Source organism: Fervidobacterium pennivorans DSM 9078, assembly GCF_000235405.2.
Lineage (GTDB): Bacteria > Thermotogota > Thermotogae > Thermotogales > Fervidobacteriaceae > Fervidobacterium > Fervidobacterium pennivorans.
Genome location: NC_017095.1, coordinates 346,030 through 461,372 on the forward strand (window position 1 = coordinate 346,030; position 115,343 = coordinate 461,372).

Genomic DNA, 115,343 nt, shown 5'->3' on the forward strand with positions numbered 1-115,343 from the left:
GCAAAATACCAAGCAGAACTCGACAAAATAAAAGACCAAAATCAAAAACAGCAAAAGTATTTAGAGTACCAGCAACTAATTAATAACAAAATAGCGCAAACTCAACAACAGATAGAAGCAGAGATTTTGGCAAAGGTCAAAGAATATGCGGAAGTAATGGGATATGATTTTATTTTCAACAGCACGACGATGGCTTACGGAAGTCAAGCTTATAATATAACAGATGCATTCATCAAGTATCTAAAAACATCTAAGAAGTAATGAATTGCGCAACAACTACAAGCATGGAAAACTATCTGGGATGGGTCACGAGATGGAGGAAATGGAAAAGGGTTTTGACCAGATTTCTTGCGAAGGGATATACAAAAGATTTGGCAGAAAAGAAGTCCTTAAAGGTGTCAATATGTATGTGAACACTGGAGAGGTAGTAGGCTTGCTTGGTCCAAATGGATCAGGCAAGACTACTTTATTTAATATCATACTCGGTGTGGTTGTCCCAACGAAAGGAAAAGTATATTTCAACGATAAGAATATCACAAACATGCCTATTCATAAAAGGGCCAGGCTTGGGATAACGTATCTACAGCAAGAGACCTCGGTTTTCAGGGATTTAAGGGTGGAGGATAACATTAGGCTTGTTCTGGAATTTCAAAAACTCAAGAAAAAAGAAATAGAATCTATTATCGATAACACACTTACCGAGTTTGGAATAGAAACATTAAGAAGGCAGTACGCATTCTCCCTTTCTGGTGGTGAGAAAAGAAGATTAGAACTGGCAAGGATGATGTCATTAAAACCAAGGTTCGTCCTTCTTGATGAACCGTTTATTGGTATAGATCCAAAAACTGTAAAAGAAATACAGAAAGTCGTATTAAGTTTGAAAGAAAGAGGAATTGGTGTAATTATTACCGACCATTCTGTAGAAGCGTTGAAACCTATTGTTGATAGATTGTACGTGATACACAAAGGAGAAGTTTTAGCGGAAGGGAAGCCCGAGGAAGTTTTGGCAAACGAAATGGTCAAAACTGCCTACCTTGGTGAAGAATAAATCAACGAATTAGTCTTGGAGGCTACAATGGTCTTACTATTCAAGAAAAAAGGACTTTTGCGATTCTTGTCGGCTATCGAAACTTCAAATGCAATCATCAGGACTTTAATAAGAGCAGGTTTAAAAATCCAGTATTCCGAAGGATTTCACCCAAAACCGAAGGTTTCGTTTTTGGACACAGTCGCCACGGGTGTAATTGATTTGGCACTTTATGTAAGTGTGAAACTCGAAAAGACTGTTGATAACCTTGACATTGAAAGTTTAAAACGTAATATAAAAGAGGTTTCTGTTAAAGGCTTGGAGTTAGCCGAGATATTTCCAGTAGAAATCAATCTAAATGAAATCGTCTCTGCTTATGAGTATGTCTTGTTTTCGCGAAAAATTCTAGCTCTTGATCAGGTAATTTATAAGCACTCAGGTAAATCGTTTGTGCCAAGTGAAGTAATGAAACACTATGAGGTCGCTTTGAAAAAAGGACTTTATATGGTAAAATACACTGTAGACCGACAGAAGATATTTAATCCTTACTTGATAGACGGTGTTTTCTTGGCTATCAGAACGAAAGCATTTTCAAAAGAAACCGAACTACGCGATTTGTTAACTAAAAATGGGGGGAAACCTTCATGAAAGTTCTTGTTGTTGATGATTCAGATGTGCTGAGAAAGATTACGGTGTTCAATTTGAAAAAATTGGGAATGGAAGTCGAAGAAGCCGTGGATGGTGTAGACGGACTGGAAAAGATGCGTTCATGGCATCCGGACGTGGTTATTCTTGACATCATGATGCCTCGAATGGATGGTTTCACCGTCTTGAAAGAGATGAAGAAAGACGAAACGATAAAAGATATCCCGGTAATTGTTTTGACTGCAAAGGGTGGTCAAGATGATGAACAAATAGCACTCTCGCTTGGTGCAAAAAAAGTTATGACAAAGCCGTTCAGCCCCACCCAGCTTGTTGAGGAGGTTAAAAGTTTAGTAAATGTTCGATAGACTAAATGAAACACAGATTATAGAAATACTGAAACCTCTTGTAGAATCCTTGGAGAAGATAGCTAGCCTATTCGAAAGGGATTTTAAACCAGTGAATAGTCTGGAAGATTTATTTTTTGCAACTAAAGAGCTCTATGAGTATATTCAAAGATGGGTTTTAGACCAGAAGTCTAACAACGAAGCGCTACAACAACTTATTGATGCTCAGTTAGAAGAATTAACTGCAACATACGAGGGACTATCAGCCTTGTTTGAAATAAATAAGATAATCTCTTCTGTAGAAGAACCTTGGATGATTCTGAATAGTGTTCTGAAGCTTTTAAAAAATGCTGTTAACTTTTCCATAGCTGCTGTTTTACTCAGGATTAATGATAAGCAATATTTAGAATACTACGGTGATAAAAGTGCTGAAAATATCATTAATGAATTAATTCAAAGATATCAACAGGAAGAAAGTACAATTTTTGTTGACGTTGATAATGATCTTGGAGGACATATTGCAATTCCTCTTAAATCAGAAATAGGGGATTATGGAATAATGGTTCTTTCCGCTTACGGTTCCCATAAGATATTCACAGCAGGAGATAAAAAAATTGCCGAAGCGGTTGCACAACAAATTCTTACAGCTGTTAACAGATATGTGATGCTCCAAAGAGAGATAGAAAAAAAGCGACTCGAAGAGCAGATTCAGATAGCACGAAGTATCCAGATGGGGTTGTTACCAAAGGAATTCCCCACCAATGAAAGGTTTGATATAGGTGCACAAAGTGCCCCAGCAATTCAAGTTGGTGGTGATTATTACGATGTCTTTGCAAGAGACGATGGAACAATAATATGCTGCATAGCAGATGTATCCGGAAAAGGTTTGCCAGCGGCACTTATAATGTCTTCTTTTAGAAGTATGTTTAGACTTTCAACTAAAATCTCTGATGATTTAAAAATGTTGGCTGAACAGTTTGACAGGATGATACACCAAGATTTTGAAACAGGAAGGTTTATTACATCGATTATCTTTAAAATCACCCCTGATGGTGAGTTGGAGTACGTTAACGCAGGTCACGACCCTCTGTACATACTTAGGGATAATAAAATAATAAAACTTGAATCTACAGGTACACCTTTTGGAATACTTGGCGAGGGTTGGCATGATGTTGAGAAATTCAAGCTCCAAAAGAATGACCTGATTGTTGCTTACACGGATGGTGTTGTTGAAGCTCGAAACATAACAGGCGAAGAATTCGGATTTGAGAGGTTACAGGAGTTGATAATAAGGAACAGATACTTGAAAGCATCAGACATAGTTGATAAAATAATGAACGCGGTCTTTGAATTCTCTCAAGGAACAGTTCAGCATGATGACACTACGGTGCTAGTTGTAAAATACGAGTAGGTTGGTTAAAATGCATTATTAAATAAACAAAGAAGAGTTGGAGGGATTTGCATGATTGAAGTTGGTGACCTTGAGAAAGGCATGTACATAAAGTACGAAGGTGACATATACAGAATCATTGATGTTAACAAACACTTCAGAGGAAGAGGTTCTGGACTCATTAGAACAAAACTTAAAAGCTTGTCAACGGGTCTCATTAGAGATGTCAACTTCGCAAGTGGTGAAAAGGTTGAAGAAGCAGAGCTTTCATTCAGAAAAGCAGAATACTTGTACAACGATGGAGAAAACTATTACTTCATGGATTTGCAAACGTACGAACAATATGCAATTCCTGAGTCGGAAGTGGATGAAGCAAAATACTATCTTGTTGAAAATACACAAGTGGACCTCGTGATGCACGATGAGAAACCAATCGGTATCCAGCTCCCAACGACCGTTGTTTTGGAAGTTGTTGAAACGGAACCGAACTTTAAAGGTGACACTGTTTCCGGTGGAGGAAAACCTGCGGTTTTGCAGACAGGTTTAAAGATAAGTGTTCCTTTCTTCATAAACGTTGGTGATAAGATTAAGGTAGACACAAGAACCGGAGAGTATATAGAACGTGCATAATCTCTTAGGGTTTTTAAAGTTTGTTTAAAACTTACAACCCTTGAAAGGGGGAAGGTTTATGGGAAACATAACGATATCAGATAACGTTATTTCTGAAATTGCCTACAGATCTATCTGTTCGGTCTACGGTGTCGAACCGGATGACAAAGAATTTAAAAAGTTGAGAAAAAACATATCCGTTGAAAGAACCCCTGAGGATAATGTTATAATCAACGTTAAGCTTGAGGCTCCCTATGGAGAAAACATATTGGAATTTTCCAAAAACATAATGAAAACCATAACTGAGAATGTTTCCCAGATGACAGAAAAAGTAGTTGAGGCAGTAAACGTTGTAGTCATTGGTGTTTCAGAGAGAGAATTTAACAAAAATTCCTAAAGTTTTTAAAGAAGTTACTTCAAGGGGTTGAATGATTTGGTATCGAAGAGACGGAAGCTTAGAGAAGCTGTAGTGAAAGCGCTTTTCCAACTGGACTTCAGGCCCGATGAATTCGAGGATATATTACGCGACACATTGAGCGATGAGAAAATACAGGAAGTAAAAAAAGACGTTGAAAGGTATTTGAAAAGAATCCGTGAGAACAGAGAGAGAATAGATGAGATTATTTCAAAATATCTTTTGAACTGGGATTTTGGAAGAGTCTCGTATATTGACCGTAATATCTTAAGACTAGGAGCCTACGAGTTGCTTTATGAAATGGATGTACCGATAGAAGTTACTTTGGATGAAATGGTGGAAATTGCCAAAAAATATGGGTCCGAGGAAAGTGGGAAGTTTGTCAATGGTGTGTTAGATAAGATAGCAAAGACAGAAGCACCAAAGGAAAAGTTCGATTTGTAAAAGCTTTTGTTTTGTTGAGTTTAATTTCTTTTTCTTTATTTTCTTATCGTTTCTACTTTTTGTTGCCTAAACGTATCTCAAGGGGGAAACTGGGGGTTCTCATTTTGTGAGTTACGTAGAATTTATTATATTTTTGCTCGTTGCGAGTTTGATTTTGACATGTGCGTTTGATGGATACAGCCATGTGTTGCAACACATGGCTTATATTTTAGATACGAACAGAAAAACTTTGAGAACTTTTCATATGATAAACTATCTGAGATTCGATTTCCACAGACACAGCGTTGCAAATCCGAATGTTAAAGTCAGTCAAACTGAAAACTATACGACCTTCGCATTCAACGAAGAGATAGACGGACAGGTCAAAAGAGTACTTTACAAGGCAACGAAACCTTTTGAAGGCAGGACTATTATATACAGAGAAGTCTATGAAACCTTTGGCAATAGCTATAAGTTGATAAATAGACGAACATACACGTTGGAAGGATTATACAAACTTTATCTATCCGAAGACAAGAAATATCTTATCATACAGACCGATTATTATGAGAAATGTCTAATTCCCGTCAATCTTCCAAATGTCCAAATTCTAAGTATAACTGTCACAAAAGAACAATAGCTAAGGAGTGAGTAATGTGGATAGAAACGTCCGTGTTCGTTTGATTGACGAACTTATGAGTTCCAAAAGAACCAAAGTAATGGGTATAATAAACGTAACTCCAGATTCTTTCTATTCTGGTAGCCGTGTTAGTGAAACTGAACTATTAGATAAAGTGGAAGAGATGATAAAAAACGGTGTGGATGTTATAGATATCGGTGGGGAAAGTACCAGACCAGGTGCAGACCCGGTCCCTCTTGAAGAGGAAATACGAAGAACCGTAACGGCAGTGAAACTTGTAAGGAGGCACTTCGATATCCCTATTTCAGTTGATACCTACAAATCGGAAGTTGCAAGGCTTTCTTTAGAAGAGGGAGCGGATATAATTAACGACATAAGTGCTTTAAGGTTTGACGAAAAAATGGTTGATGTAGCTGCGCATTACAAATGTCCAGTAATCATCATGCATATGAAAGGTACACCCAAAACAATGCAAGAAAATCCGGAATATACAGACGTTATTGGTGAAATTACTGACTTTTTCAAAGAAAGAATCGAGTTTGCCAAAAGTCATGGAATAGAGAAATTGATACTCGACCCTGGCATTGGTTTTGGAAAAAAGCTCGAGCACAATTTAGCGATATTTAAGCACATAGAAAGCTTCAAAGAGCTTGGATACCCAATCTTAATTGGTGCAAGCAGAAAATCAATGATAGGCATGATACTAAATCTACCGCCGGAAGAAAGACTGAACGGCACTCTCGCTTTAACTGCTTATTGCGTTATGCACGATGTTGATTTTGTGAGAGTTCATGACGTGAAAGAGAATGTAGAAATTGTTAAAGTCTTGGAAGCGATAAAGAATTTTCGTAGTGAATAAAGGAAGAGGGTAAGATGAGGATGGAAGAAAATGAAAAAGGTAAGGGAAGAAAAAAGATTCGGTTGGACAGATTTTTAGCGAACGCACATATTGGCTCACGAACGGAAGTTAAAATGTACATCAAAGATGGACGCGTCAAAGTTAACGGAGAAATAGTTTATGACCCTGCTTTTTATGTGTCGGAAGAAGATGTTGTTACAATCGATGATATACTTGTGGAGGCTCATCGTTTTGTTTATATAATTCTAAATAAACCTGCTGGTTTTGTATCTACAACGTCCGAAAACGAACCAAGTGTGCTAAACCTTGTTGAACACCCATATGTTAGTGAACTCCACATAGCCGGTAGACTTGACAAGGACGTAGAAGGCCTTTTGATTCTAACTAACGATGGTGAGTTTACACATAGATTAATATCACCAAAAAAGAAAGTGGAAAAAGAATATTACATATACTCAAAAAGGCCTGTGAACATCACTCAAGAAATGGAAGCAGAAGTAGAAAAAGGATTAGAGATAGATGGTGAAAAGTTTCTTCCGGGAAGAATTAGACAAATTGATGAAAGAACGGTTTCCATAACTATCGTTGAAGGAAAATACCACCAAATAAAAAAGATGTGTAAAAGACTGGGAATAGAGTGGGAAAAGATACAAAGAGTTCGAATTGGTGGGCTAATACTTGACCAAACCCTAAAACCTGGAGAATGGCGGGAGCTTACAAAAGATGAGGTAAAAAAGGTTTTTGAGAGGTAACAATAGGTTGCTAAAAACAAAGCGATGCCTACAGGGGCATCGCTTATTGTCTAACCTTTGAAACTTAATAGGTGACATCCTGGAGTTTGAGATATCTTTTATCTGAACCTTTTGTATAGAAAATTTCTATCGTGTGCGTTGATGCCGGTGAATCACTCTCAAATGTAACAATCCAAGATGAAGTTACATACTCTACTATTCCAAGACTTGTGAGATCAACATTTCCATATGTATCAGTATATTTTATTACACCACCTGTCTCCTGGCAGAGCTCCCTCACATCTCCAGGGTCAGAAAAGTCAGTTGTGGATTCACTGTAATATCCGGGAATAAAAGCACCGTGTATAACAAAATATCCGACGAGTTTTGGTAACATCTCAGCCTTTGTAAAGTGGGCAAAAGATGTTCCATCACCCTTGTAATGTGCTGGTGCATCGGTAATAACAATCATTGTTCTTTGTGCACCTGATCTCCATTCAAGTGCTGTTGCAGCGAACATTATCGCGTCGTATGGGTTCTCTGCCCAATCCCCACCGTATCCGGCGTAAAGTGCTCCAATGTATTCTTGAGCAGAAGCAGGAGTTGTTAGGTTTAAAAATCCAGGACTAACGTCTATATCGCTGGGAGGATTCACATAATCGTCGAAAGGTATAACACCAATTCTAGCGTCCAATCCACTATCTGCAAGTGAATTGGCAAAAGAGATTATGCTGTTTTTAGCACCCTCAATAACAGGATCCATACTCCCAGTTACGTCTAGAATGATTGCAATATCTAATTTATTTTTCACCGATGATTCTTTGTAAAGCACGAATCCTTGCTCTTTGTTATCTTCGAAAACTCTTAATTCGCTTGGCAGTAAATTTTCAACCCCGGGCAGACTTATTCTTACACGCACTGAGTCCGGAACAGCGATGGGTACCAGCGTCGGTTGTTTATCTACACTTCCGTAAATGTCCGATGCTTCATATTCTGATACCGATGGTTTCGTTGTTCCAGCGGGGTCAGGTGGTATAACTTTCGGAGCTTGTGGTATCTCAGAGCAACTGAACAAAAACACTAGAACAAACACAAAACTTAAGGCACTTATAAGCATTCTTCTCATAATCATCACTCCCTCAGAACCCAATGCCTACGCCAACAGAGACTGCGTAGGTATCAAAAATTTGGAAGGACGTGTTCATCGTCGCCAGTCCTTCAACAAAGAATATTATGCCAGTTCCAAACCTCACACCTGCTTTAACATGGAATATATCCTGGTACATCGCAAATTGTGTATTTTTTAAATCAAAAATGATGATTGGCGCAGCTCCTGTGTAAATCAAAGTTCCCATCAATGGTATTCCTACGTAAATGTAGGGGTCAACTTCTATAAACTGAATTTCCTCGATGTTTATTTCCTCCAACGCTTCGAAAGACGAAACAGGGTAATAACCTTCTAACATCAGAGAAATTCCACCAGAAAGCGTTCCTATACGAGCACCGAAATAAGGTCTGTTTTTCCCACCAAGTTCCATACCACCGAACGCAGATATTTCAAAACCAAATGCGGAGATTAGCGCTGCGATAACAAAAACAATAATCAAAACTCTTCTCATAAAAAACCACCTTCCTTTCATTTTGTTTTGCTCTACTGGGTTGAACGCGTTGTCACTTCCCAGAGAGTTACTAAATCATCTACCTTTTAAAAGATTTCTTTCAACCTCGTTTTCTTAAATCACCTTGCGAAATACACAACCAGATAATACCTTTCTTAGTGTGCTTACACATTTTTAGACGCTTGTTATTAAAAAAACGTTCAAAAACTTGACTTTGATTCAAAATACGAGAAAGCTGAACCGCTGGAAGAAAGCCATCTTTTTCTCTTTTGCAATATATTGCAAAGTTACAGAAAAAAAGATTGCTAAAAAAATCAAAGGGCTCTCGCTTTCACGAGAGCCCTTCTTATTGGTACGTAGTTATCCCGATATATTATTCAACTTTTATCTCAAGGGCAGGTTTTTCTACCTTTTTCTTTGGTAATTCTATTGTTAAGACTCCATCGTTATATTTTGCCTTAACGTTTTGGATATCTACGTAGTCTGGTAGTAAAAACGCTCTTTCGAATTTACCAAAGCTTCTTTCAACTATTCTGTAGTTCCTTCCTTTTTCATCTCTTTCAGCTTTCTTTTCACCCGATATTCTTAGGATGCCGTCTTCTACAGTGATTTTTAGTTCGTCTTTTTTAACTCCAGGAATTTCGAGTTCGAGAACTACTTTATCTTCTGTTTCATAAGCATCAACCTTTGGAAGGAATTCTACATCTGTTCTGAATGGCTTCATAAATTCCGAGAATAGTCTGTCAACTTCTCTCTGCAATTCCATGAATGGTTCAAATAAGTCGTTTCTTCTTGCTAACATACTTTCACCCCCCTGCTCATGTTTTGCATTTTCCCTTCGAATTCCACTTATATTTTACCACTTATCACTCATATGTCAAGAGTGCTACTTATGAATACGGTGGTAATAACTATTAGCGTAAAATAGACCTCTAAGTAGGATAAATGTTATCGTAACCAAAATGTTAAGCATGTGTATACTAAAAATGATAAAAGGGGTTAAACAAAAAGGGGAGCGTCGAAGCTCCCCTGGTGGATAGTATTAGTAATAAACTATTGAATATCCTTACGCAATTTCTTTTATAAGTCTTTCAACAAGTAACATTCCAACTCTTTCTTGTGCCTCGAATGTGGATGCACCTATGTGAGGTGTCGCAACGACATTTGGTAGGGCGAGTAACTTTTGTCTTAGTTCGTCTGTTGGTGGCTCAACTTCGAAGACATCGAGCCCGGCAGCGTAGACCTTGCCGTTTACCAAAGCTTCGTATAACGCTGCTTCATCAATAATGCCGCCTCTTGCTGCGTTAATTATTATGACTCCATCTTTCATTTTTGAGAAGGTCTCTTTGTTTATAAGGTTCTTTGTTTCTGGTGTAAGTGGTACGTGTATTGTTATGTAGTCACTTTCTTTGTAGAGTGTGTCCAAATCAACCATCTTAACGTTCATGTCAGTTTCTTTTACAAACGGGTCATAAGCTAAGATTTTCATATCAAAGGCGAGTAACCTTTTTGCAACTTCACGGCCTATGTTACCAAATCCGATTATACCAACAGTCCTTCCAAAAAGTTCGTGACCTTCAAGTTCTTTTTTTGTCCATTTTCCGTTCTTAAGGTCGATAGTTCCACGTGCGATGTGCCTGGAACAAGCTATCATTAGTCCAATTGTTAGTTCTGCTACGGATATGCTGTTTGCACCTGGTGTATTAATGACTTTTATTCCTTTTGCTTCCGCTGCCTTTACGTCGATGTTGTCCAAACCGGTGCCAGCTCGTCCAATGATTTTAAGCTTTGTACCTGCCTCAATGATGTCCGCCGTTACCTTAGTAGCGCTTCTAACGATTAGCACTTCTATTTCTGGCATAATTTTTAGGAGTTCTTCCTTTTCCAAGTGTTCAGATGTTAGTTCTACTCCAGGAACGCTTTTCAGTCTCTCGGTGGCTTGTTTGTCAAGAGGGTCATTAATGTGAATCCTCATATTATTTCACCAGCCCTTTGAAAAGTACTTCTTCAGCCGCTACGACGCCTTTTCCAATTTCAACTTTGTATCCCATTTCGTTAAGTGCGAATTCAAGAGCCGTGATACCTGTAATGATGTCAAATGGTGTAAGGTAACCAAGATGGGAAATTCTAAATATCTCATCTTTCATAGGTTCCTGTCCTGCTGCTATTGTAACACCGTATTTGTCCCTCATGAGTTTTGTCAGTTTACTTGATGGGATGCCTTTTGGTGAGTTAACAGCAGTTAAAACGTTACCCGGTCTTTCAGAGAAGAATGTTAAGCCTAAAGCCTTAACAGCAGCTCTTGTTGCTTCTCCATAGAGTGCGTGTCTTGCCCACACGTTTTCAATACCTTCTTCTTTGAGCATCTTAACGGCTTTGTTCAGCATGTAAATCAAATTAACTGCTGTTGTCCATGGGTTATCTGGAGAGCTCTTTTTGTATTTTCTAAGGTCGAAGTAATACCTACTGTTTGTGCATTTTTCAACCTTTGCATATGCCTTATCGTTAATAGCTATAAATGCAAGCCCTGGAGGCAACATCCAACCTTTTTGCGAACCGCTAACTACAACGTCGACTCCCCATTCATCCATCTTCAAAGGTTCTGCCAAAAGACCACTGACCGCATCTGTTACGAGGACAACGTCTGTATCTTTTGTCAATTTTGCAATGTTTTCTAAGTCAATAACTGTTCCTGTCGAAGTTTCACTGTATGTTGTGAATATAACTTTTGCATCTGGGTTTTCTTTCATTGCCTTTTCAATCATTTCTGGTGTGACAGCCTTACCCCAGGGGAGTTTGATTTCAACAACGTTCACACCGTAGGCTTTTGCGATTTCAACCCATCTTTCGCCAAATTTACCAGCGTTTACAATTATAGCCTTCTCGCCGGGGTTAACCAGGTTAACAACAGCTGTTTCCAAAGCACCGGTTCCCGATGATGTTAATACGTAAACTGGGTGCTTTGTCTGAAAGACGTATTTTGTGAGTTCAAGTGTTTCTTCTAATAATTTAACGAATTCTGGCGTCCTGTGGTGAATAGTTTCTTTAGCACCCTCAAGTAGTATTTCCTGAGGAACTGGTGTTGGACCGGGTGATAGTAACAAGTACTTTCTTATCACAAAAACCCCTCCTTCTCTTGTATTGGTGTGGAATTTTTCATCTTTTACCGCAATCTGAAACAACTTAAGTATCACCGAATGAGAATAAATTCACCAATATTTTACATCTTGGAAAGTATTTTTGACAACAGGCTTAATAGTGCAATTTCTTTCATGCAATGATTTGCAAGGCAAAAAAACAATGAAAATCTCTCTTAATCTATTTATACCGTCAGCATACATTTGAATTCTGTTTTTGCTTTTTGGCATAATGTTGCTAATATATAATTGGAGAACAATATCTGTGCGGAATTTTGTGCCAAAAATACAACAACAAGGAGTGTGGGATTCATGAAATTAGAGAGCAAACTGTCAGAAGTTGGTATGAACCTAAAGTCTTCTTTGATTAGAGAATTGCTCAAATACGCTTCCGTGCCGGGTTCGATATCATTTGGAGGTGGAGTACCGGATCCCAACACATTCCCACGTCACGAGCTAGCAGAGATTGCAAAAGAAGTTATAGAAAAAGAATATGCGTACACTCTCCAATACAATACTACTGAAGGTGACGACGAACTTGCCAAACAAATGATAAAGCTCCTTGAAAGGGTTTATGGAATAACAGGTCTTGATAGATCTAATTTACTTTTCACCACAGGTTCGCAGCAAGCCCTCGACCTTCTTGCCAGAGTCCTACTTGACAGAGATAGCATATGCTTTGTTGAGTTCCCTGTCTACCTTGGCGCAGCGAGTGCGTTCAGAATGACCTTTACAAAGTTTGAGACCATCCCTCTACTAGACGATGGTATGGATGTTGATTATTTGGAGAGAAAACTAAAGGAACTTGACCAAGCTGGAAAGTTAAAGCATGTGAAATTCATATACACCGTTCCAAACTTCCACAATCCTGCCGGTGTTACAATGAGTCTGGAAAAGAGGAAAAGATTGATAGAGATAGCCGAAAGATACGATATTCCTATCCTTGAAGACGACCCGTACGGTCTTCTCAGATTTGAAGGCGAACACTTACCCTCTTTATATAAACTAGCTGGGCCAGATAGGGTAATTCTGTTGAACACATTTAGCAAAATTCTCACGCCTGGTTTGAGAATAGGAGTAATAGTAGGTCATGCGGATATCGTTAGAAAAGCAACTCTTGCAAAACAGGCAGCTGATTTGTGTAGCCCGAGCTTGAATCAGAGGATGGCCGCAAGATTCTTGGAAAGGTACGACTTGCTTGAATACCTGAAGCCAGGAATTGAACTGTATAGGAAGAAAAAAGACACAATGATAAAAGCACTCGAAGAGAATTTCTCAGATATAAAGGGAGCGAAGTGGGTCAATCCGCAAGGAGGTCTGTTTGTTTGGTTCACGCTTCCTGAAGGTTACGACACCATGGAAATGTTTGATATAGCAAAAGAAAAGAAGATTTATTACATCCCAGGGCAAGCTTTCACAATAGACGACAGTAAGAGTTCTTCGATGAGACTTTCGTTCTGCTTACCACCAGAAGAAAAAATAATTGAGGGAGTCAAAAGACTTAAGGAAGTTGTTGTAGAGTACGGAAAGAAGAAAGGGTTGATTTGATATGAGAATTTTGGTTATTAACCCTGGAGCAACAAGTACAAAAGTTGCTGTTTTTGAAGATAAGCAGAAGATTCTTCAAGAGACACTTCAGCACAGTGTTGAAGAGCTGGATAAATATCCGACAATAATGGATCAAAAAGAAATGAGAGCGAATGCAGTCGAAGGATTTTTAAAAAGGCACAACTTAACAATTGACCAATTTGATGCTATAGCTGCTCGTGGTGGAATACTACCACCAGTTGAAAGTGGGACTTATATCGTTGATGAAAACATGGTGAATTATTTAATAAATAAGACAAAAGTTCAACATGCATCAAATTTGGCAGCGGTCATTGGTTATGAACTATCCAAAAGAGCATCAAGAACCATTCCAGTTTACATTACCGACCCAGTAAGTGTTGATGAAATGATTCCAGAGGCAAGGTTATCCGGGATAAAGGACATCGAGAGAAAAAGTCTTTCACACATATCGAACATGCGAGCTGTTGGAATACGAATTGCTGAAGAATTGGGTAAGAGCTTTTACGAATTGAATATGGTCATTGCTCACCTTGGAAGTGGTATTTCAGTTGCACCGTTTGAAAAAGGAAGGATGATAGATGTAAATAACGCCAACGACGAAGGTCCGTTTAGTGTTGAAAGGACTGGTGAGTTGCCTGTTGGAGATGTTGTTAAATTATGCTATTCGGGTCAATATACGAAGGAGCAATTGAAAAAGATGTTTGTCGGTAAGGGAGGGCTTGTTGCTTATCTTGGCACCAACGATTTAAGGGAAGCGTTCAAAATGGCAGAAAACGACCCGAAAGCGTTAGAAGTGATAGAAGCTATGGCTTACCAGATTGCACAAGAAATAGGTGCCATGTGTGTTGTTTTAAAAGGTAAGGTGGATGCGATTGTTCTTACGGGTGGTATGGCTTATAGCGAAAGGTTTGTCGATATGATAAAATCCTACGTTTTCAAATTTGCCCCTATCTTTGTAGTGCCTGGTGAGATGGAGATGGAGGCTCTTGCCTACGGAGCTTTGCGCGTTCTTACCGGTGTTGAAGAACCCAAAGTATGGAAACCTCAGGAGGTGTAAGAAATGAAGAAACTCCAAGAACTTTTAGATAAAGCTAAGAGTGTAGGTAAAAAAGTGGTTGCCGTTGCAGCGGCAGATGATGATGTTGTTTTGAGAGCCATCGATATGGCAAAGAAAGAAGGAATTGTTAATGCCTTGTTATTTGGGGATGCTCAAAAGATAGAAGTTGCTGCTGAAAAAGCAGGTTTAGATATCAAAGATTTTGAGATAGTCGATTCAAAAAATCCTGCAGATGACGCTGTAAAAGCAGTTGTGGATGGCAAAGCGCATTTTGTTATGAAAGGGAACATAAAAACCGGAGATTTAATGAAGGCTGTTTTGAAAGATGAGTATAATCTGAAAACAGGAAGAACAATGTCACTTGTTAGTATTTTCGAAACACCGCTCTATCATAAATTGCTTATCGTTACAGACGCAGGAATGACCATAGCTCCTGATTTGGAACAGAAGGTTCATCTTATCGAAAACGCAGTTCTTGTTGCTAAGAAAGCCGTTGGTGTGGAAAAACCGAAGGTAGCAATTTTGGGCGCTATTGAAGTTGTCAACCCAAAGATGGAAGCAACAATACATGCGGCCTTACTTTCAAAGATGAATGAGAGAGGGCAAATCAAAAACTGTGTAGTCGATGGTCCTTTTGCGTTAGACAACGCAGTATCAAAAGAGGCAGCGGAGCACAAGGGTATAGTTAGTCCTGTTGCAGGTGATGCCGATATACTGATTATGCCAGATATCGAGGCTGGAAACATCTTCTATAAAGCTATGGTTTTTCTTGCAGGTGCAAAGGTTGCTTCAGCAATAATTGGTGCTAAATGTCCTGTTGCACTCACCTCAAGAGCAGATAGTGATGAAACAAAGCTTTTATCATTAGCATTAACGTGCTTGATGAGCGAATAATTGTGAATTTTTCTGAGGATAGGTGGTGTGTTAGATGAAAATATTGGTTATAAACCCGGGTTCTACAAGTACAAAAGTTGCAGTTTTTGAAGACGAGCAAATGATAGCTTCAAAGACTTTGAGGCATTCGCCAGAAGAATTGGCACCGTTTCATAAATTGACCGACCAATTTGAATTTCGTGCAAGAATTGTGGAGAATTTCCTTAATGAAATAGGAATAAAACCAGAAGAGTTATCTGCTGTTGTTGGTCGTGGAGGGCTTCTGGACCCGATCCCTGGCGGTACCTACAAGGTAACGGAAGATATGCTTGAGGTGCTAAGAGAGGCGAAAAATGGAGAACACGCTTCAAATTTGGGTGCACTTATAGCCTACGAATTCACTAAGCAGTACGGGATACCTTCTTTTATTGTAGACCCTGTTGTAGTCGATGAAATGGAACCACTGGCAAGATATACTGGTCATCCTATGTTTAGAAGAAAATCTATCTTTCATGCGCTTAATCAAAAAGCAACTGCCAGAAATGCTGCAGCACAGCTTGGGAAAAAATATGAAGAAGTCAATCTTATCGTTGTGCACATGGGTGGAGGTATTTCTATAGGTGCACATAGAAAAGGTAAAGTGGTTAACGTAAATAATGCGTTGGATGGGGATGGACCATTCACACCAGAAAGAAGTGGTACCTTACCTTTGACACAGTTAATTGACCTGTGCTACAGCGGGAAATATACTTTTGAGCAAATGAAGAAGAAAATTAAAGGCGCAGGTGGAATGGTGGATTACCTAGGGACAAACGATGCGATGGTTGTACAGGAAAGAATCAGAAAGGGTGACAAAGAAGCTGAACTTGTCTATAAAGCTATGGCTTATCAGATAGCTAAATGGATTGGAAGGATGGCAGCTGTTCTCAAAGGTGAAGTGGACGCAATAGTTCTGACAGGTGGCTTAGCATACGACAAAGAGTTCATGGTGAAATGGCTTACAGAATACACAAGTTTTATAGCACCAATCCTCGTTTTTCCAGGTGGGGATGAGGAAAGGGCACTTGCGATGGGAGCACTTAGGGTTTTGAGAGGCGTTGAAGAAGCCAAAATATACTGGGAAAATGTTTTGCAGCATTAAAAATGGAAAGGAAGTAAAACAAATGGCAAAGAATTACGCATTTATCGGTTTGTTTGGTAGTGGGAAGACCGAGGTAGCAATCAACTGGGCTTTAAAACTGAAAGAAGAGCATGAAAAAGTTGCGATTATAGATGGTGATATTATCTCTCCATATTTCAGAACAAGAGATATTGCAGAAGAGCTTGAAAGGGTAGGATTAGTGACAGTTTATCCAAAAGGAGCATTGAGGAACGCAGATTTACCAATTATCACAGGTGCTGCAATTGGCTACCTTTTAAATCCTGAGTTCAAAACAGTTGTAGATGTTGGCGGAGAAGAAAACGGTGTTGTTGTGCTTGGTTATTTGAAGCCTTACCTTGGTGACGCAGAAATAAGCATGGTTGTAAACATTGCAAGACCATTTTCTTCAACAGTTGATGGGATAATCAGAGCATACGAACAATTGAGAAGGATTGCAAGGGTTGAGGTAGATTATCTAATTAACAACGCAAATTTGTCATACGAAACCACACCAGATATTATAAGAAAAGGAGAGGAAATACTTTCCAAAGTTTCTGAAATTATCGAAGTTCCAGTGAAATGGACAGTTGTTCCAGATTTTATCGAAGAAGATGACTTCAAGTACCCTGTATTTAAGATTCATCGTTTCATGAAGATGGAACTATAACGGTTTGAATTTTAAAAACCAAACTTTTAGCAAAGGAGGATACTTATGCCAAAGGTCAGAGGAAAGATAGAGATTGATCAAGAAAGATGCAAAGGTTGTGGCTTGTGTATAAGCGTTTGTCCAACGAAGGTTATTGAGTTTAGCGAATCTTTTAATTCTAAAGGTTACCACCCGGCGGAAGCCAAGCACGTTGAAAAATGCATTGCCTGTGGTTTTTGTTACAATATGTGTCCTGATGTTTGTATAACAGTTTACCGAGAAGTAGAAAGTGCTTAAGGAGGGAAAAACAAATGAGCGAAAGAGTTATGGTAAAAGGAACGGAAGCGATTGGTGAAGCAGCGATACGTGCAGGTTGTCGTTTGTTTTTTGGTTACCCAATAACACCTCAGAATGAACTACCTGAATATATGTCAAAAAGAATGCCAGAAGTTGGTGGAACTTTCTTACAAACAGAAAGCGAAGTTGCAACAATTAACATGGTCTATGGTGCAGCATGTACGGGCACAAGAGTTATGACATCTACATCTTCTCCAGGTTTTAGCTTGATGCAGGAAGGAATTTCTTACATGGCATGTGCACAGTTACCAGCGGTTCTCGTCAATGTTGTGCGTGGTGGACCTGGACTTGGAGATATCCAACCTTCACAGGGAGACTATTGGCAAGCGACAAAAGGCGGGGGGCACGGAGATTATAAACTTATTGTTCTTGCGCCGTCAACAGTGCAGGAAGCAGTTGACCTGACATATCTTGCGTTTGACCTTGCCGACGAGTATAGAAATCCTGTGTTGATAATTGCCGATGGTGTTATTGGTCAGATGATGGAACCTGTAACATTCCCCGAATTTAGGGATTTGAATACGTTACCTAAGCACGAAAGTTGGGCATTGACAGGTGCCAATGGGAGAGAAAAACACATAGTTGTATCGTTCGATATTGATCCATATGTGTTGGAAAAGATGAACCTTGAGCTTGTTGAAAAATACAAAAAAATTGAGGCGAAAGAGAAACGTTGGGAAGAATATAAGCTAGATGATGCTGAAGTGGTCATTACTGCATTTGGAACGGTAGCAAGAATTGCTAAAAGCGTTGTCGAACAAGCAAGGAAGGAAGGTATCAAAGTAGGCTTATTTAGACCAATAACACTTTGGCCGTTCCCATATGAGCGACTTGAAGAGGTTTCAAAAGGTAAGAAATTGATTTTCGATGTTGAGATGAACATGGGGCAGATGTTGGAAGATGTGAGGCTTGCTGTAAAAGACCACGCGCCAGTTGAATACTACGGAAGGCTAGGAGGAGTTGTACCAACACCTGACGAAATACTCCAAGCATTAAAATCTAAGCTCGGGAGGTAATGTATATGGCATTTGAAGTTATATTGAAAAAACCGGAAGCATTAACTGAAAGGGAATTTACATATTGCCCAGGGTGTACACATGGAATAATCCATAGATTAGTTGCAGAAGTCATTGATGAGCTTGGCATAAGAGAAAAGACTATCGCTGTAGCTCCCATCGGATGTTCGGTCTTTGCGTATCAATTTTTCAACACAGATGCAACCGTTGCAGCGCACGGAAGAGCACCTGCAGTTGCTACTGGTATGAAAAGAGCAAGACCGGACCTTTACGTATTCACATATCAGGGGGATGGAGACCTCGCAGCTATAGGAACTGCGGAAATAGTTCATGCGGCGAACAGAGGTGAAAAGATTACAACTATCTTTGTAAACAACGCAATCTACGGAATGACGGGTGGCCAGATGGCTCCTACCACACTGTTGGGTATGAAAACAACGACAACACCATATGGTAGAAGTGCAGAAAACGATGGTTATCCACTACACGTTGCTGAAATCATAAAAGAAGCACGCGGTGTTGCATTCTTGGCTAGAACGAAAGTTAATACACCTCAGGATGTTGTAAAAACAAAGAAAGCAATAAAGAAGGCATTCTTGGCTCAAATAAAAGGTTTGGGCTTTGGAATGGTGGAAGTACTATCTACATGTCCGACAAACTGGGGTATTGACCCTGTTTCGGCACTCAAATGGTTGGAACAACATATGGTTCCGGAATATCCACTTGGAGTATTTGTTGATAAGGTAGGGGATGAACAATGACAACAAGGATGATATTTGCCGGTTTTGGTGGACAAGGCGTTATGTTGATGGGGCAAATCATATCCTTAGCGGGAATGTTACAAGGTAAGAACGTTACTTGGATGCCATCGTACGGACCTGAGATGAGGGGAGGAACTGCGAATTGTACCGTTGTTATAAGTGATGAACCAGTTGCCTCACCTGTAACAACAAAAGCAGAGATTATAGTTGCAATGAACATACCCTCGCTTCTGAAATTTGAACCTGCTGTTACAGAAAACGGATATCTTTTCATTAATCAGTCGGTTGTGGACAGGGAACCTACCAGAAAGGACATACACGTTGTAAAAGTACCTTGTAACGAAATTGCTGATGAATTAGGAAATTTGAAAGTCGCAAACATGGTTATGCTGGGTGCCGTTGTTGGAGCAACGAATGTCGTTGATGTTGATAATGTCTTCAAAGCTCTTGAGAAGAAACTTGCCGGAGGAAAAGCTACACTTATTGAGGTTAATAAGCAAGCGATTTTAAAAGGTATTGAGATAGCAAAAAGCCAACTCTAAGCCCAGAACCAATACACTCTTAAAGGCGGATTAGATAGACACACGCATTAAGCCGGGTTGAGAAACCCGGCTCTTTTTTGCATTAATTAAACTGTGGTATAATTATAAAGCCTATTGAGAGAATAACCTTTCTAAAGAGATGAACGATATACCAATCACTGTGGTCAAAACTAGTAGGAGGTGAACAGCGATGGTGAAGCATGCGTTCAAAGCAGTTTTGGCTTTGGTTCTTCTTTTTGCAACATTGAGCTTTGCAGATTTTTATCTTAACGTTGGTACACTTCAGGTTGGCAACGAGAACTATATGGTCTACGAATTTGGTCCAGAATTCACGGTAGGTCCTCTCACACTTGGGTTCACACTTACGACGTATGCAACTGATTTAACAACTGGTAGTTTTTACTTTGGATATCCTGGTTCTTCGGCACCGAGTACGAATATCCTTGATGGTATCAACATAACAGCACTTGGGTTAGACTTGGGGAACGTCTGGTTTAGATATGGAAGGATGAGACCTATAACTTATGGAATGGGCTTCGTTTTTAGTGGATACTCGAGTCCTAATGCAAGAACGTTTGATGTAGGTATTAGAATGGGAATGTTGAGTGCTTCCGCCCACATTCCATATCAGCTTGTGCAACTTTCAACATTTACCTTTACACAATCTGACCCAGTATATACAGCAGTTGTAAGTTCTAAGGTTTCTCTATTCGAGCTCTCTGTGTTTGGTGGAGTTGATATGGACGGTCTAAAGGAGGATGCAATTGCCACGCCTCTTACATATGCAGCAGGGGTTTCTCTCACTACAAACGTACTTGGATTTTCAGTCGGTGCAGAAGCTGGAGCCCAGATGTGGAAAGATGGAACTGTCGGATATGGTGCTTTCGGTGGTGTTTTTGGCGATTTTGGTATGCTTCAATTTGTTGCAGGTCCATTCTACGCATCCGATGGTTTCAAACCATGGTTGATTTCAAAGAATTACGGTTTTGAAAAATCGCAACCTGACTTTGGTCCAGATAAATACAAATTAGACCTCGGTTACATTGCCAACTTGGCTTTGACATTCAGCCCATATGGAAAAGTAGCAGTTCTTTTGAAGGGTAACTTCGAAGGAAACCTGACATTATCTGGTGAAGGGCTTATAAACATACCAGCTATCGGTGGTACAAACGGCCTAGTTCTCTATGGCTATCTTTACGATGAGACGCCTTTTGAAGGTGGACAATTTTTCGACAACAACACATTGGCAAGGCTGACAATAGCTTATCCAGTCTTCTCAGGCTTCTACGCTGGTATAAAGTACAGTTGGGAAGACAGTCAATGGAAACAAACAGCATTTGTTGGTGGAACCGCCAACTTCTAATACGAGGTTAAATCTTGGAACCTGAGGGTCTTGAAAATATCTCTGCCTGATGATATAATATAATTAGAGCTTGAGCGGGTGTAGCTCAGTTGGTAGAGCATCAGCTTCCCAAGCTGAGGGCCGCGGGTTCGAATCCCGTCGCCCGCTCCAAACACAAGATTCAATATAAAAGAAAGCAGACCCAAAAAGGGGTCTGCTTTATTATAAAGAATACCTACAAAAAGCCGTGGGGTGGATGGAGGTTGAAAAAATGGAGAAGAAAAAGAGTAGTACTAAGCGAAGTTCTGAGGTTAATGAGTTGGAAAGTAAGTTTTTTTTCAAAGAAGCGCTCACATTCGACGATGTTTTGTTAGTTCCTCAATACAGTGAAGTTCTACCATCTGATACAGATGTTTCAACTCGCTTGACTCGCTTGATAAGGCTCAACATCCCTCTTGTTAGTGCTGCGATGGATACTGTTACTGAAAGTGAATTGGCAAAAGCTTTAGCACGAGAAGGTGGAATTGGCATTATTCACAAAAACCTTTCTATCAAAGAGCAAGCGCACCAAGTAGAGATAGTCAAAAGAACAGAGAATGGAGTAATCGAAAACCCTGTTGTTATTCATCCAGAAGACACAGTTTTCAACGCTCTGAATTTGATGGCAGAGTATAAAATTGGAGGGTTTCCCGTTGTAGATGATGAAGGACATTTGGTTGGTTTGTTGACCAATAGAGATGTGAGGTTCGAGAGGGATGTAAAGAAAAAAGTCAAAGAACTCATGACACCAAGAGAAAAACTAATAGTGGCAAAGCCTGGAATATCTCTGGAAAAAGCCAAAGAAATACTTCATGAAAACAGAATAGAAAAGCTACCGCTTGTTGATGAGAACAATAAGCTCGTAGGACTTATAACAATAAAAGATGTTCTCAGCGTTATAGAGCACCCGAATGCAGCAAGAGACCAGAAAGGTAGGCTACTTGTGGGAGCTGCAGTCGGTACAGGAAAGGATACTTTTGAACGTGTTGAAGCTCTTGTAAAAGCAGGTGTTGATGTCGTTGTTGTTGATACAGCCCACGGTCATTCGAAAAAGGTTATCGAGACAGTTAAAGCTATTAAGAAAGCTTATCCCGAACTGCAAGTAATTGCTGGAAATGTTGCAACAGCTGAAGCAACGGAAGAACTTATCAAAGCAGGAGCGGATGCTGTAAAGGTTGGGATAGGTCCCGGTTCAATATGCACCACACGAATAGTTGCCGGAATTGGTGTTCCACAACTGACTGCCATATTGGATTGTGCTCAGGTTGCTAAAAAATACGACATCCCGATAATTGCCGATGGAGGTATAAGATACTCCGGAGATATTGTTAAGGCACTTGCAGCGGGAGCTGAGAGTGTAATGCTTGGAAGTATATTCGCCGGCACGGAGGAATCACCCGGTGAGACGGTACTTTATCAAGGTAGAAAATACAAAGTTTACAGAGGAATGGGATCCATCGGAGCTATGAAATCTGGAAGTGCTGACAGATACTTCCAAAGCGAAAATCAAAAGTTTGTGCCAGAGGGCGTTGAAGGTATGGTGCCTTACAAAGGAGCAGTCAAAGATGTTGTCTACCAGTTGGTAGGTGGATTGAGGGCCGGAATGGGTTACGTTGGGGCAAGAACTATTAAAGAACTACAGCAAAAAGCCAAATTCATTAAGGTTACGCAAGCATCGATTAAGGAAAGCCATCCACACGATATCGTTATTACAAAAGAACCACCAAACTATTGGAGTGGTCAGTGAGTTGATAGTTGACAAGTTTTTCGAAATCAAAAAATCAAATAAAACAACAAGCGGGGTTTCATTCCTTCCCCGCTTGTTGTTTTTTAACAACTGACTTTAAACTTTTTACCAGTTTTCTTTTCTATACCTTGCAACCATGAGTTTCAAACCAATCTCTATCAAGCCAGCGGCAATGATGGCCACAACGAATTCCCAAAATCCCATTTTGATGTAACCTAGTGACTGAACGATGATTAGGGCTCCTAAGATTGATAGTCCAAGACCGTTTGGGAAACTTTTTATCAAGCTAACTACACCACCAACCAACGCTAGCGCACCAAAAATTAGCCAAACTGGGGATGTTATTGAGAAAATGACGCTCAGGAGAATAAAAATACCGGCCGTAAAAAGTATGACACCCCAAAACATGCTATCACACTCCTTTCTGCGTAGAATTTTAATCCAATTTAATAATGGGATTGCCTTTTAGTTCTTCACACCTAAATCTCTCTGCAAAGATTTTTCCCTTGTTTTCCACATAATCGCTTTCGAGAACTTTCGCGTTTATTTGGCCGGTGTTGTAAAGTTCTTCTAAACCTAACTCATTTGCTTGTAAATCCCCCGAGTTGCTTAGTTTTTCTACAGATAACTTCTCAACTTTTAAGTTACCATTGTTGGAGACATCTTCAAAACGCAATTCCTGACATTCGACCGAGCCTTTGTTGTTCATTCTTTCGCCGATAAAATTTATTGAAATTAACCTGCCCGAATTATCTGCACTCTCGCATTTGATTTTGTCTGCCTTGACGAAACCCGAATTTGCAAGTACTTCCGTTTCCAGAATATTTAGGTGGCATTCCCCACTGTTGACAATTCTTTCAACTTCTGCTCGTTCAGAAGTTAGTATACCATTTTTAGAGATAACCACATCATCTGCTTTTAGATCAACTACTCCTAAAGTTCCTGTTAAGACAAGTTTATCACATTCGATTGAAACGGCTGAGAGTTTTCCATTTACTATCACTTTTTCTTTCTTTAGAAACCCTATTTTTTGTTCGCCTTCAATGAAAATTTCTCTGTCAGATTTAAAAGTCATCTTTTTAGTCAATTTTTCAACAAAAGGAACGTCAAATGCTATAACATTGTGCTTTCCAGAGACCTTCGGAGTTCCTTCCTCTTTTGAGAGTATTGAATTTACATCTCCTTCTACCTTCCCGCCAGCCCAGATTATCTTGGACCTTATGGCGTTCAAGTTCCCATTTATAATACCTTGGATTTCAATAATACTATTTACCACAGATACATTTCCGTTGACTTTACCTTTGAGTATAAGTTTTCCGTTGGTCATGGAAATATTCCGGTGTATCTCTTTGGTTTCCTCAATCTCTTCTGTTACTTCTACAAACTCTTCTTCCTTGCTTTTTTCCTCATTTTCTTTACTGTACATCGCTTCTATCAATTTTTCAGCATCTTCTGGACTTATTTCTCCTCTTTCGACAGCTTCTAACACTTGTCTTAATTCTGCTTTATCCATCTTTCCTCACCTGCCTATCTGTATTTGGTTTGAAAATTATTCTTCGATTTTTACACCCGACAAAAAAGGTTTTATTACCAGATTTCTAACAATTCCAAGTACACCATTTATGAAAAAGTTATTCACCTCGTTAACTTTCCCATCTACAATGGGTTTGGCACCTTTGTAAGAACAACCTACCATTTCAAGATTACCTGTGATATGTCCACCATTCCAGACAATGTTTGTCCCTACAAGTTCAACATTTCCTGCTACCTCTCCCGAAAAAATCAGTTCCCCGAAGACAACTTCAAGGTCACCAAGAAGTCTTCCGTTGATAACGGCTTTGCCATTCACTACTTCAACTTTTCCAAAATACTCCTCGCCTGGGTTTATTATGAAATCCTTACCAATGTAACTTTTTGACCCTTTTCTCCGCTCTTCGGTTCGCTTATCCATAATTGCTTGGATAAGCTGCTCTGCTTCGTCAACGGTAATGTCCTTTCTGGCAAGAGCTTGCAAAATCGCCAGTAAGTCATTCGGAAGTTCTCCCATCGTTTTCACCTCTTTTCTTTTTCAGAATAGCTATAGCTTCTTCAACGGTAATTTTCTTCTCTTTCAGTAGCTTAAAGACATCTTCAGAGTTTGCCTGTTCTTCCTCGTCTTCGATTGGCGTGAGTCCCATCTTTTCTAAGACTTTGTCAAGCCTTCCTCTTAATGCAAAATATCCAATACCTGTTAACCGTTCCATCTCTTTCAAGTTACCTTTAGTCCTTAGAAACATCATAATGAACCTTGTGTCTTCTTCATCTAAGTATGCGAACGCGGGTGCTTCAAATGCGCCACTAACAGTGACACCATCATCATCACATCTAAGCTGGACAACTTTCATTGGTTGCCCACATACGGGACATCTTGGTAACATTTTTGCCACGATTCCCACCTCCCAAAAATATTGTATCATAATCCAAATAATTTGTCAAATTAAACAAAAAATCTGTAGAGAACAAGCTGAAAGGAATTATAAACATGTTGAAAACATCTCTTTGAAATCTACATAAGTTGTGGTATAATCACATTGCATTGTGTCATTTTTTTCATCCTTTATAAACATTGGGGGGATTTTGAGTGGCTAAAGAGAAGTTCAACCTTCAAGATCGTTTCTTAAACATTGTTAGAACACGGAAGATAGAGGTGAAGGTTTACTTAGTTAACGGTTTCCAAGCCAAGGGTATTGTTAGGTCCTTTGACAACTTTACTGTCCTTTTAGAAAACGGTAGGCAACAGATGCTTATTTACAAACATGCCATTAGCACTATCCAACCTGCTCAGTACATCATGCTAATGAAAACAGAGGAGCAAGAGGGGGAACAGCAAGAGCAAGAGCAGCAAGAACAACAAATTGAGGAAAAGCAAGAGTAGGTGTTCAGAAATCTATTTGTAGAAGGGAGATGACAGAGTTTAGGAAAAAAGGAGTTATAGTAGCAATAACGCAAGTTCTTGACTATAGAACCAGGGAATCTGTTGAAGAATTGGAATTACTTTGTAAGACATTGGGCATAGAAGTTTTGGACACAATAATTCAACGTAGAGAGAAACCTGACCCAGCAACTTACGTTGGTAGTGGGAAACTTGAGAAGATAAAGAACTTCTGTGAAGAAAACCGAATTGATGTGGTAATTTTTGATGATGAAATCACACCAATTCAACAACGAAACATAGAAAATATTTTGAAAGTTCCCATCCTTGATAGAACTCAGGTAATCCTTGAAATTTTTTCTAGGCATGCAACAACTCACGAAGGAAAGTTACAAGTGGAAATGGCAAAACTTGTTTATGAATTGCCTCGACTGAGAGGGAAGGGTTTGTATTTATCGAATCCTGGTGCAGGTATAGGTACAAGAGGTCCAGGAGAAACCGCGCTTGAGCTTGACAAAAGAAAGGTAAAACAAAGAATTTCGACGCTACGAAAAGAACTGGCAAAGTTAAAACTCAACAGAGAAAATGCAAGGAAGTCTAGATTGGAAAGCGGATACTATCTTGTTTCAATTGTTGGTTATACGAACGCTGGGAAAAGTACGTTGTTAAGTTCGATTTCAGGTGAAAAAGATATAATTGTTTCAGATAAACTCTTTTCCACATTAAATCCAACTATCCGAAAGGTTAAATTACCAAGTGGTCGAAGCTGTCTTGTTGGTGATACAGTAGGGTTCATAAGTAAGTTGCCTCATACACTTGTTGAGGCTTTCCACTCAACACTGGAAGAGATACTCTATTCGGACCTTTTGTTGCTTGTTGTTGACATTTCGGATCCATTTTACAAAGACAAAATCAGCGCCTCATACAGCGTGTTAGAAGAAATCGGAGCTCACGAAAAGCCAACAATTCTTGTTTTTAATAAAATTGATGTTCTACCATATGATAAACTTGAGATTATAAAATACGAATACCCTCACGGGGTTTTCATATCCGCAAAACAAAGAAAGGGTTTAGATGATTTGTTCTCGAAGATGGAAGATTATTTTAAATCTTTCGATGTTCGCATGAATCTTAGAATAAACCATTCAGATTATGGGCTAATCTCTAAGTATTTTGAATACGTGACTATAGAAAAGCTAAGCTCTTCAGGTGAGTTTGATTTCGTCCAAATAAGTGGACCTGAGAATATAGTGCTCAAGATAGAACATATTTTGAATTCAAAGGTTCCGAATTCTTATCTGTAAGGAGAGGTGAACATGGAGGTATTAGAAGTTAGACAATTCTTATACCGCTTTAAGTTCGTTTTGTTTGTTAGTTTCTTATTCATAGCTTTTGTACCATCTTTGTTGGTTGCGTTATATCAACTACCCGTCGATAGCTCGTATATTACAGCTACATTCATGGAGTTTCGTTCCACCGGAAAGGTTCCGCACTTCCATTCGGGAATAGACTTTAGTACTTTTCTTAAAGAAGGAGTTCCAATCAAAGCAGTTGCTAACGGTTTTGTGAGAAGGTTGGAGATAGACTTGGATAACATATATGGTAACACCATAGTTTTAGAGCACCTAGATGGTTATAGAACGCTGTATGCTCATCTTTCACAATTTGCAGAGAAATATGAAAAATTGGCAAATATGTTGAGGGAAGAATTTGGAGCTAAAAGGATTGTTGTTGAGTTTTTATCCGATGATTGGAAAGTTTCTGCAGGTGAGGTAATAGGTTATTCTGGAAAGACTGGTGAAGCTGCACAACCACATTGTCATTTCGAGGTTCGAGATAAAGAGGAAAAGAACATCTATGACCCTATGGACTTTATTGACAAAAGTTTGTTGAAACCGGTACAAATGGAGATTATTTTGAAAAGTTTGATAATAGATGGTAAAGAATACTCATATTCGGAAAATGCTACATACGAGTTTTCCGGAACGTACCCAAAAATAGCTGTTGAAACGTACACAGAATTAGCAAAAAATTTACTTGGAGTTAAAGAAATAAAACTGTACTTTTCGGGTGATTTGGTGTATCATATAATACTTGACAGGTTGCCTATGGAATATTGGGAAAAACCCTACTCTCTGTATGACGAACGCACTGTAATGACCGCACTTATTTATAGAGGATATTACAAGTTATATAGTGATGAGTCGCTCCCTTACATCAAGGTAAACAGAGTGAAAGATTATAACATGAGTTCCTACAAAGTAGTGCTCGAAATAAGTGATGCTTTTGGAAACGTAGGGAAGTTTTCTTTCAACGTTCAAAGAAGGTGATTGATATGTTTTTCTTCAAAAAGAGAGAGAAAACAGAAGCAGATTTGGAAAGGAACCCGTTTTATAAGGAATCCAACGCTTTAGTTGTATATATCAAGTGTAATAAATGTGGCGAGGTATTCAGAAGCCATCTGCGTATAGGTTATGACTTTATAATAGATTACGATAACAGGTCAGCGCCTTTCAAAATTGAAAAGATTTATGTAGGTTCAAAATGTCCCAATAAGATTGAACTAAGGGCAAAGTTCACTGGCTCTTACAAGCCAGTGAGCATCGAAATAGAAGGTGGGAAGTTCATATCAAAAGAAACTTACGAAAGGGAGGCAGAGAGATGAGAAGGTTGTTCACGAGCGAAAGTGTTACGGAAGGACACCCAGATAAGATGGCGGACCAGATTAGCGATGCCATCTTAGACGCGATTATCGCAGAGGACCCAAAGGCACGTGTTGCTGTTGAAACGTTGCTCACCACAGGTGTTGCTGTTGTTGCAGGTGAAGTGACGACAAGGGCATATGTTGACGTCCAAGATATTGTAAGGAAGACCGTTCTTGAAATTGGTTACACAAGGGCGAAGTATGGTTTTGACGGTGAAACTTGTGCAGTTCTTTCATCTATACACAGCCAATCACCAGATATCGCACTTGGTGTTGACGAAGCAGCAGAGTACAAAGAAGGTCAAAAAGCAGAAGATGAGTTTGAAAAAATCGGAGCTGGTGACCAAGGAATGATGTTTGGATACGCAACAAACGAAACAGAAGAACTTATGCCCCTTCCAATAATGCTTGCACATAAACTTGCTATGAAACTTGCGGAAGTTAGGAAGAACGGAACGGTGCCTTTCTTGAGACCAGATGGTAAAACGCAAGTTACCATCGAATACGACGAAAATGACAAACCGATAAGAGTTGATACAGTGTTGATTTCTACACAGCACGAACCAGATGTCACTATTCCAGAAATTAAGGAAGCACTTATAAAATATGTAATTGACCCTGTTATTCCTGAAAACTTAAGAGATGATAAGATGAGAATTCTGGTAAACACAACGGGTCGCTTTGTTCTTGGTGGTCCTTCTGCAGATACTGGACTTACAGGAAGAAAAATTATAGTTGATACATATGGTGGAGCTATACCTCATGGCGGTGGTGCGTTCAGCGGTAAAGACCCAACAAAAGTCGATAGGTCAGCACATTACTTTGCAAGGTATGTTGCTAAAAATGTTGTAGCAGCCGGTTTGGCAGACAGATTTATGATTCAGGTTGCTTATGCTATCGGTGTTGCAAGACCAGTATCGATAATGATAAATACATTTGGTACGGCAAAAGTGGATGAAGAAAAACTGTTGAAAGTAATAACAGAGCTCTTCGACTTCAGACCTGGGGCTATTATCAAAAAGCTTGATTTACTTAGGCCCATTTACAAAAAGACAGCGGCATACGGTCACTTTGGTAGGAACGACCCTGATTTCACATGGGAAAAGACCGACATGGTTAAAGAATTAAGAGCAGCGTTCAATTTGTAATTTTTCGCTAGAACGACGGAAAGTGGAAGTCCCATCTACGGATGGGGAATCGATTAGGAAGAAAAAACGAAAGAGTAGGAGGGATTTGTTCGTATGCCTAACACAAAGTCAGCGGCAAAGCGCGTAAGAGTATCCGAGAAAAGGAGGATACTCAACAAAGCTTACAAAACAAGTATGAAAAACAAGATTAAAGCTGTTCTCAAAGCTATAGCTGAAGGCAAGCCTGTAGAAGAAGTACAACAACTATTCAGAGTAGCTCAAAGTGCTATCGATAAGGCAGCAAGAAGAAGAGGTGCGATCCACAAGAACCAAGCAAGCAGGAGGAAATCAAGATTAGCAGCAAAGGTTAAGGCTTACGTTGCTGCTAAAGAGCAAGGGGTGTAAGAATGTCGTTCTACTACGTTATGGAACTTACCGTGAGTGAACAACGAGCAGATTACGCACTGAAAAATGAAGAACTTAAAAGATTAGTTGAAGAAAAGAGATGCGAAGTGAAATTCGAAAATGGCTCTCTTATTATCAAGTTTCCAGAGAACGAAGACTTGGATGAGGAAGTTATGCAAACCGTTCTTGAAGTGTTAAAGACCCCAGTGAATGCGAAAGAGTATATCTATGAGAACGGAGAAAAGATAGAGATATTCTCGGGAAAGTTGGACCCTGCTCACCCGCTTGGACAAGCAAAAGAGGAAATAAAGGAAAGAACTATAGAGAGTCTTGAAGAAGAGGAAGAAGAAGAATTGAAACCGCATTACGAAGAACTCCTTGATGAAATCGATGAGGAAGAAGAAGAGTAAATGTTAAAGTGAGTAAAACACAAAATCGCTCGCCGTAAATTGCACTGAACCCCAATGATGAAACAAAATGAAAAAAACACCCCCGAAGTGGTAAAATAAAACCATCAAGGGGGTGTTTTTCTTTGGCGAAGAAAGGACAAAAATTCAAAAAGTATCCTTCTGAACTAAAGCAAGAAGTCATAAGACTCTATTTTATTGAACATCTTCCAAAAAAGACAATTGCTTCTCTTTTAGGTATTGATGAACGTAGAGTAAAGTTGTGGATAAAGAACTATATTACTCACGGAAAGGTAGAATTAAAAAAGGGAAAACCAAAGAAAGAAACACTTGAAGAAGAGATGGAAAGATTAAGGGCAGAGAATGCATATTTGAAATTAATGATGGAAAAAATGCTTGAAGAAAAAGATAAAAAAAAACAAAGATTGAAGTAATCAAACAACTAAGCAGAGACTTCAGTATTAAGTTATTGTGTGAAATAGCAAATATATCAAGAAGTACATATTACCGAACGATAAATAAGGAAGATAAAGATAAGGAATTGAAAGAAAATATAAAGGAGATATATTTTAAATACAACGGTATTTACGGATACAGAAGAATAACAATAGTATTGAAAAGAGAAGGAAAGAAAGTAAATCACAAAAAGGTATACAGATTAATGAAAGAGATGGGTATATATGCGAGGATAAGAAGGAAAAATTACATAAGAAAAGCGACAAAAGAAACACAGTATGTAAGTGATAACAAGCTTAAAAGAAACTTTAAAAGTAAAAGTAAGTATGAGAAATTTGTAAGTGATATAACAGAAATAAAAACAACAGAAGGGAAATTGTACTTAATGATAATTCAAGATTTATACAACAATGAAATAGTAAGCTATGGAGTAAGCAAAAGTAATGATATGGAATTAGCACATAAGGTGATAGATGAATGGCTGCAAAGTGGAAAATATAAAGAAGGAAGTATATTTCATACAGATAGAGGATTTCAATTTACACATATATTGACAGTAAAGAAACTAAATGAAAAAGGAATAATCCAAAGTATGTCAAGGAAAGGATTACCACAAGATAATGGACCAGCAGAAAGCTTTTTTAGTCATTTTAAAGAAGAGTTAGTAAAAATACATGGAGAAAAGACAGAAGAAGAATACAAGAAATTGATAGAAGAATATATAAGATTTTACAACGAAGAAAGATATCAGATTAGATTAAAAGGCATGACCTCAGTAGAGTACCGAAGTCATGCCATCTGAAAAGTTAATAATATACTTTTTTTATCTGTCCCACTTTCGGGGGTAAGTCCATAAAGTGCGGGGGATTTTTAACGGTGATTTTCCAAATTTCAAACCTTAAATTTTTTCACATACTCGTTCAAATTACTTACTGCTTTTGCAAGTTCATCTGAATAGTTCTTAACCTCGTTAACTTGTTCTGCTTGGTTTGCAATTTGGGCTGCCATTTCCTCGATATCATGTTCCACTTCTTGGATGTTCTTTGTAATTTTATCCATTGCTGCACTGACCTCTTCTGTTGCACCGCTCTGTTCTTCAGCTGTTGCTGCCAAGTCAGCTGTCATCTTCGAAACTTCTTCTATCTTTTCAATCAGCATTTTCAGACTTTCTCCAGCTTCTTTAACTGTTGCAACATAACCATCTACTTTTTGACTTACTCCTGTCGTCACTTTTTCAACCCTTTTCGCTTGCTCACCTATCTTACCAAGTATCTCTGCTATCTTTTTGGTTGCCTGTCTACTCTCTTCAGCAAGTTTTCTTATTTCATCCGCAACGACTGCAAAACCTCTACCTGCTTCACCTGCACGGGCGGCCTCTATTGCTGCGTTCAGTGCCAGCAGGTTTGTTTGCTCTGCTATGCTTGAAATGGTATCGACTATCTCGCCTATCTGATTCGAGAATTTTGTTAATTCAACTATAGCGTTTAATGATTCTCCCATACCAGTTCTGATTTCACCTACGGATGTCTCAACTTCTGACATTCTATGGGAAACAGTTGTGACATTTTCTTTCATCAGTTCTGCGCTCTGAGATAGTTTCTCAGAATATTTTGCTATGTTTTGAGCACCTGCGGCAATCTCTTCCATACCGCTGTTTGCTTCTTGTGTTGCTGCTGCGATATCTTGAACCTCAAGCGTAGTTTTTTGGACGGTTTCCTTGGATGCTAGTGCTGCTTCGGCTGAATTCTTTGCAAGGTCATCAAGCATTAAGGAAACGGATGAAACCTGTGCCCCAAGTTTCACAACTTCACCAACAGTTTGTTTGAAGCTATCTATAAGTATCTTGAACGCTCGACCAAGTTCGGCAATCTCATCTTTACCAATTTGGTCTTCCGAAATTTCAGCCGTCAGGTCGTTGTTTGCAACTTTCTGAGCAACTTCAACAACATGGTTTATACGCTTAGTTATACTGTCCGTTATAAACACTGCAATCAGAGCTGCACCAAGAGCGATAATTATTCCTGCAAAAACCCCAGACACGATAATCTTTTTGGCAGCACTTGTAATTTCGGTGTATGGAATCATACCGATAGCTGTCAAATTGTAACTTCCTATCCTTTCAAATGCGGCGAATTTTTTCCCGTTGAAGTTGTAAACAACTGTTCCTTTGGTTTTTGAAATTATAGCTTGTGCAAGTTCTTTAGTTCCCTCTTCTTTAGCTAGGTCAAATTTTCCAACATACTCTGCTTTTGGATGAGCAACTGTTAATGTTCCATAAACGAGTGCCAAATAACCGGATTTTCCTATTTTTACTTTGGAAACCATCTTTTGTAAATCCTCTAAAGGATACAATCCAGCCAAAACTCCAATAACGTTTTCTCCAAAGTCTCTTACAGCGGCCACGATCAGAATAAGTTGCTTACCATCGTATTCATATGGCATGTAGATATCGTATTCTTTCTTTTTCGTTAAAATGTTCTCAATTACATCACTTGGAAATTTAATGTCCACAAGCCCGTCTTTAGAAACCACTCGCTTATCTGGCAGAATTACAAAGACGTCTACATAACCTCTCTGATTTAATGCACTGTAGGCATTTCTAACTCCCCAGCCGAGTTGTGAAATTCCCAATTCATCGGTTGTATTCATCATATACGGCGATATAGCACCACTGGCTGAATATTCATGCAACGGTTTGACAATATTATTTATGTAGATTTCTACGTCCTTTTTGACGGAACTTAAAACAAGAGTTTGAATTTGAGCTGCAGCATCCCTAACTACGGAAGTAGATACGAGCACCGAAACAAAGACACTTACAACGGACGCAACAACGCCAACCAAAACTAAAGACAAGATAAGTTTTGCCCGCAAACTCATGAAAACACCTCCTTAAGAATCACTTCTTTAACTTTCTCAAAATTCTCACCAAAATATCTATCTTCTGATAATTTTAAATTAATTTTACCATAAAAATCTTCAATTTTACAAGAACTCTTTAAGGGTCTTCGCGAATCTAAGGCAACAGAAACGAGCATTGCTTCAATGCTAACCAGTGAGACAATATTTTCAAAGATTTTCCTGAGCTTTCTAACCGCATTAGCACCCATGCTGACGTGATCTTCTTGATAAGCTGAAGTCGGTATAGAATCAGCACTTGCTGGATGAGAAAGGACCTTGTTTTCGTTACATATGGCAGCAGCCGTGTATTGCCAAATCATATAACCGCTGTTTAGACCTTCTTCGCCACCAGCAAGGAACGGTGGTAGACCTTCGTTGACCTTGGGATTAAGTAATCTATCTATCCGCCTTTCTATCATATTTCCCATCGAGGTTAATGCGATCGACAAGTAATCTGCACAAAGAGCTAAAGGTTCCCCATGGAAATTACCACCACTGATGACTTCATCTTCGAAAATCAGAGGATTGTCAGTGGCAGAGTTAATCTCACGTTGGACAACTTCTTTAACCCACTGGATAATATCCAAGACCGCCCCGTAAACTTGAGGTATCGTTCTTAAGGTATAAGCATCCTGCACCTTACCACAGTTTTTATGGCTCTCTCTGATTTGACTTCCGTCGAGGAATTCCCTGAGCATCTGCGCAATTTTTATCTGACCGGGATGTGGTCTTGCGAGTTGTATCCTTTCATCGAATGCTGCAGGGGTCCCAAGAAGTACGTCAACACTTGAAGCGGCAACTAAGGTGGCTATCTCCATAAGTTTTTCTAAGTCACGAACGATCAAAGACAAGTGGGCAGCCATGAACTGAGTTCCGTTTATCAAACTTAAACCTTCTTTTTCTTCCAAATGTATCGGCTGAAAATTATAATCTGAGGGACTGAAGACAACAGCTTTTCCATCTCTGACGACTTTTCCTTCTCCAATTAATACCATTGCAATGTGCGATAAGGGAGCTAAATCACCACTTGCGCCAACTGAACCTATTTCCGGAACAGCAGGCGTTATTTTTTTGTTCAAGAGCTCCACGAGTTTTTCCACAACTATCGGTCTAACACCACTGAGTCCTTTAGCTAATGCGTTGGCTCTTATTAATATCATTGCTCTCACGAAGTCTTCAGGAAGATAATTACCTACACCTGCAGAGTGTGAGAGAATTATGTTTTTTTGTAGCTCTTTGAGTTTTTCCTTTGATATTCGAATATTTGCAAGTGCGCCAAATCCCGTGTTGACACCGTATATGGGTTTGCCCACGTCAAGAAACCTTTGAACAATTTCTCTACTTTTTTTTACTTTTTCGTAAGCTTCTAAAGATATCGCAACTTGGGCATGCTCCCGACTTACAAGATGAACATCTTCCAAAGTTAGATGTTCACCGTCTATTGTAACATGGGGAGCGTTTACAGTACTTGACATTTTCATAATTCACTTCCCCTTATCTTTGTTAAGTGTTTACCTTCTACGAAACGAGCCATTATGTAAAGCAAATCAGAGAGACGATTCAGATACTTTATAATTTCTGGTCTTACTTGTTCTTGTTCTGAAAGACGTACGACGAGCCGTTCTGCTCGCCTTGCAATTGTTCTGCATACATCTAAATAAGCGCTTGGAATAGTTTCGCCCGGTAGGACGAAAGAATCAAGTTTTACAGTTTCCTCATAGGTGTGAACATATTTCGTAAGCGTTTCAACGTCTTCGTCATTTATCAACCTGACAAATTTTTCTCCTTTTGCCAGTTCGGCTGCCAGTCTAAAAAGGTCCCTTTGGACCTGTTCTACGATTTCCCTTTCGTAATCGGGTAAGAAATGCTTGACCAGCCCCAAAAATGAGTTCAATTCGTCAACAGTACCATAGCTTTCAACCCTAAGATGTGCTTTTGATATGCGTTCTCCGTTTGCAAGACTTGTTTCTCCCATATCGCCAGTTTTCGTCGTAATTGACATAATTGTCCCCTCCAAATTTTTTAGAATAAGGCTGTCTCGTCTAAAACTTATTATACTAGGTTATGTAGTTTTTCACAAACTCAAGAAATACAGTCTATTACTTTTGTAATGCGTTATCTTTGAAAGTTCTGTTCCATGCACCTTTGTTCATTTAAAATCTTTCCGTAAATGACCACGTTCTCGTAAGTATAAGGGTTCTTAAGATAACAGCTTTTTTTACCCTCTAGTTGGAAACCATATTTTTCTAATATTTTTCGCATGGGTATGTTCTTTTCCAAGGTTTCTGCTTCAATTCTGATAGCGCCGTTATTTTTTGCCCAATCAATAGCCAATTCCGTAAATTTGGAACCAAGTCCTTTACCCCTGTGTTCTAGTATAATCTCCATCCCAAGTTCGGCAACATGCGCTGTTTTCTTTTTGTTATCCAAAAACCACACCCACAATTGACCAACGATGTCATGAGCGTATTCAGCAACTAAAAACAACCTGTTGTCCATTGATAGCCAGTTCTTTATCCAATTTGTCATTCCTTCCATAGTTATCTCGTCAGGTTCGGAAAGTATCGTATCGCTTTCTGCAGCAACTTTCTTGCGCATCAAGTATGCCTTTTCGAAATCATCTAACGAAACAGACCGTAGAATGTAATCTTTGAATTGAATAGGTAAGTTCAATCCTTGGAAATCAACCCCCATACTATCCCTCCCGAAGCATAATAAACTTGTGCAGTATTAACAAAAAAACAACCCCAACCACAGAAAAAACGTGTTGGGGTTCTTATCATTCTCAGAAGTATTATCCAGCACTTCCGGTATTCGGTTTTAATGCTACGATTTCCAAATCGACCAAATTCCTTACGTTTTCAAGAAGTCTGATTGCGTCAATTACCGTATCTTTTGTGGCAATGACTTTGAGATATTCACCTTCGAAGCTCCTTATGTTCATAACATTATCTTCAGCTTCAAGCAAATAGTTTAGGATGTGAACGTCTTCTTTTTTTATTTTTACTAAAATATCGTATTCAACGGGTTCCTGAACGTTTAACTTATCATCCTTCATCACTTTTCTGCTTCCTCCTTAGTTCGCTCTTGGGTATTTTCAACACCAGAGATATGCATTGTTAATGGACAGGGAGCTAACTTTTTGCGTGGCTGTGATAAGAATTTCCTGAACTTTTCGACAATTTCTTTTCCTTCGTCTTCAAAAAAGAATCTCGCAAAATCCGAGAATTTATTTACCGTGTTTTCACTTAGGTTGAAATATATGTTCCATGCTGCTTCATCTGCTTCTTCTGGCGAAAGTTGTAAAATCTCACAAAAGAATATCTTTACGGCGTTAAACCGTGCGTTTTCTGCAACAGCAATTCTTTTTCCTTCAGGCGTTAGAGAAATACCCCCTCTGTGTTCATAATAAAGTAAACCTGCATCTGCCAATCTTTCCAGAAATTGCTTTGCTGAAGGCATCTTGACCTTTAAAAAGTTTGATATCTTTTTCAGTCTTGTCCATCCCATTTCGTTCAGTGTTAGGTAGACTGCCAGAAGATATTTTCTTTCAGTTGGTCCGAGTTGGTTCTCCACATGCTTCACCTCACTATAGTTTCCTTAAAGTTTTTGAAATTAATATCTAAAGGCACTCCTACCTATGAATTCTCTTATAATGGATGTTCTGGGAATGTCTTCAATGTTGGTGATAGGCAAGAAGTAATCAAGTATTTTCAATAACCTGTTAGCTTCCGTTGATTCAGGCACATCATCGGGAACTACTGCCAAGAGAGGTTCTGCAAAGATTTTGAGAACAGATAATTCATAGATAAGTGCGCTGTTGAACATCGCATCTGCATTCTCCTGATACGGGAAGATGTTTCTTTCCTCTCCGCGTCTCACACTATCCCACATTCTTAGTGTTGCAAGTGCATCGTGTCCTCTAAACTTGCTATCCCTCACCATTCTTCTTAGAAGCCTCACATCGGTCGTGTGTAATCTATTGACGTTATCCAAGTTAAGCTGAGCGAGCGCACTTGCGTAGATTTTGAATTTTAATTCTTCAGGCACAAGTTCTGTTAGTTTTGGATTGAGTCCATGTATACCCTCAACTATTATTATCTGATCCTTGTCTATTTTCATCTTTGTTCCCATTGGCTCTCTTTTCCCCATAACGAAATTGAATTTCGGTATTTCAACTTCTTTGCCATTGAAAAGGTCAACTAAGTTTCTGTTGAATAAATCAACATCTATCGCTTCAAGTGCTTCAAAATCATAATTACCATTTTCGTCGCGAGGTGTTTTCTCCCTGTCAACAAAGTAGTCGTCTAAGGATATAGTGACGGGCTTAAAACCACTCGCCTTTAGTTGTACCATCAACCTTTTTGAAAACGTTGTCTTTCCACTTGATGAAGGACCTGCGATAAGCACCAATCTGACGTTACCTTTTTTCTTAATCTCTTCAGATATCATAGCTATTCTTTTTTCATGGAGTGCTTCTGCAAGTATTATTAAATCAGTTACCGCTCGTTCGCCTTTTGCAATCACTTCATTTAGTTCTCCAACGGTGTTTATCTCCATTATTTCGAGCCATCTTGAGTATTCAAGAAAAACGGCAGATAGTTTTGGTAATGGTTTGAACGCAGGCACGGAAATTTTCCCATCTTTAACCACGGGAAGAAGAAGGACGAATCCTTGCTCGTATTTGACAATGTCGAACCACTTCAGGTACCCTGTGGACGGTGGCATGTAACCATAGAAATAATCAAAATGTCCATCCGCCTCGTAAACCTTCACTGTTTTTTTCTTTCTATACTTCAGGAGTTTTACCTTATCTTCCATTTCTGCTGAAGCAAAAAGTTGAATTGCTTCGCTTTTCTGTAATTCCGTCTTTTTAAATCTTATGTTGGCTTCAACCCATTTTCTCATTTCGCTTGCAAGTTTTTTTACATCGTCTTCAGAGAGTTCTACAGGTGTATTTTTATCTCTTATCTCACAGTATATTCCATGACCAATCGTATGTAGCACTTTAAGAGTGTAGGTTTTAAACAAACTTCTAACAGCAGCGTGTAAGATGAATAGTAAACCACGTTGATATATCCTCATTCCATCTTGCGACTCAAGTGTGATAAAAGTAACTTCCCCTGAACGATATATTGGTCGGAATAGTTCAACAATTGAGTTATTTAACCTTGCTCCGAGCACCATCTTTCCGGTTTTTTTCTCATACTCTTTGGCAATTTGTTCTAAAGTTGTACCCTGAGCTATTTCATAGGTTTCTCCGTCGACATAGATTTTAAGCATCTCCATACATCTTTCCCTCCTATTTGTGATTGTTTGGTGGTCTTCTGCTTTGAATGTAGCTGATAATTATACCATGCTCGAGTTATTTTTTCCAAGTTACTTCGAAGTTTGACGGGTTTACATGAGTAAAATGCACATGGACGTTTACTTTGGCAATTTTCTTGATTTCTTCCTTGGTAATCTTGTCTTTGAAATGGGGATGTAATTTGATAATAACTTCTGAAACATCCTTAGGCTTCTTTTGGAGTGTGTTGAAAAGCTGTTGAATAACGAGCTCAGCGCTTGGTATTGTTCCTTTTCCGTTGCATACTGGACATATTGTTGTCAGACGTTCGTCTAACGACTTACTTGTTCTTTTCCTGGTCATTTCAAGAAGTCCGAGTTGGGTAAAGCCGTAGATTTCAACCCTGTTTCTATCCTTTAAAACTTCCTTTTTCATGATTTCGATGATTTTATTCCTACTTTTTTCACTTCTCATATCTATAAAATCTATTATTATTATACCTCCAAGATTTCTCAATCGTAAAATTCTTGCAATTTCTACAGCGGCTTCCGCGTTTATTTGTTCCGACAGTTCTTCGTGGTCACTTGTGGTTGTAAAGTGTCCAGAATTGACGTCTATTACGACCATTGCTTCTGTCTTGTCAATTACTATTTCGCCACCTGAAGGCAAAGGAATGTGACGGTTTAAAACACGTTTGAGCTCCTCGTTTATCCCCAGCTCTTCGAATGCATCTCCATCGATTACTCTTATCCGAATATTTTTAGAGTAGTTCCTTATCAACTCTTTATACGTCGGTGAGTTAGTAACTACTTCGTCGACCCCTTGTTTTAAGAACTCTCTAAGCAAGAATTCATCAGAGTCTGACTCTTTGTAAAGTAGCTTGACTTTTTTAGCCTTCTTAAATTCTTTTACTAACTCGCTCCACTTGGCTATCAGTAATTCACTTTCTTCGTAAATATGCTGTTCTGTAGCTTCTGCTGCAGCAGTTCTTATTATGAACCCGCAAGAGTACTTTTCACGTAATTTGAGTCCTAATTCTTTTAGCCTATTTCTATCCTCTGAGTCTTGAATCTTTCTTGACACACCTATACTGCGCGAAAACGGCATTAATACGACATATCTACCTGGTAGACTTATATTTGTAGTTACCTGTGGCCCTTTTGTTTGTCCGCCTTCCTTTTTTATCTGGACAAGTACTTTTTGGCCTTCTTGGAGTTTCTTTAAGCCGAACGATTCCAAATATTCTGGTCTTATGTCTTTCAATCTCAGAAAACCATTCTCGTTGTTTGATAGCGTGACAAAAGCAGCCTCAAGCGCAGGTACAAACTTCTCTATTCTACCAACGAATATACTCCCAGCAACGCTTTCTTCATCATCTGGGAAGTATATTTCAATTAGTTTTCCATTCTCAAGAAGTGCTGCGTGGGTTTTGTCATTCTTTTTGTTTATAACCAATGTCACATACTACACCTCTTCGCACTGCTTGTAGAAAATTTATGGAAAGCCGTTACCAGGTTAAAAACTTTCGAGGTACTTCCGCTGTTCATTGGTTAGACTATCAATCTCTATTCCTACAGCCTTTAATTTTAACATTGCAACTTGCCTATCAAGTTCTTCAGGATAATCGTAAACTTTGTTTTCTAAATCTTTGTAGTGCTGCGACAGGTAGAGCAAAGATAAGGCTTGAAGCGCGAACGATATATCCATAATTTCTACCGGGTGCCCATCGGCAGCAGCCAAGTTAACTAACCTTCCTTGTCCAATAACAAAAATATCTTTTCCATTAATTTCATAGCATGTTACGTTCTTTCTTATCTCGTATTTTTTCGTTGCCAACTTTTCTAATTTTTCCATAGGTATCTCAACATTAAAGTGTCCAGCGTTTGCCAAAATGACTCCATTTTTCAATTTAAGAATCGTTTCTTCGTTTAAAACATCACAAACGCCTGTTGCAGTGATTATTATGTCTGCTTGTGGAGCAAGTTCATCAATTTTTCCAACATCGAATCCATCCATAAGCGCTTCAACGGCCTTAATAGGATCGACTTCACTGACCATTACTCTGGCACCTAAACCGTGTGCACGTAACGCGATGCCTCTTCCGCACCAACCATAACCGGCTACGAGAACTCTTTTACCAGCTACAAGAAGGTTTGTGTTTCTCATTATCGAATCCCATGTTGACTGTCCGGTTCCGTATCTATTGTCAAACATAAACTTCATTTTTGCATTGTTAACTGCTATTACTGGAACTTTCAACATACCTTGGGCTTGTAAGTTCTTTAATCTCCTCACACCTGTTGTTGTTTCCTCAGACACACCTTTTAGATTATCCAAAACTTCTTTTCTTTCCGTGTGTGCAAGCACTGTTAAATCAGCACCATCATCGAGTATTAAATCAGGTTTGTAGTCGAGGATTTTGTGTAGAAAAGAAAAATATTCTCTTTCATCTTCCGTTCGCTTGGCATGAACAACTATTCCGTAGTCTTTGAGTGCTTCTGCAACATCGTCTTGAGTTGACAGAGGGTTGCAACCTGTTACAAAGACATCGGCGCCAAGTTTTTTTAGGGTTATCGCAAGGTAGGCTGTTTTGGCCTCAAGATGGATTGACATTCCTATCTTCAGACCCTTCAATGAGTAATTCATTGTGTGGATAGAATTTAATAATTTCATATGTTTGGACACCCAGTTTATCTTTTGATGTCCCGAGCTTTCTAATTTTCTCTCTTGAGTTTCCATAGTAATCCTCCTTTATGCTTCAATGCCATGCTATTTTATTTTGCTACCGCTAGCGGTATCTTTTTCTCAATTTTTGAATTCCCAGAAACAAAGGTAATTATCAGATCGTAAACTCCGGGTTCAGTAAACGAAAGCCTTTCTAACTTACTTACGAAAGAACGACCGAAAGGAATGCAGTAGACTCTCCTGTTATTAATTTCAAAGTTGTAACCTATCTTTGCAATGCTGAATTGTATCTTATCAATCTTCAGGAAGCGTTCTTTGTTTATTTTATTCACTAAATAAATCTTGATTACGGGGTTCTTGCCAACGAGGACGGGTTCTTCACTCTCAATGTTAAAATCGATATCTTTTGGAGAAGATTCTGGATTTTTTGTTATTGGTATTACGGATTTAAATTCTTTTATACTGCCATCTTGAAAGTAAAGTTTTGCGTTTATTTCCTCGAGTCCTTCTGTTTCGGCTTTGAACTTCGTAGTTGATTTAAATGCATATGATTCGCCGGGGTAAAGCCTTACACTTTCATTTACGTATTCTTGAAATTCATTGCCCTTATAGCCCCATATTATCTTTGCAAGTGTTATATCTGTCGGTTGGGTTGTCCTGTTGATAACATATACTGATGGCTGGAATTCTTCACCAACCAGGTAGTAAGGCTCTGAGAGGATGCCATAGAATATTTCCTCTTTATATATGAATTTTCGTGAAATTTCGGCAGTTTTTCCATTAATTTTGCATCTTGCGTAGATTGTATACGTTCCGCCAGGCAAGTTTGCCAGAAAGACGTTCTCTTCCAAATTAAAGACTAGCCGTCGACCTTGAGCTTGAACAGATCCTTGGACTGCGTTTGGATATGAAAATTCATAAATTGTTTTTAAATCGTTGTAAACCTTAAAGTAAAAATCGGAAATAACGAAACTTTTCTCTGTTCGTTTTGTATTTACAATATAAACCCGTGCGCCAATCTTTTCTGGGGCAGTATACTCAAGTTTCGGGATTTCGATAGTCAGCTGGAATGTGTCCACAATGTTAGAATATGTCTGTGGAGAAACGTTCCTAACAAAGAAAAGAAACGAAAAAACAGCCAATACTATTAAAACATTAAGGAAGAGAAATTTGAAGCTTCTCTTCCTCATGGCATTGTAAGTAGCAGTTATTTCACGCTCTTTTTCTTTTCTGAATTTCTCGGGATCAAAGCCCAAAAAACACTCCCCCTTCGTGTTTCATTGTTCTTCTTCCTCTTCTTCACCCACTACTGCTAGAACTTCTGCAATCGTCGTTTCCCCATTTAGGACCTTGTAAAGCCCATCTTGAAACATACTAATCATTCCATGTTTTCTTGCAGCCTTGTCCAGTTCGTATGTCGATGCTCCTTTCTGTATGAGCCTTCGTATTTCATCGTTAACCATGAGGACCTCAGCTACCGCAGTTCTACCTTTGTAGCCTGTGTTATTACATGCTGAGCACCCTTCACCAACGTATTGAACAGGATTCATCACTGGGAACAACTTTCTGGAAAGTTTTACAAACCTTTCTGGTAATTCTCTTTCAGCTTTACACTTGCTGCAAACTTTCCTAACCAACCTTTGCCCGATAACACCTATTAAAGATGCCGATATAAGTGATGGCTCAATACCCATGTTAACTAATCTATCAATTGCACCAGCTGCAGTATTTGTATGTAGTGTTGACAGAACTAAGTGCCCCGTTAGCGATGCTTCAACCGCAAGCTGAGCGGTTTCCCTATCCCTGATTTCACCAACCATAATGATGTCTGGGTCTTGTCGTAAAAATGCACGCAAATATTTTGCAAACGTGAGGCCTATTTCAGCGTTAACTTGACATTGAGTGATGCCTTCAACTGTGTATTCGACAGGGTCTTCTGCGGTGACGATATTGACATCTTCAGAGTTCAACGAATTTATTATTGCCACAAGTGTTGTAGATTTACCACTACCAGTTGGACCTGTGACAAGTAGGATACCATAAGGATGTTCTATCAGTTTTTGGATTCTTTCGTAGTTGTAAGGAGAATATCCAAGTTCTTCAAGTTTTTTCTTCGATGAAGAAACTTTCAGCAAACGCATGACTACCTTTTCCCCATGAACAGAAGGCATTGTGGAAACACGCAGGTCAAATTGCTCTTCTCCATGCTTAATGAAAAACTTTCCATCCTGTGGTAATCTTTTTTCAACTATATCAAGCCCAGCGAGGATTTTAATTCTTGAAACAACTGCTGCATGCATATTCCTTGGATATTCTGTAATTTTTCTTAAAACACCGTCAACGCGATATCTGACAACAACGTTTCTTCTTTGAGGTTCAATATGGATATCGCTCGCATCTAATTCGATCGCGTGGTCAACAATGTTCGATACTAACCTTACCACTGGGGTTTCTTCTTGTTCGGAAACAGTTACTTCCTCTTGTTGTTCTTCTGCTTCTTGTTGTGTAATTATTTCATCAATTTCTTGAACCATAAGCCCAGATGTAATGCCATGAAGTATGTTATTGTAAAGTGTATCAAAGATGCTTGGCGGCATAAGGCAGAAATCAACATCTTTACCAAGCTTGAACTTCAATCTGCGTTTTATAACAGGAATATCGTAAACATTTGAAATGCCTACAATAACCTTACCTTCCTTTTCGTCTATGGGAACGATTTTTAGCTCATTTATCAAATCTTTCGGGAATGATTTTACAAACTCATCATTGAGTTTGACTTCTCCTACACAAGCTTGGATTTCGTACTGTTCTGCAAGTGCTTTTACAATATCGTCCCAAGTGCAGTATCCAAGCTGTATAAGGATTTCTCCAAGAGGTTTATGCAACTCTTTCTGAAGTTCCAAAGCATTTTGTAGTTCGGTTGGTGTTATTATTCCTTTTTCTATTAACACATCACCTAACTTCATTATTTTTTTCTCCACTCATAATCACCTCTTATTACAGGGGGGGAGAAATATATCAAAACTGGTCTTCAGTCATGCCTACCTTTGTATTCAAGTCCAAATTTATAAATTGCGGGTATATCTTCCTCCGACTTCCCGAACTTTTCTTCAACGTCGAAGCGAGTGGCTATTACAGTTACTCTCATTTCGTCATCTGCCAATTCATCGTCGATTACCATACCAAATTTCATATCAGCATCTTCACTGCAGGTTTGTTTTACTATCATTGCTGCTTCCTGCATCTCTTGTAATGTTGCATTTCGCGGTGCCGAAATATTCAAAATGATTGACCTTGCGTTCTCAATTGGATAATCTAAGAACTTGCTATCAAGTGCTTTCCTAGCCGCATCAAAGACACGTTTTTCGCCTTTTCCGACACCTATTCCAAGCATCGCGTTACCGGCATTTCTCATTACTGACTCAACATCTGCAAAATCAAGGTTGATATAACCGCGCTTCATTATGAGGTCAGAGATTCCACGAACGGCTTGATGCAAAATTTCATCAGCAGTTGCAAATGCATCAACGATAGTTGTTGAAGGTGATAGTTGTTCAAGCAGTTTGTTGTTGCTTATTTTAATTAGCGTATCGACTTTGCCTGTGATTCTTTTTACACCTTCCAACGCCACATTCCATCTCGGTGTTCCTTCAAAAAAGAAAGGCATTGTAATAATTGCAACGGTTAGAATCCCCAGATTCCTGGCTATCTCTGCTATAACAGGTGCGGCTCCAGTTCCCGTTCCTCCACCAAATCCCGCAGTAATAAATAACATATCAGTCCCATGCAATATTTCCTCAAGCTTTTTCCTGTCTTCCAATGCAGCTTCTTCACCGATTTTTGGATTTCCACCGGCTCCGAGACCTTTTGTCAACTTTTCTCCAATTTGTACAGTAATATCTGCTTTACTTACATCAAGCACTTGAGCATCTGTATTAACTGCAATCAGTGTCACACCTTTCAATCCCATCTCTGCCATTCTGTTAATCGCGTTACAACCAGCGCCCCCTACCCCTATCACTTTTAGAACAGGAACACCAGGTATTCTTTCGATATCTCTTTGCTTACTCTCCTTTTCTATCATAAATGGCATACAATTTCCCTCCTTATCTTCTCATCCAAATCATCCGAATATTTTTCCGAAGGTCTCGGAAAGTTTTTTGAAAAATCCAGTTCCAGATTGTCGTTTTTTCGTTTTCTCACCTACCATGGGGCTATACATGTTCTGCTCTTTCTGATAAACTATTATATTTCCAAAGGCTGCTGCATACAAAGGCGTGAACACATTCAGTTCAGCACCTTCGGCTTTAAACATCTCTGTATCTGCTACGGTTCCAATTCTAACAGGACACTTGAAAACTTCGCTTGCAAGTGTTTCAATGCGTTGAAGCATGGCCCCGCCACCGGTTAAAACGATTCCACCAGGAATCCCAATATTCCCAAAATCAGGGTATTTCACTATGAAGTCTTTGTAAAGTTTCTTTACCCGCATAAATATTTCCCGAAGTCTTGCGTAGATTATTCTCGATAAAAATTCTTTATCGGTTCGCTGGATGGTCCTACCATCCAAACCTTTGTATTCAATTGGTGTCGGCTCAATATCTAAATACACTGCCACACCGTAGGTTTTTAATAACCTTTCAGCCTCTTGTAAAGATGTCTTTAGAACAATCGCTATGTCTTTTAAAACGTTTTTCATTGATATCTCTATTCTCTCCATTTCAAGGGGCGTATTCGCATAGTACAGAGTTACCGTTGTGTAATTATAGCCCAAGTCCACGTGAACAACGCCCCTATCTTTTTCAACATTTGAAAGCACGGCCTCTGCATCTGATACAAACGAGATATAATATTCGGCTTCTCCAAGGATATCTTTTGTGGCGTATTCAACAACGTTCCTGTACTTTTCCGAACCCATAACAACGGTGTAAATTGCCGCAATTTTTCTGGCTTTCATTCCGATAGGGTTGACAACTATCTTATTGTCGTCTAGTACGTATTTTTTAACAAAAAGATGCAGAGAGTTTCTCTCGTTGTTGGGGAATAAGTCAGCTAGTAAGTTATCGGTAAGCTTCATTACGTGTTCTTCAGAAACATGTGCTTCTTCCTTTTCAGTTAATATGAGTTCTTCAGTGATTTCTGTAAGAGTAAAATCACCGCAACTTGAGGAAACTAATAACTCTCCCTTAAGCTCTTTACCGAGCTGGTCTTCCAAATCTTCGATTATTTGTGTCATTGACTCATTTAAGGCTACAACATCTTTAATTTCACCGTTCTCTATGCCTCTTGTTTTCACATTGGAAAATGCCAAGACATTGCCATAACCTTCGCTAAAATCAACAACAATACCTTTGATACTGTCATTTCCTATGTCCAGAGAAACAACCTCTCGTGATTTAGGCATGATAGTCACCCCTTTATTGTATAAATTCTGCCATTCTTGAAGAGATATATTTTCTTGGAATCCATATAGTACCACATCAAGGTAAGTGCATTAACACAAGGCTGGATATCGCTAATATCCGTTACATAAACCACTGCTGAGTTTTTCGTGACAATATATTTCTCTCTAAGATTGATTTCGAAAACACCTGATGGTATCGTAGATGGTAAGTATTTTAAAAAAGGACTAATAACTCTACCTCTAATGACATCAACGTCTAAACCTGTTACGAAAGGACCTGCCGTTAAAACTGCTATGTCATCGTTTGGATAGATGTCGTATATACGACCATCTGTATCAACTTTCCAGAATCTTTTATCGTAGACAATCGAGAACCAATAAGTTGGTGTTGACTTAGTACTCATTTCATTAGTGGTAGGTGGCTTTGAATGATACATAGAAAACGATAACAAAATAATGTACAAAATGATAACCGGTAGTTGTCTCGTCATAATGTTGTGGTCCTCACAATCCTACCTTTGAATTTTCGATTTTTTTATTGTAGCATCCAAACATATTTTATCACAAATTCTTATTTAAAGTGAAGAAGTTTTTTCAAAAGTTTGATATAATTTCAATGTAATGCGACATGCAATGATAGTGTTAACTTGTAGTGATGAAAGAGTGTAATTGTGAAAGAATGCGATTGATATTGCCATTGTGCGTTTTCCAAAGATTCTTCACTACACAAAATCCTTGAATATATTTCGCTAAGTTCTTCGTATTCTTCAGCCCTCGCTTGAGTCGGAAAAAGTCTTTCAACAATGAAAACTTAGATTCACATTGATTGTTTTTACCGAGCGGTACCACTACGTGATTGATATTTCTGAACAACAGCTTTACTGCACTTTCATATGCACCAAGTCCATCAGTAATAAGTTCAATGTTTCTAGGTTTTGAATTACCAAAGAACTTCTCGAGCAATACTTTGACTTGTCCCATATCACGATACTTTGAGACATGCCAACAAAGAATTAAGTTAGTTTCGTGATCAACTAATAGCCAAACATAGTACTTTTGTTCTTTGAACACAAGAACAGTTTCATCAGCATGAACTGAGAAAACATTTTCGATGGTAAATGTTGGAAAAAGTACAGAGAATAAAGTACACAATTTAATAACCCATTTGTATATGGTGACATGAGATACTTTGATATTAAGAGAATGAGCAAGAGAGCGATAAGACATATTGTGTTTCATATACAAAACAAAAGCCTTTAAGACGAAAAAGATAGGGAAGCGGAAATATTTAAATTTCTCAGGAATAAGGGTGACTGGTTCGGGGAGGTTAAAAGGTACTCTATCTTTGGTACGACAAGCTCTACAACGGAAGACAACGAAAGAGCGACGGACTTTGTAAATTTGCATAGATTTACCACAAGAAGTGCATTTGGGATAAGGGAAAGGGAAGTTTTTGCGTTTTTGAGAATGGGAGAGTTTGAAAGAATGATGGCAGAGTTTGCAAAGGAATTGTTGGTTACCGTATTTGTCATGACCGTTTTTGTATAAGCTGGTGGAACCGCATTTTGGACAAGAGAGCGTTGAGTTGTTCATATCGGGATACCTCCTTTGTCGAGAGTTGGTTGGGGGGTGTCCCCTCTTTATAAGGATAATGCGGTTTTTGGAAAGTTTCAATACTTTTAGTTAACATTATCCTAAAATGGGGGAGATAAATAGAGATGAAAAAAGAAGAACTCATGGCAATAATTGAACAAAGAATACGTGAATGTCAAGCTTGTCCACTATGGCTACAACGAACAAACGTTGTTCCAGGTGAAGGTAACCTACATTCACCAATAATGTTTGTTGGAGAAGGACCTGGCGAGGAAGAAGACAAGCAAGGAAGACCGTTTGTTGGAAAAGCAGGACAACTTTTAACGAAAATTCTGGAATCTGTGAATATAAAAAGAGAAGACGTCTATATAACAAACGTGGTGAAGTGTAGACCACCAAACAACAGAGTTCCTACACCTTTAGAAATTCAATCTTGCTCTCCTTTCTTAATTGCTCAAATAGAGGTCATAAATCCCAGGATGATAGTGCCACTTGGTAGTACAGCTGCCTCGTTCTTCCTTGGTAAAGATGAACCTATCACAAAGATAAGAGGAAAGGAGTTCGTATGGAAAGGTGGAATAATTATCTTTCCAATGTTTCATCCAAGCTATTTGTTAAGAAACCCGTCAAAAGAAAAGGGTAGTCCAAAAGATTTGACCTGGCAAGACATAAAGAAGGTTCGAAAATATTACGATGAGTTTTTGAAAGGAAATATGTAATAAAAATACAAAGGAGGAACGAACGTGGGAAATGAATTCAAGGAACAGAAAGTTGAAAAACATGAGAAGTTAACACCAACTGTTATGAGTTATATATCAACGATATACAACCTTATAGAAAAAGAAGGAGTCGCACGCATAAGCGATATCGCAAGAGCAAAAGGTGTGTCTTACGCCAGTGCCACAAACGCTGTTAAGAAACTTGTATCTTTGGGGTTAGTTGACCACAAAAGGTACGGGTTTGCAAAGCTAACTCCCCGTGGTCTCAGAATTGCACAAATGCTTAAATCTGGTGAATCGAGAATTAAATACTTTTTCATGTACGTAGTGGGGATTCCAGAAAAGAAGGCAGAGCAGATAGCAAGTTTGATGGTTTACGACCTCGATGCCGACACTCGAAGAAAGCTTAGAAAGTTTTATTCTATACTTATCGATTTTACAAAAGACAAGGCAGAGGAACTTGAACGTTTCATTCAGGAACAAAGGAAAAATACTGAACTCCCTGAAGAAGCATACAGACTGAAAGGAAAAATAAAGGAGGACGAAGACTATGAGTAAAGTCTTGGTTACAGGTGGAGCTGGGTTTATCGGTTCTCATCTGACAGATAAACTTGTTGAACAGGGACATGAAGTAGTTGTTATTGACAACTTATCCACAGGAAAGAAAGAAAATGTAAACCCAAAGGCTAAATTTTATGAAATGGATATATACGATGGAGAAGCAATTAACAAATTGTTCGCTGAAGAAAAGTTCGAGTATGTTTTTCATTTGGCTGCACAAGCAAGTGTCGCTCTTTCAGTTAAAGACCCTGTCAAAGATGCAAATGTGAATATAATTGGAAGTTTAAATTTGATAAAAGCATCCGTAGAAAGCAGTGTTAAAAAGTTTATCTTCTCTTCAACCGGCGGAGCTATTTACGGAGAGGAAGTGAAAGTGTTTCCAACACCCGAGAGTGTATTTCCGCAACCTATGTCACCGTATGGTATAGCAAAGTTCAGCGTTGAGAACTATCTCAGATTCTTCAGCAAAGAGTTCGGATTGAAATACACGGTGCTTAGATACGGTAATGTCTACGGTCCGAGACAGGACCCGTACGGCGAAGCTGGTGTGGTTGCAATTTTCACCTCCAGAATGCTCAAGGGAGAAGATTGCATTATATTTGGTGATGGTGAATACGTAAGAGACTACGTGTATGTTGAGGACGTCGTTGATGCTAATATAAAAGCTATGGAAAGAGGAGACGGTTTGGTAATAAATATTGGGACAGCCACAGGAACAACAACTAACGAACTCTTCAAAATACTCAAGAAACTGACCGGGTACAAGAAAGACCCAATATACGGTCCTCACAGAAAAGGAGACATCCGAAAAAGCGTTCTCTGCTATAACAGAGCGTGGATAGAATTGAAATGGGAACCGAAATATACATTGGAAGAGGGGTTGAGGAAAACTGTTGAATGGTTTAAGCGAAATACTCAGGCCTAAGACTTTTGAAGAATTCATTGGACAAGAGCACCTGCTGGGAAAAGGTGCTCTTTTACGTATATCTATAGAACAGAATCAACTTTTTTCCGCTATTCTTGCAGGTCCACCTGGGACCGGCAAAAGTTCTGTTTTGCAGTTGATAAAAAGTTACACCGACTATGAAATCTACCAGCTGAATGCTGCTTTCACGTCTGTTGAGGAAATAAAAAAGCTTGAACACTACGCATACAATCTTCGGGGAATTAAAAAAGTATTGATCTTTATCGACGAAATACACAGGTTTAACCGCAAACAGCAAGACGTGTTTTTGCCTGGTGTGGAAACTGGAGTTTATGTATTGTACGGCACAACAACGGAAAATCCGGAACATTCAATTAATCCTGCTCTTCTCTCTCGTTGCAGGGTGTTACGGTTTAAGAAACTAAGCAACGAGGACCTTTTAAGAATTCTTGAGAAAGCCATCAATTATTTGGGGATCAGAGTTAGCGAGTCAACGCAGGCATACCTCATAAACTCGGCAAATGGAGACGCACGGTTCTTACTAAATACGTATGAACTCTTATCAAATATTGCGAAAAACCAGGGAAAAGATATTATAGATGACGTTGTTTTGAAAACCTACTTTGGTGAAGAATACACAAAATACAGCGACACTGAACACTACAATCTAGCATCTGCTTTTATCAAAAGCATTAGAGGTAGTGACCCCGACGCTGCTCTTTACTACATGATGCGCATGATTGAAGGAGGAGAAGACCCGCGTTTCATCGCGCGCAGACTCGTCATCTTAGCAAGTGAAGATGTGGGGTTAGCTGATCCATTTGCGCTTGTACTCGCAGTTGCAACGAGTCAAGCAGTTGAAAGCGTCGGCTTGCCCGAATGCATAATAAACCTTTCAGAATGCGTGATTTACCTTTCGCTTGCTCCAAAAAGTAATTCCAGTTACGAAGCAGTATCAAAGGCTCAAGAATTGGCAAAAAAGACTATGAATATACCTGTTCCAAGACATTTATTGAACGTTGAAGATAGTGGATACAAATATCCACACTTATACGGTGGTTTCGTAAAGCAAACCTACCTTCCCAAACAAATAAATGATAGGATTTACATTCCAAAAAATATAGCTAAAGAAACAAAGTTAGCAGAAGTTTACAAAAAACTCTGGAAAGAACGCTTCTCTTCGCAGGAATCAAATGTAAAAGATGAGGAAAAGGGGGGAAAGTAAGATGGGGACTTTTGAAACGATAGGTTCTGTAAAAGTTGGGGATGTTGAAATAAGATTCATCGTTGGAGATATAACAAAATTGGATGTGGACGCGATTGTAAACGCTGCGAATTCTTACTTGCAACACGGTGGAGGTGTTGCGGGTGCTATATCACGGGCTGGAGGTCCTGAAATCCAAAAAGAGAGTGATGAATACGTAAGGAAAAACGGGCCTGTCCCTCCCGGAGGTGTGGCTGTCACGGGCGCTGGTAATTTGAAAGCGAAGTACATTATACATACCGTCGGACCAATAGGAGATAAGGAAGGCAACGATGAAATTATGAAAAAGGCTTTCGAGAACATATTCTCGAAAGCCGATGAATTAGCGATAAATTCTGTTGCAATTCCTTTCGTTGGAACTGGAATCTTTGGTTATCCTCTCGAGAACTTCATTAAAGTTTGCGTAGATGAAACATTAAAATTCTTTTCAAACTACAAAGGTCCGATAAAACTAGTTGTTTTTTGTGATATAGATAGTTCCAAAGTTCGGAAGTTGTTGCATTCCTTTGAAAATAGCTCTGAGCATCTTAAACAACGTTAGAATAGCCAAACCCCTAGTCTAACTTTTATTTCTATTGCTTTTCCTCCTCTATCAATTGTGAGGGTTGAAATATCACCTTGTCTTTTTCCGGATAATGCTTTTAGTGCATCATCGTATGATTTGATGTTTTTTCCATCGATTTTTACTATAACATCCCCAGTTTTGATGCCTGCGAGTTGCGCAGGTGAACCTGTCTCTACAAAAGCTACGTAAAGACCCTCTGATTTTACGCTGTATTGTTTCTTAACATTCTCATTTACAACAAACCATGTGATTCCCAGTAGCTTGTTGTTAAGTGGTTTTTTGACTATATTAAACGCTTCTTCGGCGTCCATTACTACTCTAAAGGTTACGTCATTTCTTGGTTCCGATGGTGTTAAAGGGATTCTATCTGTAATCCTTCCAGCCAGGACACCTGCTCTCCCAACGACGTATGTTCCAGTAGTGTTCAACGGGTTTTCCTTAGGAAGCTTTTTGTAGGCATCTTTCGCATAGTAATCTCTGCACAACTCAATAGGATAACCATAGGTGTTTACAACCCCGTAAGGTGATATATCTACGTTTTCAAATTCATCCACCGGATAATCTTTTCTTCCATCGTTGTACTTAGTTTGGCTCTCGTTACCCCAAGGATATCTTCTCCCATCCGTACCTCGAGCCGCCTTCTCCCATTGTGCTTCCGTTGGAAGCTGGTATCCTGCCCAATTACAATATGCTTTTGCTGAAGCGTAATTTATACCAGTTATTGGAACGTTCAATAAATTAGCCGGAGCAGAATAACTTGCTCTGACTTTTTGACCCAAGAAATCTATCTCAACGGGGTTTATCTGTTTTCCAGCGATGATGGAAGAACCTGTCTGTGAAGCTTTTAGGAAATCAAGATACTGTTTCACAGTAACAGGGTATTTAGATATGTAGAATGCCGAAACATAGACTTCACGTTGTGGTAATTCATCCTCTTCAACATTTTTCCAAGACGCATCTGCACCCATTTTAAACACCCCACCGGGAACAAGAACAAAAGTTATTCCTGTTCTTGGGTCAACAATCTCTTTAGGGTAGATGTTTATCTTTCTCACTTCTTTGCCTTCTACTTTTACAGGAACATCTGTGACAATTGTTGCTACACCGTCTTTATCGTATATAGCTTTTTCTAGTTGAATATACTGAACAATTTCAGAAGACTGTTCTTTCGCTTCTTTGTAAGTGGAAAAAACAATATTGTTTTCATTGACAATAACTTTCCCCCAGTGCCCAGAAATTTCGTACTGCGTATCTGAAATTTTCTTAACTACGCCGTAGAGTTTTCGTCCAGTATCAAGAACAACCATGTCATAACCTTTAGCTTGTTTGTAGGGGATATAAATGTATTCCAGTGCACCTTTTAGTATGAAGAACGTATTCTTGTAACTATCTACTACAGTAATATAGTCATCACTTGTGTTCAATTCACCTCCAACAATCATTTCTCCATTAATTAGAGAGCATATATAATAATCGTTGAGTACTAATTCAACCTGGAAGAAAGGTTCTGACGTAACGCTAGGTAATTCCACTTTCTCAAAGCCCAGGTAGTCCACACTATCCGATTTCAAGTTTAGCTTAATCTTCCCGAACCATGTTGTAACTACCGCATAGTCTTTGGATAGTTCGATTACATAACCGCGGTATCTTTTACCGTTGAGTGAAAATTCTTGACCGCTCTGCGGTATCATTCCATCTTTAAAAACAATGCTTTGGATATCAGACACTGGGATCTGTATCTTGCCAAGTGTACTGTTTACGACTACGTAGCTACTGTTCGAATCTTCTATAGTCCCTTCAAGAGTCGAACCGTCTCTGTAAACTACAATGACAGCAAAACCCTTTGATAATAATATCAATAGTACCACAAGAAAAATTGATAAAACGCTTATCCGAGTTCTCATAACTTCTACCTCCCTCAATTGCATGGATAATGTTAACTAAAAGTATTGAAACTTTCCAAAAACCGCATTATCCTTATAAAGAGGGGACACCCCCCAACCAACTCTCGACAAAGGAGGTATCCCGATATGAACAACTCAACGCTCTCTTGTCCAAAATGCGGTTCCACCAGCTTATACAAAAACGGTCATGACAAATACGGTAACCAACAATTCCTTTGCAAACTCTGCCATCATTCTTTCAAACTCTCCCATTCTCAAAAACGCAAAAACTTCCCTTTCCCTTATCCCAAATGCACTTCTTGTGGTAAATCTATGCAAATTTACAAAGTCCGTCGCTCTTTCGTTGTCTTCCGTTGTAGAGCTTGTCGTACCAAAGATAGAGTACCTTTTAACCTCCCCGAACCAGTCACCCTTATTCCTGAGAAATTTAAATATTTCCGCTTCCCTATCTTTTTCGTCTTAAAGGCTTTTGTTTTGTATATGAAACACAATATGTCTTATCGCTCTCTTGCTCATTCTCTTAATATCAAAGTATCTCATGTCACCATATACAAATGGGTTATTAAATTGTGTACTTTATTCTCTGTACTTTTTCCAACATTTACCATCGAAAATGTTTTCTCAGTTCATGCTGATGAAACTGTTCTTGTGTTCAAAGAACAAAAGTACTATGTTTGGCTATTAGTTGATCACGAAACTAACTTAATTCTTTGTTGGCATGTCTCAAAGTATCGTGATATGGGACAAGTCAAAGTATTGCTCGAGAAGTTCTTTGGTAATTCAAAACCTAGAAACATTGAACTTATTACTGATGGACTTGGTGCATATGAAAGTGCAGTAAAGCTGTTGTTCAGAAATATCAATCACGTAGTGGTACCGCTCGGTAAAAACAATCAATGTGAATCTAAGTTTTCATTGTTGAAAGACTTTTTCCGACTCAAGCGAGGGCTGAAGAATACGAAGAACTTAGCGAAATATATTCAAGGATTTTGTGTAGTGAAGAATCTTTGGAAAACGCACAATGGCAATATCAATCGCATTCTTTCACAATTACACTCTTTCATCACTACAAGTTAACACTATCCATTTTAGTTTGAGTTATATTTGAAAAACAGGGCAAAAACATGTCGGTTTCTCAAAATTTCTAATATGAGTTTTGGAAGAAATTGATGGCAAAAAACAAAGTTTGACTAACAATTTTATTATATCACAAAATAAACATCAAAATCAATACTTAAGAAAGGATTTTTTGTTTGCTTTTACATGGCTAATAAAAAACGCCACCGCTTCAGAGCGGTAGCGTTGATGCCTATCTTTCACTCAGAAAAAGAAAGTTAGTTTTTAAAAATCGTTTTGAATATTAAACTGTTTCAACCATGGCGCCAAGGAACTGACTTCTATAAAGTTCGGCGTAGAACCCATTCTTTTTGAGAAGTTCTTCGTGCTTCCCTATTTCGATAATCCTACCTTCATTCATAACTAATATAACGTCTGCATTCTTGATGGTTGAAAGCCTATGTGCTACGACGAAAGATGTTCTACCTTTCATAATGTCTTTCATAGCCCTTTGAATATAAACCTCTGTGAGTGTATCAACGTTACTCGTTGCTTCGTCGAGAATCAGTATGTCAGGGTTAGCTAAGAATGCCCTTGCAATAGTAATAAGTTGTTTTTCACCTTGAGAAATGTTAGAGCTATCTTCTCCTATCACTGTGTCATAACCATCAGGTAGAGCCATTATGAAATGGTGAACATGCGCCATCTTAGCAGCCTTAATTATCTCTTCTTCTGTTGCTCCATCTTTACCATATGCTATATTTTCCCTGATTGTTCCACTGAATAGCCAGGTATCTTGCAAGACCATGCCAAAGTGTTTTCTCAAATTGTATTTTTTGATGTCCCTGATGTCTATCCCGTCGACTTTTATGCTACCTCCCTGGATTTCGTAAAACCTCATGAGAAGATTAATGAGTGTTGTCTTACCTGCACCTGTTGGACCGACGATTGCAACCATTTGTCCGCTTTTAACATCTATATTTAAGTTCTCAATGAGTGGCTTTTCTGGAACATAGCTGAACTTGACATTTTCGAATTTGATATCACCTTTCACTCTTTCTAATTCGATAGCATCTGGCTTATCAGGTTCCTCTTCTTCCTCTTCAAGTATCTGAAAAACTCTTTCGGCAGCGGCCAGTGTGGACTGAATCATATTCACGATATTAGCGATTTGAACAATCGGTTGATTGAATTGCCTTGAATACTGGATAAATGCCTGAACATCACCAACTGTTATAGCCTTCTTTGTAACAAGAACGCCACCACCAACAGCTACTATGATATAACCTAAGTTTCCTATAAAGTTCATCACGGGCATTATTATACCTGTAATAAATTGGGCTTTTCTGCTCTCTTTGTATAGTTTTTCGTTTATTTCCCTAAATCTTTGAATTTCATCTTTCTCCCTTCCGTAAGTCTTAACTGCTAAAAAGCCGCCGTATACCTCTTCGGCTCTACCAGTTAACTCACCGAGGTATCTTTGTTGTGCAGCAAAATATTTTTGTGATTTTTTGGCAATGAATACAGTTACGAAAGCACTCATCGGCAGTGTTATGAGTGTTAGTAGTGTTAAATTAAGATTAATTGTAATCATCATATAAGTTATGCCGATGATAGTAACGATACCTGAGATGAATTGTGTTAAACTTTGCTGCAATGTATTACTTATCAAGTCTACATCGTTTGTCACACGGCTTATTACATCTCCATGTGAATGCCCATCATAGAATTTCAAGGGAAGTCGCTCGAGCTTATTATTAATATCCTCTCTCATCTTCCTCACAACATTTTGTGTGATTCCTGACATTAGATATCCTTGCAAGAAATTCAAAAGTGCGGCAACTGAATATAGAATGCCAACATTTAGTAGGATTCCAAAGATTTTTTCAAAGTCCATTTTTGTTTTTAAGAACCCGGCCAATGGGGTATTCCTTAGCATAACTACTCTAAAAATTTCTGTTGTGGCCTGTCCAAGGATTTTTGGAGCCTTTATCGTCAGTATTGTAGCAACAATCGTCAATGCAAAAACAATAACGATTCCAATTATGTGGGGTTTAAGGTATTTCAGCAGTTTTCGAGTGGTATTTTTCAAATCTTTTGGTTTTTCACCGCCACGTGCAAATGCAGGACCTCCGAATCCTCCACCTCTTCCAGGTCTTACTGTTTTTTTATCGCTTGCAGCAGGTCTTGTTTGTTGTTCTGTTCTTCTTTCTTCGCTCATCTTTCTCACCTCTTATTCTTTATCAAATGGCTTCTTCTTTTGAAAGTTGGGAGTAAACTATCTCACGGTAAATTTCGTTTGTCTTCATCAGTTCTGAGTGAGTACCTATGCCGACAACCTTTCCGTCTTGTAGAACAATTATTTGATCTGCGTTCATTATTGTTGCAACTCTTTGAGCTACGACAATCACAGTGGCATCTTTTGCTTCTTTGAATAATCTCAACCTTATCTTTGCATCTGTTTTGAAATCGAGTGCACTGAACGTGTCGTCAAAGAGATATATTCTGGGCATCCCTGCTATCGCTCTTGCTAAAGAAATCCTTTGTTTTTGACCACCAGATAAATTTAAACCAGCTTGTTCTATATGGTAATCGAGCCCCTCTGGGTATTTTGATGCAAATTCAAGAACCTGAGCGATATCGGCTGCTCTTTCTACCATTTCATCTGTTACCCAATCTCGCCCAAATTTGATGTTTTCTCTAATAGATCCTGTGAAAATTACAGGTTTTTGCGTGGCGTAACCTATAATCCTTCTGAGAACATCGAACGGAATTTCCCGGACATCTATTCCGTCTATCTTGACGCTCCCAAGTGTAACATCGTAGAACCGGGGAATTAGATTAAGAAGTGTTGTCTTACCAGAACCTGTGGAACCTATTATTGCCGTTATCTTCCCAGGCTCTGCTTTAAACGAAATCTCGCTTAAGACAGGTTCCTTTGCCCCAGGATAAGCGAACGTTACATTTTCAAATTCGACAATGCCTTTGATATCTGTAGGCTCCGAACTTTCAAACCATGTGATTTGTTTCCCTAAAGCTTTTGGGTTTATCACCTTCGGTTCGACACTTAAGACTTCGGTTATCCTCTTTGCAGATACACTTGCCCTCGGCAGGAAGATAAAGATGACGGATATCATAATGAACGAAAACATTATCTGGAGAACGTATTGCATTACTGCCATCATTTGACCAACTTGCAAATTTCCGGCATCAATTTGCTTAGCACCAAACCATATTATGGCAAGTGTGGTAAAATTCATCACAACCATCATATAAGGAAATAGTATGGAAGCCATCCTGTTAACCCACAGGGCAGTTCTTGTTAAATCCATGTTGGCATCTGAGAATCTCTTTTTTTCGTGGCCTTCCTTATTGAAAGCCCTTATAACCCGAATGCCTGTAACCCTTTCGCGAACAACGAGGTTTAACTTATCTATTTTCTTTTGCATACTTTTGAAAAGTGGTGCTACGATGGCAGCAATTAAACCCAAACCACCGAGCATCACAGGCAAAGATATAGCAAGTATACCTGTCAGTTTGGCATCTTTATTCACTGCCATTATTATTCCACCAACAGCCATAACAGGTGCCATTACTACCATTCTAAGTATCATTACCGTTGCTTGCTGTATCTGGACTACATCGTTCGTTGTTCGTGTTATCAAGGAGGAAGTACTGAATTTGTTCATTTCCTCGAGGGAAAAGGAAGAAACTTTTTCAAAAACAGAATTTCTCAAATCTCTTCCAAGTCCCATACTCACAATCGAAGATGTGTAACTTGCAATAACAGATGCTATTACACCAATCAATGAAACAAGCAACATTTTACTACCAATACTCCAAATATAATCTACGTCTCCTCGTGTGATACCTTTATCGACAATCTTTGACATCAGGTCTGGCAAGTATAGTGAAATAATGGCCTGAACAGCTACCAGTGTAACGGTAGTTATTATTAGAAGCCAATACTTTTTGAAAGCCATCTTTATTACCATTGTTTATGCCTCCTTCGAACAATATTCTCCAACTTTTTGTTTAAGGTCTTCTTGGATTTTTTTCAACAACCCTTCAAGCTCTTGTTTTTCCTTGTCTGATAGGCTACTTAACAAAAGTTCCTCTGCTTCTTTTAACACTGCTGAAAGGTTTTTGAGTAAGTTCTCCGATTTTTCTGTAAGGTACACACGCGTAACTCTTTTGTCTGACTCGTCTTGTATTCTTCTTATCAGACCATTTTTCTCCATCCTTCGAAGCATAATAGCAACAGTTCCTTGCTCTACACCAATTCGTTTTGCAATTTCCTTTTGGCTTAGTCCCTGATGTTTCTTGAGAACAAACAGGATAGGTATCTGGCCTGGATGAATGTTGAACTCTCTTAGTGTTCTTTCGTGAATGAATTTGAAAACGGATCTTTGGATGGAATTCAGAAGTGCCAAAATACCAGCGTTTTCAACCAATTCCTTCAAAAAACTCACCTCCAAAAAGGCTGTAAATTTAGCAAGTTGGTTGTGGTTAATAGTTATACGTCTAATATTTAGACGTATAAGTATATTAACTCTCAGCTTTGGAAATGTCAATACTTATTTTTGAAAAGACTTTTTGGCGGTGTTCATCTTTGGGGTTTAAAATCATAGTTAATCGTGTTATAATATCACCAGGATAAATACGTTTTGTGACTTAAAAATACCACACAGGGGGTATATAGTATAACAGTGGATAAAAAGCGCTTAATATTTTACATTTTCTTTTTCTCCCTTACCTTGCTTGCCCTTGTTTTGCTTGATATGTCTGTGAGAAGTCTAAAAGTTGCTTTCAAAAAACTGGAAAGCACGAAAGTTCTTTTCAAAATCCTGAGCTGTGAGCAGAAAGGAATTTCTTTACTTTGTGATGCATCTTTAATCGTTGAAACGCCCGGGGTAAAAAATGAAATTGAGATAGTTCAACTCCGAGTATTTACGGAAGATGGCAAATATATAGGAAGCTGGAACAGTGACAAGATTAGAAACCAAAACTTCAGCTTCTTAATATCTAACGCAGAACTTTTTGGAAAAATTCAAAGCGGGTCCATAAAAGTAAGCGGTTTTACTAAGGTCAGGATAGATATAGGAAAGTATGGACTAAAGATGAACCTGCCGATAGAGGAAGAGGTGAAAATCAGTGAAGGAAGACAAGGTACTCAATGAAAATAACATAGCAAAGGAAAGCTTAGAAGCTCAAAGAATATTTTCACCTGAAAGAAATGCTTATGATACATACTCTTTAAGGCCTAAGTTTTTGTCTGAGTATATAGGTCAAGATAACATCAAAGAGCGTTTAAAACTTGCGATATCTGCTTCAAAAATGCGTGGTGAACAACTTGACCATATACTTTTAGCTGGTCCTCCAGGACTTGGAAAAACAACACTTGCCGTTGTTATAGCTAACGAGCTCAATGCTAACATCCATATTACAAGTGGTCCCGTTCTTGAAAAGCAGGGAGACCTCGCAGCGATATTAACGAATCTAGAGCGTGGAGATGTTCTATTTATAGATGAAATTCACAGAATGAACAGGAGTGTTGAAGAGATACTTTATTCTGCTATGGAAGATTTTCAGATTGATATAATGATTGGAAAGGGACCTGCTGCAAGGTCTATTAGGGTGGATTTGCAACCGTTTACACTTATTGGCGCAACAACGCGAAGTGGATTGCTTACTTCCCCTCTGAGGAACAGATTTGGTATGATATTTGAGATGAGTTTCTACGCGGAGGAAGAGCTTGGTTTAATAATAACTCGAGCTGCTCAGGTAATGGGTGTCACGATAGAACCAGAAGCGGCTTTGTTGATTGCACGACGTTCGCGTGGAACACCAAGAATTGCAATTAGGTTATTAAAACGTGTTCGAGATTTGAGTACTGTAAAAGGTTCGCAAATCATAGATACGGGAACTGTTAACGAAGTTATGAATTTGCTAGGAATCGATGAGTACGGATTGGATGAGATGGATAGAAAGCTTTTGAAAGTCATTATCGAGGTTTATAAAGGCGGACCCGTAGGATTGAAAGCGCTTGCTGCTTCGTTAGGAATTACAGAAGACACGATTGCAGAAGTATACGAACCATTTCTTGTGCAAAGTGGTTTTTTGGCAAGAACAGCTCGGGGAAGAATGGTAACCGAAAAAACTTACAAATACTTTGGAATAAACACATTGGGGGGGCTCTTCGGTGATTACTGAAGAAGAACTCAGGAAAAATTATGAGACTGTTTTGAATAACATAAGGATTCACGCCGAGAAAGTTGGTCGTAATTGCGATGAAATAAAGCTTGTTGCAGTTACGAAGACACAACCTATAGAAGTGCTGAATCTTGCACTAAATGTTGGGATAAAAGTATTTGGGGAAAACTATGCCCAGGAATTAAGAGACAAAGCCAAAGTTCTTCAGAACTTAGGCATAGAGTGGCATTTTATAGGAAGAATTCAAACAAACAAAGTTAAATACATAGTTCCTGTTGCAAAGTTGATTCACTCAGTTTACAGGCTTGAAGAACTGGAAGAGATTGATAAAGTGGCAAAAAAACTTGATAAGACGCAACTTGTGTTGCTCGAAGTAAACGTCTCTGGTGAAGAAACAAAAGCAGGTTTGCAACCAGAACAGGTAAGGAATTTCCTAATAGAAGCAAGTAAATATACCAACGTTAAAATAGTCGGATTGATGACTATGGCACCATACATTGAACCAGAAATGACAAGAGTGTATTTTAAAAAGTTAAGAGCTCTGAGAGACGAACTGAAAAGCGATTTTCCAGATATTGTTGAACTTTCGATGGGAATGACAAATGATTATACTGTTGCTGTTGAGGAAGGTAGCACTATTGTAAGGATTGGCACAGCTTTATTTGGCGAAAGAAAATCTAAGAGATAACAAAAAAAGGGGTGAGTTTATGTTTATTATAGGCAACTTTTTTTACGCAATCGGCATAGTTCTTCGGATAATTATTAATTTTGAAACAGCCGTGATAATAATCGCTGCGATACTCAGTTGGATACCACAAGCTTATTCTTTCCGGCTTTACCACATTTTGCGCGAGCTTGCAGATATTGTTGAAAGGCCTATTAGAAAGGTAATTCCACCAATTGGTTATATAGATATAACGCCACTTATAGCGATTTTACTTCTTGTCTTTTTGGATAGGTTCCTTGCCCAGTCGTTAATTGACTTGGGGTGGAGATTACGGTGAGGACTGGAATTTTCTACAGGACGGACTACGTAGTCTCAGCAAAGGAAGTGTACGAAAAGCTGAAAAGTCATTTTGATATTTTGTTTTTCAAAGACTCGTCAGAAAACTTTCCAGAAAGTGTAGAAGATAAAACATTTGAACCACAAGTTGTCATCTCCGTTGGTGGGGATGGCACGGTTCTTCGTGTTTTGAAAAAGGTCAAATGTCCAGTGATAGGAGTTAAAGCTGGAAGACTGGGATTTTTCTCCGGATACCTACTTTCAGAAATCGACAAACTCATTGAAGACTTAAAAAATTGGAATTTCATAGAAGATAAAAGGTGGATGCTTAGGGTTGAAAGCCACTCAGGGGTTTTTTTCGCCATAAATGACGCTGTTTTGCAAAAAGATGTCTCTCAGAAAATCGTTGATTTTACAGTAGAAATGACAGATGGAACTTTTTACTACCATGCTGATGGTTTAGTAGTGAGCACCCCTACAGGTTCTTCCGCATACGCGTTGGCTCTTGGCGGACCTATAATCCTTCCAAACGTTGAAGCATTTGAAATCACCCCCATGGCACCGCAGTTTTTGGCTACACGTAGTTTGGTTATACCAAGTACAGAGAAGATAAAAATTACTGTGAACGATCCGGTTAATCTTGTGGTTGATGGAGATGTTGTAGGAAAAGTTAAAGAAGTGCATGTCAGAAAATGTTCTAAGGTAATAACGCTGCTGCGTCCGAAGTCTTATGACTTTTCAACCTCGATTAAAGAAAAAATCGGATACGGTAAGATGTTTCTTAAGAATGGTTCTGAGTGATAATTAGCGCTTTTCGAAATCATAGTTAGGATGCAAGGTGATTGATGTGAAATGGATAATAAAAGAAAAGCTCGAAGAATTAAAGAAGTATGTTGTGAAAGAAGGATGGTATGTAGAAGATATATTCCAGAATTGTTCCGTAGCATTTAGGGAACGAAACGATGTTATTGCAAAAGAAGTTAACAACAATTACTGGGACGTTTACAATGAGTATCTTATGATTCTTGAGTTTTCCCAACAACTCTTTGGTATGTTCACACCAGACAAACGCGACCTACGATTTATATCTGGTTCTGTCATTATTGCTAAGATTCTACTTGATATAGCTGCCAGGTTGCGAGACATAGCTTCTGACATTATGGATTTAGTTAAGGAGCCAGATATAAACCAGAGCATTTCAATTCCGGATATGTTTAGATTTTCGCAAAGGATGTTGAGAAAATCACTGAGAGTGTATGTGGACCAGAACCTCGAAGGTGCTGCTGCAATTTGTGCTCAGGATGCACAAATTGATGAGTCTTACTCAAAATTCAACGAAGAAATAGTTCGACTGATTCAAGATAATCCAAGAGTTGTTAAACGTGCGTTGATATTGATGGACATCTCAAAAGGGTTGGAGGAGATATCAGATTATTCGGTTCAGATAATCGAAGTTACCCACTTCATTATTACGGGCAAATACTATACATGCTACAAAGACTCACTTAAAGAGTTTTCCTTGGAACTCTTCAAAGACTTGTCTCAGCAAAGCTGAAAAGTGTTACGTGTGTAGGTTCTGACCTTAAGGTCTATTCCACCAAACAATTTTCTTCAGGAGGGATATACCCTGAAAACTCTCACAAAATACGTACTCAAACAATCACTTAAGCCTTTTTTCATGGGGCTCGCTGGGTTCATTGTCTTTGTAAGTGTCGAATGGTTATACCAAATCTCTGATTACATAATAAGAAACAGGGTAGGAGTTTCAAAGCTCTTATTGTTTGTCGCGTACAACATTCCTTACTTCACGGTTCTTGGTATACCGGTAGGTGTGCTTTTTGCGATATTTTGGGTGATTAGCGAAATGTCGACAAATAGGGAAATTACAGCAATATTGGTCCATGGAATCTCGTCAAAAAGGCTAGTGACCCCGTTTTTGATTCTTTCAATATTATTGGGATTTTTTTCTTGGCTTCTGAATGATTACATCGTTCCTAACGCAAATTACAAATCGTCTCAGGTATTGAATCTGTACATCCTTCAATCTCCGGAAACTGTTATCAAAACAAATATGCTTGTAGAGCTTGAAAAAGATGTCTACTTTTACGTAAAGCAATATGACAAGCAAAAAGGAGAACTATACGATGTCGTTCTTTTCAGAAACGAAGAAGGAAACGAACAGATTTTAACATCAAAGAAAGTCATAAAGAAAGAAGACGGCTGGTATTTGCTTGACGGTAACATGTATATTGTTGAGCTGGAGACTGGGTTTCTAAAACTGGATATGCAATTTAGGGAAATGAAGTTAGATGTCGCAGGCGAAATTGAACAGATGCTTAGAGCCTATAAAACAACTCGTGATAAGACTTCAAAGGAACTTCGCGAACAGCTCGAGACTTACAAAAAACTGGGCATAAACACTGCTTCTCTAACTGTAGAATTGCATCAGCGTTACGCAACAGCCCTTGGCTCTTTAGTTATAGTACTCATAGGCTTGCCTGTATCGTTACTCTTTGGTTTTTCAAGCAAATCCTGGAGTGTAATTTTGACGTTCGTACTCGTTGTGCTTTATCAGGGTTCTGGAGCATGGCTTTCTGGGATGGGAAAGGAAGGACTTATGGATCCAGTATTGGCTACCTGGTTACCAAACATAATGTTTGCAGTGGTCGGGCTCATACTCTACTTGCTTATGGATACGCCGATAGCTTACAAAGCAAGAGAAATTCTCAGTAAATTCTTTGTAGCATTTTTAATCTTTGTTTCCTTTTCTTTACTTCTCTCATCAACGGGGTTTGCTGGTGATCTGAAAGTTACTGCAAGTATTGCGAACTTTTCGGAAACTTCTGTTTTTTTAAAAGACAAAATTACAGTAGTATGGGATAAATACAGACTTGAATGTGATGAGGCCACTGCTACACTGGAGAATGGTAAGGTAAAAACAGTATTTGCTTCCGGAAATGTCTCATTCTACGATGGTGATAGGAAATACGTTGCAAAATCGCTTACTTACCACTTTGAAACAAGTAGAGTGCTCGTAGTTAACGCAAAGACCATCTATAATTACAATTACAAAGGTAAGAACGTTCCCATATACGTGTATGGTTCAGAGATAGAGGTCGAAAACATAAACGACGAGAGAATAATGCAAGTAGAAATACGTAATCCTTCAATAACTACTTGTAGCTATGAAGAACCTCACTATTTAATACTCTCAGAAGAAGTTTATGTTTTGGAAAATAAATACATCATTGCCACAAACTCGTTCCTTGTAGTTCTTGGAGTTCCCATTTTCCCATACCCAGTTTTTGTGACAGCACTCCAAGGTGAACCACCGTATTCTCTGACTTTTACTTTAGGTAATACATTTGGAGTTTCTCAAACCTTTGCTTTCAATGTTAACAACTGGAATACGAAGTTGGTTTTGGGAACAGACAACATAACGTTTCAAGCCAACGATAACATCACCAAGCTGAATAAAGTATCATACGACCTGAAAGCGGACAGATTTGAGTTTACGCTCTTTCCCCTAACTTATAGGTATTCCAACAAAACGGTATATTATAAATACGACGGCATGGTTTACCTTGAAGGTAACTATCTCTCAGATTCTAACTATTACCAGAGAATAGGGCTTTCATTACAAGATGAAAAGGCACAACTTTACTTTAAGCCTTACATAATGTACGACGCTCGTTTGACAGATACGATAATTCATATTAACGGTGGTGTTAAAAATGTGTCCTTTGTCATCTTAGATGCTAATATCCTCAGCCTTAGCTTCGATAATAACTTAAACCTAAGAACTGATGGATATTTAGCATCGTTACAAAGAGATTGGATGCCAACGTACCGAGGTACATATAATTTGAATATCGCCAATAATGTCATTAAGTATACTCTCAACCTGTCTGGCGTATTGTCCGAAAGCGATCAAAACACAACTTTTCTTTACACCTACCAATTTCCCTGGACTTTTAAATGGGACTCATTCACCACCAATTTCAACTACACTTTCAATATCAAGGCAGTTTCAAACATATCTGCAACAAAAACAGAATCACTTGGCATGTTTGACAGATACCTTTTAGATTTGAGTTATAGTATAGGTCCGTTCCGATTGACAGGTAGTTGGGAACAATCTTTTGCATTTTTAGATGAGCCAAAGACAACCAACAAAAATATTTTTAAACTTACATTTAACTTAAACTCTGACAAGCTAAGGGCAAGTGTTAGTAGAGGTATCGACTTTCTTAATAGCAAACAATTACCAGACACATTTACTATAAGATATTCGGAACAATTTGGTTCAGTTAATGCAAGCGGTTTAATCTCAGGAACATACGACAATAATAACGCAAAGCTTGGTGTTCAGAACATCAATTTTGGAATTGGTTTCAAAGATATTCAGGCAAATTACTCTCTACAATTTTCAGTAATTCCTGGAAATCCAATAGCAGTGTTTGTCCACACTCTAAAATATTCCAACCTCAGTGCAACGATTTATCAAAAACCTGATTATATAGAGAGAGCCACTGTGTCCGGTTCGTTTAACTTGTTTGATTACAATAGTAAGATAAGCGGAACTTACCACGTGCGAACAGCAGGGGCAGAACCAAATTGGAGCTTGTCTTACAGCATGGAAAAGAAAGATGAGAAATATGTAATATCGTACAACATAGATAATACAAAAAGGTATCTTCTTGAATTGAGCACAAAAAAGATAGATCCAAACATTTATATAAAGATTAGGTACGACCCATCAAGAAATGTTATTGATAGCATGAATTTATCAATTGATAAGTCCTTGCACTGTTGGAGGCTTCTTATAGGTGCAGACTTATCATACAAAAGCACTGGTAACTGGTTAGATTTCTTGGACAGGCTTACTCTTAAATTATATCTTACGGACATATCTGACATTTTCTTCCTTTTGGATCCAAAGACAGGTCAATTCCAATTCAGTGGGATGTGATAAGAAAAATATGACATATTTGACAGATTTTAGCTCTCGGGAGTTTGAAAAGCTCGACCTTTATGAGAAGTTCAAAAGGATAATAGATGAATACGCCTCAGGAGTAAATTCGTTTCTTCTTGCTGTTTCCGGTGGAATCGACTCGATAACTATGCTTGATTTGTTTTACAGACTAAAAAAGGAAAGGCAAAACTTACGAATAGGTGTTGCAACGTTCAACCATAAACTTCGCCCAGAAGCTGACGAAGAAGTTGAGTTTGTAAGAGCCGAGTCAGAGCGAATGGGATTTACATTCTACACAGATTCTGCCGATGTCAGAAGTTATTCTCGGCAGAATAAGATGTCGATAGAGGAGGCTGCAAGAAATCTTAGATACAGGTTTCTCGAACAGGTTATGAAAGAGCACCATTACGAATTGACAGCAACTGCCCACAATGCTAATGACTTACTTGAAACAATGATAATGCGATTCACAAAGGGAACAGGCCCTTTTGGACTGGCTGGACTGAAGATAATTTCGAACAATTATTTCAGACCCATGTTATTTTTTACCAGGCAGGAGATAGAACTTTATGCAAAGAATAGGAATTTGGATTATGTAGTTGATATGTCAAACTACGATGAACACTATCAGAGAAATTATATAAGACACAGCATAGTGCCACTTCTCAAGAAAATCAACCACAAACTTGAAAATGCAGCAATTTCGTTAGCACTTAGTATTTGGGAAATGGATGAATATGTTGAACGTGTGATAGAAAAAACGGAAAAGTATATCTTGGATAACAGATTAATTTTTAAACTACATAGCGACCCATTTTTACAAATCGAACAACTACGTAGGTTCTCACTCCGATTCTTTGGTAAACCATTGGATAGGGAAAAGATTGAGCGTTTTTCAAAAAATGTGATTAAATCTAAATCATTCAAGGTCTCATTTTGGGGTGAACTTGGGGCTGAAGTATCCCATGGATGGGTAATGCTTGGAAATATCAAACGTTTTGAACCTTTTAAATTTGTTATTGAACTATCGGATGACGACGAAGATTATACAAGGAAACTCATGAGAGGTATAGAAGTTAACGGATACTTTATTAATTTAGTAGTTCGTGGTATAATTAAATCTGATATCCCTAAAATTTCCTTGATTGTGAGAAATTGGAATGAAGGTGACAGAACTTTTGAAGGGAGAAAGTTGAAAGAAATATTCAATGAAAAGAAAGTCCCAACTTTTGTGAGGAGGTTGATACCGATAGCTGTGTTAAACGAACGGGTAGTTTACGTACCAGAATATTACAAATCAAAAATCCTTGATGAAATGGGATTGGAGATTGTTTCGAAAGGAGGTATAAATTTTGAATCGTAACCTGAGTTCTATTATTTTTTTCATACTCACAGCTCTCTTTCTCTTCTGGGTTTACCAAGGATTGGTAAATTCGAAAGGTGTTGTAGAAATAAATATGAGTTACAGTGATTTTGTCAATCGCTTGGGTAACGGAGAAACTGACATAGCAAAGGTAATTATCAAAGACGATGGAAATATTTCAGTCGAAACAAAGAACGGGAAGTTGTATTCAGTTTATGCTCCTTGGTTTAGATACGACGTCGAGAAAATCAATAAACTCGTCGAATATGGGATTATTGTCGAAGGCGAACGAAGTGTTGATAGTTCATTTTGGATAAATGTAATAGGAAACATAGCGATGTTTATAATAACACTGCTACTTTTTGCCTTTATAATCCGCGGACTTGGGAGAGGGAACAACCAAGCCTTTAATTTTACAAAAAGCAGAGCAGAAAAAGTAGGACCCAATAAAATTAAAGTAACGTTCAAAGATGTGGCTGGCGTTGATGAAGCAGTTGAGGAACTTAGGGAAACCGTTGATTTTCTAAAGAACCCCGGAAAGTACGCGAAAATTGGTGCACGAATGCCTAAGGGGATACTGCTTGTAGGACCTCCAGGTACTGGAAAAACGCTACTTGCACGTGCGGTTGCTGGTGAAGCTAATGTTCCATTCTTCCACATAAGTGGTTCTGATTTCGTTGAGCTGTTTGTTGGTGTTGGTGCTGCGAGAGTTAGAGACCTTTTTGAACAAGCAAAAGCAAACGCACCGTGTATAGTTTTCATAGACGAAATCGATGCCGTTGGTAGGCATAGAGGGGCTGGCCTTGGTGGAGGACACGATGAGAGAGAACAAACATTGAACCAGTTGCTTGTGGAAATGGACGGATTCGATGTTAATCAGGGAATCGTAGTTATGGCTGCGACAAACAGGCCAGATATACTTGACCCTGCGCTTTTAAGACCCGGCAGGTTTGACAAGAAAATCGTTGTGGATCCACCAGATGTAAAGGGACGTGAAGCAATATTGAGAGTCCATTTAAGAAACAAACCAATAGACAAAGATGTAGATGTTTCTCTACTAGCTAAAAGGACTACGGGATTTGTGGGTGCAGATTTAGAAAACTTGGTCAATGAAGCTGCTCTTTTGGCGGCAAGAGCAGGGAGAAACGTTATTAAGATGGAGGACTTTGAAGAAGCGATAGACAGAGTAATAGCTGGACCTGCAAGAAAATCAAGGATGATATCTGAAAAGCAAAAGCGCATAGTTGCCTATCACGAAGTAGGCCACGCTATTATAAGTTCTTCCTTACCAAATGCGGATCCTGTGCACAGAATTTCTATTATCCCACGTGGTTATGCAGCTCTGGGTTATACCTTACATCTTCCAGCGGAAGATAAATACCTTGTAAGCAAAAGTGAACTCCTTGATAACATAACGACACTACTCGGTGGAAGGGCTGCTGAAGAGCTCGTTTTTGGTGATTTTACAAGTGGTGCAGCAAACGATATAGAACGTGCAACGGAAATCGCAAGGAAGATGGTATGTGAGTACGGAATGAGTGATAGCTTTGGTCCACTTGCATGGGGAAAAACGGAACAGGAAGTCTTTCTCGGTAAAGAACTCACCAGAATTCGTAACTACAGTGAAGATGTCGCAAAACTTATTGACCATGAAATTCAAAAAATAGTGATGAGCTGTTATGAACGAGCAAAACAGATACTTGAAAAGAACCGCACTAAAATGGACCAGATAGTTGCGGTATTACTTGAAAAAGAAATTATGAGTGGCGAAGAACTGAGGGCTATGTTAAATGGTAACGAGGAAAGCGGGAAGCCTGAAGATGAAGTAGCGGCAAATTAACGTCTTTAGTGAACAATCTACAAGGGGGAATGGGAATGGAACGTTTTGAAAGCCTTTTAGGATTAAATAAATCTTTTGAAATTGCAACCGATGAATCAATGGTTTGGGACGAAGATAACGAGCTTTCCTATCTTCATCTGGTCTCTACATCGTCTCTTTTTAAAGAAATAAGTGCCACTTCCTTTGAGTTGTTGAACAATTATTTGACCGAAGATGAAACCTCGGTTGTTACAAAGGTTGAAATTGAACACATGGCACCTGTTGTTGTTGGAGAGCGCCTTGTAGCTGGCCTAAGGATAACAGATGTCTCTAAAAACCACGTTACATTCAAAGCACTTATTTTGAGAGAATCTCAGAAAATTGCGGAGATTAACCTGACACGCGTCGTTGTTTCCAAGAATTACTTAAGAAGAAAAGCATTTGAACATTCATGATTAAAAAACAAAAAGACAAGAAAGGTGAATAACTTAAAAGATGAGAAGACCGCGTAGTTCGGAAGCTTTTAAAGAGTATAGCTATGTTTTAAAATTTAGAAACTCTGAAAAGATTGTTAGAAAAATAGAGGGCAACCTTGGTAGGGTTGCCCTCATTTTCCCAAATTCCTATGCAATTGCGAGTGGTTCGTTGGCTTGGAGTTGGGTGCAAACTCTACTGACAGAACGTGGATTAAATGTTCAAAGATTTTTCTACGAAAGTTGGTTTGCACGCTTTTATTCTATGGAGGACCAGATTCCTTTAGACGAGTTCCCGGTATGGTTATTCACGTTACAGTTTGAAAATGATTTGATAAATGTAGCGGATATACTTGTTAAAAAAGGCATCCCTTTGTCAGTATTTGAACGACAACCCTACCATCCGATAATTATATTTGGTGGACCTGTAATGCTTTTCAATCATGAATTAGTAGACGAAATAGCTGATTTTGTATTCGTTGGAGATTTAGAATGCAGTATTGATGAATTCTCAGAAGCGTTGCGATTTGATGAGAAAGATGATATAATCAGACATCTGTTGAACATCAATCAAATCTGTTCCAGAAAGTACGGAAAATTGAAATTTTCAAATTGCATTGGCAACTTAAGCCCTGTGCCAGTAGCCCACTTCATAACCCCCTTTTCACCATATAAAAATAAATTACTTGTTGAAATAGGACGAGGGTGCATTCGTAGATGTGCGTTTTGTGTAACCGGTTATACGAAGAAGCCTGTGAAATTCGCAAGCCTTGATGAAGTCATAAACGTTTTTGAAAAGCACAAAGGTTACGAGTACGGATTGATAAGTGCAACAATAACGGATTATCCTTATCTTGAAGGATTATTAGATTACCTCGAGGCTCAAAATATAAAGTTTTCAGTCTCCTCAATGCGAGCAGATAAAATTAACAAACGACTCTTGATGTTGTTAAAAAGCACAGACCATCATTCTTTCACGATAGCACCTGAAGGTATATCACAAAAGATGAGAGATATCATGCTTAAGGATTTAACAACAGAACAGATTGTCAAAACCCTTAAGTTAGGAAGAGAGGTCGGCTTCAAACATGTTAAGTTTTACTATATTATAGGACTTGAAGAAGAGGACGAGAGTGATTATGCAGAGTTTTTCGACTTTCTAGAAACTGTAGTTGATATGGGCTATCAGGAAGTCGTGATAAGTGTCAATCCACTTGTGCCAAAACCGTTCACACCTTTTGCCGATAGAAAAATGGTAGAGAAACGAGAGTATGAGGAAAAAACGAAGTTCATAAGAAGAAATCTTCCGAAAAAAGTCAAAGCAGACTTTGAAAGTTACAAGCTAAGTAGAATACAATACGAGCTCTCAAACTTAAAAGGTCCTCAGACAGTAGTTTATCTGAGACAAATCATTAAGACAGAAAAATAAAAAACGCGGAACTTAAGTTCCGCGTCAGACTGTTGACAAAGTATAACTTGTTCAAGTATAATCTCTTCAAAAGAGGATCCTTTCCAAACAGGATCCTCTTTTTTTTACACAAATAGTAGGAGGAATATACATGCTGACCATCAACAAAGATAAATCACGCAGAGAACAAATCGAATCCGTCTCCATCGAGCAACTCGTCCCTCATGACCACCTCGTCAGAAAAATCGAATCCGCCATCAATTTCGATTTCATCTACGACCTTGTCAAAGACAAGTACTGCCTCAATAATGGCAGACCTAGTATTGACCCCGTTGTGTTAATTAAAATTACCATTATCCAATATATGTTCGGCATAAAATCCATGCGTCAAACCATAAAGGAAATACAAACAAACGTCGCATACAGATGGTTTCTCGGATTCGGGTTTTCTGATACCATCCCTCATTTCAGCACGTTCAGTAAAAACTACGAACGTAGGTTCAAAGGAACCGATTTGTTTGAGCAAATCTTCAACAAAATACTGCAGCAAGCAATCGAGCATGGCTTGGTAAATATGGATGCCGTGTTCATGGATTCAACACACATCAAAGCAAGTGCGAACAAGAAAAAGTACGAGAAGGTATTTGTAGAGGAGCAAACCAAGACATACAAACAAGCTTTAGAAGAAGAAATAAACAAAGATAGGCAAAAACACGGATTGAAGCCTTTGGATTTCACACATGAGAAAGTAAAACTGAAGGAAATAAAAATAAGCACGACAGACCCAGATAGCGGGATGATAAACAAAAATGAAAAAGAACACCAGTTCGGATATTCTGCACACATAGCATGCGATAAGAACGGGATAATACTAAGCTGTATAACAACACCAGCAAATGTCCACGACAGCATGGTGTTTGAGAACTTATTCAATAAAACAAAAAGAACGCTGGCAAATCGAAAAGGGCAGCTTTGGATGCAGGATACAAGACTCCACCGATATGTAAGCTATTGATGGACGAAGGTATAGTCCCGTGCATGCCATACACACGTGCACAACACAAAGAAGGGTATTTCAAAAAAAGACAATTCGTATACGATGAATATTACGATTGCTACATATGTCCACAAGGGCAGATATTAGAATACTCAACAACAAACAGAAAAGGGTACAAAGAATACAAATCGGATCCGAAGGTATGTGAGAAATGTGAAGATTTAGGTAGATGTACAAGCAGTAAGAATCACACGAAGATAATCACCCGACATGTATGGGAAGAATACATGGAAGAAGTAGAGTATTTAAGGCACACGAAAGAATGTAAAGAGTTGTACAAAGAAAGAAGCAAGACGATAGAGAGGGTATTTGCGGACTTGAAGGAGAAGCACGGTATGAGGGTGACGATGCTGAGGGGGATAGAAAAGGTGCACATGCAAGTGTTATTGACTTGCACATGTTTTAACATGAAAAAATTAGCGAATTGGATATGGAAAAAGGGGAAGGGAGGTCCAGGGAAGGGCAAAAATTTGGAAGTTTTATTAGAATTTTTCTCAAAAGTTGTATTGGCGATAATAAAACCCCACCTTTCGTTTATCGAAAAGTGGGGGTTTGTCAACAATCTGACGCGGAACTTAAGTTCCGCGTTTTTTTTACTCTGAAATTTTACGATTTCTTATCTTTTTTCTTTTTTTCTTCTATTTCTTGCTCTTCGAGTTCCTTTTGCTTTTTTTCCTTGGTTATAACAAAAATCAGAACAGTAGTCGTAAATACCATGAGTGCCAGGTTTAGATAAAACTCGAATGGTTTAGGTCCCTTACCTAAATAGTATGTTAGTACTAAAAGTTCAAGCACGAAAGCCCAAGCAAATATAGTTAAAACAGCGCGTGTAAACATATTTGAACATCACAACCCTTCAAGTTTTCTGTATAATTTTGGAACACTTTCGACAAGTAGTTTTGTGTACTCATGAGATGGTTGCAAAACGACCTTGTCAGGATGTCCGCTTTCGACTACTTCACCATCCTTCATTACAAGTATTTTGTCGGAAACGTAATAAGCAAGACCTAAGTCGTGTGTGATAAAGATGATAGAGGTTCCCTGCTCTTCCCTCAGCTCTTCAAGCAATTTAATTATACCTCCACGACTTGATGCATCAATCATAGAAGTTGGTTCATCTGCAACTATTAGTAGAGGTCTCAAAATCCAGCATCTTGCAATCATTATTCTCTGCTTTTGACCACCGGAAATCTGGTGTGGATATTTTCCAAGAACATCCTTTGGGTCTATTCCAACTTTGAAAAGTGACTCTTTTATTATCTCCAGACCTTCTTTTTTACTTTCGGGTTTCTTCTCCAGTAAATTCACAGCTTGCCAAAGTGTCCTTTCAACAGGATAAAACGGATTGTAGCTTGCGAATGGATCCTGGAAGACTGCGTGAACTTTCCTTCTTAGCCATTTCAAATCTTCCTGTTTTCTAATGTCTTTCCATATATCCTTACCTTCAAATAATATTCTTCCACTTGTAGGTGGAAAAAGTCTTAGAATCATTTTTGCAGTTGTTGTTTTTCCGGAACCACTTTCGCCAACTAGTGATAAGATTTCTCTTTCTTTCACCTCAAAAGAAACATTTTTTACAGCATGTATATATCTTTTTGAAAGGAATCCTATTGAAAAAGTTTTTGTTAGATTCTCTACGACTAGTCTACTCATAATTCTTTCGCCCCCTGGTGGAGAAAACATGCGACCCTTCTACCAGTTTCAACCTCGATTAGTTCAGGTTCTTTTTCTTTACATATATCCATTGCATAAGGGCACCTTGGATGGAATCTGCAACCTGATGGTGGATTTATAAGATTTGCAGGTGCACCCGGTATTACACTGATACCTCTTGTCCTTATCTCTGGTTCAGGTGTTAAAACAGAATTCAACAAACCCGTTGTATATGGATGAAGAGGTTTTTCCAATATCTTTTCCATATCAGAAAATTCCACAATCTTTCCTGCGTACATAATTATCATTCTATCGGCTATTTGTCTGATAGTCGCAATATCGTGCGTTATAAAGACTATACTTTTGACAATTCCTGCTCTTTTCAACTGCATCAGAACTTGCAATAGCACCTTTTGGTTGACAACATCCAAAGCAGAGGTTGGTTCATCAGCCACAAGCAATTTAGGATTTAGAAGCGTTGCAATAGCGATAACCGCTCTCTGCCTCATTCCACCACTCAATTCAAATGGATATCTGTTCAACCACAAGGGATTGAGACCAACTTCTTTGAACCTTTCTTCAGCTTTCCTTAGAAGTTCCGATGGTTCAATACCATGCGATTCTGCCAAATGTTCAACATATTTCGACATTTTGAGAGTGGGCATGAGTGCGTTCATCGCACTTTGAGGAATAATGGTTATATCCCTACCCCAAAATCTGCGTTTCACTTCTTCCCTGGACATTGCAGAAATTTCTTCAAATCTCCCTTCTACTTTTAAAAAGATTTTTCCATCTACCAACGTCAGTGGTTTGAGCATATTCATGAATATAAGGTTGGAAAGAGTAGTTTTCCCAGACCCTGATTCACCTACTATACCGATAACTTCACCCTCGTATATTTCAAAGGATACGTTGTCGACAGCCTTAACTGTGGCCTTTTCTAATTTATAATACGCCTTAGCATTCTCAACTTTTAATAGTACTTCCTTCACTTTTATTCCTCCCTCAAACGTGGATTGAAAACTTCATCCATCGTGGTGCTTATAACCATCAAAGAAGCAGTTACAGCAACGATTGCTATTCCAGGTGGGACGAACCACCACCAGAGTCCTCTCCTTATACCGTCCATTAGCACCGACCACTGAAGCATCAGTCCTAATGATATTCCTTGGGTAGGTCCAAGACCTATCAAACTCAAGCCTGCTTCACCCATTATTCCACCGTTGATGAACAAAACGAAGGACATAAATGCGTATGTTGCTATAGTTGGTAAAAGGTCCTCAACAACCAACCTCAAGTCAGAATATCCCGCCATCTTTGAGAGGTAAACATATTCGCGAGACATAACACTCATTAACTGAGCTCTTATGGCTCTCGCATACCACGGCCACTGGAAAAGACCAAGAATAACTGCAACGACTTCTAAGCTCCTAACACGAAGGTAACTTGCAATCAAGATAGCAATTAATATGGAAGGCGTTGTCAAAACAATGTTTGTTATCGCCATCAAAATGTCGTCGATGATTCCTCTTTTAACAGCTGCCAAACTGCCTATAATGGAACCTATCACTAGTGAGATTATTGCTGCAAGAAAGCCTACATACAGAGAAGAACGAATACCATGAAGTAGCTGTGCTAAAATATCACGTCCGTATGTATCTGTTCCAAGCGGGTGGTTAGCAGATGGTGATTGTTCAAAATCCCAACTCATTTGCGTTGGATCGACTTTGTAAAAATATGGACCTAAGAGCCCACTCAAAAGAAAGAAAAGGAATATTGTTATTCCAATTATGAATTTTTTGTTCTTAAAAAGCGGTTTTATCATTGTTAGCAGCATATTCATTCCTCCTGACCAAGTCTTATCCTTGGATCAATTAAAGCATATACAAAATCAACAACAAAGTTTGCAAGGTAGATTGAAGCGATAAGGATAACGAATATTCCTTGAATCATCGGATAATCAAGGGTTGTGAGACCCTTGAAAAGCAGGTAACCTGTTCCAGGATAGTTAAAAACTATTTCCGTTATTAATGCTCCACCCAGTGCTCCACCTAAGCTTAATGCGAGTCCCGTGATTTGTGGTAACAGAGAATTCCTATAAGCATACTTGAATATTCTTTTATCTTCCATTCCAAGGTATTCTGAAAATAGAGCGTAATCGCTACCAAGTTCATAGACTATCATAACCCTCATTCCTATTGCCCATCCGCCCATCGCAGAGAGAACAATCGATGCAAACGGCATTATGTAATGTTTTAAAACATCGATAATGAAACTCAAGCTAAAGCTTGGAATTGTCCCTTGGGAATAGGCACCTTGGACTGGTAACCAGCCCAACTTCACACCGAATAGATAAATGAAAATCATCCCAAGCCAGTAGTAAGGAATCTGCGAAAGAATCATGGAAGATGTCAAGACCCATTTATCTATCCACGTGTTTCTCTTATAGCCTGCTACTGCTCCAAGTCTGTTACCGAGCCACCAGGCAGTTAATGTTGCTGGAAGTAGCAGAACAAGTGTCCATGGAATAACAGGTACAATTAAGTCCGTTACTTTTCTCGGATAGTATGTTATTGAAACTCCCAAATCTCCTCGAAGAGCTTTTGATATGAAGTTGACGTACTGAAATATTACCGGTTTATCTATTCCGAATTCCTCAAGCAAAACTCTTTCGGCTGCTCTAATAGATTCAGGATTTGCTTGAGCAACACGGGACAAATTTGATAGAAGTTGAGAAAGAGGATTACCGGGAATTGCGCGTGGTAGTATGAAAACTATAGTGGTAGCAACTATATATGTTAGTAGAAGAAATAAAAACCGTCTTCCAATAAACTTGAACAAAGGCTTAAATTTCATCTTGTCTATCACTCCTCGGTTTTTATTTTACTAATGGTTTCAGAAACTTGTAGCTTAATAAACCGGTCCCCTGAGAGGGACCGGGATAGTTTGTAAATTTTGTAAATTATTTCTTTGCCAACTGTAAGTCTTTGAAGATTTTTGATGTTGGTATACCAAGTCCACCTTTATCTGTTGTTTCAAGCCATTTTGGAATTGGTTGAGGGTTCTTTGCAGAGGAAATTCCAAACAGAACTGGCCATGTATCAGCGTGCCATGGGGCTGGTCTGAACCAGTAGGGGGTGTCTTGGTTCGGCCAGTTGACCCAGTATTTTGTTGAGTATTCATACCAGTGGGCTGTGTAGAATGCGGGTATTGACGGCATATCTTTTGCTATTATCTCCTGAATTCTAAAGTATGCGTTCTTTCTCACTGTTGGATCAAGTGTGGATACTGCTGTGTCAAGAAGTTTCACTATTTCGTCGTTATCGTAACGTTGCCAGTCTCCTGCCCAGGTGACTTCTCCTACAGGAGCAGAGAGTCTTTTATCGAGAACGAATCTGTAAATGTTGAATGGATGATCAAAGCTTGGTCCAACGCTCCAAGAGATAATCATGTCGAATGTTCCTTTTGTCATCCTGTCAGCCCAAACGGTGAAGTCTGGGAATTCAGTTATTACCTCGATGCCTATTTGCTTCAAACTTTTTGCTATCAATTCGCACATCATCATCCAATCTGTCCAACCGTATGGAACAGAAATTGTGTAAGAAAGCTTCTTCCCATCAGGTCCGACCCTTATACCATCTTTACCAACTTTGTATCCTGCGTCGTCAAGAATCTTCTTTGCTTTGTCAAGGTTATAATCTGGCCTTCCATCAGCTGTTCCGAAGGTTTTCTTCCATAGCTCGTAGTTGATATACTGTTTGTTTGGCTCGAAAAGGTCGATGACAAATGACGGATGAGCTTGACTTCCATATCCGAAGTATGCTTTTTCTAACATATCATCGTACGGGATAGCATGTGCAATAGCTTTCCTTACTCGCGGATCAGAGAGTCCTGGTTTTGTGTTGTTTAGGTATACAAATCCAACACCATCAGGTAAGAAGTATGGTTTGGATTTGTACCATGTTCCAACTGGTAAATTCTTCTTTTGCCACATTTCCCAAACACTGGGGATGAACAATCCTGCCCAGTCTACGTCGCCTTTCTCAATAGCCAGTGTCGCTGTTGGGTTGTCCTTGTAAATGACATGTGCAATGTACCTTGGTCTTGGTAATCCAAAAATGGACTTGCCCCACCAGTTATCAATTCTTTGATAGACAACAATGTCTGGGGTGTAGAAGTAGAGTTTGTAAGGTCCAGAAACAACTTGTTCTGATGGTTTGTCGTTAATCCAATCGCCTATGTTAATTTTCTTTGCTTTTAAACCTTCGTAGACATGTTTTGGCATTGGTTGTGCACCGAGAGCATATGAAAGGAATTGGAAATAGTTAAGAGGTTTAGTCTTTGCTTTGAATTCAACTACTTTGGCTCCAATGCGGTTTATAGATTCAATGTAGTTGTCCCAACCCGCTCCAGGACCTATACCGAGTTCTTTCGTAAGTTGGAATGTGTACATGAAATCTTCTGAGGTTATCTCTCTTCCGTCGCTCCACTTTGCTTCTTTACGGATGTAAATTCTTACAGTAGTACTGTTTACAAACTCGTACTTTTCAGCAATAACTGGAATCCAAGCGTCTCTTCCAAGGTCATACTGGAATGCTGGTAGATACAAAAACTGATCAGTTCCCCATGTTGACTGTGCTGCATAAAGATTCCAGGTAGTTGCTGGTCCCCAAAGTGCTCCTGCAATATAAACTGTTTCTTCTCGTGGCAATGTTACCGCCGCCAAGGTTAACGAGAGAACCAAAAGCAAGAGTAAAAACGTGCCAAATCGCCTCATACAAACACCTCCTTAAAAGTGTGATGGAAAAAAACTTTATAAAATCCGCAAAAAATGTTCAAGAACAAGCACGTTGGCACCAACTAAAGATGGTGGAACATCTTCAAAAATTGTGTCTCTAATAACGGTGTTAAACAAAGTCTTGTCCAGAACTCTGTATAGTTCTTCTTCGATAAGATTGCCAAATGTCTCATGCATATCGTTAATCAAACCCCCGAGAATAATAACATCGGGGTTGATAAAATAGATAATGTTTTTGAGAGTAATAGCCAAATGTTTGATATAGCTTTCTAAAGCTTTTTTTGTTTCTTCATTACCTTCACTCCAGAGTGATTTCAGATAATGAAACTTTTCTTGAAGAGTGTTGTTTTTCGCACCACTTTTGTCTATCGCGTTTTCGGAAGTTTCTAGCAATCTCATGAGTGAAAGATACCTTTCAAGTTCTTCTTCGCAGAATGAGACGTGTCCAATCTCACCTGCTGCAGAATTCCGACCGCGAACGATATTGCCGTTTACCAAAAGTGCCCCGCCAATTCCTTCACCGAAGTAAAGAAAAAATGCTACTTTTGAATTTTTCACATCCGGTGAAAAGAAGCGTTCAGCAAGCATCGAGAGATTTGCATCGTTTTCTATGAATATTTCTATCCCAAGCTCCATAAATTCTTTTCCAAAGTCTATGTTCCTCCAGTTTAAATTAGGGGCACATATAAGTGTTTTGTTCTCGTAGTTCACAATTCCAGGAAGTGAAAATACAACCTTTGATATGTGATTTCGTGTTGGGTATTCTTTTGTGATTTTTTCAAAAGAGTTGATTACCATATTTCTGAACTTTTCGAAATCTTTTTGAGTATCAAAACTATCCACGATTTCCCATGAACCATCGAGATATCCAACACCAACAAGTGTTTCAGCAATCTCTACGTTGAATATAATAGATGTTACAAATGACTTGGTTGGACCGTATATCACCGAACTTCTCCCAATATGTGTAGATATACCAACAACTTCTAGCAATCCATTATCTTCTAATTCACCTATCAATCTCCAAACGGCACTTTGGGCAAGTCCCGTTTCTTTAGAAAGCTCAGCACGACTCGCTTTTCCTTTTTCCATGAGATATCGAAGGATGATTCTTTTATTCTCTTTTTTCATAGACACTGGGTTAAGCTTTTTCGCCATATCTTTTTCCTCCAAAATTGTGTGCTTATGTGAAGGTTTCATACCCCTGAGTTTATTGGAATCGTTATTTTTTCTTTCTCAGAAATAATCATTGTAGATTATACATGGAATACACAAAAATCCAAAGAGAAGCAAAGTAGAGAAAAGGTGGGTTAAGTCTTTACCACAAACATTTATGCAAACAATATACAACGTGTCAAAGATATTTGGTGGATTTACATCATTTCCAAGGAGGGAATTGAAATAATTTACACAGCATCTTTGGATAAATTTGCTATTTGACTCATGAGGTGAGAAAACTTGGGAGTTGGCTCTGAAATTAAGACAAGCTTACTACAAGTTATATTTTCCCCAACTTCATACTGAAAACACCTGTTGCGAGTATTATAGCGGTTTCAAATCTCAAAATCTTTTTTCCAAGGCAGATGCTTCTGAATCGTTTCTTCAGCAATAAAAGCTCTTTTTGGCTGAATCCACCTTCAGGGCCTGCTATTATACCAACGTTTTTTGATATCCTTTTTGGTATTTTTCTTCCTTTAAAATCAAGTATGTATGTGCTTTCCGGTGCCAAAGAGAAAATGTCTAAAAATTCTATAGGTTTTATTACAGGAAAGTTGTATCTAACACATTGCTTAGCAGCTTCTCTAACAACAAGTTCAAGCTTCTCTTGTTTGTCTTCGTAGTGTCTTGAAGCACGCTCGTTATTGAAAACATAAATTTCATCAACGCCTAATTCGACTGCTTTTTCAATTGTCCACCTTAGTCGTTCCCAGCGACCAGACGGTGCGAAAAGCACAAGCCTTCCTTCAGGACTTTCAACGAACTCGTAGCTTATCACACTACCAACTGCTGAATATTTATCTATTTTTTTAACCACAACTTTGTATTTCCCACCATTTCCGTCGGTGGCTTCTATGATTTCTCCTTCTTTCAGTCTCATCACTTTCATGTGAGTTACCTCATGCTCATCGAAATAAACAGCATCATCTTTTGGAATGCAAAAATACAAATTCGGCAAAGTAACTCCCCCCATTTAGAATATTTTAGAATATGCCGCCCGAAAAACGGGCGGCTATTACAATTTAATATGTTTCAAACGGGACTCATCCGAGGGTTTACGTTTTTACCAGTGCAATATTTCTTTTTCGGTTTCTTTGTCAAACACATGCATAGTGCTCATGTCGAAAACTAAGTCTATTTTCTGTCCTTCCTTTGCCTGCGTTTTGGCATTAACTCTTGCAACAAGTCTGTCTTCGCCAGCGATCACGTGCAAGAGTGTTTCACTTCCAAGTGGTTCGACAACATCTACCGTAACTTCGGCGGTGTTTTCCGGTTTTGGAGCGATTGCGAACATTTTATCGTAAATGTTCTCTGGTCTGATACCGAAAATGATATCTTTGTCGATGTATTTTGAAAGCTTGTCTTCGTATTCCGTTGGAACTTTAAGTTTCAGTCCGCTTGTCTTGACCCAAAGACCACCTTCACCGCGGATGATTTTTCCAGGTATAAAGTTCATCGATGGGCTGCCGATGAAACCAGCAACAAATATGTTTGCAGGTCTGTTGTAAACTTCGTATGGTGAACCTATTTGTTGAATTACTCCATCTTTCATTATGACGATTTTATCCGCCATCGTCATAGCTTCAACTTGGTCGTGTGTAACGTAAACTATAGTGGCTTCAAGTCGCATGTGGAGTTTTTTCAATTCTGACCTCATTTGAACACGCAGCTTTGCGTCGAGGTTTGATAGAGGTTCGTCAAACAAGAAAACCTTAGGATTCCTAACTATTGCCCTACCAACAGCAACCCTCTGCCTCTGACCACCGGAAAGCTGTCTTGGTTTCCTATCGAGCAGATGTTCAATTTCAAGAATCCTTGCTGCCTCTCTAACACGTCTTTCAATCTCATCTTTTGGCACTTTTCTAAGTTTCAGACCGAATGCCATGTTTTCGTAGACCGTCATATGGGGATAGAGTGCGTAGTTTTGGAACACAAAAGCGATGTCTCTGTCTTTTGGTTCAACGTCGTTAACAACTCTTCCATCGATTTTGATAATACCTTTTGTAATTTCCTCAAGACCGGCTATCATTCTTAGAGTTGTTGTCTTTCCACAACCCGATGGTCCAAGAAGTACAACGAATTCTTTGTCCTCTACGGTGAATGTTGCGTCTTTAACTGCCTCCACTTTTCCTTCGTAAATCTTCCACACGTGTTCAAGGTCAACCTGTGCCATACGTTTTATACCTCCTCTTCTTTTTGATGTCTTTCGGTATCTTCTATTTCTTCAATTTCGAAGATTTCTTCCAATTTCAGTTCTTTAAACACTGAAAGGTCACCGAGGTCAAGCAAGTACAGCTCCCAGACTTTGTCAACAAAGTCCATTATCTTTGTGTACTTATCGTAAGATACAACTACAACCGCCGGTTTCCCATTCCTGGTGATTATTATATCCTTTGAAAGAGCATCATCAACCACTTTTGAAAACTTCGCTTTTGCCTCTGCTAGTGAGTAAAAATCCTGTTTCACTCTCATATATTGACCTCCTTGACTATAATTATAGTCAATTTTTTTCAAAACATGTTACGGGTTGCAAAGCGTTACTAAATTGAAACAAAAAAGAAATATTAATTCTGAGGGATAGGGTGTAAAATTTGACTGACCGGTCAATAAAATATCGCTGTATATATTAAGAAGGAGGGGTAAGTTTATGCCAGTTGGTGGTTTGAAAGGTATGGTTTATCATCAAGCCGGTAAGTTAGTAGCCAGTGTTGTAAGAAAAGCGGATACTCAAACGTTTGCCAAGCTTTTGTTCACGGTGTCGGCATTTAGTAAAGAGCCAGCAAAGAGTGGTTTGAAGAAACTTGGATTGATGGCTCAAGAGGAACACCCAATGATTAAAAAGTGGATTGAGATTTTCCAGAAATCTTCTCCTAAGGCTGTTGAAAAAATTATAAATAACCTTATCATCAATGAATTTGCTATTGGTGAACCTCTCAGGCAAAAACTCATGCACGAACACAAAGTCGTTCTTCCAAAACTCGGAGTTATAAGCCCAACCTATGCATGTAACCTTAACTGTGTAGGATGTTACGCTGGATTGTACGGAAGAAAGTATGAGCTTACAAAAGATGAAGTTCGAAGTGTTTTAAAACAAGGAGAAGAACTCGGAATTTACTTCTGGGTTATTACCGGTGGAGAACCTTTCTACTGGCCACATCTCATGGAGATATTGGAGGAATTTAGCGAGCACTACTTCATGATTTACTCCAATGGAATTTTGATAACAGAAGAGAAAGCTAAAAAACTTGCAGAACTTGGAAACGCGACAATATCTATATCCGTGGAAGGGTTCGAAAATGAAACGGATTGGAGAAGAGGGCACGGAGTTTTCAGAGCAATTCTTAATACATGGGATAGATTGAGAAGATACGGAGTTCCATTTGGAGCAAGTGTTACGGCCACACGAATGAACCACGATATCATTATGAAAGATGAATTCTGGGACTTTCTTGAAGAAAACGGTGTGGAATATGTGTGGATTTATCAATTCATGCCTGTTGGTCAAGACCCTGTTATGGACCTTGTTCCAACCCCGCAGCAAAGGTATGAAAGGTTCTTTAAGACTGAACAAATGAGGCTGAGCGGAAGGTTCGCATTTGTTGCAGACTTCTGGAACCACGGATTCTTAACACACGGTTGTCTCTCAGCAGGTGCAAAGTATTTCCACGTGAACGCAAAAGGATATGTTGAACCATGTGTATTCCAACAGTTTGCAGTGGACAGCATTAGGGAAAAGACATTGCTTGAGATATTTAAGTCACCGTTCTTTGAAGCTTATAAGAGGGCAATTCCATTCTCCAACAATCTTTTCAGACCATGTCCAATTATCGATAATCCAAAGGTTTTCAGAGCGATGGTTAAGAATTTCAACGCAATTCCACAGCACGAAGGTTCTGAAAAGACAATTACAGAGCTTGCTCCGGAGCTTGATAAACTCGCAGAAGAATGGAAAAAGTATGCTGATAAGCTCTGGTACGAATACGGATACGTGGAAAGATACCCAGTTAACAGGGGTATTTACAACTACGAAACGAGGATGAAGAGATACGCCAACAAAGAAGAAGCGCTGAAAGTTGATAAGAAGATGGCTTTATAAAGTCTGTGAAATTTAAAACTTATATCACTTTAATATGACCAACTCGGGGGCGCTTAAATTGAGTAGTCGTTCGCAGGAAACTAGAAAGAAAATCTTAGAAGCTGCAAGGAAATTGTTTGCTGAAAAAGGATACGATGGTGTTAGTATGGAGGACATTGCGCAGGCCTCTGGCGTGCGCAAGTCCCTTATTTATTATTACTTTGAGAGCAAAGAAGTTTTGTTTGAAGAGGTTTGGATAGGAGTTATTGAGGAACTTGAGAAAGAATTGTTCCCCGAAGTTGAAAATGAAAAAAGTATAGCCGGAGCAATAAAGAAACTAATCAAGAAATACGTTGAGTTTACGCTAAATAAATCGGAGCTGAGTAAGTTAATTGCACGCGAACGAATGAATATTCTGGAAAACGGGGAAAGTTTATCAAGAGCAAAGGGTAAATATGTCAGTTTACTTAATAAATTAGAGAAGATTTTTGAAAAAGGTAAGCAAGAGGATGTCTTGAACGATATTGAACCTTCCACAGCAACTGAGATTATCTCAACGGTTGATTCTATTCCTCGTAAAAGCCTTATTAAAAGTGTTGAAGAATTTCTGCTGAAAGTTATTCTCAAAGAAAAGGTAGAGCACTAAGTTCCAGTAATGGGTGAGGTGAATTTAAACATGGATAACGAACTTCCTCAAAAAAGGAAAGCCCTTTACTTTGTAATTTTGATGGGATTAGTAAGTTTATTTAGCGATATTACTTACGAAGGCGCAAGGAGTTTGGTAGGTCCTTATCTTGGCTTGCTCGGAGCGTCCGCCGTTGTTGTGAGTAGTATTGCAGGATTTGGTGAACTTTTAGGGTATACTCTAAGGTTTTTAACTGGAAGATTAGTTGATAAGACACGTAAGTACTGGTTTTTTGCAATACTAGGTTATTCAATGAACTTGTTTGTAATTCCAGCATTAGCTTTGACAAAGCATTGGTATGCAGCTGCCGTTTTAATTATTTTAGAACGCGTAGGAAAGGCTTTGAGAAAACCTGCAAAAGATACTATTACATCTTTTGCAGGAAGCCAACTTGGTTATGGAACAACCTTCGCTATAGAAGAATTCATGGACCAAATCGGTGCGACCATTGGTCCATTAATTATGAGTGTAACAATTGCACAGAACATAAAACTTCAAACTGTAGATGCTTATCGTAAAGCCTTTGGTTTTCTGTTATTTCCAGCTTTGATAACTATAGGAATTATTACGGTGGCAAGGATTCTGGTACCTGAACCGGATAAAATGGAAAAAAACCAGTCCAAGGCAAGGAATGTCAAGTTTGACAAAGCTTTTTATTTATACCTTATCTCAATTTCTCTCATCGCTTTTGGTTTCGCCGATTTTGCGCTAATTGGCTACCATGTTCAGAGCAACAAAATATTATCTCCCGTGCTAATTCCTGTAGCGTACATGATTGCCATGATTGTAGATGCTTTCGCAAGTTTAATATTTGGTAGACTTTTTGATAAATTTGGAATAGTAATCATGGCTTTTGCATCGTTTATTACCTCATTTTACGCGTTTTTCTCGTTTGGAATGTCAAAAGAAGCGGTATTTTTAGGTTCCGTGCTTTGGGGTATTGGCATGGGAGCAAATGAATCAATAATGAAAGCTACAGTAGCTAAGCTTGTGAGTTCGGAAATTAGAGGAACGGCATACGGGTTCTTCAACGCTATTTTTGGCGTAGCCTGGTTTATAGGAAGTGCTGTGCTTGGGATTTTATACGCCATCAACAGGTTTTATCTTATATATCTTGCCCTCTTTACACAGTTGCTCGCAGCTGTTTTGCTATTATATTTGTCGATTATGATTAAAAAACAGACCACAGTATAGAACCTTCAGATTTTAGACATACGAACGCAAAAGTTAGTCATAAACAAAGGGGTGCACATTGCACCCCTTTTATTAGTTGTTATCTATGAACCTTCTTGCTTTATCTTCTCTTCGTTACGCCCTGTTTTTTGTCAAGTCTCTTTTTGTATTCCGAGTAAGTCTTTTGGCTGTCTTTTAAGAACTTTTGGAGTTTCTTTTCAAACTCTTCTTTCTTCAGTTCAGCGTCACTCATCTTTGTTGTTTCTTCTTTGAGTGATAGTTCCCACTTGCCGTCCTTACCCTTTCCTATTATCTTTGCTTCAATCTCCTGACCAACTTTGAGAAAATCTTCGACTTTCTGTACATACTGGTTAGAAATCTTTGAAATATGGATGAACCCCTTTTCTCCGTTTTCTAGTTCAACGTTTGCTCCGAATTTGAGTACCTCTGTTACTTTGCCTTTTACAACTTGGCCAACTTCCATAAAATGTAACCCTCCTGAAAGATTAGATTGGAGAAAAATATCAAACTATCAATACTTGCCTTCGTACTTTTTCTTGAATTTCTGAACACGACCTTCAGTGTCGACTATTAATCCAACACCTCCACTTCCTTTGTATAGTGGATGGCAATTTGAACATACGTCAACTTTGAGTTGTTCTTTTGTTGTCCAAATCTTGTGCTCCGCACCACATGCACACTTAACTGTTAATAGCCTCATCTCTGGGTGGATACCCTTTCTCAACTCACTCACCTCTCCCAAGTGATTTTTGACTGTATAAATTCACGTTATATATTACCACTTTCTTTTAAATTTTGCAAGTCTTATATTTTTATGTCTTTGAAATTATCTTGTATCATGTTTAAAAGATTGATGGTCTGTTTCACATTTGCAAAGACATTGTTTATTTCATCTAGGAACCGCTGAATCGATGCACTGATTTCTTCGGCAGTAGCTGAACTTTCTTCCGAAATAGCAAGTAGATTTTGGATACTTGTTGTTATGCTTTCGAGTTTCTCAGTTTCTGAGTTTAGAGTTGATACCAAAGAATTGAGTTGTTGCGTAATTTGTGAGATGATGTTACTGGACTCCTTGCTTTCAGTAGCACTTTGGGCAAGTATTTGCGATTGTGCTTTCAATTCTTCGTATCCTTTGATTATACTCTGACTGAGTCTATCAATTCCATTGGAAACCGAGGACAAAAATTGAGAGATTTTCACAGCGGAAGCTTTACTTTCCTCAGCAAGTTTCCTTATTTCGTCTGCGACTACAGCAAAGCCTCTTCCTGCTTCTCCACTTCTTGCTGCTTCTATCGCGGCGTTCAGAGCTAGTAAGTTTGTCTGTTCGGCGATACTCATAACAGTGCTTGCGATTTCCATAATTGCGCTTGCTTGATTTCTTAGTTGCTCGCTTTCACTTGCTATAGTTTCAAAATCACTGCTCATAGTCTTCATACCATTTGCTGAGTGTTCTACACTCTTTGCAGCGTTAATTATTTTCTCAACAGCTAAGTTTAAATCGTGAATAATTTGATTTTGCTCGTTTATCGTTCGTGTAATTGTATCAACGTTTGACGCCACGGTTTCCGAAATTCTTTCAGCATCGTTACTAATTTGAACGGCAGTATCAGCAACTTGTTTTGATAGTTCCTTCATGGTATCGATTTGTTCAAGTACCGTTTCCGAAGATTCTAAGGTTTTCTTGGAGAAGTTCATAAGTTCTTCTGTGTCTCCCTGGATGCCTACTAAGAATTCTCTAAGCTCATTGATGGCCTCTGAATTAATTTTAGAGACTTCTTCGAAGTTTCTTTCACCTTTTATTTGTACCAGAGTATTAAAATCTTTTTGTTTGTAAACTTTGCTAATCTCTTTTAGTCCATCAAGACCTTTTCTGAAATCTTTCAATCCAAACATAACGCCAATGAGTGCAAGTATCGAAGTTAAAGTTGCTCCAATAAGTGGTCCGAAGAATTTGGTCAAAAGGAAAGTGGCGACGAATGTAAATACAGGGAATATTATTGTATAGGTTGTAATGAAGTCTTTTAAAGTCCACAAACTCAAAGCTCGGTAGCTTTTCAAGCTTATAGTCTTACCGTACGGTTTCGTTGAGCGGACCTTTACTTCGACGAAGCTTCCCGAAGATGAAGAACCCTGGTCAAGTATTTCTATTTCAATCGGGTCATTGAAAAACTCAGATGCACCTTTGAGCAGTCCCAAAAAGTAATATCTGAAATCTCTGTGGGATTGATATCTAATAATTGCCGTATATGGGTCTATATAATTGAAAATTATCCTTGGTGGTTTTGCACCGGAAATCCTTCTTGTAAGAACCCTATGAACCCCATCCATTGCACTTAGAAACGACATGCAGTTGTCCTTTTTGAAGTATCCTGGGTAAAATTGCGAAAATGACCTGACATTGTTTTTTCCGGTCTCTTCCCAAAGTTCTTCGTATGTTTTTCCAACTCTTTGCGCTAATTTCTTAGAGAACTGAAAGACCAAATCATCAGGAACGTCCAGTGTTGGGATGATGAGTTTCGAAGTGTCAACTTTGAACTCTTCGATTAGCGAATTGACAACACTCTCACCGTACAATTTTTTCCAAGTGTTTATCCAAATATTCATCACGAAGCTTTTCATATCCCTTTCCTCCTTTCCCTTTTGTGATTTTATTTTCTTTTTTATACCACGTTCATTATTATACCACGGATAGTTATATATTATTATATTTTGTGACCAGATTTTTGAGCCTTCATTTCATACATGAGTTTGTCCACAGCTCTAATTGTGTCACTTAAACTACCATTATATTGTGAAGCACCGAAAGAAAAAACAGGTCTAAGTTCATGAGAGTTGGTGAATTCGTTTTGTACTTTGGAAAATATTTGCTTCGCCTTGCTTACTGGACAATCTTTTAACACAACTAAGAATTCATCTCCTCCCATTCTTACAATACAGTCACTGGTCCTAACGTTGTTCTTGATAGTTCTTACTAGCAGTTTCAAAATTTCATCTCCAATTTCATGTCCGTAGTTGTCGTTAATCATTTTGAATTTGTCCATGTCTACATAAACAATGGTATCTTTAGGTGAGAGTCTTAGTTCGCTCAAAATACCCCTGTTGTATGCACCAGTAAGAGGGTCCATGATGCTTTTCAAATATGTTGTAGTAATCCTTACAGTCATATCCCTATATTCAGTGACAATTATGTAAGAAAAGCCGAAGAAGAGTGCTATTATACCAAAATGGGAAAGCAATTTCATGTTCGTTGAAAAGAAAAGCACTGCACCATCGTGAATTATTGTGAGTACGAAGAAGAGCACAAACCCAAAGATTGTAGGAGAATAGGTCTTTACTGCAACGGATATAAGATAAAATGCGTTTACAAAAAGAAGGAATGCGATATTGTTTGTAAGTATCTTCAAATGGTAATTTGAAGGTGCTAACGAAATAGAAAGAGCAGCCAAGAGATTGAGAATCATCATTAATTTATCGGCAAATCTAACCTTATCGAAATATTGGTTAACTATCCCCTTTATCAGGAAAGCAAAACCTAAATAGGCACTTGCAGTAAATATCTTCCTTAGTATTAGAAACGAGTGTAAGGTTCCAAGTGTTGGAAATGGCAATAAATCGAACATCCACAAGTGTCCAAGGAAGCTTGCTATTGATAGTGACAAGTAAATTTTCCGTTTGATATCGCTCGTTGTCTTAGAAAGAAGGTACAGTATTATAGATAGCGTAAGAATCAATCCCGCTGAAAGTGGAACGATAATGACTGTCAAAAAATGGAGTATAGCATATTTGGTGCGTTGAGAACCGTTTACGATTTTGACTGGAAAGTCGATTCCTATTTCATAGACTCCTGATATCTCAAATTCGATGGTTTTGAAATCTTCTGGAATCTGGAATAAAAAAGGCTGATACCACACATGTCCGGTTCTATCTTCCGAGAATCCAAAACTACCTATTACTTTGCCATCTACTTTTACAACAAAATATGACGTATCTATCTGTGGTATATATAAATATCTTGTTGTCCTCTCTTCTTGTGCTTTATGATTTACCAAAGCTCTTACAACCACTGTGGAAGGCTTCCTTAAAGTCTTGTAGAACCTTTTTGGCAGTGTGCTCTCTGTGAAGATATTATTTTCATCCTTGAGCACTTTCCATCCATATATCTCTGTACCATCGACAATTAATGAATATTGAAAGCTTAAAAGTAATAAGAAAAACAACGATGTTGCAAGAAAGAATGGTTTAAAGTAATAACTGATGTATTCCTTCAATCTTACCACATCCCCTTACATGTACAATGTTCATGACGTTATTATTTTATCACACAGACCTATATTCTCAAAACAAAAAGCAATAGCTTCGCTATCGCTTAGATGTATTAGACTAGAAGGGACGCGATTTAGTTCGAAATGATTTTTAATGGTATAATATCTTAAACAAAAGACCATTCTCCGTGGGAGGGTTTACGATGTGTAGAATGGCTGCGTTTTCATCGTCGAATGATATTTGCATTGTTGAAGTATTTGATAAAGTATCTGTAATGGCGGAGCGTGGCAGGGGAGCCCCGCATGATGATGGGTATGGTCTAATAATTCAAAGTCAATTTGAAAAATTTGAGCACAAATCAACTAAGGCGATATATGAGGACGCTGATTTTAGAAAGCTTTGCGAAAAACTCCGGGGAGAGGTTGGGATAATTCATGCACGTAAGGCTTCCCCAGGTATTCCCGTTGGCTTGCAGCAGCTCCATCCGTTCTATATAGAAGGTAGATACCTTGCACACAATGGTACGATAAGAAATGCCAACAAAGCTAATCTTTTTCAGAGCGATACATATGATTTTTTCCTCAGTATTCATGATTTCAAAGACTTTGAAGGTCTACTTAATAATGTGAAAAAGTACGTCGAAAATCATGATTTTAGTGGAATTAATTTTTTGTTATTAGATGAGTTAGATAAGTCATTATACGTTGGTTGCATATACACTGGAGATAGCGAATACTTTACATTGTATTACAAAGCTGACAAAACATCATTTTTTGTATATTCACAAGAAGATGTCGAGGACTCGCTTACACCTATGGAAAACGGACAAATCTTTAAGGTAAGAAACGGAGAAATAATTGAAGAAGGGAAGGTGTTTTGAACGTGTTCAATTGTACAACGATAAATGATTTATTATCGGAAGAATTGGTTCAAGAGTTGTCAAGCTCGTATGGTACACCGCTTTACGTTTATTTCGAAAGAATAATAAGAGAACGTGCAAGGAGCGTGTTGGGGATTTTTAATGGTATCAATATTTTTCCGACCTTTGCATGCAAAGCAAACAACAACCCAAACCTTCTTCGTATTCTAAAAGAAGAAGGCTTTGGGACTGATATTGTTACGTTGGGAGAATACTACGCTTCAAAACTAGCAGAAATTCCAGACGAGAGAATTGTATGGAATGGTAATGGAAAATCTTTGAAAGAGATGTCGCTGTTATCAAAGGTTAGATATATCAATGTAGATTCAATAGAAGAATTGGAAAGATGGAAAGATGTCGCCTCTAAATTTGATAATATCCCCGAATTATTCTTAAGAATAAATCCAGACGTTGATTCAAAGACGCATCCGTACATATCCACAGGTCTGAAGAAGAACAAATTTGGGATTCCAATAGAAATGGTAGAAAGAGCTTTGAAAATAGTAAAGACAAGCAACCTCGAGTTGGTGGGGTTCCATATTCACATTGGTTCACAAATAACAGATGTTGACCCGTTTTACGAAGCCTTGGGTCAGACTGTTGAACTCAGCAAAAGCTATGGTTTTAGGAAGATTAATATAGGTGGGGGCTGGGGAATCAACTATAAAGACAAAGAACTCAATTTATCAAAGTACCGTGAGGAGATTATACCTCTGCTTAAAGATTTTGAAGAAGTCGTCTTAGAAATTGGGAGATACATAATTGGACCCGCTGGGGTGCTAATTTTGAAGGTTGAGTACGTAAAAAAAACAGATGCAAAGACTTTTGTAGTTGTAGATGGCGGAATGAACGTTCTCATTCGACCAGCAATGTATGGAGCATTTCATGGTGTTAGGGTCTTGAGTGCTGAGCAAAATGAGAAGGTGGAAGTAGATGTTGTGGGACCGCTTTGTGAATCTGGGGATGTTTTAGCGACACACTGCATGTTGGAAATTCCAAGGGAAGGTAGTTATATTGTAATCGAAAATGCTGGAGCTTACGGATACGCAATGGCAAGTAATTACAACTCTACATTAAAACCCGCAGAAGTTTTAATGACCGAAAATAATGAACCAAAGTTAATCAGAAGACGTGAAACATACGATGACCTTTTTAGGACTATAATTTAAATTATTTTGGGTAAAAAATTTAAAAATCTGTGGTATAATAATCAGCTCACGTGAAATACATCCTGCAAAACACAGAGGGGGCAGTCTATTATGAAAGGATTGAACATGAAGATAGGTATTAAGCTATCTATCACCATAGTGTTGTTATTGTTGACAACCGTTTTTGCACTACCAAACTTTGACTACCAAATCTATTACGGAAATTTGCATTCTCACACTTCCTACTCTGATGGAAGAGGAACTCCCGAACAAGCTTATGCGCATGCTTCAAAATATGCTGACGTGCTGGCGGTTACCGACCATTGCTACTTTCTAAAAATACCTGTCAACGGGCAATCGAAAACTTATCTAACTCAGCAAGCAGCGCGCAGTGCAACGATTCCAGGTAAATTCGTAGGATTACAGGGATTTGAATGGACAGCAGGTTCTGGGCATATAAACGTTTACGAGACACTTGAGTTTATAAGCCGAGATGAAAAAGGTGACTTGAAAGATTTCTACGAATGGATTACAAAGGTAAAAAAACTTGCACAGTTTAACCATCCTGGAGTTACGTTTGGCAATTTCCAAGATTTCTGGTTTTGGCCTGAAGCTGACAAATATGTGAATCTCATAGAAGTCGGAAATGGTAACTGGAGCAGTGCGGACGTTATTTCCGAAGAGATGTTCAACAATTTCATACTTGCTTTGAATAGAGGTTGGCATCTTTCACCAACAGCTAATCAGGACAACCACAAAGAGAATTGGGCAAGTGCAAACGATGCACGCACCGGTATCCTGGCAAAGTCGTTGATTTATGAAGATATTATGGAGGCACTATGGAACAGGAGAACATTTGCATCGGAAGACAAAAATGCAAAGCTTTATTTTTATGCGGACAATAACATCATGGGAAGCATTTTACCTTACCGTGAAAAAGCAAATTTTTACATCTATTATTCAGACAAAGGAGACCCTGTCAGTAAAGTATACATCTTTTCGCAAAGTAAAATCTACGAACTTCCCGAGCTTTCTGGAAAAGATGAGTTCCAGTACAGCGCAACATTTGATATAGTCGATGGTTACGAATGGTTCTTTGTTTACATTATTCAAAAGGACGGAAACGAAATAGTTTCAGCACCTGTTTGGTTTGAAACTGATAGCCCATTCAGGGTCAATTACGTTCGCGTCGGTCCTGAAAAGCCAAGCGTGAATCAAAATGTTCAGATTACCTTTGACATTTACAATGTTTCTGAAAATCCACAACAAGGAACATTGACAGTTCTTCTCAACGGTAAGTCGGTGTATAGTGAGAGGCTTTCTTTAAAACCCTATGGTATCGAGTACGACAAAAACATCCAACTTGGGAAACTCGAAGCAGGGGATACCCGTGTAGACTTTTTAATTGATGATAAAAATGTCCAGTCAGTTGTTATCAAAGTTTCTGAAAAGAGAGGATTAACAGTCCTTGTAGACAAACTCCATGAGAACGATGTAGGTGATGAATTACTATCTTTGTTGAGAAAGTTTGAAGAACAGGGTAATACGGTAATTTTTGCTGACACTGTTTTGAAAGATTACAACGATGTTGATATTGTCCTAATTCCAACGCCGAAACAAGGTGGATTGGATTTCTTCAAAGACCTTATGCCAGATGAAATTGAGTGGCTGAGAGCATTCAAGGGGCAACTTATTTTGTTGAAAGGTAGTGACGAAGAGTATTTTGAAAGGTATTCAGAGTTGATCCAAAACGCTAGCGTAGTTAACAGCGTTGAAGAACTTGCAAATATACTTGGAGTATCTTTACCAACTTCTAAACAAATGACACAGCAGAGAAAAGTTGTCTACATAGACCAAGGGCACTCGAATGATTATTATAAAGATAAGCTCTCAAAGCTTGAATCTTTCCTTAAGACGAAAGGCTTCGAAGTAGCCTATATTGATAAAATTCAAGCCATCGACGGAATGTATTTAATCATCATGAACGGCAAAGGATACTTAGATGATGAAGTTAGGAATATTGTCAGCTTCGTTAAGAATGGTGGAATTTTGATAATCACATCAAAAAGTGATTACAATAATGGCGGGAATACGGAAGATTTAAACGCGATTCTCGATGCCCTCAATTCACCTGTTAGATTTAACGATGACCAGGTGGTTGATGAAATTAACAACTACGGGGCTAACTACAAAGTAATTGCAGGTAACGTAAGATTTTACTCACCTTGCTCATTGTTGTTATACGGTAACGCACAAGTTTTGATTTCCTCAGAGACGGCGAAATCTGTGGATTCAGATGGCAAAAACGACGCCCAACCTGTTGATAAAATAATACTAGCAGCGACGTTCAAGAGTGGATTGGGAAAAGTCGTTGTACTTGGAAAAGCTGTCTTTTCAGACTTTGATTACGAGCTCAATAAAGAGTTCATTCAAAATGTGCTCTTCGATGTAAAATAAGTCCAAGGTTAAACAATGTTGAACATTGTAGTTCTTTAGATTTAGTCTATAAAAACATTATTTATCGAATTAAAATAGCGGGGTGCACCCGCTTTATTTTTTTCTTTTTATGTGTTATAATATTTTCGGATGTACGGAGGTGATTTACATGTTCGATAGGTTTTCTGAAAGGTCTGCGAAGGTTTTTGTTATGGCTCAAGAGGAAGCGAAAGACCTCGGTCACTCATACGTAGGAACCGAGCATTTGTTGCTTGCAATACTAAAGTTGAATGATAAACCTCTTGCAAATATCTTAGAGAGGTATGGCTTGACATACGCACGTGTCAAGAACGAGGTCATTTCGATAGTTGGTTTAGGTATGCGGGGATTCATTATGTCTCCGCAAATGACCCCACGAGCAAGGAAAGTTACTGAGATTGCTTTTGAAGAAGCCCGTATGATGGGTAGCGACAAGATAGACCCTGAACACTTGCTTTTGGGTATACTGCGTGAGGGTGAAGGTATTGCAATTCATATTTTGAAAAAGCTCAACGTGAATATTCAAGCATTGCGTAAGGAGATAACTGAAAATATCTCCGATGAGGATTTCTATGAAGAAAGCCAAGCGCTTCCACCGTCTTACGAAGAACCAACAACTTCTCCAGCTGTTCGTCAACTCGAGGGGTTTGGCGTTGATTTGACAGCGCAAGCGCAGCGTGGCGAACTTGACCCAGTGATTGGAAGGGAAAATGAAATCGAAAGGCTTATGCAAATTCTCGTTAGGAGAAAGAAGAACAATCCTGTGCTTATTGGAGAGCCGGGTGTAGGTAAAAGTGCAATAGTTGAAGGATTGGCGCAAAGGATAGTGTCCGGTGAGGTGCCGGAACCGTTGAAGGGCAAGACTATATTCTCTCTCGACGTGGCTGCACTCGTTGCCGGTACGAAATACCGCGGTGAATTTGAAAAGAGGATGAAGAAGTTACTTCAAGTCGTTAAAGGGAACAAAGATATAATTCTTTTCATAGATGAGCTCCATATGATAGTAGGGGCAGGCTCTGCCGAGGGTGCTGTTGATGCGGCGAATATTCTTAAACCAGCCTTGGCACGTGGAGAACTCCACTGTATTGGGGCAACGACACCCGACGAATACAGAAAATACATAGAAAAGGATGCAGCTCTTGAAAGAAGGTTTCAGAAAATATACGTTCAAGAACCAAGTCCACAAATGGCGTTGGAGATATTGAAAGGTTTGAAATCAAAATACGAAAGCCATCATAAAGTAAAATACACAGATAAAGCACTCGAGGCAGCAGTATATTTGTCCCAAAGATATATCACAGACCACTTTTTACCGGATAAAGCTATTGATGTTATTGACGAGGCAGGAGCCAGAAGCAGGCTGAAATTATTCGTTATGCCAAGCCACCTTCAACTTTTAAAACTCCAGATAGAGTCTGTTAAGAACGAGAAAGAAGAAGCGGTAGCCGCTCAGGATTACGAAAAGGCAGCGGAGCTGAAAGAGAAAGAACAGCAGCTCAAGGAGCAATTCAACGAAGCCTACAGCAACTGGCGTAAACAAGTTGAATCTACAATCGTTACAGTTGATGTTCCTGAGATAGAAGAAGTTGTGGCAGGTTGGACTGGAATTCCTCTCAAAAAACTTGAAGAGACTGAGAGGGAGAAGCTTCTCAATCTTGAGAATGCATTGCACGAAAGGGTTGTTGGCCAGGAAGAAGCAATCAGTGCAATTGCACGCGCTATTCGTAGGGCAAGAAGCGGTTTAAAAGACCCAAGAAGACCTGTTGGCGTTTTCCTGTTCCTCGGACCGACTGGTGTTGGTAAGACTGAGCTTGCTAAAGCACTTGCAGAATATCTGTTCGGCGATGAAAAAGCTTTGGTACGGTTCGACATGAGTGAGTATATGGAAAAATTCTCAGTCTCCAGGTTGATAGGTGCACCTCCAGGATACGTTGGGTATGAAGAAGGAGGAACACTAACAGAGAAGGTAAGGAGAAGACCGTTCTCGGTAATACTTTTTGACGAGATAGAAAAGGCTCATCCTGATGTGTTCAATATATTACTCCAGATAATGGATGATGGACGTTTGACAGATTCACAAGGTCACGTTGTTGATTTCAGAAATACCATTATAATCATGACAAGTAACATCGGCGGAACTGAAATAGTTACTTCCAAGAAAAACCTCGGATTCGTTGGTGAAGAAACTCATGAAAGAGACTTCAAAGAGATGAAAGATAAAGTGCTCGAAGAAGTGAAAAAAGTCTTCAAACCAGAGTTTATAAACAGAGTTGATGAAATTATCGTATTCCATAAACTTACAAAAGAACACATCGAACAGATTATCGAAATACTGCTCAAAGACATCAGAGCAAGGTTAAGCGAAAGACACATCACCTTAGTGCTTTCGCCAGAAGCAAAAGATTTCTTGGTTAGCGTTGGTTACGATGCGGTTTATGGTGCAAGACCATTGAAGAGAGCTATTCAAAAGTACATAGAGGACCCACTCTCTGAGGAGTTGCTGAGAGGTGAAGTTGAGGATAACGACGAAGTATATGTCGTTCGTGATGGTGATAAACTTGCTTTCATAAAAAACAAACAAAATCAAGTTGCAACGACTGTCAAGTCCGAATCGTAGAAAAGATAACTCTTTATGATTTTTGACAATCTAAAACTTCACAACCATTCAACACGCTAAATGTTAGAAGGTGACTTTAAAAGATGCCAAAAACAAAAACTATCTACGTATGTGATAAGTGCGGTTACGAGTCACCGAAATGGTTTGGACGTTGCCCAGTTTGCGGTGAATGGAACAGCGCAAAGGAATTTCAACTAAAGGATGCTTCAACGGAAGCAAAAAACATTAGGTCTCAAGATGCGGGGATGATGGAATCTCATCCTCGCTTTTTTGATTTGCATACAGCCCTTGAAAGATCTGAAGAAGAGAGAATCAAAACAAACATTCCAGCAGTTGACCAGCTGTTGAATGGCGGATTAGTCCGAGGACAAGTCGTATTGCTCGGTGGGGAACCAGGCGTTGGTAAGAGTACTTTGGCACTTCAAATATGCGATGCTACGGCTAAAAGTAACGAAAGGGAAGACCATGTTGTTTATTATATATCGGGTGAAGAGAGCGTTCAGCAAGTAGCAAGTCGCGCCAAGAGATTAGGAATTAAAAATCCAAGAATTTTAATTTCTTCCGAAACACAAATAGAAGATATCCTCAGCAACATAGACCCACAAAAAGCAAGACTAATTGTTATTGACTCGATACAGACACTCAGCAGCGTTGATATAGATTCCCCTGTCGGTGGCGTTGTCCAGATAAAAGCTGTTGTCGAAAAAGTTAGAATTTTTTCAAAGAAGTACAACATTCCTTCCTTGCTTATTGCACATGTTACTAAAGAAGGAGTTATAGCAGGACCAAAGCTCGTTGAACACGTTGTTGATACTGTGATATATTTCGAAGGTGAAAGAACAACTGATTACAGGATTCTAAGGGTTCAAAAAAATAGATACGGTCCCAGCGGAGAAATCTCTGTCTTCCAAATGACTCAGGAAGGATTAAAAAGCTTATCTGAGGATATATTACTGAATTATTCGAACACCCCAGGTAATGTTTTTACCAGCGTTTTTGAGGGAAGTAGACCTTTGAACGTTCAGATTCAGGCACTTGTCTCCCGAGTAAAGATGGCTTCCGGAAGGAGAATCTCGCATGGTATAGATGTTAGAAAGGTCATAATAATATCCGCTGTCTTAGCAAAGCATCTGAACTTGCCTCTGGATTTTCATGATATATATATAAATGTCTCTGGGGGACTAAATATAACAGACCCCGGTTGTGAATTAGCAATTGCAGGTGCGATATTGTCGTCTTTTCTCGACTCCTATATAGGAAACGTGCTCATGGTAGGAGAAGTAGGTTTAGACGGTAGCATTCGACCGACAGTGAACGTTACAAAGCGTATTGAAAACGCAAAAAAACTACAGATAGAAAGAATAATCATCCCAGCTAGTGTTGATTACAACTCCATAAATTCAAAGTCGGACTTGAAAGTAGAGCATGTGAAAGATGTAAGAGACCTTTTTGAGCTTGTGATGTCAGAAAAGACGGATAAAATTTGAAATACAAAATCATAAGAGGGAGTGAAGAAGATGTCTGAAAAGCTAAAAGTTAAGATACTGATTGACAGCACGTCTGACTTTCCAAAGGAACTCATTAAACCATGGGATGTTGATATTGTCCCACTTTACGTTATCTGGCCCGATGGAACGACGGAAAAGGATGATACAAGGGATTTCAATGAGTTAAAAAAGTTCTATGAAAAGCTCAAAACTGCGCCAGAATTACCAAAAAGCTCACAACCAACTGTTGAAGACTGGAAGGCAAAATACGAAGAAGCGAAGAAAAACGGTTACGATGGGGTTTTGGTTATAACGATATCTTCGGCTATGTCTGGTACGTTTAACTCTGCGGTTCTGGCTTCCAAAGAGGTAGACATCCCAGTGAGGGTTGTTGATTCCAAAAGGGCATCTACGGCAATATCTCCGATGGTTAGGTATGCACGTGAATTATTCGACCTTGGTTTGGGACTTGAAGAGGTAGCTCAAGAGCTCGAAAAGAAAATAAAAGCCAAGGGTTTTGGTGCGTTCTTCTATGTCCAAGACTTCAACTTCCTTGTTAAAGGTGGAAGGGTCAGTAAATTCACGGGATTTGTGGGCTCGCTTTTGAAGATTAAAGTAGGTATTTACATAGATGACGAAGGCAACATGGTTCCATTCACAAAAGCAAGAGCAACAAAAGCAATACACGAAGAGTTAATCAAAAAAGCTCAGGAAGAGGGGTTCCCTGCCGGTAGTACCGTGGATTTATACATGGTAAGTTGTGACAACATGGAGGAGCTCAAAGAGATAGAAGAGGAGCTAAGAAAAATTTACAAAGTCAAGAATGTATACTACACACCTACCGGTAAGGTTATCTCTATGCATGTGGGACCCGGTCAGACTGGATTTGGTATAGAGAGATATTAAAATATTCTTGTATTGGCTTGTATTAACCTTTAGGGGGGAATGGAATGTCGGAGACTACATTCAACACACTTGAAGAGTTTAAAAAATTCAGAGAACGCATGAACAAAGAAATTTTAGACCGCGGGACGATAAATACAAAACGTTTCTGGAATCTTGATGGTGCAGTTTACCGTGAGGGTGCTATTGAGCCTAAGTATAAGGAACTCATGGGACTTGTCGCTTCGATGGTTCTTAGGTGCGATGATTGTATAACATACCACATGATACGATGTGCTGAACTTGGGGTAACGGACGAAGAGTTTTTTGAGACATTTGATATAGCACTCATCGTAGGTGGTTCAATTGTTATTCCACATTTGAGGAGAGCAGTAAATACACTATTGGAAATCCGGAGGCTCCAAGCAAATGGCGAGAGCATTTCTATTTGACGGAACAGGTCTACTTTACAGAGCTTTTTATGCCATAGACCAATCCTTATCGACCACAACCGGTATTCCAACCGGAGCACTTTATGGTTTGGCTCGAATGTTGCTAAAGTTTATAAAAGAACACATAACAGTAGGTGAAGACTACTGTGTTTTTGTTGTGGATGTAAAAGGTGGTAGTACATATAGAAGAGAACTTTACGAAAAATACAAAGCGCATCGCCCTGAAACTCCCGAACCGTTGCTTAGACAGATTAATCTTGTGGGCGAGCTAATAGAAGGTTTTGGAATCAAACTTGTTCGTATGCCAGGTTACGAAGCTGACGACGTGATAGCCACACTGGCTAAAAGATTTGAAAAAGAAAAAGGTTTGTTGGAAATCTCGGAAATAAACGTTGTAACAAGCGATAAAGACTTGCTCCAACTTGTGAACGAAAATATTTCAGTATGGCGTATAGAAAAAGGTGTAACCGATATCAGAAAATACACTGTAAGAGATGTTTACGAACGATACGGAGTCTACCCGCATCAGATAGTTGATTACCTTGCTTTAGTTGGTGATGCTTCAGATAACATCCCAGGAGTGCCTGGCATAGGTGAAAAGACAGCGGTGAAGATACTACAAGACTTTGGAAGCGTGGAAAATGCGCTAAAAAACCAGGACAAATTACCGGATAAGATTAGAGAAAAACTTTTGGGTTACTATGAGGACTATGAACTGAGCAGAAAACTTGTGGAACTGAACTGTGAGATTGAGTTGCCAATCAATTTGAAGGAACTGAAATACCAAGGTTATGACTCGGCAAAGTTGTTGGAGGTTTTAAAAAAGTTTGAATTTGCGAGTATAATAAAAGAATTACAATTGAGCGCTTCACTTGAAAAAGCGGTTGAGTACAATGTCATCTCAAAAGAAAATGAACTCAAAGGATTGCTTGAAGAAATACTCAAAGCAAAGAAGGTAGCACTTGATTTAGAAACCAGTTCCCTTGACCCATTCACAGGTAAGATAGTAGGCATTTCCATAGCTATTGACGAGGGCAGGGCCTATTACATACCAGTGGCACATTTGGATGGACCAAACCTTCCACTCGATAAAGTCAAAGAGTTCTTAAAAGAAGTTGTCGGCGCAAGGAGATTCGGAGGTCATAATCTAAAATTTGATATCAAATTTTTGAAAAGAGCGGGCATAGAACCTGAATATCCCGCTTTCGACACTATGATAGAGGCTTATGTGCTGAACCCGAACGAAAAGAGGTTCAACCTCGATGAGATGGCTTTGAAGTTCCTTGGGTACAAGATGATGAGTTATGACGAGGTCATGCAGGGTGCACTGCCGCTTTTTGCTGGCGATTTCTCATATGTGCCTGTTGAACGTGCAGCGAGGTATTCTTGTGAAGATGCAGATATATCCTTGCGCATTCATAACAAGCTCTATCCTCTTATATACTCAAACGAAATGGTTGAACTCTATGAAAAAATCGAATTACCCCTTGTCTCTGTTTTGGCACAGATGGAACTCAATGGTGTGTTCTTTGACACGAAATATCTTTCTTCGTTGTCCTTGGAAATGGAGAAAAAGCTATCTTCACTTTCACAAAGGATATTTGAAATAGCAGGAGAGCCATTTAATCTGAACTCACCAAAGCAGGTTGGCTACATATTGTTTGAAAAATTGAAACTTCCTGCAATGAAATCAACAAATACTGGCGCTTATTCAACAGATGTGGAGGTTTTAGAAAACTTGGCGCCCGACTTTGAGATTGCTCGTCTGCTACTGGAATATCGAAAGATACAGAAACTGAAAAGTACGTACGTAGATGCTATACCAACGATGGTGAATAAACACACCGGTCGAGTCCACGCCTCTTTCAATCAGACTGGAACTGCAACTGGCAGGTTGAGCAGTTCAGACCCCAATTTACAGAATCTGCCAGGGAGAACGGACGAAGGAAAAGAAATTAGAACGGCTGTAAAACCACAAAAGGAAAATTGGTGGATTCTTGGAGCGGACTACTCACAGATTGAACTGAGAGTTTTGGCGCATATGAGCGAAGATGAGGAACTTATTAGAGCCTTCAGTGAAAACAGAGATATTCATTTAGAGACAGCAAAACGAATATTCGGTGTGAGCGACGAATTTGTCAACGAAAGTATGAGAAGAATCGGGAAGATGGTCAATTTTGCAATAGTTTACGGTGTGTCACCTTACGGTTTGTCAAGAAGGATAGGCTTAGACGTAAAAGAAACAAGAAGAATAATAGATGCTTACTTTAACACCTACAAGGGTGTTCAGAGCTACATAGCAACGATAAAAGAATTTGCGAGGAAAAACGGGTATGTTAAAACGATGTTTGGCAGACGAAGAGAAGTACCACAAATAAATGCAAAGGATCCAAACATCAGAGCTGAGGGCGAAAGGATTGCTATAAATACACCAATACAAGGCACTGCTGCAGATATAATGAAGATTGCCATGATAAAGATACACGAAAGAATGAAGAAAGAGAATTTAAAGAGCATGATGATACTTCAAGTGCACGATGAATTGGTTTTTGAAGTGCCAGATGATGAACTTGAGTTGATGAAAGAAATTGTCAAATCTGAGATGGAGAACGCTGTAAAACTTAGAGTTCCTTTGTTGGTCGATATCTACGTGGAAAAGTATATGTTGTGATGTCTAATCAGTATATCAAAATACTTCCCACGAACAACAAGGCAGCTGCCAAAAGTCTGACACCTATCCGTTCTTTGAGAAAAACCTTAGCAAGAAACATAGTTACAAAAACAGATAACATAGAGAGTGGTTCTGCAACGCTAACACCGAAATAATTGAAAGCCTTCAAGAGAGCAACGTATGAATAAGCGTTGCAAAAGCCACCTAAAATAAGATAAAGCCACTTTTGTTTGATTAATTTGGTGTAATCTGAAATTCTACTTCCAGTTGCAACCCCGTAAACCAAAATATAGGTACTTATCACAAGGTATATCCCCACTGAGTAGCCAAGAGGCGAAAGGCTAATTGTAAACTTCCTATCGATTATCCTACCAATTGCCATAAGCAATGACGATACAATCATCGCCACTGCTCCTTTGCTTTTAACAATATTTGAATAGGAAACAACAACATTTTCCCCCTTTTTTAAAAAACTCACACCGTAAATCATCAAAACAGCACCTATCAGCCTTTTTATGCTAAAAGTCTCACCTAAGAATATCGAAGCCAGCATTACTAAGAATATAGCGTTCAAATTATACAATGGGGCAATGACAGAGGCATCTTCATGCCCTAATGCATATGTGTAAAGTGAGAACGAGACTGAGTAGATGGAACCACTTACAAGTGACTTCATAAGTATTTCCCAAGTAATTGTATTGAAAAACGGGAAGAATGAAAGAAAAGAGAAGAAAAAGAATCCCCATGCAGCCACGAAAGTGGGAGAGCCCTTAGATATCTTATTCCCAGCTATACGTTCATAACCAAGCAGAATAATACGAATGCTCATCCATAGCAAACCTGCAAGTTGCGGAATCTGAAAAACAGCAACGTTCGTCATCTATTTTTTCCTCCTTGTTTCTTCTTACTTTTAGTCGTGCTATAATCATTTTAGCATATATCTTCAAAAAACGAGTAAATTTAGAGTAGTTTGGGGGTGCTAATTTGAGCAAATCGGAGAACAACGAAAAGGTCTCTTTATGGAAGCTTTTTTCAATTACTGCAAAAATAGGTGGAGTTACTATCGGTGGAGGCTACGCTATGGTCCCCATTATTCGCGAAGAATTTGTGGTAAAACATAAGTTTTTGCAACCAGAAGAATTCGACTCGCTTCTGGTCATAGCACAATCTATGCCCGGACCAATCGCTGTCAACACTTCTACACTTGTAGGTTACAAGTTAAGAAAGATTCCAGGGGTAATTGCCGCTGTTGCAGGTGCTATTTTCTTCCCAACGATTATAATCCTTGCCGTTGCAATCGTGCTCGGGAGATTTTATAACTTCTTAAAGCCGTTTCTTAACGGTATGAAAATTCCTCTGCTTGCTATTATAGTTGTTAGCGTATTAAAACTTTGGAAGAGCAGCGTGAGAAGTTTAGAAGATTTGGTCGTGTTCATAGTTGCTTTCTCCAGTGTTACTCTCTTAAAGCTCAATCCCGTGTACGTCATTTTACTGGCCATTTTATACGGGATTATCCGATTCTTTGTAAATAAAACCACAGAGGGGGACCTGGATTGATATACCTAAAGCTCTTCGTTGTCTTCACACAAATAGGTGCAATTAGTTTCGGTGGAGGTTACAGCATACTCAAAGCTATAATCCATTACGTGGTTGATACAAATAAATGGTTAACACTTGACCAATTTAACGAAATCGTGGCAATATCACAATCCACACCTGGACCAATAGGAATTAATGCTGCCACTTTTGTTGGTTACAAAGTTGGTGGAATTTTTGGTTCTATAATCGCTACGTTTTCGGTTATCTTGGTACCTATATTGTCGTCAATTACGCTTTACCTTTTCTACCTTAGGCATTCCGAAAACAAAGTTGTTCGAAGTATTATCTCCAAGCTGAAACCCGTAGTTCTTGGTATGATAGCTGCTGCTGGGTTAAGTTTCATTAGAACTTCACTCGGAACTCCGTTGGCAATTTTTGTAAACATTTTAGCAGTTGGTCTTTTAATTAAAACAAAAATCGATGCGGTCACAATTCTTGTATTATCTGGTATCCTAGGTTGCATACTTCTTAGATAAAATGTGTTAAAATATATGCAAATTGTAAAATACTTCAAGGGGGTGTGGTGTATGACATTTCGAGAAGGAACCGAGAACTTAACGCTTTACGATGATGGCCAGCACAAGTTCATCTTTCTCGCTTGGGAAGAGCAGGAAGAAGAAGGTATAGTTCAAACGAATCAATATCTGATAGTTGACGGAAATGAGGCAATGCTACTTGACCCGGGTGGTGCTCACGTCTTTCCAAGGGTGCTTGCTAATGTCTCTGAAGTAATAGAACCTAGCAAGATTAAGTATATCTTCTTTACACATCAAGACCCGGACGTTACCTCTGGAATCACGCTTTGGCTTTCTATAGCAGAAAACGCCAAGATTTATATATCTGCCCTTTGGACAAGATTTCTCCCGCACTTTGGAATATACGACCAAAGAAGAGTGGTTGCACTTCCAGACAAAGGGGATAAATTGAGATTGCCATCCGGAACAGAACTTGAGTTTATTCCTACACACTACTTACACTCAACTGGCAATTTCACACTTTACGATCCGAGGGCAAAGATTTTGTTCTCCGGTGACCTGGGGGTTGCTGTTTTCCCAAAAGGTCAACGCTACGTTTTTGTTCAGAACTTTAACGAACACGTGAAACTCATGGAAGGTTTCCATAAAAGATACATAACTTCGAGCGTTGCTTTGAGAAAATGGCTAAGTATTGTCGAGAGAAAAGAAATAGACATTGTTGCTCCACAGCACGGAGCGATTTTTAAAGGTGAAGATGTCAAGAAGTTGTTTGATTGGTTCAGAAATTTGAAATGTGGTATAGATATCATCGACGAGATATATGGCAGGTGATAGTATGCCAGAAATCAGTAAAGAAACTATAGAAAAGATGTCTTCCGCTTTTTTTGCCGAAAATTTGATGACCTCTTTCATGGTTCAACTTGATGAGGCTTTGATTTCAAGGGTGAAAAACGTTCAAGAGAATTTACGTGACTTAGAGAATGTATTTCGCAATATGCAGGTAAGGTTAAATAAATTGTCTGAGCAATTTGGGAAAGAATCCCAAGAAATCGTCAGTGTTATCGAACAATCTCAAAATGTGAACAGGAACATAACTGAGGAACTTAAAAAATCTGGTGCGGATATATCAAAGATAAATGACATAGTGATAGATTCTGTGAAGAATACAACTCAAACACTTGAAATGTTCTCGAAAGTCGAGCACATGGTTTTGGAAATCACAAAAATAGCAAAACAGACAAACCTTTTGGCTTTGAACGCATCGATAGAAGCCGCAAGGGCTGGTGAGTTTGGAAAAGGTTTTGCAGTCGTTGCATCGGAAGTTCAGAAACTCGCTGGTGAGTCTAATAGAGTGGCGAAAGAGATAAACGATTTGGTAAAAGAACTTTCAGCTTCGGTTTCCGAGGCATTGAATAGTATAAAGTTAGTGGGGGAAATTTTCCAAACTCTCCAAAAGTCGCTTGAGCAACTCTTGGGGTTTATGAACCAAAATTCAGCACTACTTTCACATGTTGCAGAACTTTTATCAGAAACGAAAACAGAACTCGAGGCTGAAAATACTAATTTCAATTCCGCTGTTGAGGTAATGAACCAAGCATCAGAAAAGTTTGAGACGTTATCAAGAGTAATATCATCGATTGTAAAGGCGCAGACTAAACTTAAAGATTTGAGGTTATAAACAAAAACAAATCCTTAGGAGTGTATAGGGATGAATGAAATTCAAAGAAACATAATAATTTCCAAAAGTAGACTTGCAAAAGGGACTTACGAATTTTGGATAGACAACGAACTCATCGCAGGAAATGCTAAGCCCGGTCAGTTTGTGATAATCAGGACTTCAGAAAAGGGGGAAAGAATACCTATAACAATTGCTGACTCATATGGTAGTGCTTTTCGCATCGTAGTGAAAGCTGTAGGGAAATCTACAATTGAGCTCTGTATGAAGAATGAAAAAGAACAGCTTTTCGATGTTGTGGGACCTTTGGGTAAACCAAGTGAAATCAACTACTACGGAAAGGTTATAGTCATCGGTGGCGGGGTTGGTATAGCTGCGATTCTTCCCATAGCGAAAGCACTCAAAAATGCAGGTAATGTAGTTACGGGAATTCTTGGTGCTAAAACGTCATCAGAATTAATTCTTAAAAGCGAATTTTCTTTTGCAGATAAAGTTGTGGTTTGCACAGATGATGGAAGCGAAGGGATAAAAGGCACGGTTGTAGATGGTATGTTAAAAGAGTTTGAGATGGAAATACCAAATATAATATGGGCTGTAGGACCTGCTGTGATGATGAAGACAACAAGTAAAGTAGCTTCCGAGTACAACGTGCCTATTTGGGTATCACTAAATGCGATTATGGTTGATGGAACAGGCATGTGCGGGGGGTGCAGGGTGCTTTTAAGGAAAGAGGAGGACGGGGGTATAAAGGAAGAAATTAAATACGTTTGTGTTGATGGACCTGAATTTGATGGTAGGTACGTTGATTGGGACAGCTTTATAAGAAGGTTACAACAATACAAAGAAGAGGAGAAACAGGCTTTGGATAAGTTTTTGGAAAGAGTTGGTGATATGTCATGGCTGTAAAAGACAGAATCCCGGTGCCTGAACTCGAGCCTTCAAAGAGAAAGAAAAACTTCATGGAAGTTTCTCTTGGTTATACGTTTGAACTTGCATATCAGGAAGCGCAAAGATGTTTGCAATGTAAGGTTCCAACCTGTATCTCAGGTTGTCCTGTTGGTATAGATATCCCTGGGTTTATAATAGAGATAGTCAGAGGGAATTTGAAAAAATCGTATGAAATTCTCAAAAGTTACAATTACTTACCTGCCATCTGTGGTCGTGTATGTCCTCAGGAAGTCCAATGTGAAGGTGCTTGTGTTCTGAACAAAATGGGTAAACCAATAAACATAGGAGCATTAGAAAGATTTGTAGCTGATTTTGCAAGTCAAGAAGGTTTTGACGACGAAAGAGGAAAGTTTTCAAGTTCTGAAAGTATTCCTAACATATTGAAAAGTGAGCCAGATAAAGTATCAGCCTTGAAGTCTAAAAAAGTTGCGGTGGTCGGTTCCGGTCCAGCGGGCCTGACTGTTGCATCAGAACTTGGAAAGCTAGGTGTTAAAGTGCATGTCTACGAAGCTCTGCACGAGTTTGGTGGTGTGCTTGTCTACGGAATACCTGAGTTCAGGCTTCCTAAAGAGATAGTGAAACGCGAAGTGCTGCAACTTGAAACACTTGGTGTAGAGTTATTCAAAAACATTCCAGTTGGATATGCAATACACCCGAAAGAATTACTCGAAGAATACGATGCGGTTTTTGTTGGGGTTGGAGCTGGGACTCCGAAGTTCATGGGCATTCCTGGAAGCGAACTCAACGGTGTTTATTCTGCAAACGAATTTCTCACAAGAGTAAATTTGATGAAAGCGTATAGATTTCCGGAATACGACACTCCTATAAAGGTTGGGAAAAGAGTAGTAGTAGTGGGTGGCGGGAATACCGCAATGGATGCGGCCAGAAGTGCCTTGAGACTTGGAGCACAAGTTACGGTGGTATACAGGAGAACCGAAGCTGAAATGCCGGCAAGACGTGCGGAAATCCACCATGCCAAAGAAGAAGGGATTGAATTTTTGTTCTTAACCAATCCTGTTAAGTACATCGGAAATGAGAGTGGTAAATTGATAGGGGTAGAATGTATAAAGATGGAACTTGGCGAGTCAGATGAGAGTGGCAGAAGAAAACCGATCCCAATACCAAACAGCAATTTTGTTGTAGAGGCAGATATTGCTATCGAAGCGATAGGAACCGAATCGAATAGATTCTTGCTTATCCAGTTCCCAGATTTAAAGACGAATAAGTATGGTTATATAATTACGAACGAATACGGTCAGACAAGTATTCCGAAGGTATTCGCTGGTGGCGATATTGTCACTGGTTCTGCAACTGTTATCCTTGCTATGGGAGCAGGGAAAAAAGCCGCAGAGGGGATAGTTAGATTCCTTACAGAGTAAATAGTATCCGTAGAGTTGTAGTGATAGTTAACAGAGAATAGGCAAGGGGGATGAGGGGGTTATGCTTTACACCGAGCTTATCTTCTCGATGATTATCTTAATGCTACTTTTAACAATAATTTCTGGAACAATTCCTGCTCAAAGAGAAGCTTTACAAGAGGCTATAAGACAAGAGAGAGCTCAATTAATTGCCGAAAACATGTTCTGGCAAGAGATAGATAATGAGTATTTAAACAGTGTTCCATCAAAGAAGTTTAGTATAACTTACGATGTTGTAGTGGATGGAAAGAAATACAAAGTCACAATAAATGCTATAAAGTTCGAAAGACCGCAAAAATAGTAAAATATAAAAAATGTGGGGCAACTCGCCCCGCATAATGTTTTGCATCTTTCATGTCTGTCTAACAGATTCTCTTTCAACTATCTTTGTTGGAAGGATGATATTTCTTGGTAGCCTCGTTCTTTTATCTGTTATACGCTCAATTAAGAGTTGAGCAGCGGTTGTGCCCATTTCCCACCTGGGTTGCATAACTGTTGTGAGTCTTGGATTTGTGTAATTTGCAAATGGTGCATCGTCAAAACCTATCACCGATACTTGCTCTGGAACTTTTATTCCATGTTCTTTCAGTGCATCCATCGCACCTATTGCTGCCCAGTCATTGACAGCAAATATCGCTGTGAAATTCAAACCGTGTTCTTGAAGATGGCGTACCACGCTTACCCACCCATGTTCTGAATTGTAACCTCTGTGAACCCCGTAATATATTTCCAAGTTGCTATTACCTACCTTATCTATGAACTTTCTTATCCCTTTTTCCCTGTCGAGTGCAGCTGGAGAGTTTTCTGGACCCGGGATAAAAAGGATCTTCCTGTGGCCGTGTTCGTAAAGGTATTTAATCGCAGCGTATCCACCACCAATGTTATCAACATTTACCGTATCAAAGTTAATTTCATCAACAGCAAAATCAATAACAACCATCGGTATACCACTTTTCTCAAAACGTTGTATAAGTTTACTGCCTCCGTAAAGTTCTCCAAGAATGACACCGTCTACTTTTCTTCGGAAATACTGATCTAAGACATGCTGTTCAGCATCAGGTTCGCCTTTGGGTAATGCTAACATTATGTCGAATCCTTTTGAATAAGCATATTCTTCAATGGCCATAACGATATCGCTGTAGTGGTAACCGCGTATATCTGGAATCAATATACCAATGGTTTTGAACAGTTCTCTGGATGTTGTTTTGAACGACATCATTGGTTTGTAATTTAACTTCTTCATCGCATTCAAGACTTTCTTCCTAGTCTCTTCAGAAACATTTTCGCTACCATTAATAACCCTCGAAACTGTTGCTATCGAAACATTTGCCATCCGTGCTACGTCTCTAATGTTAGCCATCCTAACCACCTCAGAAATCTATCGTTAATTACTCTTCACCACTTTCCATTTGGTAGACCCGCACATAATCCACATACATTCTTGCAGGGAATGGTGTCTCGTTCGTCGGATAACCGGGCCAATATCCACCAACTGCAAGGTTCAATATTATGAAAAAGTCGTTATCAAACACCCAAGCTTTTCCACGAGACTCTATCGCAGATTTGGTGACTATATGGTAAACTTTGTCGTCAACATACCACACTATCTTTTCTTCGTCCCACATTATTCCAAAAACGTGGAAATCACTTGCAAAATCTGGTGTTGGTGGTTCCAACCTTATCCTTCCTTGAATACCATTTGAACCAAAATAACCAGGTCCATGCAAAGTACCATACGCAGTCCACTTATCATGTCCCAAGAACTCAACGATGTCAATTTCTCCACACGTCGGCCAACCAACATACCTAAAATTGCTACCAAGCATCCAGAATGCTGGCCAAAGACCCTTTCCGTAAGGAAATTTTATTCTTGCTTCTATCTTTCCATATTGAACAGTGAATTTACCTTCCGTTTTAATACGGGTGGACGTGTAATTAAAAGTCTTGTTGCCATCTTTAACAGTTTCTTTTCTTGCCTCAATTACAAGCATTCCTTTTTCAATCCATGCATTTTTTCCTTCGGTATAGTATTGCCACTCACCATTTCCCCAACCGTTGTTGTTACCTATATCGTATCTCCATTTACTGGTATCAAGTTCCTTTCCATCAAATTCATCTGACCAAACCAACTTCCATCTCGGATCTTTTATCATATTCTCATACTCCTTTAAGGATGCTAAGCAATTTGTAGTAAGAAAGGTTAAAAATACGACGGATACCATGAGTAACAGATATTTGCGAAATTTAGACTCTGAAAACAACATTCAACACCACCTTCTTTCTTCATTCTTTATCATATGTTTACTCGTAAAGGAAAGTTATTTCTATACTTTCAATTTTACCATCTCTGATAAGCCTTGCATATGGTTCTTCGATAAGGTTGCTCGCGATTTGTATTTTTTCACACGTAGTTGTTGTCAAACTGATTCTTTGTTTTGAGACATCGAATTTGAAGGTATCGAGCCTTTTTGGATTCAAATACGTTACCTTTACTTTTCCAAGGAAATTGAACGATACTTTTCCTTCTTCATCAAACAACCAACCAGGTAATATGGGTTCGAAAGACAAGAATAGTTTTCCATTAATAAACTTAAACGGCTTAAGTCCCGCTAGCATTATCCTCCACATGCTTAAAAACTCCGCACTTGCACCACTCAGCCTTGCAACAAAACCGGTGCCATGGATTTTTTCGTCAGGATTAGCACTGCTTGCTATGAATGATGAATTTTCCAGAGGGCTTCTTCCGTATACTTCTGGGTCCATAAAAGCAACAATTACGTTCTTGAAATCCTCATAGAACTCCTCGTATAGGCCGTTCTTTATAAGTTCTAACATGTATTTGTATTCCATGTGTAGCCATATTGATTCATTTTCCAACCAACCGGGTGTGAACGCCTTAGCACGTCCGATTTCTATGCTTTGTTCCTTCAAAGGAGCGTTAACTTTGTACATTTTTAACTTTTTGTCGTAGAGTTCTGATGACTTGACTTTCTTATAAACTTCCTTGATAAACTCCTTGTTGTTTCCGTAAGCTTTAAATCCTCGAACCATTCCTTCCAAAAAGTATGGCATAGGTTTTTGTTTGAACTTGTGGACTTTTACGAATTTTTGATTACCTTCTTCGTTGATAATTTCGTATTTTTCAGCCTCAAAATAATAGTAAGTTGGCATCATTCCGTTGCTTTCAGCAATTGCTTTGTCAAGAGCGGATTTCAACTTTGATCTGAACCTTTCAAGGACGCTTCCTAGTTCATTTGCTGTGATTTCGACTTCTTCACCGAAGAATCCAAACTTTACATCTTCACGGTAAGCTTCCCTAAGGTCGGACATCTTTTCCCAATATTTGAAATCTTTATCATCATCATTGCAAGCATTGTACCAATCGATGATTTCGGCTTCTTTGTTAATTAACGCCATAACTTCGACTGGCAAGTTAACTTTCCTGTGTTGGTATTCTTTCAATGTTTCTATAATGAAATTCATTAAACGCAGAAGCTCGTAGCTTTCTGCAACGGAAGAACCAAATAATCCAGGTAATCCGTTTAATGCATCGTACCAACCTGGCTTTCCTGCTTCCATTTCTATACCAACGCCAGCAGGGTCTGTTGTTGCGAATTTTACAGCTAAGAGATTGACAAGTTTGGTTATTAGTGTCGTTCTGTAGATTTCACCTTTTCCTTTATTTGTTCTCACAACATTTTTGAATTTATCCCTTGATTCAATGAGTCTTTTCTTTTCTTCATCAAGGTAGAGAGAATTGTACTGTCTTACCTTTCCGTCGACGAAGACATATCTTTTTGACCTGGGAAGTACACACTCTGCATTATCGTAGTATGTATAGGATTTGTCATCAAAAAGAATTTCTTCCTTTGTTTCAGGATAGATTGCCAAATAACTCTCGATGAGGTCCAAGTTGTAAGTCCAATGGTCAGTCCAGAAACCTTCGCCATGAACAGCGTCTGTTTCTTCTTCAAAGTACTCTGCCAGATTCCTCAGAAACTCCTCGAAGTCTTTTTTTAGGACTATATTTTCCTTTTCAATGAATGTTAGCAATTTTCCAGGTGTTAGATTACCTGCGTTGAGGAAATTAAACAATTTATCAGCATTCTCTGAATTCCCCAGTTCGGCCTTCAAGAAATCTTTAATACCTTCGCATTCAGGCTTCAGCCTGTATCTGACACCGTTTATTACAAGGGGATTGTAACCATCCGGCTGTATCAAGTTGACAAAGAACCGAATGTTGTAATTTCCTACCTCTGGGTGAAAGACAACGTCCTCTCTTCTGTTCTGATTCACATCTCTGTAATTCGCGTTACCGGAAGAATAATACTCTGGCAATAACACGAAATAGTTATAATCTCTTTCTAAATCACCGTGTTTCCTCGAGTATATGTGATAAACTAATCTATCTTTACCTTCGCGCAGAACAACTGGATATCCGCCCCTTAATATGTTGTCAAGGTAAGTTTGTTTGGCATATTCATCAAATAAATCAGAAGAAGTATTCGTCCATACATCATTAACAATTTCTTCAATTATTTTATTACCCTCTTTTCGTTTGTTTTCAAGGTATTCT

General features: G+C 38.9%; 112 protein-coding genes, 1 tRNA gene and 1 pseudogene (2 of these 114 only partly in view). 68 read left to right on the forward strand and 46 right to left on the reverse strand.

The window, feature by feature from the left end; genetic code table 11:
- The 11 genes from FERPE_RS01605 to FERPE_RS01655 all read left to right on the forward strand — a co-directional run.
- On the forward strand, window positions 1-261 hold the 3' portion of the coding sequence (locus tag FERPE_RS01605) for an OmpH/Skp family outer membrane protein (protein WP_014450936.1). 174 nt of this gene lie to the left of the window's left edge; only the last 261 of its 435 coding nucleotides appear in the window; the start codon falls outside the window, past its left edge; the stop codon is at window positions 259-261.
- Window positions 262-313: 52 nt separating this feature from the next.
- Window positions 314-1,048 (forward strand): LPS export ABC transporter ATP-binding protein, encoded by a 735-nt coding sequence (gene lptB, locus FERPE_RS01610; RefSeq protein ID WP_245530420.1) that lies wholly within the window; start codon window positions 314-316, stop codon window positions 1,046-1,048.
- Between the two features lie 27 nt (window positions 1,049-1,075).
- Window positions 1,076-1,675 (forward strand): TIGR03936 family radical SAM-associated protein, encoded by a 600-nt coding sequence (locus FERPE_RS01615; protein ID WP_014450938.1) that lies wholly within the window; start codon window positions 1,076-1,078, stop codon window positions 1,673-1,675.
- Entirely contained in the window at window positions 1,672-2,037 is a 366-nt protein-coding gene (locus FERPE_RS01620; RefSeq protein WP_014450939.1) for a response regulator transcription factor, read from the forward strand. Before FERPE_RS01615 ends, FERPE_RS01620 begins: the two co-directional genes overlap by 4 nt.
- Window positions 2,027-3,427 carry a SpoIIE family protein phosphatase gene (locus FERPE_RS01625; RefSeq protein ID WP_014450940.1) on the forward strand — a complete coding sequence of 467 codons (1,401 nt, stop codon included), beginning with the start codon at window positions 2,027-2,029 and terminating at the stop codon, window positions 3,425-3,427. The genes FERPE_RS01620 and FERPE_RS01625 overlap by 11 nt, the downstream gene beginning before the upstream one ends.
- 51 nt (window positions 3,428-3,478) lie before the next feature.
- On the forward strand, window positions 3,479-4,036 hold the full coding sequence (gene efp / locus FERPE_RS01630; protein ID WP_014450941.1) for an elongation factor P: 558 nt from the start codon (window positions 3,479-3,481) through the stop codon (window positions 4,034-4,036).
- 58 nt (window positions 4,037-4,094) lie between these two features.
- Window positions 4,095-4,412 carry an Asp23/Gls24 family envelope stress response protein gene (locus FERPE_RS01635; RefSeq protein ID WP_014450942.1) on the forward strand — a complete coding sequence of 106 codons (318 nt, stop codon included), beginning with the start codon at window positions 4,095-4,097 and terminating at the stop codon, window positions 4,410-4,412.
- Window positions 4,413-4,448: 36 nt separating this feature from the next.
- Complete coding sequence (nusB, locus tag FERPE_RS01640; RefSeq protein WP_014450943.1) at window positions 4,449-4,874, forward strand: transcription antitermination factor NusB; 426 nt, start codon at window positions 4,449-4,451, stop codon at window positions 4,872-4,874.
- A gap of 106 nt (window positions 4,875-4,980) precedes the next feature.
- The gene (locus FERPE_RS01645) at window positions 4,981-5,493 is read left to right on the forward strand and encodes a hypothetical protein (protein ID WP_014450944.1); all 513 of its coding nucleotides are present in this window, start codon (window positions 4,981-4,983) and stop codon (window positions 5,491-5,493) included.
- A 55-nt stretch (window positions 5,494-5,548) separates the two neighbouring features.
- The gene (gene folP, locus FERPE_RS01650) at window positions 5,549-6,352 is read left to right on the forward strand and encodes a dihydropteroate synthase (protein ID WP_041263064.1); all 804 of its coding nucleotides are present in this window, start codon (window positions 5,549-5,551) and stop codon (window positions 6,350-6,352) included.
- Window positions 6,353-6,366: 14 nt separating this feature from the next.
- A complete protein-coding gene (locus FERPE_RS01655) occupies window positions 6,367-7,104 on the forward strand; it encodes a pseudouridine synthase (RefSeq protein WP_014450946.1) in 738 nt (245 codons plus the stop codon).
- A 64-nt stretch (window positions 7,105-7,168) separates the two neighbouring features.
- On the opposite strand, the gene FERPE_RS01660 is transcribed toward FERPE_RS01655, so the two are convergent.
- The 5 genes from FERPE_RS01660 to FERPE_RS01680 all read right to left on the reverse strand — a co-directional run bounded on the left by FERPE_RS01660 (window position 7,169) and on the right by FERPE_RS01680 (window position 11,821).
- Window positions 7,169-8,209 (reverse strand): vWA domain-containing protein, encoded by a 1,041-nt coding sequence (locus FERPE_RS01660; RefSeq protein WP_041262765.1) that lies wholly within the window; start codon window positions 8,207-8,209, stop codon window positions 7,169-7,171.
- A 13-nt stretch (window positions 8,210-8,222) separates the two neighbouring features.
- Window positions 8,223-8,702 (reverse strand): hypothetical protein, encoded by a 480-nt coding sequence (locus FERPE_RS01665; RefSeq protein ID WP_014450948.1) that lies wholly within the window; start codon window positions 8,700-8,702, stop codon window positions 8,223-8,225.
- Between the two features lie 373 nt (window positions 8,703-9,075).
- Window positions 9,076-9,504, reverse strand: coding sequence for an Hsp20/alpha crystallin family protein (locus tag FERPE_RS01670; protein WP_014450949.1), 429 nt, complete (start codon window positions 9,502-9,504; stop codon window positions 9,076-9,078).
- Window positions 9,505-9,768: 264 nt separating this feature from the next.
- A complete protein-coding gene (locus tag FERPE_RS01675; RefSeq protein WP_014450950.1) occupies window positions 9,769-10,677 on the reverse strand; it encodes a hydroxyacid dehydrogenase in 909 nt (302 codons plus the stop codon).
- Window position 10,678: 1 nt separating this feature from the next.
- Window positions 10,679-11,821, reverse strand: coding sequence for a pyridoxal-phosphate-dependent aminotransferase family protein (locus tag FERPE_RS01680; protein WP_014450951.1), 1,143 nt, complete (start codon window positions 11,819-11,821; stop codon window positions 10,679-10,681).
- A 330-nt stretch (window positions 11,822-12,151) separates the two neighbouring features.
- On the opposite strand from FERPE_RS01680, the gene FERPE_RS01685 reads away from it, so the two are divergent.
- The 12 genes from FERPE_RS01685 (at window position 12,152) to guaB (ending at window position 22,929) form a co-directional block, all read left to right on the forward strand.
- Window positions 12,152-13,387 (forward strand): aminotransferase-like domain-containing protein, encoded by a 1,236-nt coding sequence (locus FERPE_RS01685; RefSeq protein ID WP_014450952.1) that lies wholly within the window; start codon window positions 12,152-12,154, stop codon window positions 13,385-13,387.
- Between the two features lies 1 nt (window position 13,388).
- Window positions 13,389-14,465, forward strand: a complete 1,077-nt coding sequence (gene buk, locus FERPE_RS01690; protein WP_014450953.1) for a butyrate kinase — start codon at window positions 13,389-13,391, stop codon at window positions 14,463-14,465.
- A 3-nt stretch (window positions 14,466-14,468) separates the two neighbouring features.
- Window positions 14,469-15,359, forward strand: coding sequence for a bifunctional enoyl-CoA hydratase/phosphate acetyltransferase (locus FERPE_RS01695; protein ID WP_014450954.1), 891 nt, complete (start codon window positions 14,469-14,471; stop codon window positions 15,357-15,359).
- A 34-nt stretch (window positions 15,360-15,393) separates the two neighbouring features.
- The gene (buk, locus tag FERPE_RS01700) at window positions 15,394-16,479 is read left to right on the forward strand and encodes a butyrate kinase (protein WP_014450955.1); all 1,086 of its coding nucleotides are present in this window, start codon (window positions 15,394-15,396) and stop codon (window positions 16,477-16,479) included.
- 22 nt (window positions 16,480-16,501) lie between these two features.
- Window positions 16,502-17,146, forward strand: coding sequence for a cobyric acid synthase CobQ (locus FERPE_RS01705; protein WP_014450956.1), 645 nt, complete (start codon window positions 16,502-16,504; stop codon window positions 17,144-17,146).
- Between the two features lie 45 nt (window positions 17,147-17,191).
- Window positions 17,192-17,422 carry a 4Fe-4S dicluster domain-containing protein gene (locus tag FERPE_RS01710; protein WP_014450957.1) on the forward strand — a complete coding sequence of 77 codons (231 nt, stop codon included), beginning with the start codon at window positions 17,192-17,194 and terminating at the stop codon, window positions 17,420-17,422.
- 14 nt (window positions 17,423-17,436) lie between these two features.
- Window positions 17,437-18,498, forward strand: coding sequence for a 3-methyl-2-oxobutanoate dehydrogenase subunit VorB (locus FERPE_RS01715; protein WP_014450958.1), 1,062 nt, complete (start codon window positions 17,437-17,439; stop codon window positions 18,496-18,498).
- Window positions 18,499-18,503: 5 nt separating this feature from the next.
- Entirely contained in the window at window positions 18,504-19,259 is a 756-nt protein-coding gene (locus FERPE_RS01720) for a thiamine pyrophosphate-dependent enzyme (RefSeq protein ID WP_014450959.1), read from the forward strand.
- Entirely contained in the window at window positions 19,256-19,801 is a 546-nt protein-coding gene (locus tag FERPE_RS01725) for a 2-oxoacid:ferredoxin oxidoreductase subunit gamma family protein (protein ID WP_014450960.1), read from the forward strand. Before FERPE_RS01720 ends, FERPE_RS01725 begins: the two co-directional genes overlap by 4 nt.
- A 190-nt stretch (window positions 19,802-19,991) precedes the next feature.
- Window positions 19,992-21,164: a hypothetical protein gene (locus tag FERPE_RS01730; RefSeq protein WP_014450961.1), complete on the forward strand. Its 1,173-nt coding sequence runs from the start codon at window positions 19,992-19,994 to the stop codon at window positions 21,162-21,164.
- Between the two features lie 74 nt (window positions 21,165-21,238).
- Window positions 21,239-21,314: transfer RNA gene (locus tag FERPE_RS01735), tRNA-Gly, on the forward strand.
- A 100-nt stretch (window positions 21,315-21,414) separates the two neighbouring features.
- On the forward strand, window positions 21,415-22,929 hold the full coding sequence (guaB, locus tag FERPE_RS01740; RefSeq protein WP_014450962.1) for an IMP dehydrogenase: 1,515 nt from the start codon (window positions 21,415-21,417) through the stop codon (window positions 22,927-22,929).
- Between the two features lie 105 nt (window positions 22,930-23,034).
- Here the strand turns inward: guaB and FERPE_RS01745 are convergent, their stop codons facing one another.
- Genes FERPE_RS01745 through FERPE_RS01760 form a run of 4 tightly spaced genes read right to left on the reverse strand, consistent with a single transcriptional unit; the run spans window position 23,035 to window position 25,346 of the window.
- Entirely contained in the window at window positions 23,035-23,337 is a 303-nt protein-coding gene (locus FERPE_RS01745) for a hypothetical protein (RefSeq protein ID WP_014450963.1), read from the reverse strand.
- Between the two features lie 28 nt (window positions 23,338-23,365).
- A complete protein-coding gene (locus FERPE_RS01750; RefSeq protein WP_014450964.1) occupies window positions 23,366-24,442 on the reverse strand; it encodes an SHOCT-like domain-containing protein in 1,077 nt (358 codons plus the stop codon).
- A 36-nt stretch (window positions 24,443-24,478) separates the two neighbouring features.
- Complete coding sequence (locus FERPE_RS01755; RefSeq protein ID WP_014450965.1) at window positions 24,479-24,976, reverse strand: hypothetical protein; 498 nt, start codon at window positions 24,974-24,976, stop codon at window positions 24,479-24,481.
- Window positions 24,957-25,346, reverse strand: a complete 390-nt coding sequence (locus FERPE_RS01760) for a DUF2089 domain-containing protein (RefSeq protein WP_041263069.1) — start codon at window positions 25,344-25,346, stop codon at window positions 24,957-24,959. The genes FERPE_RS01755 and FERPE_RS01760 overlap by 20 nt, the downstream gene beginning before the upstream one ends.
- Before the next feature lie 203 nt (window positions 25,347-25,549).
- Between FERPE_RS01760 and hfq the strand changes: the two genes are divergently transcribed.
- The 9 genes from hfq (at window position 25,550) to FERPE_RS01805 (ending at window position 31,741) form a co-directional block, all read left to right on the forward strand.
- A complete protein-coding gene (gene hfq, locus FERPE_RS01765) occupies window positions 25,550-25,843 on the forward strand; it encodes an RNA chaperone Hfq (RefSeq protein WP_014450967.1) in 294 nt (97 codons plus the stop codon).
- A gap of 29 nt (window positions 25,844-25,872) precedes the next feature.
- Window positions 25,873-27,144, forward strand: a complete 1,272-nt coding sequence (gene hflX / locus FERPE_RS01770) for a GTPase HflX (protein ID WP_014450968.1) — start codon at window positions 25,873-25,875, stop codon at window positions 27,142-27,144.
- A 12-nt stretch (window positions 27,145-27,156) separates the two neighbouring features.
- On the forward strand, window positions 27,157-28,170 hold the full coding sequence (locus tag FERPE_RS01775; RefSeq protein WP_014450969.1) for a M23 family metallopeptidase: 1,014 nt from the start codon (window positions 27,157-27,159) through the stop codon (window positions 28,168-28,170).
- A 5-nt stretch (window positions 28,171-28,175) separates the two neighbouring features.
- A complete protein-coding gene (locus tag FERPE_RS01780) occupies window positions 28,176-28,505 on the forward strand; it encodes a hypothetical protein (RefSeq protein ID WP_014450970.1) in 330 nt (109 codons plus the stop codon).
- Entirely contained in the window at window positions 28,502-29,692 is a 1,191-nt protein-coding gene (metK, locus tag FERPE_RS01785) for a methionine adenosyltransferase (RefSeq protein WP_014450971.1), read from the forward strand. Before FERPE_RS01780 ends, metK begins: the two co-directional genes overlap by 4 nt.
- 93 nt (window positions 29,693-29,785) lie before the next feature.
- Window positions 29,786-30,076 carry a 30S ribosomal protein S20 gene (gene rpsT / locus FERPE_RS01790; protein ID WP_014450972.1) on the forward strand — a complete coding sequence of 97 codons (291 nt, stop codon included), beginning with the start codon at window positions 29,786-29,788 and terminating at the stop codon, window positions 30,074-30,076.
- 2 nt (window positions 30,077-30,078) lie between these two features.
- On the forward strand, window positions 30,079-30,486 hold the full coding sequence (locus FERPE_RS01795) for a hypothetical protein (RefSeq protein ID WP_014450973.1): 408 nt from the start codon (window positions 30,079-30,081) through the stop codon (window positions 30,484-30,486).
- A 122-nt stretch (window positions 30,487-30,608) separates the two neighbouring features.
- The gene (locus tag FERPE_RS10670; RefSeq protein WP_245530421.1) at window positions 30,609-30,917 is read left to right on the forward strand and encodes a helix-turn-helix domain-containing protein; all 309 of its coding nucleotides are present in this window, start codon (window positions 30,609-30,611) and stop codon (window positions 30,915-30,917) included.
- A gap of 35 nt (window positions 30,918-30,952) precedes the next feature.
- Window positions 30,953-31,741: an IS3 family transposase gene (locus FERPE_RS01805; protein WP_245530422.1), complete on the forward strand. Its 789-nt coding sequence runs from the start codon at window positions 30,953-30,955 to the stop codon at window positions 31,739-31,741.
- Window positions 31,742-31,830: 89 nt separating this feature from the next.
- Here FERPE_RS01805 and FERPE_RS01810 read toward each other — a convergent pair whose 3' ends face one another.
- The 15 genes from FERPE_RS01810 to FERPE_RS10540 all read right to left on the reverse strand — a co-directional run bounded on the left by FERPE_RS01810 (window position 31,831) and on the right by FERPE_RS10540 (window position 48,809).
- On the reverse strand, window positions 31,831-33,819 hold the full coding sequence (locus tag FERPE_RS01810) for a methyl-accepting chemotaxis protein (protein ID WP_014450975.1): 1,989 nt from the start codon (window positions 33,817-33,819) through the stop codon (window positions 31,831-31,833).
- Window positions 33,816-35,321, reverse strand: a complete 1,506-nt coding sequence (gene hutH, locus FERPE_RS01815) for a histidine ammonia-lyase (protein ID WP_014450976.1) — start codon at window positions 35,319-35,321, stop codon at window positions 33,816-33,818. The genes FERPE_RS01810 and hutH overlap by 4 nt, the downstream gene beginning before the upstream one ends.
- On the reverse strand, window positions 35,318-35,842 hold the full coding sequence (locus FERPE_RS01820; protein WP_014450977.1) for a cob(I)yrinic acid a,c-diamide adenosyltransferase: 525 nt from the start codon (window positions 35,840-35,842) through the stop codon (window positions 35,318-35,320). The genes hutH and FERPE_RS01820 overlap by 4 nt, the downstream gene beginning before the upstream one ends.
- Before the next feature lie 113 nt (window positions 35,843-35,955).
- Window positions 35,956-36,534: a GNAT family N-acetyltransferase gene (locus FERPE_RS01825; RefSeq protein WP_014450978.1), complete on the reverse strand. Its 579-nt coding sequence runs from the start codon at window positions 36,532-36,534 to the stop codon at window positions 35,956-35,958.
- 100 nt (window positions 36,535-36,634) lie between these two features.
- Entirely contained in the window at window positions 36,635-36,898 is a 264-nt protein-coding gene (locus FERPE_RS01830) for a DUF4911 domain-containing protein (protein ID WP_041263079.1), read from the reverse strand.
- Window positions 36,898-37,416 (reverse strand): metal-dependent transcriptional regulator, encoded by a 519-nt coding sequence (locus FERPE_RS01835; protein WP_014450980.1) that lies wholly within the window; start codon window positions 37,414-37,416, stop codon window positions 36,898-36,900. Before FERPE_RS01835 ends, FERPE_RS01830 begins: the two co-directional genes overlap by 1 nt.
- A gap of 39 nt (window positions 37,417-37,455) precedes the next feature.
- Window positions 37,456-39,129 carry an ATPase AAA gene (locus FERPE_RS01840; RefSeq protein WP_014450981.1) on the reverse strand — a complete coding sequence of 558 codons (1,674 nt, stop codon included), beginning with the start codon at window positions 39,127-39,129 and terminating at the stop codon, window positions 37,456-37,458.
- A gap of 76 nt (window positions 39,130-39,205) precedes the next feature.
- On the reverse strand, window positions 39,206-40,588 hold the full coding sequence (locus tag FERPE_RS01845; protein WP_014450982.1) for an Rne/Rng family ribonuclease: 1,383 nt from the start codon (window positions 40,586-40,588) through the stop codon (window positions 39,206-39,208).
- A gap of 54 nt (window positions 40,589-40,642) precedes the next feature.
- Window positions 40,643-41,866: an adenosylhomocysteinase gene (locus tag FERPE_RS01850; RefSeq protein ID WP_014450983.1), complete on the reverse strand. Its 1,224-nt coding sequence runs from the start codon at window positions 41,864-41,866 to the stop codon at window positions 40,643-40,645.
- Between the two features lie 35 nt (window positions 41,867-41,901).
- Window positions 41,902-43,068 carry a hypothetical protein gene (locus FERPE_RS01855; protein ID WP_014450984.1) on the reverse strand — a complete coding sequence of 389 codons (1,167 nt, stop codon included), beginning with the start codon at window positions 43,066-43,068 and terminating at the stop codon, window positions 41,902-41,904.
- A 21-nt stretch (window positions 43,069-43,089) separates the two neighbouring features.
- A complete protein-coding gene (locus tag FERPE_RS01860) occupies window positions 43,090-44,778 on the reverse strand; it encodes a GspE/PulE family protein (protein WP_014450985.1) in 1,689 nt (562 codons plus the stop codon).
- Between the two features lie 65 nt (window positions 44,779-44,843).
- Complete coding sequence (gene ftsZ, locus FERPE_RS01865) at window positions 44,844-45,905, reverse strand: cell division protein FtsZ (protein WP_014450986.1); 1,062 nt, start codon at window positions 45,903-45,905, stop codon at window positions 44,844-44,846.
- 30 nt (window positions 45,906-45,935) lie between these two features.
- On the reverse strand, window positions 45,936-47,216 hold the full coding sequence (ftsA, locus tag FERPE_RS01870; protein ID WP_014450987.1) for a cell division protein FtsA: 1,281 nt from the start codon (window positions 47,214-47,216) through the stop codon (window positions 45,936-45,938).
- Window positions 47,217-47,221: 5 nt separating this feature from the next.
- Window positions 47,222-47,707: a DUF4894 domain-containing protein gene (locus tag FERPE_RS10195; protein WP_014450988.1), complete on the reverse strand. Its 486-nt coding sequence runs from the start codon at window positions 47,705-47,707 to the stop codon at window positions 47,222-47,224.
- A 151-nt stretch (window positions 47,708-47,858) separates the two neighbouring features.
- Window positions 47,859-48,809, reverse strand: a complete 951-nt coding sequence (locus tag FERPE_RS10540; RefSeq protein WP_011993230.1) for a DDE-type integrase/transposase/recombinase — start codon at window positions 48,807-48,809, stop codon at window positions 47,859-47,861.
- Window positions 48,810-48,934: 125 nt separating this feature from the next.
- Here FERPE_RS10540 and FERPE_RS01885 point away from each other — a divergent pair, with 125 nt between their 5' ends.
- Genes FERPE_RS01885 through FERPE_RS01905 form a run of 5 tightly spaced genes read left to right on the forward strand, consistent with a single transcriptional unit; the run spans window position 48,935 to window position 52,819 of the window.
- Entirely contained in the window at window positions 48,935-49,528 is a 594-nt protein-coding gene (locus FERPE_RS01885; protein ID WP_014450989.1) for a uracil-DNA glycosylase, read from the forward strand.
- A gap of 24 nt (window positions 49,529-49,552) precedes the next feature.
- Window positions 49,553-50,086 (forward strand): metal-dependent transcriptional regulator, encoded by a 534-nt coding sequence (locus tag FERPE_RS01890; RefSeq protein WP_014450990.1) that lies wholly within the window; start codon window positions 49,553-49,555, stop codon window positions 50,084-50,086.
- A complete protein-coding gene (locus FERPE_RS01895) occupies window positions 50,079-51,014 on the forward strand; it encodes an SDR family oxidoreductase (RefSeq protein ID WP_014450991.1) in 936 nt (311 codons plus the stop codon). Before FERPE_RS01890 ends, FERPE_RS01895 begins: the two co-directional genes overlap by 8 nt.
- Window positions 50,983-52,239 (forward strand): replication-associated recombination protein A, encoded by a 1,257-nt coding sequence (locus FERPE_RS01900; protein ID WP_014450992.1) that lies wholly within the window; start codon window positions 50,983-50,985, stop codon window positions 52,237-52,239. Before FERPE_RS01895 ends, FERPE_RS01900 begins: the two co-directional genes overlap by 32 nt.
- A gap of 1 nt (window position 52,240) precedes the next feature.
- Window positions 52,241-52,819, forward strand: a complete 579-nt coding sequence (locus tag FERPE_RS01905) for a macro domain-containing protein (protein WP_014450993.1) — start codon at window positions 52,241-52,243, stop codon at window positions 52,817-52,819.
- Here FERPE_RS01905 and FERPE_RS01910 read toward each other — a convergent pair.
- On the reverse strand, window positions 52,816-54,747 hold the full coding sequence (locus tag FERPE_RS01910; RefSeq protein ID WP_014450994.1) for an SUMF1/EgtB/PvdO family nonheme iron enzyme: 1,932 nt from the start codon (window positions 54,745-54,747) through the stop codon (window positions 52,816-52,818). The genes FERPE_RS01905 and FERPE_RS01910 overlap by 4 nt on opposite strands.
- Before the next feature lie 126 nt (window positions 54,748-54,873).
- Between FERPE_RS01910 and FERPE_RS10545 the strand changes: the two genes are divergently transcribed.
- Window positions 54,874-55,824 (forward strand): DDE-type integrase/transposase/recombinase, encoded by a 951-nt coding sequence (locus FERPE_RS10545; RefSeq protein WP_011993230.1) that lies wholly within the window; start codon window positions 54,874-54,876, stop codon window positions 55,822-55,824.
- A gap of 283 nt (window positions 55,825-56,107) precedes the next feature.
- Here the strand turns inward: FERPE_RS10545 and FERPE_RS01920 are convergent, their stop codons facing one another.
- The 3 genes from FERPE_RS01920 to FERPE_RS01930 are packed head-to-tail and all read right to left on the reverse strand — an operon-like array spanning window position 56,108 to window position 60,266.
- Entirely contained in the window at window positions 56,108-58,024 is a 1,917-nt protein-coding gene (locus FERPE_RS01920; protein ID WP_014450995.1) for an ABC transporter ATP-binding protein, read from the reverse strand.
- A gap of 22 nt (window positions 58,025-58,046) precedes the next feature.
- On the reverse strand, window positions 58,047-59,798 hold the full coding sequence (locus FERPE_RS01925; protein ID WP_014450996.1) for an ABC transporter ATP-binding protein: 1,752 nt from the start codon (window positions 59,796-59,798) through the stop codon (window positions 58,047-58,049).
- Window positions 59,799-59,801: 3 nt separating this feature from the next.
- Window positions 59,802-60,266 (reverse strand): MarR family winged helix-turn-helix transcriptional regulator, encoded by a 465-nt coding sequence (locus FERPE_RS01930; RefSeq protein ID WP_014450997.1) that lies wholly within the window; start codon window positions 60,264-60,266, stop codon window positions 59,802-59,804.
- A 246-nt stretch (window positions 60,267-60,512) separates the two neighbouring features.
- Here FERPE_RS01930 and FERPE_RS01935 point away from each other — a divergent pair, with 246 nt between their 5' ends.
- The 12 genes and pseudogenes from FERPE_RS01935 to FERPE_RS01990 all read left to right on the forward strand — a co-directional run bounded on the left by FERPE_RS01935 (window position 60,513) and on the right by FERPE_RS01990 (window position 74,716).
- Window positions 60,513-60,983, forward strand: coding sequence for a hypothetical protein (locus tag FERPE_RS01935; RefSeq protein ID WP_014450998.1), 471 nt, complete (start codon window positions 60,513-60,515; stop codon window positions 60,981-60,983).
- Between the two features lie 37 nt (window positions 60,984-61,020).
- Window positions 61,021-62,016, forward strand: coding sequence for a Holliday junction branch migration DNA helicase RuvB (gene ruvB, locus FERPE_RS01940; protein ID WP_041263091.1), 996 nt, complete (start codon window positions 61,021-61,023; stop codon window positions 62,014-62,016).
- A complete protein-coding gene (locus FERPE_RS01945; protein WP_014451000.1) occupies window positions 62,006-62,704 on the forward strand; it encodes a YggS family pyridoxal phosphate-dependent enzyme in 699 nt (232 codons plus the stop codon). Before ruvB ends, FERPE_RS01945 begins: the two co-directional genes overlap by 11 nt.
- 19 nt (window positions 62,705-62,723) lie before the next feature.
- Window positions 62,724-63,020, forward strand: coding sequence for a YggT family protein (locus tag FERPE_RS01950; protein ID WP_014451001.1), 297 nt, complete (start codon window positions 62,724-62,726; stop codon window positions 63,018-63,020).
- A complete protein-coding gene (locus FERPE_RS01955) occupies window positions 63,017-63,820 on the forward strand; it encodes an NAD(+) kinase (protein ID WP_014451002.1) in 804 nt (267 codons plus the stop codon). Before FERPE_RS01950 ends, FERPE_RS01955 begins: the two co-directional genes overlap by 4 nt.
- Before the next feature lie 46 nt (window positions 63,821-63,866).
- Window positions 63,867-64,574, forward strand: a complete 708-nt coding sequence (locus FERPE_RS01960) for a phosphate signaling complex PhoU family protein (RefSeq protein WP_041262770.1) — start codon at window positions 63,867-63,869, stop codon at window positions 64,572-64,574.
- Between the two features lie 72 nt (window positions 64,575-64,646).
- The gene (locus tag FERPE_RS01965) at window positions 64,647-67,991 is read left to right on the forward strand and encodes a YjgP/YjgQ family permease (RefSeq protein ID WP_014451004.1); all 3,345 of its coding nucleotides are present in this window, start codon (window positions 64,647-64,649) and stop codon (window positions 67,989-67,991) included.
- 10 nt (window positions 67,992-68,001) lie between these two features.
- Complete coding sequence (tilS, locus tag FERPE_RS01970) at window positions 68,002-69,357, forward strand: tRNA lysidine(34) synthetase TilS (protein ID WP_014451005.1); 1,356 nt, start codon at window positions 68,002-68,004, stop codon at window positions 69,355-69,357.
- The gene (gene ftsH, locus FERPE_RS01975) at window positions 69,347-71,197 is read left to right on the forward strand and encodes an ATP-dependent zinc metalloprotease FtsH (RefSeq protein ID WP_014451006.1); all 1,851 of its coding nucleotides are present in this window, start codon (window positions 69,347-69,349) and stop codon (window positions 71,195-71,197) included. Before tilS ends, ftsH begins: the two co-directional genes overlap by 11 nt.
- Window positions 71,198-71,232: 35 nt before the next feature.
- On the forward strand, window positions 71,233-71,631 hold the full coding sequence (locus FERPE_RS01980; protein ID WP_014451007.1) for a thioesterase family protein: 399 nt from the start codon (window positions 71,233-71,235) through the stop codon (window positions 71,629-71,631).
- A gap of 40 nt (window positions 71,632-71,671) precedes the next feature.
- Window positions 71,672-73,078: a B12-binding domain-containing radical SAM protein gene (locus FERPE_RS01985; protein ID WP_014451008.1), complete on the forward strand. Its 1,407-nt coding sequence runs from the start codon at window positions 71,672-71,674 to the stop codon at window positions 73,076-73,078.
- 130 nt (window positions 73,079-73,208) lie between these two features.
- Window positions 73,209-74,716 (forward strand): annotated as a pseudogene (locus tag FERPE_RS01990) (IS1182 family transposase).
- A gap of 4 nt (window positions 74,717-74,720) precedes the next feature.
- On the opposite strand, the gene FERPE_RS01995 reads toward FERPE_RS01990, so the two are convergent.
- The 10 genes from FERPE_RS01995 to FERPE_RS02040 all read right to left on the reverse strand — a co-directional run bounded on the left by FERPE_RS01995 (window position 74,721) and on the right by FERPE_RS02040 (window position 84,255).
- Window positions 74,721-74,951, reverse strand: coding sequence for a TM0026 family membrane protein (locus FERPE_RS01995; RefSeq protein ID WP_014451010.1), 231 nt, complete (start codon window positions 74,949-74,951; stop codon window positions 74,721-74,723).
- 9 nt (window positions 74,952-74,960) lie between these two features.
- Window positions 74,961-75,767: an ABC transporter ATP-binding protein gene (locus FERPE_RS02000; RefSeq protein ID WP_041262771.1), complete on the reverse strand. Its 807-nt coding sequence runs from the start codon at window positions 75,765-75,767 to the stop codon at window positions 74,961-74,963.
- On the reverse strand, window positions 75,764-76,759 hold the full coding sequence (locus tag FERPE_RS02005) for an ABC transporter ATP-binding protein (protein ID WP_014451012.1): 996 nt from the start codon (window positions 76,757-76,759) through the stop codon (window positions 75,764-75,766). Before FERPE_RS02005 ends, FERPE_RS02000 begins: the two co-directional genes overlap by 4 nt.
- A 2-nt stretch (window positions 76,760-76,761) precedes the next feature.
- Entirely contained in the window at window positions 76,762-77,604 is an 843-nt protein-coding gene (locus tag FERPE_RS02010; protein ID WP_014451013.1) for an ABC transporter permease, read from the reverse strand.
- A 2-nt stretch (window positions 77,605-77,606) separates the two neighbouring features.
- Complete coding sequence (locus tag FERPE_RS02015; protein ID WP_014451014.1) at window positions 77,607-78,623, reverse strand: ABC transporter permease; 1,017 nt, start codon at window positions 78,621-78,623, stop codon at window positions 77,607-77,609.
- Between the two features lie 106 nt (window positions 78,624-78,729).
- Complete coding sequence (locus tag FERPE_RS02020) at window positions 78,730-80,544, reverse strand: ABC transporter substrate-binding protein (protein WP_014451015.1); 1,815 nt, start codon at window positions 80,542-80,544, stop codon at window positions 78,730-78,732.
- A 36-nt stretch (window positions 80,545-80,580) separates the two neighbouring features.
- Window positions 80,581-81,723 (reverse strand): ROK family transcriptional regulator, encoded by a 1,143-nt coding sequence (locus tag FERPE_RS02025; protein ID WP_014451016.1) that lies wholly within the window; start codon window positions 81,721-81,723, stop codon window positions 80,581-80,583.
- 340 nt (window positions 81,724-82,063) lie between these two features.
- Window positions 82,064-82,741 (reverse strand): 16S rRNA (uracil(1498)-N(3))-methyltransferase, encoded by a 678-nt coding sequence (locus FERPE_RS02030; RefSeq protein WP_014451017.1) that lies wholly within the window; start codon window positions 82,739-82,741, stop codon window positions 82,064-82,066.
- A gap of 105 nt (window positions 82,742-82,846) precedes the next feature.
- Window positions 82,847-83,956, reverse strand: a complete 1,110-nt coding sequence (locus FERPE_RS02035; RefSeq protein ID WP_014451018.1) for an ABC transporter ATP-binding protein — start codon at window positions 83,954-83,956, stop codon at window positions 82,847-82,849.
- 5 nt (window positions 83,957-83,961) lie between these two features.
- Window positions 83,962-84,255, reverse strand: a complete 294-nt coding sequence (locus tag FERPE_RS02040) for a type II toxin-antitoxin system Phd/YefM family antitoxin (protein ID WP_014451019.1) — start codon at window positions 84,253-84,255, stop codon at window positions 83,962-83,964.
- Window positions 84,256-84,430: 175 nt separating this feature from the next.
- On the opposite strand from FERPE_RS02040, the gene FERPE_RS02045 reads away from it, so the two are divergent.
- The 3 genes from FERPE_RS02045 to FERPE_RS02055 are packed head-to-tail and all read left to right on the forward strand — an operon-like array spanning window position 84,431 to window position 87,737.
- Window positions 84,431-85,879, forward strand: coding sequence for a radical SAM/SPASM domain-containing protein (locus FERPE_RS02045; RefSeq protein WP_014451020.1), 1,449 nt, complete (start codon window positions 84,431-84,433; stop codon window positions 85,877-85,879).
- A gap of 58 nt (window positions 85,880-85,937) precedes the next feature.
- Window positions 85,938-86,504: a TetR/AcrR family transcriptional regulator gene (locus FERPE_RS02050; protein WP_014451021.1), complete on the forward strand. Its 567-nt coding sequence runs from the start codon at window positions 85,938-85,940 to the stop codon at window positions 86,502-86,504.
- Window positions 86,505-86,534: 30 nt separating this feature from the next.
- Entirely contained in the window at window positions 86,535-87,737 is a 1,203-nt protein-coding gene (locus FERPE_RS02055) for an MFS transporter (RefSeq protein WP_041262773.1), read from the forward strand.
- Between the two features lie 100 nt (window positions 87,738-87,837).
- Here the strand turns inward: FERPE_RS02055 and FERPE_RS02060 are convergent, their stop codons facing one another.
- From FERPE_RS02060 to FERPE_RS02075, 4 genes are all read right to left on the reverse strand, one after another.
- Window positions 87,838-88,200: a S1 RNA-binding domain-containing protein gene (locus FERPE_RS02060; RefSeq protein ID WP_014451023.1), complete on the reverse strand. Its 363-nt coding sequence runs from the start codon at window positions 88,198-88,200 to the stop codon at window positions 87,838-87,840.
- A gap of 48 nt (window positions 88,201-88,248) precedes the next feature.
- Window positions 88,249-88,461 (reverse strand): 50S ribosomal protein L31, encoded by a 213-nt coding sequence (gene rpmE / locus FERPE_RS02065; protein WP_014451024.1) that lies wholly within the window; start codon window positions 88,459-88,461, stop codon window positions 88,249-88,251.
- Between the two features lie 80 nt (window positions 88,462-88,541).
- Complete coding sequence (locus FERPE_RS02070) at window positions 88,542-90,356, reverse strand: heme NO-binding domain-containing protein (protein WP_014451025.1); 1,815 nt, start codon at window positions 90,354-90,356, stop codon at window positions 88,542-88,544.
- A gap of 83 nt (window positions 90,357-90,439) precedes the next feature.
- Entirely contained in the window at window positions 90,440-92,014 is a 1,575-nt protein-coding gene (locus FERPE_RS02075) for a GGDEF domain-containing protein (protein ID WP_155804077.1), read from the reverse strand.
- 188 nt (window positions 92,015-92,202) lie between these two features.
- Here FERPE_RS02075 and FERPE_RS02080 point away from each other — a divergent pair, with 188 nt between their 5' ends.
- The 8 genes from FERPE_RS02080 (at window position 92,203) to polA (ending at window position 104,651) form a co-directional block, all read left to right on the forward strand.
- Window positions 92,203-92,880: a class II glutamine amidotransferase gene (locus FERPE_RS02080; RefSeq protein WP_014451027.1), complete on the forward strand. Its 678-nt coding sequence runs from the start codon at window positions 92,203-92,205 to the stop codon at window positions 92,878-92,880.
- A complete protein-coding gene (gene lysA, locus FERPE_RS02085; RefSeq protein WP_014451028.1) occupies window positions 92,877-94,088 on the forward strand; it encodes a diaminopimelate decarboxylase in 1,212 nt (403 codons plus the stop codon). The genes FERPE_RS02080 and lysA overlap by 4 nt, the downstream gene beginning before the upstream one ends.
- Before the next feature lie 90 nt (window positions 94,089-94,178).
- Window positions 94,179-96,524: a DUF4350 domain-containing protein gene (locus tag FERPE_RS02090; RefSeq protein ID WP_014451029.1), complete on the forward strand. Its 2,346-nt coding sequence runs from the start codon at window positions 94,179-94,181 to the stop codon at window positions 96,522-96,524.
- A gap of 148 nt (window positions 96,525-96,672) precedes the next feature.
- A complete protein-coding gene (locus FERPE_RS02095) occupies window positions 96,673-99,159 on the forward strand; it encodes an ATP-dependent Clp protease ATP-binding subunit (RefSeq protein WP_014451030.1) in 2,487 nt (828 codons plus the stop codon).
- 83 nt (window positions 99,160-99,242) lie between these two features.
- A complete protein-coding gene (gene radA, locus FERPE_RS02100; protein WP_014451031.1) occupies window positions 99,243-100,646 on the forward strand; it encodes a DNA repair protein RadA in 1,404 nt (467 codons plus the stop codon).
- 30 nt (window positions 100,647-100,676) lie between these two features.
- Window positions 100,677-101,552 (forward strand): DegV family protein, encoded by an 876-nt coding sequence (locus FERPE_RS02105; RefSeq protein ID WP_014451032.1) that lies wholly within the window; start codon window positions 100,677-100,679, stop codon window positions 101,550-101,552.
- A 44-nt stretch (window positions 101,553-101,596) separates the two neighbouring features.
- Window positions 101,597-101,980: a carboxymuconolactone decarboxylase family protein gene (locus FERPE_RS02110; protein WP_014451033.1), complete on the forward strand. Its 384-nt coding sequence runs from the start codon at window positions 101,597-101,599 to the stop codon at window positions 101,978-101,980.
- Complete coding sequence (polA, locus tag FERPE_RS02115) at window positions 101,958-104,651, forward strand: DNA polymerase I (protein WP_014451034.1); 2,694 nt, start codon at window positions 101,958-101,960, stop codon at window positions 104,649-104,651. Before FERPE_RS02110 ends, polA begins: the two co-directional genes overlap by 23 nt.
- A gap of 7 nt (window positions 104,652-104,658) precedes the next feature.
- On the opposite strand, the gene FERPE_RS02120 is transcribed toward polA, so the two are convergent.
- A complete protein-coding gene (locus tag FERPE_RS02120) occupies window positions 104,659-105,531 on the reverse strand; it encodes a DMT family transporter (protein ID WP_014451035.1) in 873 nt (290 codons plus the stop codon).
- A gap of 104 nt (window positions 105,532-105,635) precedes the next feature.
- Between FERPE_RS02120 and FERPE_RS02125 the strand changes: the two genes are divergently transcribed.
- The 7 genes from FERPE_RS02125 (at window position 105,636) to FERPE_RS02155 (ending at window position 111,068) form a co-directional block, all read left to right on the forward strand.
- Complete coding sequence (locus tag FERPE_RS02125) at window positions 105,636-106,208, forward strand: chromate transporter (protein ID WP_014451036.1); 573 nt, start codon at window positions 105,636-105,638, stop codon at window positions 106,206-106,208.
- Entirely contained in the window at window positions 106,205-106,726 is a 522-nt protein-coding gene (locus tag FERPE_RS02130; protein WP_014451037.1) for a chromate transporter, read from the forward strand. Before FERPE_RS02125 ends, FERPE_RS02130 begins: the two co-directional genes overlap by 4 nt.
- Window positions 106,727-106,777: 51 nt before the next feature.
- Window positions 106,778-107,557, forward strand: coding sequence for an oxygen-binding di-iron domain-containing protein (locus FERPE_RS02135; RefSeq protein ID WP_014451038.1), 780 nt, complete (start codon window positions 106,778-106,780; stop codon window positions 107,555-107,557).
- A gap of 4 nt (window positions 107,558-107,561) precedes the next feature.
- Window positions 107,562-108,404: a methyl-accepting chemotaxis protein gene (locus FERPE_RS02140; protein ID WP_014451039.1), complete on the forward strand. Its 843-nt coding sequence runs from the start codon at window positions 107,562-107,564 to the stop codon at window positions 108,402-108,404.
- A gap of 30 nt (window positions 108,405-108,434) precedes the next feature.
- Entirely contained in the window at window positions 108,435-109,307 is an 873-nt protein-coding gene (locus tag FERPE_RS02145) for a sulfide/dihydroorotate dehydrogenase-like FAD/NAD-binding protein (RefSeq protein ID WP_014451040.1), read from the forward strand.
- Entirely contained in the window at window positions 109,298-110,728 is a 1,431-nt protein-coding gene (gene gltA / locus FERPE_RS02150; RefSeq protein WP_014451041.1) for an NADPH-dependent glutamate synthase, read from the forward strand. Before FERPE_RS02145 ends, gltA begins: the two co-directional genes overlap by 10 nt.
- Window positions 110,729-110,789: 61 nt before the next feature.
- The gene (locus tag FERPE_RS02155; RefSeq protein ID WP_014451042.1) at window positions 110,790-111,068 is read left to right on the forward strand and encodes a hypothetical protein; all 279 of its coding nucleotides are present in this window, start codon (window positions 110,790-110,792) and stop codon (window positions 111,066-111,068) included.
- A gap of 51 nt (window positions 111,069-111,119) precedes the next feature.
- Here the strand turns inward: FERPE_RS02155 and FERPE_RS02160 are convergent, their stop codons facing one another.
- The 3 genes from FERPE_RS02160 to FERPE_RS02170 all read right to left on the reverse strand — a co-directional run.
- Window positions 111,120-112,127 carry a LacI family DNA-binding transcriptional regulator gene (locus FERPE_RS02160; RefSeq protein ID WP_014451043.1) on the reverse strand — a complete coding sequence of 336 codons (1,008 nt, stop codon included), beginning with the start codon at window positions 112,125-112,127 and terminating at the stop codon, window positions 111,120-111,122.
- A gap of 28 nt (window positions 112,128-112,155) precedes the next feature.
- The gene (locus FERPE_RS02165; RefSeq protein ID WP_245530424.1) at window positions 112,156-112,920 is read right to left on the reverse strand and encodes a glycoside hydrolase family 16 protein; all 765 of its coding nucleotides are present in this window, start codon (window positions 112,918-112,920) and stop codon (window positions 112,156-112,158) included.
- A 148-nt stretch (window positions 112,921-113,068) separates the two neighbouring features.
- Window positions 113,069-115,343 carry the 3' portion of a hypothetical protein gene (locus FERPE_RS02170; RefSeq protein WP_014451045.1) on the reverse strand. It continues 950 nt past the right edge of the window, so the window shows 2,275 of its 3,225 coding nt (coding positions 951-3,225); its start codon lies beyond the right edge, outside the window — the gene reads right to left on this strand; the stop codon is at window positions 113,069-113,071.

Excerpts from the sequence above, each read along its gene's own strand:
- FERPE_RS01710 (WP_014450957.1), top strand. The coding sequence starts at position 17,192 with ATGCCAAAGGTCAGAGGAAAGATAGAGATTGATCAAGAAAGATGCAAA.
- metK (WP_014450971.1), top strand. The coding sequence starts at position 28,502 with ATGAGAAGGTTGTTCACGAGCGAAAGTGTTACGGAAGGACACCCAGAT.
- FERPE_RS02020 (WP_014451015.1), bottom strand. The coding sequence starts at position 80,544 with ATGAGGCGATTTGGCACGTTTTTACTCTTGCTTTTGGTTCTCTCGTTA.
- FERPE_RS01745 (WP_014450963.1), bottom strand. The coding sequence starts at position 23,337 with ATGTTTTGGGGTGTCATACTTTTTACGGCCGGTATTTTTATTCTCCTG.
- buk (WP_014450953.1), top strand. The coding sequence starts at position 13,389 with ATGAGAATTTTGGTTATTAACCCTGGAGCAACAAGTACAAAAGTTGCT.
- gltA (WP_014451041.1), top strand. The coding sequence starts at position 109,298 with ATGGCTGTAAAAGACAGAATCCCGGTGCCTGAACTCGAGCCTTCAAAG.
- FERPE_RS01660 (WP_041262765.1), bottom strand. The coding sequence starts at position 8,209 with ATGAGAAGAATGCTTATAAGTGCCTTAAGTTTTGTGTTTGTTCTAGTG.
- FERPE_RS02160 (WP_014451043.1), bottom strand. The coding sequence starts at position 112,127 with ATGGCTAACATTAGAGACGTAGCACGGATGGCAAATGTTTCGATAGCA.
- FERPE_RS01950 (WP_014451001.1), top strand. The coding sequence starts at position 62,724 with ATGTTTATTATAGGCAACTTTTTTTACGCAATCGGCATAGTTCTTCGG.
- hutH (WP_014450976.1), bottom strand. The coding sequence starts at position 35,321 with ATGAAAATGTCAAGTACTGTAAACGCTCCCCATGTTACAATAGACGGT.
- FERPE_RS01775 (WP_014450969.1), top strand. The coding sequence starts at position 27,157 with ATGGAGGTATTAGAAGTTAGACAATTCTTATACCGCTTTAAGTTCGTT.
- FERPE_RS02045 (WP_014451020.1), top strand. The coding sequence starts at position 84,431 with ATGCCAGTTGGTGGTTTGAAAGGTATGGTTTATCATCAAGCCGGTAAG.
- FERPE_RS01905 (WP_014450993.1), top strand. The coding sequence starts at position 52,241 with ATGGGGACTTTTGAAACGATAGGTTCTGTAAAAGTTGGGGATGTTGAA.
- FERPE_RS01715 (WP_014450958.1), top strand. The coding sequence starts at position 17,437 with ATGAGCGAAAGAGTTATGGTAAAAGGAACGGAAGCGATTGGTGAAGCA.
- ftsA (WP_014450987.1), bottom strand. The coding sequence starts at position 47,216 with ATGCCTAAATCACGAGAGGTTGTTTCTCTGGACATAGGAAATGACAGT.
- FERPE_RS01980 (WP_014451007.1), top strand. The coding sequence starts at position 71,233 with ATGGAACGTTTTGAAAGCCTTTTAGGATTAAATAAATCTTTTGAAATT.
- FERPE_RS01665 (WP_014450948.1), bottom strand. The coding sequence starts at position 8,702 with ATGAGAAGAGTTTTGATTATTGTTTTTGTTATCGCAGCGCTAATCTCC.
- folP (WP_041263064.1), top strand. The coding sequence starts at position 5,549 with ATGAGTTCCAAAAGAACCAAAGTAATGGGTATAATAAACGTAACTCCA.
- FERPE_RS01895 (WP_014450991.1), top strand. The coding sequence starts at position 50,079 with ATGAGTAAAGTCTTGGTTACAGGTGGAGCTGGGTTTATCGGTTCTCAT.
- FERPE_RS02015 (WP_014451014.1), bottom strand. The coding sequence starts at position 78,623 with ATGAAATTTAAGCCTTTGTTCAAGTTTATTGGAAGACGGTTTTTATTT.
- guaB (WP_014450962.1), top strand. The coding sequence starts at position 21,415 with ATGGAGAAGAAAAAGAGTAGTACTAAGCGAAGTTCTGAGGTTAATGAG.
- polA (WP_014451034.1), top strand. The coding sequence starts at position 101,958 with ATGGCGAGAGCATTTCTATTTGACGGAACAGGTCTACTTTACAGAGCT.
- FERPE_RS01760 (WP_041263069.1), bottom strand. The coding sequence starts at position 25,346 with ATGTTACCAAGATGTCCCGTATGTGGGCAACCAATGAAAGTTGTCCAG.
- FERPE_RS01725 (WP_014450960.1), top strand. The coding sequence starts at position 19,256 with ATGACAACAAGGATGATATTTGCCGGTTTTGGTGGACAAGGCGTTATG.
- FERPE_RS01755 (WP_014450965.1), bottom strand. The coding sequence starts at position 24,976 with ATGGGAGAACTTCCGAATGACTTACTGGCGATTTTGCAAGCTCTTGCC.
- FERPE_RS02000 (WP_041262771.1), bottom strand. The coding sequence starts at position 75,767 with ATGAGTAGACTAGTCGTAGAGAATCTAACAAAAACTTTTTCAATAGGA.
- FERPE_RS01920 (WP_014450995.1), bottom strand. The coding sequence starts at position 58,024 with ATGAGCGAAGAAAGAAGAACAGAACAACAAACAAGACCTGCTGCAAGC.
- FERPE_RS01780 (WP_014450970.1), top strand. The coding sequence starts at position 28,176 with ATGTTTTTCTTCAAAAAGAGAGAGAAAACAGAAGCAGATTTGGAAAGG.
- rpsT (WP_014450972.1), top strand. The coding sequence starts at position 29,786 with ATGCCTAACACAAAGTCAGCGGCAAAGCGCGTAAGAGTATCCGAGAAA.
- FERPE_RS01620 (WP_014450939.1), top strand. The coding sequence starts at position 1,672 with ATGAAAGTTCTTGTTGTTGATGATTCAGATGTGCTGAGAAAGATTACG.
- FERPE_RS01830 (WP_041263079.1), bottom strand. The coding sequence starts at position 36,898 with ATGAAGGATGATAAGTTAAACGTTCAGGAACCCGTTGAATACGATATT.
- FERPE_RS02025 (WP_014451016.1), bottom strand. The coding sequence starts at position 81,723 with ATGGCGAAAAAGCTTAACCCAGTGTCTATGAAAAAAGAGAATAAAAGA.
- FERPE_RS02010 (WP_014451013.1), bottom strand. The coding sequence starts at position 77,604 with ATGCTGCTAACAATGATAAAACCGCTTTTTAAGAACAAAAAATTCATA.
- FERPE_RS01720 (WP_014450959.1), top strand. The coding sequence starts at position 18,504 with ATGGCATTTGAAGTTATATTGAAAAAACCGGAAGCATTAACTGAAAGG.
- FERPE_RS01810 (WP_014450975.1), bottom strand. The coding sequence starts at position 33,819 with ATGAGTTTGCGGGCAAAACTTATCTTGTCTTTAGTTTTGGTTGGCGTT.
- FERPE_RS01795 (WP_014450973.1), top strand. The coding sequence starts at position 30,079 with ATGTCGTTCTACTACGTTATGGAACTTACCGTGAGTGAACAACGAGCA.
- FERPE_RS01615 (WP_014450938.1), top strand. The coding sequence starts at position 1,076 with ATGGTCTTACTATTCAAGAAAAAAGGACTTTTGCGATTCTTGTCGGCT.
- FERPE_RS01705 (WP_014450956.1), top strand. The coding sequence starts at position 16,502 with ATGGCAAAGAATTACGCATTTATCGGTTTGTTTGGTAGTGGGAAGACC.
- FERPE_RS01995 (WP_014451010.1), bottom strand. The coding sequence starts at position 74,951 with ATGTTTACACGCGCTGTTTTAACTATATTTGCTTGGGCTTTCGTGCTT.
- hflX (WP_014450968.1), top strand. The coding sequence starts at position 25,873 with ATGACAGAGTTTAGGAAAAAAGGAGTTATAGTAGCAATAACGCAAGTT.
- buk (WP_014450955.1), top strand. The coding sequence starts at position 15,394 with ATGAAAATATTGGTTATAAACCCGGGTTCTACAAGTACAAAAGTTGCA.
- FERPE_RS02095 (WP_014451030.1), top strand. The coding sequence starts at position 96,673 with ATGTTCGATAGGTTTTCTGAAAGGTCTGCGAAGGTTTTTGTTATGGCT.
- FERPE_RS02080 (WP_014451027.1), top strand. The coding sequence starts at position 92,203 with ATGTGTAGAATGGCTGCGTTTTCATCGTCGAATGATATTTGCATTGTT.
- FERPE_RS01685 (WP_014450952.1), top strand. The coding sequence starts at position 12,152 with ATGAAATTAGAGAGCAAACTGTCAGAAGTTGGTATGAACCTAAAGTCT.
- FERPE_RS01850 (WP_014450983.1), bottom strand. The coding sequence starts at position 41,866 with ATGGAAACTCAAGAGAGAAAATTAGAAAGCTCGGGACATCAAAAGATA.
- FERPE_RS01910 (WP_014450994.1), bottom strand. The coding sequence starts at position 54,747 with ATGAGAACTCGGATAAGCGTTTTATCAATTTTTCTTGTGGTACTATTG.
- FERPE_RS01840 (WP_014450981.1), bottom strand. The coding sequence starts at position 39,129 with ATGGAGATGCTTAAAATCTATGTCGACGGAGAAACCTATGAAATAGCT.
- FERPE_RS02140 (WP_014451039.1), top strand. The coding sequence starts at position 107,562 with ATGCCAGAAATCAGTAAAGAAACTATAGAAAAGATGTCTTCCGCTTTT.
- FERPE_RS02145 (WP_014451040.1), top strand. The coding sequence starts at position 108,435 with ATGAATGAAATTCAAAGAAACATAATAATTTCCAAAAGTAGACTTGCA.
- FERPE_RS01675 (WP_014450950.1), bottom strand. The coding sequence starts at position 10,677 with ATGAGGATTCACATTAATGACCCTCTTGACAAACAAGCCACCGAGAGA.
- FERPE_RS01885 (WP_014450989.1), top strand. The coding sequence starts at position 48,935 with ATGAAAAAAGAAGAACTCATGGCAATAATTGAACAAAGAATACGTGAA.
- FERPE_RS01825 (WP_014450978.1), bottom strand. The coding sequence starts at position 36,534 with ATGGGGGTTGATTTCCAAGGATTGAACTTACCTATTCAATTCAAAGAT.
- FERPE_RS02090 (WP_014451029.1), top strand. The coding sequence starts at position 94,179 with ATGAAAGGATTGAACATGAAGATAGGTATTAAGCTATCTATCACCATA.
- FERPE_RS01985 (WP_014451008.1), top strand. The coding sequence starts at position 71,672 with ATGAGAAGACCGCGTAGTTCGGAAGCTTTTAAAGAGTATAGCTATGTT.
- FERPE_RS10540 (WP_011993230.1), bottom strand. The coding sequence starts at position 48,809 with ATGAACAACTCAACGCTCTCTTGTCCAAAATGCGGTTCCACCAGCTTA.
- FERPE_RS02165 (WP_245530424.1), bottom strand. The coding sequence starts at position 112,920 with ATGATAAAAGATCCGAGATGGAAGTTGGTTTGGTCAGATGAATTTGAT.
- radA (WP_014451031.1), top strand. The coding sequence starts at position 99,243 with ATGCCAAAAACAAAAACTATCTACGTATGTGATAAGTGCGGTTACGAG.
- FERPE_RS01625 (WP_014450940.1), top strand. The coding sequence starts at position 2,027 with ATGTTCGATAGACTAAATGAAACACAGATTATAGAAATACTGAAACCT.
- FERPE_RS01750 (WP_014450964.1), bottom strand. The coding sequence starts at position 24,442 with ATGGATAAAGCAGAATTAAGACAAGTGTTAGAAGCTGTCGAAAGAGGA.
- tilS (WP_014451005.1), top strand. The coding sequence starts at position 68,002 with ATGACATATTTGACAGATTTTAGCTCTCGGGAGTTTGAAAAGCTCGAC.
- FERPE_RS02055 (WP_041262773.1), top strand. The coding sequence starts at position 86,535 with ATGGATAACGAACTTCCTCAAAAAAGGAAAGCCCTTTACTTTGTAATT.
- FERPE_RS01730 (WP_014450961.1), top strand. The coding sequence starts at position 19,992 with ATGGTGAAGCATGCGTTCAAAGCAGTTTTGGCTTTGGTTCTTCTTTTT.
- ftsZ (WP_014450986.1), bottom strand. The coding sequence starts at position 45,905 with ATGCCATTTATGATAGAAAAGGAGAGTAAGCAAAGAGATATCGAAAGA.
- FERPE_RS02060 (WP_014451023.1), bottom strand. The coding sequence starts at position 88,200 with ATGGAAGTTGGCCAAGTTGTAAAAGGCAAAGTAACAGAGGTACTCAAA.
- lptB (WP_245530420.1), top strand. The coding sequence starts at position 314 with ATGGAGGAAATGGAAAAGGGTTTTGACCAGATTTCTTGCGAAGGGATA.
- FERPE_RS02070 (WP_014451025.1), bottom strand. The coding sequence starts at position 90,356 with ATGAAAAGCTTCGTGATGAATATTTGGATAAACACTTGGAAAAAATTG.
- FERPE_RS02105 (WP_014451032.1), top strand. The coding sequence starts at position 100,677 with ATGTCTGAAAAGCTAAAAGTTAAGATACTGATTGACAGCACGTCTGAC.
- FERPE_RS01635 (WP_014450942.1), top strand. The coding sequence starts at position 4,095 with ATGGGAAACATAACGATATCAGATAACGTTATTTCTGAAATTGCCTAC.
- FERPE_RS02120 (WP_014451035.1), bottom strand. The coding sequence starts at position 105,531 with ATGACGAACGTTGCTGTTTTTCAGATTCCGCAACTTGCAGGTTTGCTA.
- FERPE_RS01860 (WP_014450985.1), bottom strand. The coding sequence starts at position 44,778 with ATGAAGTTAGGTGATGTGTTAATAGAAAAAGGAATAATAACACCAACC.
- FERPE_RS02110 (WP_014451033.1), top strand. The coding sequence starts at position 101,597 with ATGTCGGAGACTACATTCAACACACTTGAAGAGTTTAAAAAATTCAGA.
- FERPE_RS10195 (WP_014450988.1), bottom strand. The coding sequence starts at position 47,707 with ATGACGAGACAACTACCGGTTATCATTTTGTACATTATTTTGTTATCG.
- FERPE_RS10545 (WP_011993230.1), top strand. The coding sequence starts at position 54,874 with ATGAACAACTCAACGCTCTCTTGTCCAAAATGCGGTTCCACCAGCTTA.
- FERPE_RS02155 (WP_014451042.1), top strand. The coding sequence starts at position 110,790 with ATGCTTTACACCGAGCTTATCTTCTCGATGATTATCTTAATGCTACTT.
- FERPE_RS01925 (WP_014450996.1), bottom strand. The coding sequence starts at position 59,798 with ATGGTAATAAAGATGGCTTTCAAAAAGTATTGGCTTCTAATAATAACT.
- FERPE_RS02135 (WP_014451038.1), top strand. The coding sequence starts at position 106,778 with ATGACATTTCGAGAAGGAACCGAGAACTTAACGCTTTACGATGATGGC.
- FERPE_RS01670 (WP_014450949.1), bottom strand. The coding sequence starts at position 9,504 with ATGTTAGCAAGAAGAAACGACTTATTTGAACCATTCATGGAATTGCAG.
- FERPE_RS01820 (WP_014450977.1), bottom strand. The coding sequence starts at position 35,842 with ATGTCAATTACGACGAAAACTGGCGATATGGGAGAAACAAGTCTTGCA.
- efp (WP_014450941.1), top strand. The coding sequence starts at position 3,479 with ATGATTGAAGTTGGTGACCTTGAGAAAGGCATGTACATAAAGTACGAA.
- FERPE_RS01695 (WP_014450954.1), top strand. The coding sequence starts at position 14,469 with ATGAAGAAACTCCAAGAACTTTTAGATAAAGCTAAGAGTGTAGGTAAA.
- FERPE_RS02040 (WP_014451019.1), bottom strand. The coding sequence starts at position 84,255 with ATGAGAGTGAAACAGGATTTTTACTCACTAGCAGAGGCAAAAGCGAAG.
- FERPE_RS01655 (WP_014450946.1), top strand. The coding sequence starts at position 6,367 with ATGAGGATGGAAGAAAATGAAAAAGGTAAGGGAAGAAAAAAGATTCGG.
- FERPE_RS02035 (WP_014451018.1), bottom strand. The coding sequence starts at position 83,956 with ATGGCACAGGTTGACCTTGAACACGTGTGGAAGATTTACGAAGGAAAA.